The sequence below is a fragment of the Nocardioides coralli genome, from assembly GCF_019880385.1.
GTDB classification, from domain to species: Bacteria; Actinomycetota; Actinomycetes; order Propionibacteriales; family Nocardioidaceae; genus Nocardioides; species Nocardioides coralli.
In genome coordinates this window covers 3,373,625-3,485,278 of record NZ_CP082273.1, presented here as the reverse complement: position 1 = coordinate 3,485,278, position 111,654 = coordinate 3,373,625, and the positions used below count along the sequence as shown (strand labels likewise).

Sequence of the window (111,654 nt, the reverse complement as noted above, 5' to 3'; positions counted from 1 at the left end):
GCGGTGGGTCCCACACGCGTCGACACGGACCAGCCAGACCGGTGCGTTCTCCTTCGCGCAACGCGCACCCGGACGAGCGGGATCACGGGTACGCCTCCGCGCCTACGCCCGAGCCGTGACGTTGTCCGGTCGTCGCTATGGCGCGCTCGCCACGCCCGATCAGCGCTACCGGGTCAGTCGCCTCGAGGGCCGGTTGCAGAGCCCCGCGCTCGTCGACGCCGATCAGCAGACGACCGTCACCGCCAGGTTCTCACCCGCCCGACGTGGCCGCACCGTGGTGCTGCAGCGCAAGGTCAGCGGCGGCTGGACCGAGATCGACAGGGCAAGGGAGACGACGAAGGGACGCACGCGTCTCTCAGTCCGACTGGGTACCGGTGAGACTGCCCGGCTCCGCGCTGTGGCACGTCCACACCGGGGAGGGCCCGCGGGAAGGACCGGCGCGGCCCTCACCCGCGCCGCGACCTGGAGGAGCGTCCACGGCATGGGCGGCACCCACCGTTGCGGCATCACGTCGACCGGCGATGCCGTGTGCGCCGAAGGGCCGGCAGGACGCGTCAGGTCGGTACCGGGCTGGTCCCAGGTCAGTGGGGGCTACAACTACTCCTGCGGGGTCACCACCGACGAGGCGGCCTGGTGCTGGGGCGAGAACGAGTACGGGGTGTTCGGCAACGGCAAGAGCAACGGCAGCTCCAGCAACCCCGTCCAGGTCGCGGGTGCTGCGGGTTGGGCCTCGATCGAGGCGAGCCACATCCACACCTGCGCGGTCAAGACCGACCACACCGCCTGGTGCTGGGGGAACAACCGACTCGGACAGCTGGGCAATGGTGCCGTGAGCAACACCGGGCACCCTTTGCCGATCCAGGTGGGTACCGACGCGGACTGGGCGTCGGTCACCACGGGCTACAACTTCACCTGCGGATTGAAGCTGAGCGGGGACCTGTACTGCTGGGGTGAGGGGTACGGGCCGATCCCGGTACTGCGGGGCTCCGGGTACAAATCCGTGTCCGCCGGAACCACGCACGCGTGCGCGGTCTCCCTCGCCGGGGCCATGTCGTGCTTCGGCAGCAACAACTACGGCGAGGCGGGCAGCAGCCTCGACGAGCATGCATGGACGGCTGTGTCCGCCGGCAACTACCGGACGTGCGGCGTTCGAGCGGAGGGCTCCCTCTGGTGCTGGGGGCATGGCAACCTCGGCGACGGAAGCACCGAGCGCAGCGCCATCCCCAAGCAAGTCGGCCCGGAGCACTTATGGCTCGAGGTGAGCGCAGGAAATCGTTCGGGGGATTGCGCGCTGCGCGCCGACCACACCGCATGGTGCTGGGGCCAGGCTCGAGACGGAGGCGCGCACGTCGACCTCCTTCCTGCGCGACGCTTCATCGACTCGGCGACCTGAACCGGTCCTCACGCGGCAGGGTTGGGTGAGGGTGCTGCCCAGGAGCGCCGACGGCCCTCAGGCGGTCAGGCCGGCGAGGTCTGCGACCGCGTCGGGCCCGTCGAGGTCAGGCGTGGCCATGAAGACCGTCGAGACGCCGAGCTCCGCGAGCTCGGCGTAGCGCGCGCGGTGGTCGGCGAGCGTGCCGGCACGGGTGCGGGCGGCGTACGCCGCGGCAGGAGTGCGCCCGCGGTGCCGCTCGACCCGGGCCCACACGTCGTCGCGGTCGCGGCCGACCACCGGCAGGTCGAGCACCGTCACTGCGACGTCAGCCGGGTCGCGGCCCACGGCCGCGCAGTGGTCGCGCAGGACCGCCACCTTGTGCCGCAGCTGCTCGGTGTCCGTGGTGCGCAGGTTGCAGGCATCGCCGAGGCGGGCGGCGATCCGCAGCGTCCGCCGCTCGCCCGAGCCCCCGACGATCACGGGGATCGAGGCGGCGGGTCGGGGATAGCAGGTCGTCTCCGGCAGCACGACCTCACCGTCGTCGTAGGCCTTGGTGCCGGCCGCCCAGAGTGCCCGCAGGGTGAGGATGGCCCGCTCGAGCTCGTCGAGACGGTCGCGGTCCGGGGGGAAGGGCAGGCCGAACGCCGCGTGCTCGCGCTCCCACCAGCCGGCTCCGATGCCGACGAAGCAGCGACCGCCCGTGAGCGCGGACAGCGTGGCCGCCGCCTTGGCCGTGATGCCGGCCGGGCGGAAGGTGACCGGGGTGCACAGCGTCCCGAGCTCCAGCTCCGTGTCGAGTGCGGCCAGGGCGCCGAGGGTCACCCACGGTTCGGGGATCGGCTCCCACGCCCGCCCCACGGTCGGGATCTGGATCAGGTGGTCCATCAGCGCCACGCCGGCGAACCCGGCCCCGTCGGCCGCCCGGGTCACCTCACCGAGCCACGCCAGCGGGTCCTCACCCCAGGGAAAGCGGGACACCTGCAGCACGACGCGTACGCCGTGGCTGCCGACCCGGTCGGGCGCGGGTCGGCGGCCCGACCGGGTCACGGGCTCGGCCACCGGGTCGGGGAGCGCCGCCGCCGCGTCGGTCACCGCGACCACGACGTCCCACCCCTCTCCCTCGAGGTCGGGCCGCAGCGTGCGCACGGTTGCCAGCTGGCTGGCGAGCACGGGCGCGGGGACCGGCCGGTCCCGGGTCGCGTTGCGGCGCCGGCACTCCGCGTCCGGGGTCTCCATGACCACCACGACTGCGGGAAGTCCGGCGCTGCGCGCGGCGGCCAGCCAGCCACGTCGGCGGACGGTGTCGGTCCCGAGGGTGTCGACGACCGTGGTCAGGCCGCGCCCGAGCCGCGCCGCGACGATCGTCTCCAGCAGGCCGAAGGCGTCCTCGGAGGCGTCCAGGTCGTGGGGTCCTGACCCGGCGATCCCGCGCAGCGCGTCGGACGACACGATCTCGGGGGCCCGGAACCTGGCCCCGGCCCACGTGGACTTGCCGGAGCCCGAGGCACCCACCAGCACGACCAGGGCCGGGTCGGGGAGCCGCATGCCTGCAGTCTCGCGCACCGACGGGCCTGCGGCCTCACTCCGTCAGCGCGGTGTCGGGCTTGAAGGCGACCCAGGAGAACCAGAAGGTGTCGAGGTGCGTGACCGGGGTGAGCTGGGTCCCGGCGAGCGGGCCGCTGGTGGCCACGCCGAGCACGTTCCAGCGCGATCCGGTCTGGTCGTCACGGAAGCCTCCGCCGGCCGGCTCGAACGTGAGGCGGCGGTCATCGACCTGCGGGTCGTAGACACCGACCGTGCCGACGTCGCGCCCCTGGGCGATGGCGCTCGTGTCGAGGGCGGAACGCTGCCCCGGCGTGTGCCAGAGCACGAGCTCCTGCCCGCCCACCTCGACCTCCATCACCTGACGATCTGCCACGGTCTGGCGACGGACGGCCAAGGCGTCGCCATCGATCTCGACACCGATCACCCGCTCCTTGACCGGCAGCCTCGGGTCCTCGCCGTCGGGCAGGTCGAAGAGCAGCGAGCCGTCGGGGTCGTCGTAGCCGGCGTAGGGGTTCTCGCCGTAGGGACGCTCGAAGCCGGTGTCACGGGTGAGGACCTTCCCCTGCGGGAAGGCCTCCCGGAACTGCGCGAACCCCGTGACTCCGAGGGGGATCGCCGTCAGCTGGGTGCCGGTCAGCTCGCCGACCGAGGCCAGGCCGGTCAGCTGCGGCCACAAGGAGCGGGTCTGCCGGTCGTACATCACCAGGTTGTCCGCGTACAGCAGTCCGCTGGTGCCGAAGTCGTACCGCTCGCCGTCGACGACCCGCTCGAAGGCGACCCCCGAGTTGCAGAGCGGGCAGTACGTGACGGCCACCGGGACACCCCCGACCGTGTCGTTGACGATCTCGTGCCACGTCATGACCTGGAGCGGGTAGGCCTTGGCCTCGTCCTCGATCTGCAGCGAGAGGACCGGGTCGTCGTCGACCAGCCAGTCCACCTCGTCCACGGGCTGGAACTTGGGCGCGTCGATGGGGGGGATGCCGTCGGGAGGAGGGCCGCCCGAGATGAGGTCGTCGGTGTCGATCAGCGGCTCCGGGGTCGCAGCCGACTCCCCCGCCTCGGACGGCTGGCCTGCTTCGGCCTCCTCGAGGAGCTGCTCGGCGTCGTTCGTGCACGCGGCGCTGAACAGAGCCGCCACCGCCACCGCCACGATCGCCCGCTTGCGCATGTGGCCAGCGTCCGCCGAGCGGCGCGGACGCTCCGTAAGCCTGCTCACAGAGCGGCTTGTGCCCACCTCGGAGACTGGAGGCATGCGACGGATCGTGGTGCTGCTGACCCTCGGGGTGCTGGTCCTGGCCGGCTGCGCCGCGGACCCGGCGACCTCGTCAGGAGAGGCGGACGCAGCTGCACCGCTGCCGGTCGGCACCGGCAAGGTCGCCGACCTCGACTTCAGCGCCACGACCCTGTCGGGCGAGGCGTTCGACGGGACCGCGCTCCGTGGCCGACCCACGGTGCTGTGGTTCTGGGCGCCCTGGTGCCCGACCTGCCGGGCGCAGATCCCCGGGGTGACCCGACTGGCGGAGCGGCACGCCGGCGAGGTGGCCGTCGTCGGTGTCGGGGGACTCGACGACCGCGCCGTCATCGAGGAGCTCGCCGGACAGATCCCCGAGGTCACGCACCTCGTGGATCCGGAGGGCGAGGTCTGGAAGCACTTCGGGGTGACCAGCCAGAGCAGCTACACGGTGATCGACGCCGAGGGGGAGATCCTCGTGGAGGGCTTCCTGGACGACGCCGCCATCGCCGACCTCGTCGACCGGCTCGCGGCCTGAAGCGGTGACGCGGTGAGGATGCAGGCCAGGTGGCGCGGGACGGTGATCGCCGACTCGGACCGCACCCGCCGGGTCGAGGGCAACCACTACTTCCCGCACGAGGACGTGGCGTGGGAACACCTGAGGAGGAGTGGGACCGTCTCCGTCTGTCCCTGGAAGGGCCGGGCCGACTACTACGACCTCGAGGTCGGCGGGGCGAGCGTGCCGGACGTGGCCTGGGAGTACCGCCGTCCCTTCCCGTGGGCCCGGTTCATCCGCGGCCGGGTCGCGTTCTGGGGCGGGGTCGAGGTCGTCGAGGTCAGCGACTTCCCGGCCGACAGCGTCTGACCGTCCGGTCAGGCGGGTTGTGTGAGCGTGCTCACCGACGGGGGCCGACCGTGGGTGGAGCGTGGATGGTCACACTTCCGACCGGGCTGGAGTTCACCATGACATCGACCACCACCTCTGCACGCCCCACGTCCCTCGGCCGCTCGCTGGTGATCGGCATCGGAGCGGGTGTCCTCGCCTCGCTCGTGATGGCGCTCTACGCGATGGGTGCGTCCTGGCTCAAGGACACCGGGTTCCTCACCCCGCTCTACCACATCGCCTCCCTGGTGACGGCGCCCGACGCCATGATGACGTCGATGGAGGCCGGCATGGCCGGAGAGGCCGTGCGGCTCGAGGCCGGGCCCGCGCTGGTCGGCGCCCTGATCCACATGACGACCGGAGCGTTCTACGGAGTGCTGTTCACGGTCGTGGCCGTGCGGCTCCACGTCGGTGCAGCCGTGCTGGCCGGGCTGGGCCTCCTGTGGGGAGCGGTCGTCTTCGTGCTCAGCGCCTTCGTCGCGCTCCCCGCAGCCGCGACGGTGTTCGACGCCGGCGAGCCGATCCGCGACATGGCCGAGATGGCCGGATGGGGCACCTTCCTCGCCGAGCACCTGCTGTTCGGCGTCGTGCTCGGGCTGCTCGTGGCTGCCTGGCGTCGAGGATCCCGAACCGTCGAGTGAGGTCGCGTGACACGATGGACCTGGATGCCGCCCACTGCCTGAGCAACACCGACCCGGAGCTGCTGGCCGGCGGTGGGCGTCCCTGGTCGCCCGGGCGCCGGGAGGAGGACGTCGACATCGACCGCGCAGCACGCGAGCCGCAGGACCTCTGGTGCATGGCGGAGGTCGACATCTTCTGCGACCTCGACGACTCCGAGATGGACGCGCTCGCCGATGCCGCGCCCATGAAGCGCTATGCGGCCGGCTCGATGGTCTACACGCCGCACGAGCCCGTGGCGGCCCTCTTCATCCTCAAGCAGGGCCGGATCCGGATCTTCCGCGTCTCGCCGGACGGCCGCGCCCTGACCACGGCCATCATCGAGCCGGGAACCATCTTCGGGGAGATGGTGGTCGTCGGGCAGCGCATGCACGACAGCTATGCCGAGGCGCTCGACGACGCCGTCGTCTGCGTGATGACCGAACGCGACGTGCACCGGCTGCTGCTCGGCGACCCGCGCATCGCGGCACGGATCTCCGCGACCCTGGGCCGCAGGCTGGGCGAGCTGGAGCAACGCCTGACCGACGCGGTGTTCAAGAGCGTCCCCGAACGGATCGCCGGCGCCCTGGTGACCCTGGCAGAGGGCAGTGCGAGCCGGACGATCGGGCGCGGGGTGCAGGTACGGCTGACCCACGAGCAGCTGGCGGCGCTGGCTGCCACCTCGCGTGAGACCACGACGAAGGTGCTCGGAGAGTTCGCCGAGCGCGGCTTGATCAGCCTGGGCCGCGCGCGCATCGTCATCCTCGACCAGGACGAGCTCGCCCGCGTCGCCGCGGGGTAGCCGGGCGCAGGCACCCGGACCGCCGAGAGCGCGGTCGGTCGGAGCCACCCCCTGACCCGGACCGACCGCGCAGCCTGTGGGCTCCTCCCGTCAGCTGTCGAAGACCTCGACGCCGGCCCGGCCCTCGGTGGCGAGGACCAGTGACAGCCAGCCGTCGGTACCGACCAGCCGTCGGCGCGAGCTCGCGGTCACCTGGTAGATCCCCGTGAACCGGTGCGTGACGACATACGTCGCGTCGGTCCACAGCCCGCACACCTGTCCGGACCCGCCGAGGTCGAGGTGCTTGCGACGGGGTCCGTCCACCTGCAGCGTGGCCGTCGCGGGCTCGCACTGCCCCGGCACGGGGAGCGTGCCGTCACCGGCCGCCAGGGTGGCGACGTAGGCCCCGCCGAACGGGCGCCCGGTGACCTCGCCGACGAGCCGGGCCGTCCCGCCGGAGTCCACCTCGTAGGAGTCCGTAGCGGCTCCGCGCAGGTCGATGAGCGGGCGCGCGGCCGACGCGACCGAGGTGGTCGTGCCGAGCACGGTCAGCACGGCGACGACGAACGCGATGAGCTTCCGGGGCTGGTGCATGGGTGTCTCCTGGTGTGATCCTGGGTCGGGCACCACCAGGGTCGCGCGGTGCGCTTGGGCCCGGGTTGAGGCGGACTTGAGTCCCGTGCAGCCCCCGAAAACGAGGGGGACAGCGGCCTGTCGCCGGTCGTATCCTCGCCGCAGGAGCGAGGGGGGAAGGTGGACGGCACCAGGCTGCAGCTGCGCGTGCTCGGCGAGCTGACGGCCACGCGTGACGGCGCGGCCCTCGACCTCGGCGGGCGACGCCAGCGCGCCGTGCTCGCCGCCTTGGTCATCCACCGGGGCGAGGCCGTCACCGCCGACCGGCTCGCCGACTACGTCTGGGGAGACGGCGCGCCCGCCAACGTCGCAGGCGCGCTGCAGGCCTACGTCAGCCACCTCCGGAAGCGGTTGCAGCCCGAGGTCGAGGCTCGGCGCCGCGACGGGGTCATCGCCCGCGCCGGGACCGGCTACGCGCTCCGGGTCGACCCCGGCGACGTGGACGCCTGGCGGTTCGAGGCGGCTGTCGATGCCGCCGCCGCGATGGCACCCGGTGACGCGGTCCACGTGCTCGACGACGCCCTCCGGTTGTGGCGGGGACAGGCCTACGCGGAGTACGCCGGCGAGCCCTGGGTCGAGGCCGAGGTGACGAGGCTGCGGGAGCTCCGCGCGGTCGCGCGCGAGCGCCTGCTCGCCGCCCGGCTGCAGCTGGGCGATGCCGCGGTCCTCGTGGGTGACCTGGAGGCGCTGGTCGCCGAGGACCCGCTGCGTGAGGAGCGCTGGCGGCTGCTCGTGCTGGCCCTCTACCGGGCCCAGCGGCAGGCCGACGCGCTGGCGGCCCTCCGACGGGCCCGTGAGCTCCTGGCGGAGGAGCTGGGGGTCGATCCGGGCCCGGCGTTGCGGACCCTGGAAGCAGAGGTGCTGGCCCACTCGCCGGCCCTCGACGCCCCGGCGTCGGCGGTGCCCGCGACTCCCCTGGTGGAGACGGCCCGACCGGGTCCCGAGAGCCCGAGCGACCTGGTCGACCGGAGCCGCGAGACCGGCTTGCTCCGTGGTCTCGTCGGTGACCTCGGCGCCGGCCGCCCCGGCTGTGTGGTGATCGAGGGACCGGCGGGCATCGGCAAGACGCGGCTGCTCCTCGAGACCGTGCAGCTCGCCACTGCGGCGGGGGGCCACGTGCTGTCGGCGCGGGGGAGTGACCTGGAGCGGTCCTACGGCTTCGGCGTGGTCCGCCAGCTGCTGGAGGGCGAGCTGAGCGACGCCGACCGTCGCGAACGGCTGTTGCGGGGCGCGGCCGCGGGGGCACGTGCGGTCGTCGACGACGCCGGCGACCACGAGCACCACGGCAGCTTCGCGGTCCTGCACGGGCTCTACTGGCTGACGGTCAACCTGGCGGCCGAGACCCCCCTGGTGATCGTGGTCGACGACGCGCAGTCCTGTGACAGCGCCTCGTTGCGCTACCTCGCCTACCTCGTCCGCAGGCTCGAGCGGCTTCCCGTGCTCGTCGTGCTGACGGTGCGCACCGGTGAGGAGGGCCCCGAGGAGGCCCTGCTCGCCGAGCTCGCGCTCGACCCGGCGGTGCACGTGCTGCGGCCCCAGCCGTTGTCTGCCGAGGCCACCCGGTCGCTGGTCCGCGAGCGGCTGGGTGAGGGCGCCGACTCCTTCGTGGGTGCCTGTCACCGGATGACCTCGGGGAACCCGTTGCTGCTGCGTCAGCTGCTGCGGGCGCTGGCCGACGAGGGTGTCCGCCCCGACGTCTCCCACGTGGACACGGTGCGCGCGGTCGGGTCGCGGGCGGTCTCCGCCCAGGTCACGCTACGGCTGCGCCGGATGCCGCCGGAAGCGACGGCGGTAGCGCGGGCGGTGGCGGTGCTCGGAGACGCCGCCGCGCTGCCGACCGTCTCCGCGCTTGCCCAGCTGCCGGAGGACCGGACCGCGGCGGCCCTCGATGCCCTCAGCCGGGGGGAGATCCTCGAGAACCGGCAGCCGCTGCGCTTCGTCCATCCCCTGGTCGGCGAGGCTGTCCGCGACGACCTCCCGGCAGCCGAGCGTGCCCTCCACCACGAGCGGGCGGCCCAGCTGCTGAGGGAGCACGGGGCGCCTCCGGAGGAGGTCGCGGCCCACCTGCTCGTCTCCCCCCGCCGCGGGGACGGGGCGACGGTGGACCTGCTCCGTCGGGCGGCACTCACCGCGTCGGCCCGGGGTGCCTCGGACTCGGCGGTGCTCCTGCTCCGGCGCGCCCTGGAGGAGCCGGTACGCCGGGACCACCGTGCCGGCCTGCTGGTCGAGCTGGGGCTGGTCGAGACGCTGGTCGACGGTCCGGCCGCCGCACACCACCTGACGGAGGCCTACGAGCTGGTCGAGGATCCCGCCGAGCGCGCCCGGATCGCGATGGTCATCGTGCGCGTGCTGGTCTTCGCGGCCGCCCCGGGGGTGGCCACCTCGTTCGCCCGGGACGCCGTCGCGGCGCTGCCCGAGGGCTGCGACGACGAGCGGCAGGGGCTGCTCGCCCTGCAGCGGATCACCGGGTACATGCACCGGCTGCCGCCCGAGCAGTTCCGGGCCGGCGTGGTCCCGGAGGTCTCGGGCACCGGCGACGGGGCGCGGATGCTGGCGGCGACGCTCTCCTACGAGCTGCTGCTCGCAGGTGAGCACCGCGAGCGGGCTGTCGAGCTCGGCCGCTTCGCGCTCGCCGAGGACCGGCTGCTCGAGGTCGACAGCGGCCTGCTGTGGATCGTGGCCGCGAACGTGCTGCAGCTCGCCGACGACGACATCGGCGACTTCTGGGACCGCGCCCTCGCCCGGGCCCACGCGACCGGCGGGCTCTTCGCCGCGCTGTCGGCCAACCTGTGGCGGGGCTTCACCCAGGGCCGCCGCGGCCACCTCGACGACGCGCTGCACTCCCTGGCCGACGGCACCGAGCAGCAACGGGTGTGGGGGGTCTCCGGGGTGACGGCCACCTACGGTGCTGCGTTCACCATCGGGGTGCAGGTGGACCGGGGCGACCTGGCCGCCGCCGAGGCCGCACTGACCGAGGCCCGGGCGCTGCCCTGGCTGGGGGAGGGCGGCAGGCTGCTGCACGAGGCCGCCGCCCGGCTCCGGCTCGAGCAGGGTCGACCCGGCGAGGCCCTCGCCGAGATCACCGACCTCGTCGAGCACTGCGGGATCGCCAACCCGGCCTGGGCTCCCTGGCGCGGCCTCAAGGCGCAGGCACTGGCCGGGCTGGGCCGCACCTCGGAGGCGGTCGAGCTCGCGGAGGAGCAGGTCGCGCTGCTGCGTCAGTGGGGCGCGGCCTCGGCGCTGGGGTCGGGGCTGCGCGTCCTGGGGGAGGTCCGGGGCACCGAGGGAGAGGCTGCCCCGAGAGAGGCTGCCCCGAGAGAGGTTGCCCTGAGGGAGGCGACGTCCCTGCTCTCCGGCACCGACGCGGCCGTGGAGACCGCCCGGGCCCGATTGGCGCTGGGGCAGTGCCGCGGCGTCCCGGCCGGGGAGGCGGTCGACCTGCTCCGCTCGGCGCTCGTGGTCGCCCGGACGTGCGGTGCCCGGATCGTCGCGCGCGACGCTGCTGCCGAGCTGGAGCGTCGGGGAGCGCCGGTCGACGGCGGTGCCGACCGTCCCGTGGAGCCGACCGACCGGGAGCAGCGGATCCTGGAGCTGGTTCACGAGGGCCTCGACGCCGACGAGGTCGCCCAACGCCTGTTCCTGACGCCCGGCACGGTGCGCGCCGTGCTCGAGCACCGACCGGGGACCGCGCCGTGAGTCGGCGTACGGCGGACCGGCTCAAGTCGTCCACAAGTCGCGGGTGCCACGCTGGCACCCGCCGAGAATGAGGAGGCCGCGTGGTCACCGAACCGTTCGACGCCGTCGCGCGTGCTGCCACGCTCCGTGGCCTGTGCGGCGGTGCCGTCCACCTGCCCGGTGACCCGGCCTACGACGAGGCGCGGCTGCCCTGGAACCTCTCGGTCGACGACCGGCCCGCGGCGGTGGCCTATCCCGCGCTCCCCGCAGAGGTCGCGGAGGTGCTGCGGGCCGCGGGGGAGGCCGGCCTCGCCGTGGCGCCGCAGGGCACCGGCCACGGCGCGCCACCCCTGTCCGGTCAGCTCGGCGACGCCGTGCTGCTGCGGACCTCGGCGATGACCGAGCTGCGGGTCGACCCCGCGCGGCGGGTGGCCCGGGTCGGGGCCGGCGTTCTCTGGGGTGACGTCGTGGTGGCCGCGGGTCGCCACGGGCTCGCCGCCCTCCACACCACCAGCCCCGGCGTGGGCGTGGTGGGCTCCTCGCTCGGCGGCGGCCTGAGCTGGTACGCCCGGCACGCCGGCCTGCAGTGCAGCGCGCTGACGGCCGTCGAGCTGGTGACGGCGGACGGGACCTTCGTGCGCGCCACCGACGACCACGACGCCGACCTGCTGTGGGCGGCGCGGGGTGGTGGCGGCGGCTTCGGGGTGGTCACGGCCCTCGAGTTCGACCTGCTGCCCCTGCGCGAGGCGTACGCCGGCATGCTGGCCTGGGACTGGAGCAGCGCCGACCGCGTGCTGCGCGGCTGGCGCAGCTGGGCCCTCGAGGCGCCCGAGGAGGTCACGACCATCGCCCGGCTGCTGCGCGCCCCTGACGAGCCGTGGCTGCCTGCCGAGGTGCGGGGCCGGAGCCTGGTCGTGATCGACGGCACCGTGCTGGGTGACGCCGACCGGGCCCGGGCGATCCTGGCGCCGCTGCGGGCGATGCACCCCGAGATCGACACCTTCGAGACCCGGGCCACGGGTGCCCTGGCCGACCTCCACCTCGACCCGGAGGACCCGACGGCCGTCTACGCCGACAGCCTGCTGCTCGACGACCTGCCCGACGGTGCGATCGACGGGCTGCTCGCGGCGACCAGCCCCGCTCCCGGCACCGGGCTGCTGTTCCTGGAGCTGCGCCAGCTCGGCGGTGCCCTCGGCCGGGCGTCCGCGCGCGCGGGCGTGCTCGACCGGATGCCGGGCGCCTTCCTGGTGCTGGGGGTCGGGCTGGACGAGGGAGCGGGCTGGACCGCGGTGCGGGAGCAGATGGGCCGCACCCTGGGGTCGCTGCGGGAGTGGGACAGCGGGGCCCGCTACCTCAACATGGCCGAGGGCGCGGACGAGCGCCGCGCCTGGTCGGCGGAGACGGCCGGGCGACTGGCGCAGGTCCGGCGGGCGGCCGACCCCGAGGGTCTGTTCGTGCCCCCGCGGCCGCCCGGCGGCCGCACCTGACCAGCGGCTCAAGTCGTCGTCAAGGTTCCCTCAAGCACGTGAATCCATCGTGGTGCTCGCGACACACCACGAATCACGGAGGAAACCATGACTGTCGTCGAAACCCGTGCGGAGTCGCTCCGCACCCAGGTCCCGTTCGCCGAGCTGGCCGCCCGGACCACCGGGACCCTCGCCGTCCCGGGAAGCGAGGAGTACGACGCCCTCGTCTCGCCCTGGAACCTCGCGATCCCGGTGCGGCCGGCCGCGGTGCTGGCCGCCCAGTCCGCGGAGGACGTCGTGGCCGCGGTCCGGTTCGCCGCACGTCACGGGATCACCGTCACCCCGCAGGCCACCGGTCACGGCCCGATCGCCAGCCTGATCGGCGCGTTGCTGGTCACCACCAAGGGGCTCGACGAGTGCGTCGTGCACCCCGAAGGCTGGGCTCGCGTGGGCGCCGGCGTGAAGTGGTTGCGCGTCGTCGAGGCCGCGGCGCCGTACGGCCTGGCCCCGCTGTCGGGCTCGATCACCGACGTCGGCATCGTCGGCTACACGACCGGCGGCGGCCTGGGCCCGATGGCCCGCACCTACGGCATGGCCATCGACCGGGTGCGTGCGATCGAGGTCGTCACCGGCGACGGGGTCCTGCGCCGGGTGACCCCGACCGAGCACCCGGAGCTCTTCTTCGCCCTGCGCGGGGGCAAGGGGATGCTGGGCATCGTCACCGCCATCGAGTTCGACCTGGTGCACCAGCCCACGTTCTACGGCGGCTCGCTCTGGTTCGCGGGTGAGGACGCGGCGCGGGTCATCAAGCGCTGGCGCGAGTGGTCGGCGGAGCTCCCGGAGCTCGGCACGACGTCGTTCGGCCTGTTCCAGCTGCCGGAGGTTCCCGAGGTGCCGCCGATGCTCGCCGGTCGCATGTCGCTCTCGATCCGCTACCTGTGGACCGGCGACCCCACGGACGGCGAGCGCTGGTTCGCCGCGATGCGGGACGCCGCGCCGGTGATCCTCGACGACGTCGCCCACAAGCCCTACACCGAGGTCGACTCGGTCCACACCGACCCGCTCGACCCGGTCCCGTGCTTCGAGGCCGCGACGGTGCTGTCCGACTTCCCCGCCGAGGCTGCCGCGGCCCTGCTCGACGTCGCCGGTGCCGATTCGGGCTCCCCACAGATCCTCATCGAGGTGCGGCAGATGGGCGGCGAGATGGCACGTCGGGGCCGGCACGAGAGCGCGTTCTGCTCCCGTGACGCGGCGTACTCCCTGCTGGTCGTCGGCATCACCGAGGTCCCCGGCATCGAGGAGCACGCCGCCAGGGTCCTGGAGGTCATGGCGCCCTGGACCGGTGGTCACCGGCTGCCGAACTTCACCTTCACGGCCGCCGAGTACCACGACGCCTACGACGAGCCGACGCTCGCCCGGATGCGGCGCGCGGTGCGCACCTACGACCCCGACGGGGTGATCGCCATCGGTCACGCGCTCGAGGCCTGACCCACCGCACCACCACCGCAGCCGCCCCCGATCCCGGAGCAGCCGGGCTCGGGGGCGCTGTGGTGCCCCCCTCAGGGTCGGGCTCGTAGGGTCGGGCCATGCACACACGCAACCTCGGGAACGAGACCGTCGGCCGCATCGAGGTGGGGGCGATCGGCATGGGGCTGATGACCTTCGACCAGACCGGCACCCAGCCACGCGAGCAGCTGCTCGACACCGTCCGCGCCGCGCTGGATGCCGGCGTCACCCTCTTCGACACCGCCGACGCCTACGGCCCCGGCGAGGAGAAGGGCGCCGACGCCCAGGGCGCCAACGAGCTCCTGGTGGCCGGCATCCTCGACGAGCTCGGCGTCCGCGACCGCGTGGTGCTCGCCACCAAGGGCGGCCACGTCCGGACCGAGGGCGGCGGCTGGGACACCGACAGCTCCCCGGCACACCTGCACGCCGCCGTGGACGCCAGCCTGCGGCGACTCGGGGTGGAGCAGATCGCGCTGTGGCAGCACCACCGTCCCGATCCCGACGTCGACTACGACGACGTGATCGGCACCCTGGAGGAGATCGCCGGCACGGGGAAGGTGCGGATGATCGGCCTGTCCAACGCCGACCCCGACCAGATCCGCGCGGCCCACAAGGTGCTCGGCGACCGGCTGGTGAGCGTTCAGAACGAGTTCAGCCCCCGCTTCCGCAGCAGCCGCCCCGAGATCGACGTGTGCGAGGAGCTGGGCCTGGCGTTCCTGCCGTGGAGCCCGCTCGGTGGGCTCGCCGACGCCAAGGAGCTCGCCGATCACCACCCGGCCTTCGCCGAGGTCGCCGCGGCCCGCGGGGTCAGCGCCCAGCAGGTCGCCCTCGCCTGGGAGCTGGCCCAGTCGCCGGTCGTGATCCCGATCCCCGGGGCCAAGCGGCCCGGTTCGATCACCGACTCGGCCGCCGCGGCCGACCTGGTCCTGAGCGAGGAGGAGCTGGCCCGGCTCGACCGCGACTGAAGCGGCCGGCCGGGCACCGACCGGGCTCCGTCCTCAGGCCTCGCCGCGCGCCGGGTAGTCGTTCTCGAGCACGAACGAGACACCGGCGAGGACGTCGTCGACGTGCGGCCGGGCGAAGGGCATCGAGGAGAGGACCTGCCAGAAAACGGTGCCGTCGGGCTTGACCAGGAACATCCCGGGCTCACCGAACAGGTCCGGCTCGCCGTCCTTGACGGCCTTGCTCACGAAGAGCCCCCACTCGCGCATCGACTCCACGTCCTGCCCGTAGGCGACCGGGAGCCGGTCGAGTCGCCAGTCCTCGACGCTGCGCCGTGCCCGGTCCTCGTCGTCGCCGCTCACCGCCACGACCTCGAGGCCGGCGTCACGCAGGTCGTCGAGCCTGCGGTCGAGCTCGCTGAGCTGCTTGCGGCACACCGGGCAGTGCAGGCCGCGGTAGAAGACGATCATGGTGAACGCCTCGGGCTGCTGCTCGCTGAGCCGGAACCTGCCCCCGGAGACCAGCGGCAGGTCGAGGGCAGGGGCGGGGGACTGGGGGGTGATCATGGGAGGAGTGCTCCGATCCGTCGGGTACGTCGTGCTCCGTCGATGGTTGAAACCCGTCGTACCCGTCGCGGATTCCGGGTCGTCCACGTCGTGGACGCCCCCGCCGTGACCCGGCTCACGCCTCGCCGCGGGCGGCCCCCGTCGATGTGACGCCCTTGCGCAGGGTCCGTACCGTGGCTCGGGTTGTCTTCCCCACCGAGGTGAGTGAGTTGTTGAAGAAGACCCTGGCCCTGGCCCTCGTCCTGCTCCTGGCAGGCGGTACGGCGTGGGGTGTCCTCGCCAGCCGCGACGACTCCGAGCCCGCGCCGGCCGCCGAGGGGAGCGCCGGCGTACCGGACGTCCCCGACGTGGTGGCCGAGGTCAACGGCACCGAGATCCCCGAGGCCGACTTCGTCGAGGCCTACCGGGCGCGGGAGCAGGCTCTTGCCCGGCAGGCGCAGGCCTCGGGCGGCGGCGAGCAGCCGGGCGCCGAGCAGCTCACCGACGAGGTCGTGCAGAGCCTGGTCAACGAGGAGCTGCTCTCCCAGGAGGCGGAGCGGCGCGGCATCGACCCCACCGACCAGCAGGTCGAGGCGACGCTGACCGAGCTCGCGGGGCAGAGCGGCCTGGCGTCAGCCGAGGAGCTGGTGTCCGCACTGGAGAAGCAGGGCCTCGACAGCGAGGAGATCGACGAGCAGGCGACGCAGCAGACCCGGTTCGACCTGCTCGTGGCCGACGAGGCAGGCGAGGTCGCGGCCTCCGACAAGGAGGTCCGCGCGCTCTATGACCAGCTGTCCCAGCAGTCCGGCGGCCAGGGTGGTCAGCAGGTGCCGCCGCTGAAGCAGATCCGTCCCCAGCTCGAGGCCCAGGTCGCCTCGCAGAAGGAGTCGGAGGCGGCCAGGGCTCTCCTCGACTCCCTCCGTGAGGACGCCGAGATCACCCTGCACGTCTAATTGGGCGTGTCCTATCTCCTGGTCGAATGCGGCTGCGGAGAGGCGCACGCTCATGCCGATGAGCGTGCTTCTCGCGAATCTTGCTCGGCGACTGCGCGCAGTTTGTAGCCTGCTCTGGTGCGACGTGAACCGCGAGCTTCCCTATATGCGAGGTCTAGGCGGTGAGTTCCCAGACGAAGCAAGGCTTGGCTTTGCTGTGCGTCGCCGGCATCGAGTGGTGGTACTGGACCCGTGTGTCGAACGGTGGCACGCACGCGCTGATCGGGAACGGGATCGCGCTGCTCGCCGCCACCGCGGGCGTTGCTCTGATTGCCGTGAGTCTCATCAGGCCGAGCAAACGATGAGGTAGCCAGCAGCGCACACCCGCGGGAGTGGTGACCGCTCATGCCGCTGAGCGGATGGCGGCATCGCGTTCGCTGCGCCGCAGTCCCAGCCAAATCGGACACTTCCAGTAAGGGGCACCTCAGCGCGCCAGCACCGCCACCGTCCGACCCGGCACGGTGGCCGCGCCACCGGCCACGGCGGTCTCTTTGACCACCGGGTCCGACCCCGCCGCCTGGACCGGGTGGAGCTCCCAACCGTCGCCCTCGAGGGCGACCTCGGTGGCCTCGGGCGTGGCGTTGAAGACCACGACGAGCTCCTCGACCTCCGGGTCGAGGTCGGCGCCGGCGCGGTCGTCGACGTGCATGACGATCACGCCGAGCGGCTGTCCGGGGCCGCCGTCGGGGAAGCTGAGCCGCGCCTGGATCTCCTCCGCGCTGCCGAGCCGGAACAGCGGCGAGGCGTAGCGCAGCCGGAGGAGCTCGGCCGCCCGGTCGCGCGCCGCTCGCATGTCGGCGGCGCTCGGACGTACGTCGCCGGCCCGCTCGAGCAGCGGCCGGTGGAAGCTCCACGACTCCTCGTTGCGCCACGCGGGCGGCAGCCCGGACCCGAAGGTGTTCTCCTCGCCGCTCCAGTCGACGCGGTTGAACCAGTCGCCGGAGTCGTAGGAGTCGCGGTCCAGCGACTTCGAACGCAGCAGGTCGGTGCCGGCGTGCCAGAACGCGACCCCCTGGGAGAGGGCGACGGTCGCCTGCGACACCGTGTTCATGCGCGCCCGTTCCTCGCGGGTGGCGGCGGGATCCATCTTCAGCGCGGTCAGGTCGAACAGCGTCTGGTTGTCGTGTGCGTCGACGTAGTTGACGGTCTCGGCCGGGTCGGCGGCGTACCCCGTCTGGTCGAGCTCCCCGCCGGTGGTCTGGTTGCCGGTGCGGTCCACGAAGGCGTAGTCACGCAGGTTCCCGGCGAGCCCGACCTTGATCCGGTCCTGGTAGTAGAGCAGCCGCTCGCGCTGGGAGACCTCGTCGCCGTTGGCGTCGGAACCGTTGGGGTCGCTGACCAGCCCGGTGCCGAAGCCCTGGATCCGGGGGTCGGTGTCGAAGGGGCTGCCGCCGTGGACGGCGTCGCGCATCCGGTCGTTGAAGGACCCGATCCCGGTGCCCGCCAGGTTCGGCTGCGTGGCCTGCACGAAGCGGGCGCCGTCGGCCACCTCGCCGAAGTTCCAGCCCTCCCCGTAGACGTAGATCGACTGGCCGTCGACGCCGTCCCGGCGCACGGTCAGCCGGTCGAGCTCCTCGCGGATGCGCTGCATCGTGGCCAGCGAGTGGTGACCCATCAGGTCGAACCGGAAGCCGTCGAGCTTGTAGTCCCGCGCCCACGTGAGCACGGAGTCGACCATCAGCTTCTCCATCATCGCGTGCTCCGAGGCGGTGTTGGGGCAGCACGTGGACGTCGCGACCTCCCCGGTGGTGACGTCGAGCCGGTGGTAGTAGCCCGGCACGATCCGGTCGAGCACCGACTTCGGGTCCTGCCCGGACGCGAAGGTGTGGTTGTAGACGACGTCGGCCACGACCCGCAGCCCGCTGCGGTTGAGCGCCTGCACCATCGACCGGTACTCCCGGGTCCGGGCCGTGCCGTCCGGGTCGCTGCTGTAGGAGCCCTCCGGCGTCGTGTAGTGCCACGGGTCGTAGCCCCAGTTGAACGCGTCGTCCTCGCGGACCTCACCGATGCAGGCCTGCTGCTCGGTGGCCGCCGGGCCGAACGAGGGCAGGTCACAGGCGGGGCGGGCCTGGTCGGACCGACGCTCCGGCGCCGTCGCGAGGTCGTAGGTCGGCAGCAGGTGGACCGTGGTGAGGCCGGCGTCTGCCAGCGACCGGAGGTGCCCCATGCCGTCGCTGCCGGTCCGCGTGAAAGCGCGGTAGGTGCCCCGGTCGGGCTCCGGGACGGTCTCGTCGGTCGCCGAGAAGTCGCGCACGTGGAGCTCGTAGACCGAGGTGTCCTCCGGCTGCGCGAGCGCCGGCTTGGTCAGCGACTCCCAGCCCCGCGGCGCCAGGTCGCGGTCGTCGAGGTCCACCACGACCGAGCGCCGGGAGTCGGCGGTCAGCGCCAGCGAGTAGGGGTCGGTGACGACGTTGTCGACGACCGCGCCCTCGCCGGGGGCGTAGACCCGCACGTCGTAGGCGTAGCGCGCCCGGTCCCAGGCTGCGTCGCCCCGCAGGGTCCAGGTGCCGTTGCGTCGCCTCTGCATCGCAACCCGCCGCTGGCCGGCACCGGACGGGCGGACCAGCAGGTCGACGTCCTTGGCGGTCGGGGCCCAGACGGCGAACCGCGGCGAGTCCCCACGCCAGGTGACGCCGAGGTCGGCGCGGGTCGCGCGGGCGTAGACGTCGTCGAGCACGCCCGGCACCTGGACGCCGGTCGCCCGCCGCAGCCGCCCGAGGTCGTCGTAGGCCGCGACCGCGAGCTGGCCGCGGAGCAGGCGCTCGGCGCGCCGGGCAGCCCGGTGCGAGAGCTGCAGGGCCTCGAAGCCGGCGAGGTGGGGGAACTCCTCGCGCATCGACGCGGGGAGACCGTCCGGGTCGAGCCGGAGCGGCCAGGACCGGCCACCGGTGACCGCCTCCGCGTCGGTCTCGAGGCCGCCGCGGGGGGCCGCGTGCAGGCGGTAGGTCCATCCCTGCCGCGCCGCGGGCAGGTCCCACGCGACCGTGTCGCGCGAGAGCCAGTGGGCCGCGGCGCCGGTCAGGTCGGGCTCGCCGCCGCCACCGCCGCCGCCCTGGGCCGGGTAGGTCTCGACGGTCAGCACCTTGGTGGCCTCGTCGAAGCGGAACTCCACGCCCTCGCCGTCCGCGACGGTGAAGGGGATGTTGGCGCCACCGGGCTCACCGCCGGCACCCCAGTTGGTGTCCCAGCTGCGGTCCTGGGCTGCCTTGACCTCATAGCTCCCCGGCGAGACCTGCTCGGTGCGGAAGCTCCACACCCCGTCGCCGTCGGGGTCCTGCAGCCAGGAGCGCAGGCAGTCCGGTTGCCAGTCACCGGAGCAGCCGATCTCGCTCTGGTAGCTGCCGGGCGCCGTGAAGAGGTGAGGGGTCTCGATGCTGTTGGTGACCCAGTTCGTGGCGTGGCTGTACCAGAACGTGATCGGCCCACCGTCGGCCGCCAGCTCGATGTTGCTGCCGTCGCGGACGCCGCCGGCCCCGTAGTTCTCGTCCCACGAGTCGTCGATGGCGGCCTTGTAGCCGTAGGTGCCGGCGGGGATCGTCTGCTCACCGTCGAAGGTCGCCGACCAGACCTGGTCGTTGGCGTCGAGGGCGAGGTCGATCGCCGGGCATGCGGGATCCCAGTCGCCACCCGCGCCGCCGGTGCAGCCGAGCTCGCTGTTGAAGCTTCCGGGCACCGACACCGCACCGGGCTGGGTGACGGGGCCCCCGCCACCGGGCTCGCCGTCGTCGGCGGGCTCACCCACGAGCGCGTACGTCTGGGCCGCGCCGAGGTCTCCGTCGGCGTCCTCCGTGACCGCGCGGTACTCGACGAGAGTCCCGTCGGCGAGGTCGCGGACGTCGTGGAAGACCCGGTACGGCGCCTGGTCGTCGGTCCCGAGCACCTGCCACTCGTCGGCGCCGACCGGCCGCCACGCGAGGGTCGTCTGCACGAAGGAGTCGCTGTCGACGCCGACCCCGACCTCGGCGCGACCACCGACGACCCCGCCGGCTGTCGGGGAGGTGAAGCTCGGCGCGGGTGCAGTGTGGTCGGCGCGGACCGCGCGGTTGGCCCGCCAGACGCGGAAGCCCAGCGGCGGGACGGTCACGTCGACGCGCCCCTCGCGGTCGCTCCGGAGCGAGCCACCGCGTCGACGGTCATCCGGCCAGACGCGGTGGAAGCGCATCCGCGGGGAGAAGGTGTCGAAGCTGGCCGACTTCGCCGTGGTGGAGTTGTTGACGGCCACGACGTACTCGCGCTGCTCGCCGGCGTCGATCCGGCTGAACGCGTAGACACCCGCACGCTCGCTGGCGTAGCGGTGGACCTGGGCACCGTCGGCCAGTGCTGGGTGGCGTTCCCGCAGCTGCGAGAGGGTCGCGAGGTGGCGGTAGAGCGGGCGCCGGGTCCGGAAGTTGCTGGTCGCCGTCGTGTCGTCGGACCCGATCAGGTCGTAGCCGTTGTAGAGGTCGACCTGGCTGGGGAACATGTCCTCGCGGGCGCGCTGGTCGCCGATGCCGCCCGGCACGTCCGGCGGTGCGGAGAATCCCTGCTCGTCGCCGTAGTAGACGACCGGCTGGCCGCGGGTGAGGTACATGAGGCTGTGGGCGAGACGGTCGCGGTCGAGGATCTCCTGCTCCGACCAGCTCCCGTCGTTCTGGCGCAGGAAGCTGCCGATGCGTCCCATGTCGTGGTTCCCGAGGAAGGTCGGCAGCTGGTAGGCGTTGGAGTCGGCGTCGGTGAACCAGTCGTCGGAGGCGAAGAAGTCGCGCAGCCCCGTGGTGGCGGCTCCCTTCGCGAAGCCGGTGGCACTGGCCTGGAAGCCGAAGTCGGCGGCGGCCTGCAGGCGGCCCTCGGTGGTGTACTGCGAGACGAACTCGGGGTTGGCGTCGTAGACCTCGCCGAACATGAAGAAGTCGTCGTTGCCCTGCTCGGCCGCATAGTCGGTGAGGGCAGGGGCGAACTGCTGCCAGAACTCGGTGTTGACGTGCTTGACGGTGTCGATCCGGAAGCCGTCGATCCCGACCTCGCGCACCCACGTCCGGTAGATGTCGGTCATCCCGTCGACGACCTGCGGGTGCTCGGTCCAGAGGTCGTCGAGCGAGGAGTAGGGGCCGGAGGGGAAGTCGCCGTAGGTGTTGCTCTCGCCGGCGAAGGTCGAGGTCCCACGGTTGTGGTAGAGCGTGGGGTCGTTGAGCCACGCGGGGACCTTCGCGTCCTCCTCGCCGGGCGGCACCTGCGGCCGGTAGGGGAAGGAGTCGAGGTCGACCGGCGGGAACGGCGGGTCACCGTCGGCGTGGTCGCGGTCGTCGAAGGCGTTGCCGTCGGCGTCGCGGTAGGGCTCGGCCTCGGTGGAGACGTAGGGCAGGTTGCCGTTGGCGTCGTACTCGCCCCGGTCGTAGGTGATCACGTCGGCGGTGTGGTTGGTGATGATGTCGAAGAAGACCTTCATCCCCCGGTCGTGGGCCGCGTCGACGAGCGCGCGCATCTCCTCGTTGCTGCCCAGGTGCGGGTCGATCTGGGTGAAGTCGGTGATCCAGTAGCCGTGGTACCCGGCCGACTCGCTGCCCGGGTCGCCCTGCACCGGCTTGTTCTTGAACGACGGGGTGAGCCAGATCGCCGTGGTGCCGAGCCCCTCGATGTAGTCGAGGCGGTCGAGGATGCCCTGCAGGTCGCCGCCGTGGTAGAAGCCCGTGGCGGTCGGGTCGTAGCCGGACTGCAGCCGCCCGCCCTCGATGCCGGCGTCGTCGTTGCTCGGGTCCCCGTTCTCGAAGCGGTCGGCCATGACGAAGTAGAACTGCTCACGGGTCAGGTCGTTGCGGAGGCTGTCCTGCGCGAGGGCGCGGTCACCGGGACCGACCGGACCGCCGAGCTCGGCCGGCGCCACCGCGATCCGGTGGGACGCGTGGTCGTAGGTGAAGCGCAGCCGGGCGGACTCCTCGAGGACGAAGACCGCGTCGGGCCCGTCGGCCTTGCCGCCCGCGCCGTAGTTCTCGTCCCAGCTGCCGTCGAGCCGCACCTTCCACCGGTACTCACCGGCCGGCAGCTCCCCGACCAGCTCCCAGCTGCCGTCCTCGGCGAGGGACATGTCGGTCGCCGAGCAGCTCTCGTCCCAGTCGGCACCGCATCCGAGCTCGTCCATCACGGTGCCCATCACGGTGACCCGGTCGGGGGCGGTGGTGTGGTCGGCTGCCGCCGGTGACGTCACTGCCAGGACCGGCAGGACGACCGCCGTGGCGATCAGGCTGGACAGGAGGGAGGGGCGTCGAGGCATCCGAGACTCCGAGAACGAGGGGGTGGGGAAGGGGAAGGGTGAGCGACATCACGTTAGATCGATCCAACGTGGAGCGGCAAGGCGGGGTCCGAGGGGTGGTCCGCGAACCCGTCGGGAAGCGCGCGCCGGCCGTGGTAGGCAAGGCCCATGCACACCAGGCTGGCGGTGCTGGCCGCGGCGGTGCTCGTCCTCGGCAGCTGTGGCGACGACACGCGGGCACGGCAACCGACCCCGGAGGACCCCGTGACGAGCTCGAGCGAGGACCGGGTGGGTCCGGTCGACGAGGCGGTTGCCGACCTCGCGTCCCGCCTCGTGGTGGCGCCCGGTGAGATCGAGGTCGTCGAGTCCGAGGCCGTGACGTGGAACGACGGCGCGCTGGGCTGTCCGCAGCCCGGTGAGATGTACACCCAGGCCCAGGTCGCGGGTCACCGCATCCTGCTGCGCGCCCAGGACCGGACCTGGCCCTACCACTCCGGCGGCGGTCGCGGCCCGTTCCTCTGCGAGAACCTCCAGCCGTCGACACCCCCGGCCGAGCAGGGCGAGGACTGAGCGGGACCGAGTGGCGGGGCTGGCCCGCCGTGATGGAGTGGCTCCAGCGGTCGCCGCCGCTACCGGTCGTCTCAGGGGAGGAGGAGCGTGGACACCGACGTCACGACCTACATCGTCGCGGGCACGGGGTTGTTCCTGGCCGGGGTGGTGCCGCTCGCGCGGTCCCGCATGATCTCCACCGCGATGGCCTTCGTGGCAGTCGGGATCGCTGCCGGCGTGCTCCCCCTGCCCCTGCCGGGACTGCTTCCGGAGGACAACCGCGTCCTCATCGAGCGGCTCACCGAGGTGACCGTGGTGGTCGCGCTGATGGGCGCCGGCTTGGCCATCGACCGACCCGCCGGGTGGCGTTCCTGGGCGTCGACCTGGCGGCTGCTGGGCCTCGCGATGCCGCTGACGATCGCGGCGGTCGCCCTGCTGGGCTGGGGCCTGCTGGGACTGGCCCCGGCGGCGGCGCTGCTGCTGGCCGCGGCGCTGGCGCCGACCGACCCCGTGCTGGCCGGTGAGGTCCGGGTCGCGGGCCCCAACAGCGAGGACGAGGACGTCGTCCGCCGTGGCCTGACCTCCGAGGCGGGCCTCAACGACGGACTGGCCTTCCCCTTTGTGTACGCCGCCATCCTGCTCACCGGCACGGGCACCGGCAACGGTGAGGTCGGCTCGTGGATCCTCCGGTGGGTTGCCTGGGACCTGGTGGGTCGGGTCCTGATCGGGGTGTTCCTCGGGATCGCCGTGGGGCGTGCTTTCGCCTGGCTGGCGTTCCGCAAGTGGCCGGGCCTCGCGGAGTCGAACGAGGGGATCCTGGCGCTGTCGGCGACCTTCGCGAGCTACGGGCTGGTGGAGGCCGCGCACGGGTGGGGCTTCATCGGCGTCTTCGTCACCGGGCTGACGATCCGCGGCTACGAGCGGGACTCCCGCTACCACGCCGACCTCCACGAGTTCTCCCACCAGATCGAGCGGTTGCTCACGATGGTGGCGCTGCTGATGTTCGGCGTGGCGTGCGGGTCCGGGCTGCTGGCGCCGCTCACCTGGGAGGCCCTGCTGGTCGCGGTCCTGCTGGTCGTGGTCATCCGCCCGGTGGTCGGGGGGCTCTCCCTCATCGGCTGCGAGGGCAGCTGGTGGGAGCGCTCGGCCAAGGCGTTCTTCGGCGTCCGCGGCATCGCGGCGTTCTACTACCTGGCCTACGGCATCGGGCAGGCACCGTTCGGCGACCAGGAGCTGATGTGGGCGACCGCGTCAGCCGCCGTGCTGTGCAGCATCGTGGTGCACGGGGTGACGGCCGCCCCCGCGCTGCGGCGGCTTGACAGCTGGCGACAGCGCGAGGCCGGGCGGGCCAGCCCCTCCTCGGGTATCACCTGACCACGGGCACGTCGGCACGCTGTCATCATGGAGGACATGGCAGGCCGGAGGAGCCCGGAGGTCGACGCGTGGTTCGCGACCTATGACAACCCGCAGAAACCGCTCGTGCAGGCGGTACGGGACGCCGTCCTGGCCAGCGACGACCGCGTGACCGAGACGATCAAGTGGCAGGCTCCGACCTTCGTCTTCGAGGGCAACATCGCCTCCTTCTACCCGAAGGCGAGGAAGCACGTCTCGCTGATGTTCCACCAGGGCGCCTCGCTGCCCGACCCCGCCGGTCTGCTCGAGGGCGAGGGTGACACCTCGCGGGTCGCGAAGTTCGCCGACGCCGACGACCTCGCAGCCAAGGTCGACGCCCTGCAGGGACTGGTCCGGGCCTGGGTCGAGGCGCGGACCTGAGTCGATGGCGGAGGGCATCGGCGACGGCGACCGGGTCGACCTGGTCGTGAGGGCCGGCGGTCGACCATGACCGTCACCGTGGTGCCCGCGACCCACGACCGCTTCCCGGACCTCGCGACCGTGATCGGGCCGAAGAGCCCCACGGCCAGCGTCTGCTGGTGCCTCAGCCACCGCATCCCCGCCGCCGTGAACAAGTCCCTCGTCGGGCCCGAGCGCGGGGCGTACGTCGAGGAGCTCACCCGCCGCCCGGTGGCACCGGGTGTGCTGGCCTACGACGGGGATCAGGTCGTGGGCTGGGCCGCCGTCGCCCCTCGTGCCGAGCTGCCCTACGCCCGGTCGCGCACGATCCCCCACGTCGACGACCTCGCGGTGTGGTCGCTCTGGTGCATCCGGGTGCGGCCCGGTCATCGCGGCCGCGGCGTCTCTCACGCGCTGGTGGCCGGCGCCGTCGACTACGCCCGCTCCCAGGGGGCTCCGGCGGTCGAGGGATACCCGGTCGACAACCGGGGCGAGAAGGTCGACCTGACGATGGCCTACGTCGGTACCCGCGCGGTCTTCGAGCGCGCCGGCTTCCACCTCGCGGCCCGCACCGAGGCGGTGGCCGGTGGCTTCCCCCGTGTCCTGATGCGCCTCGACCTCACGTGAGGTCCGCCGCCTCGAGGACCACCCGCGCCAGCGCCTCCGGCTGCGTCAGCTGGGGCCAGTGGCCGCCGGGCAGGTCGACGTAGGTGACGTCGCGGATCGCCGCCAGCTCGGGGAGGTGGCCCTCCTCGACCCAGCCGCGCAGGTCGGCCGCGGTGTACTCCGGGCAGACGCTGGTCACCGGCACCGTGTAGCGCCGCTCGTCGGTCAGTCGCACCGGCGTGGTGATGACCGGCTCGGGGACCGGGATGGCGTGGGCGTACAGGCGCGCGAGCGCGTCGTCGTCGAGGTCGGCGACGTTGGCCTCCTCGCCGATCGCCTTCCAGTCGGGCATCGCCACCTCGCCGTCCTTCGCCTCCAGCCCGGCGAGGAGCGGCTGGCCGTCCTCGCTGGGGAACCCGCCGACGTGGACCGCCCGCGCCACCCGGTCGGGCCGGCGGTCGAGCGCGGCGTGGGCGATGCCGCTCCCGACGGAGTGGCCGACCAGCAGCACCGGAGCGTCCGCTGCGTCGAGCGCAGCCACGACCGCGTCGACGTGGTCGTCGAGGGTGATGCCGTCCCGGTCGGCTCTCGGGCTCTCCATGCCCGGCAGGGTGAGCGGGTGGGCGCGGTGGCCGGCTTGCTCGAGGTGGGGGGTCACGTCGTCCCAAGATGCGGCGTTCAGCCACAGGCCCGGGACCAGCACGATGTCCATGGCGGTCTCCTCCGTGTCGGGTGCGCGGTCACCGTAGAACAGGTTCCGGACGATCGGCGGCCGGAACGCGGCGGCTAGGTTCGGAGCATGAGGCCCCGCTGGGTGGAGGAGGTGGCGCCGACGCCGGACGAGGTACGCCGCCGCGTGGTCGGCGACGACCTGGTCCCCGAGGCGGACGTCGTCATGGACCGTGCGTTCACGGTGCCGGCGCCGCCCGACCAGGTCTGGCCCTGGCTGGTGCAGCTCGGCAAGGACCGCGCCGGGTGGTACCTCCCGCGGCCGGTCGAGCGGTTCGTCCCGCGCTCGCGTCGCGCGCTGCGCCGGGTCGAGCCGCGGTGGCAGGGGCTGGCGGTGGGCGACGTCATCCCCGACTACGGCGGGCGCGAGGAGTGGTTCCGGGCGGAGGTCGTCGACCCGCCGACGGTGCTCGTCTACAGCTCACGCCGGGGGCGCACCGACGTCAGCTGGGCGATCTCGCTGACGCCGTCCGACGGTGGAACCCGCGTCCACCTCCGGCTCCGGCTCGCGCCGGTGCGCCACCGGTTCCTCGCGCGGACGGCCGGCGGGCTGGTCGACCTGCTCACCATCGCGGGGATGGCCGCCGGGCTGCGCGAGCGCGTGGCCGGGTCGTGAATGGGCTCCGCACCCTCATCGACGCGCGCCGGCGCACCTGATGCAGGTCCGAGCCACGGGTCGGGCTTCGAGCCGCTCGGCGCCGATCGACCCGCCGCACGCCTCGCACGTCCCGTAGCTGCCGGCCTCGACCCGGCGTACGGCGGCGTCGATCTCCGCCAGGTGGTGCCGAGCCTGCTGCACCAGCGCCGAGACCTGCGAGCGCTCGAAGGCGATGGTGGCGCCCTCGGGGTCGTGCTCGTCGTCAGCGTTGGTGTCCCGCGACGCCGCGACGACGGCGTCGAAGTCCTCGGTGAGGTTGCCGAGCCGCCGCAACACTCGTGCGCGTTCGGCCTCGAGCCGGTCGCGGGCCTCCATGCAACCCATGCTGCCGTGTCGGTCACCCGGCTGCGGTCAGTCGGCGCTGGCGGGGCATGGTCTCGATGCCTACGGTGGGCGCGTGACGCTGCCTGCCGACAGCCACGTGCACAGCGAGTGGTCGTGGGATGCGCCGGGCGGCTCGATGGCGGAGTCGTGTCGTCGCGCCGTCGACCTGGGCCTCCCGGCCATCGCGTTCACCGAGCATGTGGACCACACCGTGTGGCGGGTGGCCACGGAGCTCCTGGCGCCCGAGGACCACCTCACGCGCATGAGTGAAGACGGGTTGCTGCGTCCCCCCGCCTTCGACGTCGAGGGTTACCTGGCTGCCGTGGAGGAGTGCCGGGATCGCTTCCCCGAGCTCCGGGTCCTGAGCGGCCTCGAGCTCGGTGAGCCACACCGGCACGCCCCACAGGTGGGCGACGTCCTGCGTCGCGGCGACTTCGACCGGGTGCTCGGCTCAGTCCACAGCCTGCCGAGCGGCAGTGAGTACGCCGAGCCTCCTGGGCTCTTCCCCCGACTCGGAGCCGCCGAGGTGCTGCGCCGCTACCTGGCTGAGGTGGTCGATCTCGCGAGCTCGGACGGCCACTTCGAGGTCCTGGCCCACATCGACTATCCCCTCCGGAGCTGGCCTTCCCACGCGGCCCCGTTCGATCCCCACGACTTCGAGCACGATTTTCGAGAGACGCTTCGCGCGGTCGCGTCCTCGGGACGGGCACTCGAGGTGAGCACGCGGGTGCCGTTGCACCGGCTCCTGCTCCGGTGGTGGCGGGAGGAGGGTGGGCAGGCCGTGAGCTTCGGCAGCGATGCGCACGACCCGGCCTCCGTGGCCCGCGGCTTCCGGGCAGTCGTCCACCTGGCCGAGTCCGAGGGCTTCCGCCCCGGGCCCCACCCCCACGAGCTGTGGGGCAGGTGAGGCTGGCAGCGCGCCGCCGACTGGCACGCACGTCACACGGCTCCTGACCTGAGCCACGGGCCGGTCAGTCGCCCCCGACTCGCCGTCGCACCACGCGTCGCCGGAGGGTGGGGGAGGCCACCACCTCGTAGCCGGCCTCGACGAACACCTGCCCCAGCCCCACCGACGCCTCGTCCCAGATCACGGTCTTACCGGGCGCCGGCTCCATGGGGTAGCCCTCCAGCACGCGGGCGCCGACCTGCTCGCCGTACTCGACGGTGGCCCGGGCCAGCTCGTAGGTCAGCCCCGACCGGCGAAAGCCCTTGCGGACGACGAAGCAGGTGACCGACCACACGCCCTCGAGCTCGGGGTCCATCCGCATCCACGGCTGCTTGCGACTCCACAGCCGGGGGTACTTCTCGCGTGGCTCGACCGCCACCCACCCGGCCGCTTCGCCACCGACGTACCCGACCAGCCCTGACGTCGGACCCGGCGTGCCGCAGGCGGTCTGCTCCAGCAGGGCGGCGTCCCGCTCCTCCTGGGTGGTGTCGCGCCAGATCCAGCCGGGCACCTTCATCGCCTGGCACCGGCACCGACGGGCGCCGCCCGTGGCGAACAGGGCCAGGACGTCCTCGGTCGCTGCCTGGTTGGCCGGCAGCCACGTGAAGTCGGGCATGCCGGGACAGTAGCCCTCTGTCGACCGCCTCCGCCTCACCCGCGTGACGGGTGGCGGTGCCCGGGAAGCCGGTCTTCAGAGATCAGTGACGGGCAGCGTGAGGTAGGTGTGGGTGAGCCGGATCGACTCGTCGTAGCCGCCGACCACGACGAGCTGACCGTCGGTCACTCCCACCGTCGAGAAGGACCGCGTGCGGCGACCGAGTGCGTCGACGTCCGTGGTGATCCCGGCGCCGATGTCGATCAGCTCCACGCCGTTGCCGCCGCCGGCGACCGCCACACGACCGTCGGGCAGCGTCGCCACCGCGTCGGTCAGCTTGTACCTCCCCGCCAGCAGCTCGGGACCGGGCCGGAAGCGTCGGGTCCGGGGGTCGTACAGCTCGGTGCTGGTGAGCAGCGCCTCGTCGTCGGGGGTACCGCCGACCACGAGCACCTCGCCGGAGTCGAGCGCCGTCGCGCCGTGCTTGAAGCGCGCGGTCTGCAGACTCCCGACCTCGCGGAGCGACCCGTCGGGGCAGACGGTGACTGCTCGGTCCGTGGCCACCTGCGATCGTGACTGACCACCGACGACGAGCACACACCCGTCGCCCAGGGGTGTCGCCGCGAGTCCGTCGGCCGCTACCGGGAGCCGTGGACCGGCCGTGAAGTCACCCGTCACCGGGTCGTAGATCTCGGTCGTGCTGGTGTAGGTCGAGGGACCCACCCAGCCCCCGGCCACGAGGACCCGGCCGTCGCCGAGAAGGGCCGCGGCGTGGCCACCGCGGCCCTCGCGCAGCGATCCGGTGGTGTCCCAGGTCCCTGTGACCGGGTCGAAGACCTCCGCGCTGGCCAGCGGTGGTCGGCCCTCCCCGGCGAAACCTCCCGCCACCAGCACCCGACCACCAGGCAGGGCGACTGCAGTGTGGGAGTCGCGCGCCTGCGCGAGGTCATCGACCTCGTCCAGCGAGGTCCCTGACAGCAGGAACGCCGAGTTCGTCGCGGCAGCGCACCCGTCCGTGTCACAACCTCCGGCGACCAGGAGATCTCCGTTCGGAAGCGCCGTCATCGTGTGGGCCGCCCGCCCTGCCAGCGCGGCCCGATCCGCCCCGCCCGAGGTGTCGCGCCGGGTCTGCTCTCCGGGCGCGGTGTCTGGTGCGACCGAGCACCCTGCAGCCGTGATCACCGCGACGAGCACGACCAGCCTGACCGGGGATCGCAGCACCTCACCAGTCTGGTCAGGTCGCGGGGTCGTGCCAAGACCGAACCGGGCGGGGTTGTCAGTGGTGGGGTCTAGGTTGGGACCAGGTTCGAACCAGTGATGCGGCACCGTGGGTTCGGGCCGGGAGCCTCCGGGTTCCGCCTCCCACAGGCACACCGTGTCGCGCACCGTGGGACCCACCGGCTGGTGGGCGGCGCCTGTTCACCCCCGCCCAACGCCGCGCCCTCACCGCCCGCGACCGCGGCTGCACCACCGAGGGCTGCGGCCTCCCCGCCTCCGTCTGCGACGCCCACCACGACCTGCCCTGGTCGGTCGGCGGCCCCACCGACCTCACCAACGCCCGCCTGCTCTGTCCGAGGCACCACCGGCTCGCCCACGACCGCCGCTACACCACCCACACCACCCCAACCGGGCGGATCAGCTTCCACCGACGGACATAGGCCGCCACCTCACTCCTCGACGGCAGCCGTCATCCGCGCGCCGACCTCCTGCACGGCTGCGCGCAGCTCGGGGCCGCCCTCGACCCGGAACGAGACCGGCAACCCCGCCAACCGCTCGGCGTACTCGCCGAGGTTGCTGGTGCTGCCGACCAACCGGCACCGCTGCCCCCCGAGGGCCTCCAGCCGACCCAGGTGCGCGGGGAGCCATGACCTCACCTGGTCCGCCGGTGCCTCGATGAGGACCTCGGCGGCGAACTCCCAGCCGGAGCCGAGGTGGGCCTCCAGCTCCACGACCGGGTCCAGGCCGGAGGGCCGGACGAAGGGCGAGTCCAGCACCTCGACCGACCTCACCCGGTCCACCCGGTAGGCCCGGCGGGCCTGCGCCTCCAGGTCCCGGCACAGCAGGTACCACCGCCCGTGCCGCACCACGATCGCCCACGGCTCCACCTCCCGGGTCCAGGTGGTCCCCGCCTCCGAGCGGTAGCCCAGCCGCACCCGCCGCAGGTCGCTGCTGGCCCTCACCAGCTCCGACGTCGTCAGGGGATCGGGGCGGGCGGCGCCCCGGTCCGGCGCAGCCGCCGCCGTACGCCGGACCGCCGCGGCCCGTGCCGCCACCGGGTCCGGCAGCGCCCGCACGATCTTCCCGAGCGCGGACCCGGCAGGGTCGTCGGCGTCGGGGTCGTGATGGCCGTCGAGCACCGCCATCACCAGAGCCAGGGCCTCCTCCGCGCTGAACACCAGCGGCGGCAGCCGCAGGCCGCGGCCGAGGCGATAGCCGCCGTACGGACCTCGCGCCGACTCCACGGGGATGCCGGCCTCCCGCAGGATCGCGACGTAGCGCCGGGTGGCGCGGTCGGAGACCCCCAGCCGGGCGGCCAGCTCGTCGGCACGGATGCCCGGCCGTTCCTGGAGTAGCTCGAGCACCCGGAGCGCCCGGGCGGTGGGGCTGGTCTCGCTCACGCCGGAGAGGCTAGTCCGCCCCCCGGGCGGCTACGGTCTGGCCGGTGGACACCTCGATCTGGCGGCAGCCCGGCATGCGCCCGCTCGTGGTGATGACGTTCCTCGGCTTCTCGGGGTACGCCGTGCTGCTGCCCGTGGCGCCACTGTGGGCCGTCCGGGGCGGCGCGGACGCGGCCGGCGCCGGCCTCGTCAACGGGGTGCTGCTGCTCGCGACCGTCCTCACCCAGCTGCTGGTCCCGCGCGCCCTGCTGCGCTTCGGGTGGTCACGGGTGCTGGTGGTCGGGATGGTGCTGCTGGGGGTGCCCGCCGCGGCGTACGCCGCGAGCGATGCGCTGGTCCCGGTGCTCGCGCTGTCGGCGGTCCGGGGGATGGGGTTCGGCATCCTCACGGTGACCGGTAGCGCCGCCGTGGCCGCGCTGGTCGATCCTCGCCGTCGCGGCGAGGCGATCGGGGCCTACGGGCTGGCCGTCGCCTTCCCCAACCTGGTGCTCCTCCCAGCCGGCCCGTGGCTGGCGCTGAACGTCGGCTTCCCCCTGGTGTTCGCGATCAGCGCCCTGCCCCTGCTGGCTGTCCCGGCGGCGATCCGGCTGAGCGGCGCGCTCGGTGTCAGCGCGCCGGACCTGGTGACCCCGGCCACGCCGGGGGCCGACGATGCGGCCGACCCGGTGTGGGCCGCTCGCCGCCGGCTGGCGCGCCCGACGCTGCTGCTGCTCTCCGTCACCCTCGCGGGCGGCGCGGCCATCACCTTCGCGCCGCAGCTGGTCTCCGACGGACTGGTGGCCTCGGCCGGGCTCCTGGTCATGGGGCTGGTCGCGGCGCTGGGACGCTGGCGGGTGGGCCGGCTGGCCGACCGGCACGGGGCGGAGCGGTTCCTGGCGCCGCTCACTGCCACGACGGCGGTCGGGTCGGCGCTGCTGGCGTGGTCGCTGGCGGGGCCCGGCGGGGCCACCACGGCGCTGTTCCTCGTGGCCATGCTGGTGCTCGGCCTCGCCTACGGAACCCTGCAGAACCTCACCCTGGTCGTCGCCTTCTCCTCCGTGTCGCGGCGGCACCACAACCTGGCGAGCGCCGTCTGGAACGTCGGCTTCGACGCAGGCACGGCGGCAGGCTCGGTCCTGGTCGGCCTGCTGGCGGTCCGCGCGTCCTTCGAGCAGGCCTTCTGGGTGGTCGCGGCGGTCTCCGTCGTCGCGCTGCCACTCGCGCTCCACCGACCCCGACCGACCCCGGACCCGGTTCCGGAAGCCTGACGTCCGCAACCGGTCCTACCCTGCCGGCATGAGCGACGCCGACGACCAGGACCGCACCGCACCGCCACCGTGGGAGCCGCCGCTCGCCGGCACCGAGGCCGAGCAGCTGCTCGGGGCCCTCGACCGGCTCCGGTGGACCTTCCGCTGGAAGGCCGGGGACCTCGACGACTCCGGTCTGCGACACCGGCTCGGTGCGTCCTCGCTGACCCTCGGGGGACTCCTCAAGCACCTCGCCTGGGTCGAGGACCACACGACGCGGGAGAAGCTCGCGGGGGAGTCGCTGGGCGCACCGTGGGAGCACGACGGCTGGGAGGACGACGAGGACTGGGAGCTCACCTCCGCGGCACTCGACACCCCCGCCGAGCTGTACGCGCTCTACGACGCGACGGTGGAACGGTCGCGCAGCCGGGTCGCTGCCGCGCTCGCTGAGGGTGGGCTCGACCAGCCGGTCCACCTCTCCGACGAGCACGGCAACCGTGCGAGCCTGCGGCGGCTGCTCTGCGACCTCGTGGAGGAGTACGGGCGCCACACCGGTCACGCCGACCTGCTGCGCGAGGCCGTCGACGGTCGGGTCGGGGAGGACCCGACTGGCGGCCCTGAGATCGCAGCCCACCGCCGGAGGTGAGGACGCCGCCGGGCCTACGATGAGTCATGCCGCCGCTCGCCGCTGTCGCAGTGGTCGCCCTGCTGCTGGTGGGCTACGGCCTCGTGTCGGCCCGGCTCGATGCCTGGTCGGTCACCGGCCCGCTGGTCTTCACCGCGGCGGGCCTCGCCCTGGGGCCCACGGGCGCGGGCGTGCTCGGCGGTGACATCTCCACCACCACCGTCGAGATCCTCGCCGAGGCGACGTTGGTGATGGTGCTCTTCACCGACGCCTCCCGCATCCACCTGCGCCGCCTGCTGGGGCAGCTCGCCCTCCCGCTCCGCCTGCTCGGGGTCGGGCTGCCGCTCACCCTGCTGCTCGGCACGGTGGCCGCGGTCTGGCTGCTGGCCGACCTCGGCTGGTGGGAGGCCGCGCTGCTCGCCGCGATCCTCACGCCGACCGACGCCGCCCTCGGTGCCGCGGTCGTCTCCGACGAGCGGGTGCCCTCGCGGGTCCGTCAGGCGCTCAACGTCGAGAGCGGCCTCAACGACGGGCTGATGGTGCCGATCCTGGCCGTGCTGGTCGCGGGCGCGACCGCCGAGCTCGAGGGGCGGGGGGTCGGCGGCTGGCTGGGGCTGGCCGGTCAGCAGGTGGGGCTCGGGGTGATCGGCGGCGCGCTGGTCGGTTACCTCGGAGGCCTGCTGCTCGTCCGGGCACACGACCGTGGCTGGGTCCACGGCGACCTGCGGCAGCTCACCACCCTGGGGATCGGTGTGACCGCGTGGGCGGCGGCCGAGGTCGTCGGCGGCAACGGCTTCGTGGCGGCGTTCGTCGCTGGTCTCGCCTTCGGCGAGGCGGCACGCGAGCACTGCGGGATGGTCGCCGACTTCGCCGAGGAGGAGGGCCACCTCCTCTCCCTGCTGACGTTCCTGCTGTTCGGGGCCGTCCTGCTCGGACCCGCACTCCTCGAGACGACGCCCGGCGCCCTGGCGTACGCCGCCCTCAGCCTCACCCTGGTCCGGATGCTCCCCGTCGCCGTCTCGGTGCTCGGCGTCGGGCTGCGGGCTCCCACCGTGGGCTATCTCGGCTGGTTCGGGCCACGCGGACTGGCCTCCATCCTCTTCACCATCGTCGTGGTCGAGGAGATCGGCGAGGGACGCAGCGGCGAGCTGATGACTGCGGCGAGCCTGGTGGTGGCCGCCAGCATCCTGCTCCACGGTCTCAGCGCGGCGCCGCTCGCGTCTCGGTACGCCGCTTGGTTCGCCCGGGTAGAACCGGCAGCAGACGCACCCGAGGCCGTGCCGGTCCCGATGATGAGGGTCCGCGCAGGTGGCCACGTGCGCGGTCGAGGGTCGACGACAGCCCGGGAGGGGTCATGACGAGCACGAGCAGCACCTGCACGTTCTCCGGCGCCCGGGGGCAGGACCTCGCGGCTCGGCTGGAGCGGCCGGTGGGGCCGCTGAGGGGGGCGGCGCTCTTCGCGCACTGCTTCACCTGCGGCAAGGACCTGCGGGTCGAGCGGCAGCTCACGGCGGCGCTCACCCGGCAGGGGTTCGCGGTGCTGTCCTTCGACTTCGCCGGCCTCGGCCGCAGCGGCGGCGAGTTCGCCGACTCCTCCTTCACCGCGGACGTCGCGGACCTGCGGGCAGCGGCCGACTACCTCACGGAGACGGTGACCGCGCCCTCGCTGCTGGTGGGGCACTCGCTCGGCGGCGCCGCGGTGCTGTCCGTGGCTCCCACGCTCGACGGCGTGCGCGCGGTCGCCACGATCGGGGCGCCCGCCGACCCCGGGCACGTCGAGCACCTCCTCGACGGCGACCTAGAGGCGGTCCGCCGGGACGGGTCCGCACCGGTCACCATCGCCGGTCGCACCTTCACCGTCGGCCGCTCCTTCCTCGAGGAGCTCGAGCAGGGCGACCCCCGGGAGCGGATCGCGGGCTTCGACGGGGCGACGCTGATCATGCACGCGCCCCGCGACGAGCTGGTCGGGATCGACAACGCCGAGATCCTCTACCACGCGGCGCGGCACCCCAAGAGCTTCGTGTCCCTCGACGACGCCGACCACCTCGTGACCGACCCGGACGACGCGACGTACGTGGCGGCGGTGATCGCCGCGTGGGCGGGGCGCTACCTGCCGGCGGCGGAAGGCCGCGGCGAGTCCTACGAGGGCGCCGGTGTCACCGCTCGCAACACGGACGGGTTCCTGACCACGCTCGACTCGCGCGGATCCTTCCTGGTGGCCGACGAGCCCGAGGACGTCGGCGGCACCGAGCAGGGGCCGACGCCCTACGACTACCTGGCGATGTCGCTGGCCTCCTGCACCGCGATGACGATGCGGATGTACGCCGACCGCAAGGACTGGCAGGTGGGGGAGCTCGCCGTCGAGGTCTCCCACGAGCGGGTCCACGCCGACGACTGCGTCGAGTGCGAGCACACCGACGGCCAATCGACCGGCTCGACCGCGTGCTGCACCTGCCCGGGGGACTGACGGACGACCAGCGCGACGCCCTGGTGCGGATCGCCGACAAGTGCCCGGTCCACCGGACGCTGGAGGGGCAGCTGGAGGTGCACTCGACCGTGGCGGAGTGAGGCTGCTCGCCCGGAAGGACGTTGTCCGCGGCTCCACCGCGCGGCAAGGTGGAGGCATGACCGACAACCGCAACCGTCAGGACGAGGGCGACCTCGGACACCACGAGCTCGACCCCCGCGAGCGCGCGGACGCCGAGGTCAACCTCGACGACCCGAGCGCCGGCGACGACGAGCCGTGGAGCCCACCGGACCGGAAGCCGAGGGGGTCGGAGTTCGTGGGCGTCGAGACCGCCGAGGGGGAGACCCTCGACCAGCGGATCAACCAGGAGCTGCCGGAGGAGGGGACGGCGTACGGCGCCCCGGACGAGCACGGGGACCGGGAGGCCGAGCGGATGGTCGGCGGGGACGACCCCGACGCGATCCCGGCCGACCAGGACGTGCTCGGGGGGCCGGTCGAGGAGGACGCGGTGACGGGCGAGAGCCCCGAGCAGTCGGCGATGCACGTCGAGGAGGACCGCTGAGGGTCCTCCCGCGTCAAGGGCGCGCGGCGAGCCGACGGTCGACGGTGCGGGCGCCGGCAGCAACGGCGAGGAAGAGCGCCGACACGGCCAGGCAGGCGACGACCACGCCCGCCCATCCCTGGTCGGCGGGGTCGAGGAACGGATAGGGAACCCAGCCGGTGGCGAGGCGGACCAGCAGGATGAAGGCCAGCCACGACACCGGCCACACGAGCGAGAACCCGATCGAGCGCCAGTCGAGGCGGGGCCGGGGACCGCACCACAGCCACGTGGCGAGGGCCAGCACCGGCACCGCCTGGTGCAGCAGCACGTCGGCCCAGCGGTCCAGGCCGTCGAGGCTCAGGAGTGGCCGCAGCAACAGGAAGTGCACGACGGCCGTGATGGTGATGCCCACGACCGAGGCGACCCGGGCGACCCGCAGCGCGGGACCGTCGCGGCGCGGGTCGGTCGCGAGCAGCAGCGACACCACGGCCACCAGGGCGTTGCTCTGGACGGTGAAGTAGCAGACGAAGCGGCCCAGCCGGGTCAGCAGTCCCGGCGGGTCCTCCTCGACCAGCACCGCCGAGCCGCTGACGACCAGCGCCAGCTGGAGGAGGAGGGCGGCCGAGGCGACCACACCGGTGAGCAGGTGCCAGCGTCGTGCGGTCCGGGGGTCCACCCGTCGAGCGTAGGGCCGGCAGGCACCCACCCCGTCGAAGACTCGCAGGCCCTGTCCCTGACGGGCACGACGTGGAGGACCCTCAGTGGACGACGTCGTAGCAGAGCTTCTGGATGCCGTTGGCGTACGACGCCTGGTCGACCAGCCGCAGCCGGGTCTTGTCGGCGTCGTCGGCGAAGAGCCGCTTGCCGCTGCCGAGCAGCAGCGGGAACAGCAGCAGGTGGTAGCGGTCCACCAGGCCGGCCGCGGCCAGCGCCTGGGTCAGCCGCGCGCTGCCGTGGACCTGGATCGGTCCGCCCTCGGTCTCCTTCAGGGCGGCGACCTCGTCGATCGAGCGGAGCACGGTCATCGGCTGCCACGGGCTCGCGGCGACCTTGTCCTCCTCGAGGGTGGTCGAGACGACGTACTTGGGGATCGCGTTGAAGCGCTCGAACTCCGTCATCGTCGGCCAGACCTCGTGGAACTCCTCCCAGCTCTCGCGGCCCACCAGCAAGGCTCCGGCCGTCTCCTGCTCCTGCCCCTTCATCTCGTAGGCCTCCATCAGGGGCTCCACGTCGCGGAAGGTCCAGCCCGCGTGGGGGTGGTCGCCGCCGCCGGGGGAGTCGACGACCCCGTCGAGGCTGACGAAGTGGGTCGCGATGAGCGTGCGCATGGTGTTCTCCTGCTCTGGGACGGTCCCGCGCTCCGTGCAGCGGGGCTCGAGGGGTTCGACGGCCGCGACCGCCAGAACTCATCGGTCGCCGGTGGAGCTACCGTCCCACGCGGCCGAACCGGCCCTTGCCGCCGGCTGCCCAGCAGGCGCCGCGGACGCAGTCGAGGGTGTGGAAGGCGAGGTCGCTGACCCGGCGCCAGGTTCGACCGCCGTCGCCGCTGACACTGACCCCGCCGGCGCCCCCTCCCTCGCCGACCGCGACCAGGTGGCGCCGCGACAGCCAGGCGACGTCCTCGCCGAGGTGGTCGAGGTCGCCGCCACCGCGCCAGCTCCGGCCGTCGCGGGTGTACGCCGACGCGTCGGTCCCGTCGGCGGGCGTCGCGAAGTCGCCGCCGACCGCGATGCCGTGGCGCGGGCCGCGGAACGCCAGGCCGAAGACCCCGGCCGCCTCCCCTGCCGGGATGCCGGCGTCGGTGGCCGTCCACGAGAGCCCGCCGTCACGGGAGTGGAACACCCGCGCGGCGCTGCCACCGGTCCCGAACCACGCGTGGCGACCCGAGATCGTCAGGCACTCGCCGCTGGCCGAGAAGTTGTACTCACCCGTGCTGTCGGGCATCCCGTCGGCCGGCAGCACCTCCCAGCTCCGGCCGCCGTCCTCGGTCGCGAGGATCCGGAACCTGCCGTCGACCGGGTCGCTGACGGCCAGACCGCGGCGACCGCCGGGGTAGAAGTCGAGGCAGTTGTAGAACGCGGCGGGCTCGGCGTTGCGGAACGCCTCGGTCCACGTCCGGCCGCCGTCGTCGGTGCGGTAGATCCGGGAGGCCTCGCCCTCGCCGATCGCGAGGACGACGGCGGTGTCCTCGTCGTGGGCCTCGACGTCGCGGAACATCAGGCCCTCGCTGCCGGGCGGGCTCACGTCCTGCCAGGACCCGCCGCCGTCGGTGGTGCGGTAGACCCGGCCCGGGCCGCCCGCGGTGAGGCTGCCGCCGCTGACCCACGCGGTGCGGCGGTCGACCGCGTCCAGGCCCCGGAAGCTCTGGTCGGGGTCGATGACGGCGTGGCGCCACCTCCCGTCACGGCCCGGGTCACGGCCGGGATCGCCGGCGTGGGCTGGCGGCGTGAGCAGGGTGGCGGCGAGCCCGAGCGTGAGCAGGCTGGCGATGGTCCCGAGAAGGCGTCGCATGGATCCGCACCCTGCCGCCCCCCGGCCGGCCTGTCCAGACCGGGGCCGTCATGCCGGGGCTAGTGTCGGGACATGTCCGAGCGCAAGACCAGGCCCACGTCCGGTTCCGTTGAGGACTTCCTCGCCGGCGTCGACCACGAGCAGCGCCGGCGGGACGCCGAGGCGGCCGTCGCCCTCGTCGAGGAGGTCACCGGCGCCGAACCGGTGCTGTGGGGATCGATCATCGGCTTCGGGGACATGACCTACCGGACGGCGGACGGCAAGGAGCACGACTACTTCGCCGTCGGCCTGTCTCCACGCAAGGCCAACCTCACCTTCTACGGGCTGACCTACTACGGCTCCAACGAGGAGCTCCTCGCCGAGCTCGGCCCGCACACGACCGGCAAGGGTTGTCTCTACGTGAAGCGGCTCGACGACCTCGACCACGAGGCGCTGCGGACGCTGGTGGCGCGCGCCTGGGAGACCAACCACCAGTCGACCTGAGGCCCGTCGTTCCCCCGCTGCGGGTCGGCGGCCGGTGGCCTGCTGGGTCAGGAGGGCGTCGCGCGGCGAGCGGAGTAGTGGAGCGTGGTGACCTCGCCCTCGACGACCGACGACAGCGGATGGAGCTCGACGGGCCCACCGCCGGCGCGCGCGAACAAGCGGGTCCCGTCGCCGAGCAGGACGGGGACGATGTGGACGACCACCTCGTCCAGCAGTCCGGCCTCCAGGCACTGCCGGGCGATGTTCGCGCCCAGGACCACGACGTCTCTGCCGTCGGCGGCCTCCCGTGCGACGCTCACCGCCTCCTCGATGTCGACATCGAGGAAGGACCCCGTGACACCCTTCACCACGGGCGGTGTCGGCGGGGGGTCGTGGCGCAGCACGAAGAAGGGGCCCCGGAAGGCGCCGCCGTAGAACCCTGGCTGGAGACGGTCCTCCACGTCCTGCGTACGCCGCCCGACGAGGAGCGCCCCGGTCGAGGCGACGATCCGGTCGACCGTCCCACCGGGGACGATGTCGACGCCGAGGGCCCAGCCCATGTCGTCATCCGGTCCCGCGACGAAGCCGTCGAGGCTCATCAGCGTGTGCCAGAGCACCTTGCCCACAGCGGAGCTCCCTTCCTCGAGGTCTCTGGTACGACCACGACCGGGGGCCGACTTCATCGCTGCAGCGTCGGTGCGGTGCGCCGATCAGAGCTCGCGGATGTAGTAGAGCATCCGCGAGTCGGTCGCCGGCTCGACGTTGGTGAAGCCGAAGCGCTGCTCGTAGAACCGCCGGGTGTCGGTGTCGACCTCGTCGACGCCGATGTGCATCTCGCCGGCGCCGCGCTCGGTCACCAGCTCCAGCGCCCGCGTCAGCAGGGCGCTCCCGATGCGCTGGTCCCGCAGGTCCGGCCGGACGTAGAGCTCCTCGAGCTGGGCGAGCGGGCCGTCGTAGTACGGGGTCGGCCGCAGCGTCAGGTAGGCGAACCCGACCGCCACGTCGCCGTCCTCGGCCAGCAGCACGACCTGGTCCGGGTCGGCGAGGAGGGCGCGGAAGCGACCCGCGAACTCGGCGGGGTCGGGGGTGGGAGTCTCGAACTCGACGTTGAAGTCGTGGAGGAGCCGGCCCGCGACGTCGGCGTCGTCGGGTGTGGCCTGCCGGACGGTGACGCCGGTCACCGGACCTCGAAGCGTGTCGACCCGGTGGGCTCGAGGGTGGTGGCCTCGACGCCCTCGACGGCGGCGTGCGCGGGGCCGCGGCGGCACCACGCCACCATCGCCTCGACCGCCGCCGGGTCGCCCTCGAACTCGGCCGTGACGGTCCCGGCGGCGTCGTTGCGCACCCAGCCCGCCACGCCCTGCCGACCGGCCTCCTGCCGGCAGCTCTCGCGGAAGAACACTCCCTGCACAAAGCCGCTCACCACGACCCTGACCCGCGTCATGTGCGCCTCCCGGTGCCGAAACCGCTCGTGCTACCTCCACCGTAGGCGGTATGAATGCCCGCGTGACCGTCTCCGACAGCGCGCGTTGGCGGGCACCCGTCCTGACCGGTGACACCGTCACCCTGCGACCGCTCGTGACCGCCGACGTCGACATGAGGCTCGACCTCGCTGTCGTCGACCGCGCCACGGACGAGGCGCTGGGGGAGCTGCTCCTCGAGGACCGGGCCGGCCAGGACGCCACCCTCCATGTCGTGCTGCAGGACGCTGCGTGGTCGGCGGGCGGCGCTGGGGCGGAGGTAGTGGATCTGCTGCTCGACCACGCGCTGCGCACCATGCGCCTCCCGGGTGTCGTCATCGACGTCGCCGAGCACGGTGAGGGTGCCCGGGACTGCTTCGTCGCGGCGGGCTTCTCGCCGGACGTCGAGACGGGCGACCCCACCGGGGCGGGAACGGCGGCGACCGTGCTGCACCGGCGGGCGTCGCGGCTGGCCCCCGACTACCCACTGCTCACCGAGCGGCTGCTGATCCGGCCCATCGACCCCGTCGCCGACGTCACCGCGATGCACGCCTACCGGTCGCGCGAGGTCGTCTGCCGTTACGTCCCCTTCTCGCCGGGGCCGCCCGGGCTGCTCGCCGAGCGGTTGGCGGACCCGGAGCGGACGCGGTCGGTCATCGACGCGGAGGGACAGGTCATCAACCTGGTCGTCGAGCGCCGCGACACCGGCGAGCTGATCGGTGACGTGGTGCTCTTCTGGCACAGCGCGACCGACGGCCACGCCGAGGTCGGCTACGTGATCCACCCCGACCACGAGGGACACGGCTTCGCGACCGAGGCGACCGCCGCCATGGTCGACCTCGCCGTCGACGGCCTGCGCGCCCACCGGGTGACTGCCCAGATCGACGAGCGCAACCTCGCCTCGGCACGCGTGGTCGAGCGCCTCGGCTTCCGTCGCGAGGCGAGGTTCGCCGACGGTGAGTGGTTCAAGGGCGAGTGGACGACGATGCTGGTCTACGCCGTGCTCGACCGGGAGTGGCGTCGCCGGAATACGCGGCATCCGTGAGCGGTTGCGCCGCCTGCCATCGCACCGTGAGGAGGCAGACCATGACCGGCGCCTTCACCGCCCGCGCCCTCGAGCGGCTCGACGCCCACGGATCCTGGACGTGGGCGCAGGAGCTCTTCGACCGGCGCGACTACTACGGCGCCGCGCGAGTGCTGCAGCACCTCGTCGACACCCACCCCGTCGAGGCTGAGCTGGGCGCGGCTCGTGAGCTGCTGGTGCGGAGCTACTACCACTCCGCCCAGACGGGGAGGGCCGTCGAGGCCGCGCGCGAGCTGTTGCAGCGCGACCCCGCCAACGGGTACGCAGCGCTGCTGCTGACCCGCTCGCTCGAGCGCGCCTCGCGCCGCGACGAGGCGGCCGCTGCCCGACGGGTCTCCGACGCGCTCGGGATGGCTTCCTGACGCAGCCGGCGTGAGCCGGTGCTCAGGAGTCGAAACCGAGCCCGAGCCGGTCCAGGGTCCGCAGCCACAGGTTGCGACGACCCTGCCGGTGGTCGGCGCGGTCCAGGGACCACCGGGTCGCGTGGATGCCGAGCGCGGCGACCGGCTCGGGCGGGAACGGCACCGGCTTGCGGCGGACCATCTCCAGGCGCGTCCGCTCGGTGTCCTTGCCCGCGAGCAGGTCCAGCATCACGTCGGCGGCGAACCGCGTGGCGCCCACACCGAGCCCGGTGTAGCCCGCCGCGTGGGCGACCCGGCCCTGCAGGGCGAGGTCCCAGAACGCGCAGAACCGGCTGCAGGTGTCGATCGCTCCCGCCCAGCGGTGGTCGACGCGGATCCCCTCGAGCTGGGGGAAGGTGGTCAGCAGGTGGGAGACCAGGCGCCGGTAGGACTCCGGGCGGTCCTCGTACGCCGGCCGCACCTGCTTGCCGAAGCGGTAGACGGCGTCGTACCCGCCGAAGAGGATCCGGTCGTCGGCGGTGCGCCGGTAGTAGTGGAACTGGTTGGCGACGTCGCCGATCCCCTGCCGACCCTGCCAGCCGATCTCGGCGAGCTGCTCGGCCGAGAGCGGCTCGGTCATCACGGCGTAGTCGTAGACGGGCACGGTGTAGGGCCGGTGGCGGCGCAGCAGCGCCGGGAACGCGTTGGTGCCGAGCGCCACGCGGTCGGCCGTGACCCTGTCCTGCCCCGTCCTCAGGACCACCGGACCCGTGCCGCGCTGGGCGTCGAGGCCCGTGACGTGGGTGTCCTCGACGATCTCCACGCCGAGGTCGGATGCCGCCCGCGCCAGCTCGGCCGCGAGCCGGGCGGGATGCACCAGGGCGACGTCGTCCACCTGCCGTCCCGCCAGGTAGATCGGGCTGGCCACCTCGGCCCGGACGGCGTCGGTGTCGAGGAAGCGGCCGACCGTCTCCTCCTCGAGCCAGGCGACCTGGTGCTCCTCGACCGCGACCGCCAGCTCGCCGGTCTGCTCGAGCTGCACGTCGAGGTCGAGGTCGTGGACGGTCTTCACGATGCCGGCGAGGTTCTCGGCGCCGAGCCGCTCCAGCTCGTCGTACTCCGCGGGCCAGCGGCTCCGCCCGTTCTCCTCGCCGTGGGTGAGGCTCGCAGCGCAGAAGCCGCCGTTGCGGCCCGACGCCGCCCAGCCGATCCGTCGTGACTCGAGGAGCAGCACCCGGCGGCCGGGGTCCCGCTGCTTGGCGCGCAGGGCGGTCCAGAGCCCCGTGTAGCCGCCGCCGACGACGGCCAGGTCGGTCCGGTGGTCGCCGGTGAGGGCCGGGAAGCGGGGCGGGTCGGTGAGGTCCTCGATCCACCAGCAGGCGTCACGGGTCCTGGCCAGCGCGTGGTCGATCGCGGCCGCCGGCGGTGGCCGCCGCTCCCAGACCGTGCTCACGGCGCCGACGCTACCGCCGCGGCCCGCGCGCCGGACGGACGCCGTTGCGGGAGGGGGCCGCCGGTGCTTCGATGCCCCGTGACCTACGCAGACCTCGACGACGCGGCCCAGGTGGAGGTCCTGCGTCCCGCCGCCCTGGCGGCGGCGGCCCGGTTCGGCCTCGACGTCGCGCGGGTGGAGCTCGTGGCCCACGCGTTCAACACCACCTTCCGCGTCGACGCACGAGACGGCACGGGGGTGGCCCTGCGCGTCCACACCAACTCGATGAGCACACCGGACAACGTCCGCGCCCAGCTGGCCTGGCAGCGTGCGATCGCCGACGAGACCGAGGTGTGGGTGCCGCGCCCGCTGCTCGCCGACGAGGGCGAGTGGTTCGTCCGCGTGCCGTGCGCCGGCTACGGCGGCGAGGTGCTCGTCACCGCAGCGACGTGGCTCGACGGGCCCGACGTCGCAGACCCCGACGAGGCCGTCGCCCGCGCGCTCGGTCGGACCATGGCGCTGCTGCACCGCCATGCCGGCGCGTGGGAGCCACCGGTCGGGTCTAGCCTGCCGACGTTCGACACCCCGCTGTTCGGCGATCCCGACCGGCTCTCGGGCGCCGAGGGACTGGACGCCGGCGGGCAGGAGGTGGTCGAGGAGGCCCGGGCCCGGTGCGACGAGGCCTTCGGCCGGGTGCTCAGGGACGGGCAGGCGCTGCGGGCCCTCCACGCCGACCTCCACGGCGGCAACCTGAAGTGGGTCGACGGACGGCTGGGCGTCTTCGACTTCGACGACTGCGGGCTCGGCGTCCCGGCTCTCGACCTGGCGATCGCGACGTTCTACCTGCGCGCGGGCGGCGCGGCGCGAGAAGCGGCCCTGCGTGCCGGGTACGCCGAGGTGGCGCCGCTCCCCGACGTCGATCCGGCCGACCTGGAGGCCCTGGTGGCTGCCCGCCAGCTGCTGCTGGCCAACGACTTGCTGGGCAGCAGCACGCGAGACCTGCGCGCGGCGTCCCGGGACTACCTCGCGACGTCGGTCGAGCGGCTGCGACGGTGGTTGGACACCGGCCTCTTCACCCGGGACCCGGCCCCCGGCCGGAGCTGAGCGTCAGCCGTCCAGCCGCCCGAGGATCGCGTCCGCCAGGGCCTCCGCGGCCGGCGGGTGGTGGTCGAGGAAGAGCGAGGGCTCGGTCAGCTCGAGCTCGAGCAGCCGGGGGCCCTCCGGGGTCGGCAGCAGGTCGACGCGGGCGTAGAGCAGGTCGGCGGCGAGCGTGGCAGGGACCGCCGCGAGCACCTGGTCGGCCAGCTCCCGCTCGGCGGGGGACGGGTCGCGCGGCGTCATCTCCTCCTGGGCGAAGAGACCCTGCACCAGCTCCATCCCGGCGGTGAGCAGCGGACCCTTGCGCATCGCGTGGGAGAACCGGCCCCCGACGTAGAGCAAGGCGGTCTCGCCGTGCTCGTCGACCTCGTGGAGGTAGGGCTGCACCATCACACGCCGCCCCGCGGCCAGGAGGCTGCCGGCATGGTCGTGGGACCGGCGCACCTCGTCCGGCCCCAGCCGCAGGGTGTCGCGCGACCCGGCCGACACGACGGGCTTGACCACGTGCTCGACGTCCTCGTAGCGGTGCCGGGGGCCATCGCCGGGCTCGAGGAACTGGGTCGGCACGATCGGGACACCGGCGCGTTCGAGCTCGGCGAGGTAGCGCTTGTCGGTGTTCCAGCCGATCACCTCGGCGGTGTTCAGCAGCTGCGTGACGCCGCCGACATGGGCTGCCCAGGCGAGGAACTCCGGCAGCCGTTCGGCGTAGTCCCACGTGGACCGCACCACCACCAGGCCGTAGTCGCTCCACACCACGTCGGCGTCCCACACCACCGGTTCGGCGGGCACGCCCCGCCCCGTGAGGACGGCCAGCAGCAGCCGCCCCTCGTCGTCCAGCTCCGGCACCTCGGCGGCCGTCGCCACCGCCACGCGCTTGCTCATGGGAGCGAGGTTCCCACGCCGCTCAGGCGCGCTCCACCTCGAGGTCGAGAAAGCGAGCCAGCGCGTCGATCTCACCGTCGACCGCGTCGGCCAGCGCGGCGTCGAACGGCTGGTCCTCGTGCACCGCGTCGACCCGGAGCACGCCGCGGTCGCGGTCGGCGGCGGCGTCGAGCTTCCCCACGAGCAGGTCGCCGTGCAGCACCGGCATCGCCCAGTAGCCCCAGCGCCGCTTCGCCGCCGGCTTGTACATCTCGAGCTGGTAGTCGAACCCGAAGACCTGCTCCATCCGCTTGCGGTCGAAGACCAGCCGGTCCAGGGGGGAGAGCAGCGCGGTGCGCGGTGCGAACCCGCCGTCGAGGTAGACCGGGTCCACCCGCCACCGGCCGCGCAGTCCCGCCACGACCGCGGGCTCGCCCACCTCGCCCACGTCGACCGGCTCCCCCGGTACCTGGGTGGTGCGGGCCCGGGCGATCCCGAGCGAGCGCAGCCGCCGCTCGCCACGTATCCGCAGCGCGTCGGGCAGCGGCACCGGCTCCACGTCGGGGTAGACGCGCTCGGCGAGGTCCCACAGCCGCTCCCGGCCGCGGCGACCGGCCTCGGCGATCTCGCCGCGGCGGGCCATGAGCATGAGCAGCATCCGCAGGCTCCGGTCGTTGTTCCAGCCGCTGGACTGCCAGGGGAGCAGCGTCGTGTCGGGCAGCGCCCGTCCCGGCAGCGGCCCCTCGTCGTGGAGCTTCTCCAGCACGTCGCGGCGGCAGTCGTCGTTGGCCTCCACCCAGTCGCGCTGGGCGACCTGCCAGTCCCGCAGCTCGCCGGGACCCGGCCAGGCGGCCATCTCGGCGGTGTAGAGCGCGACGTCCTCGGCCGGGCGCAGCATCAGGTCGATGCTGACCAGCTCGCCGGACGCGACGGCACGGTCGAGGTCGCCCCGGCGGTACGCCGCCCCCAACCGGGTCCAGGCGACCAGGTCGGCGTTGCGGGCGACCGCCTCGGTCCGGTCGTCCTGCACGGCCGTGAGGTGGCGGACCGTCGCCAGCAGGCCGTCGGGCCGCTCCGCCGAGAGCAGCTGGGCGCGGACCGCGATCCGGCGCGCGTCCTCCGCGGACAGCTCGTGCGTCACCGGGCCCCGGTTCAGCGGTCGAGCAGCGGCCGGCCCGGCTCCCAGGCCGTGCCGTCGCGCTCGTCGCGCCGCTTGCGGGCGATGGCCGACAACGCCTCCAGCACGACCCGGTTGGCCAGCGCCGCGGTGATGTCGGCGTGGTCGTAGGGCGGGGACACCTCGACCACGTCGACGCCGACCACGGGGAGCTCCAGGCAGATCCGGCGTACGGCGTCGAGGAGCTCGCGGGCCGACAGCCCCCCGGGCTCGGGGGTGCCGGTTCCGGGAGCGTGGCCGGGGTCGCAGACGTCGATGTCGACGGAGAGGAAGACCCCGTCGCACTCGTCGGTGGCGATGGCGAAGGCCTCGGTCAGGCAGGCCTCGAGACCCCGGTGGCCGATCTCGGTCATCTCGTAGGACCGCATCGACTGCGCCGCCATCCAGTCCAGCGTCTCGGGGCCGGGCCAGTAGCCGCGCAGCCCCACCTGGAGGAACCGGTCGCCGCGCAGCGCCCCGGACTCGATGAGCCGCCGCATCGGCTGGCCATGCCCCCACAGCGAGCCGAACTCGATGTCGCCGGTGTCGGCGTGGGCGTCGAAGTGGATCATCGAGACCCGGCCGTGGCCCAGCACGTTGGCGACGCCCTTGGCGTCGGGAAAGGCGATCGAGTGGTCGCCGCCGAGCACCACCGGGATCGCGCCGGCCCGGGCGACCTTCTCCACCGCGGCCTCCAGCGCACCCAGCGCCCGCTCGATGTCGCCCGGCGGCATCTCCACGTCGCCGGCGTCGAGGACGCGCAGGTCCCGCAGCCCGTCGGTGCGCAGGGCCAGGCTCGGGCGCGACCCGTCGTGACCGAGGTAGTCGGTGGTCCGGATCGCCTGCGGGCCGAAGCGGGTGCCCGGCCGGTGCGAGGTGCCGCCGTCGAAGGGGGCGCCGACGACGACCACGTCGGCGTCGGCGTACGTCGCCTCGTCGTCGAGGTCACAGCGCTCGACGCCGAGGAAGGTGACGTCGGGGCCGAACTGCGCGCCGTACCGGGCCACTACATCTCCTCGTGGGTGTCGGGGTCGCCGCCGAACAGCCGACCGTCGGGGCGGCCGAGCCCGGTGATCGCGGAGACCTCGTCCTCGGTCAGCTCGAAGCCGAAGACGTCCAGGTTCTCCCGCTGCCGGGCGGGGGTCGCGGACTTGGGGATCGGCAGCGCGCCCACCTGCACCTGCCAGCGCAGGACGACCTGCCCGGGGGTGACGCCGTGTGTTCGGGCAGCCGCGGCCACCGGTGGCTCGTCGAAGGGCGCCTGCCGCTTGCCCAGGGGGCTCCACGACTCCGTGACGACGCCGAGCTCGAGGTGGGTCTTCCTCATCTCCTGCTGGGGGAACCAGGGGTGGAGCTCGACCTGGTTCACCGCCGGCGTCACGCCGGTCTCGTCGATCACCCGGCGCAGGTGCTCGCCGGTGAAGTTCGAGACGCCGAGCGAGCGCACGAGGCCCTCGCGCTGCAGGTCGACCAGGGCGCGCCAGGCCTCCGGGTAGAGCCCGCGGCTCGGGTTGGGCCAGTGGATCAGGTGCAGGTCGAGGTGGTCGAGCCCGAGCCGCTGCAGCGACTCCTTCGTGGAGCGGATGGCGTCGTCGTACGCGTGATGGCGGCCCGGCAGCTTGCTGGTCACGAACAGCTCGTCCCGGGGCACCCCGGACCGGCGGACCGCCTCACCGACCTCCTCCTCGTTGCCGTAGTTGACCGCCGTGTCGATCAGCCGGTAGCCGACCTCGATCGCGGAGGCCACCGCGTCGATGCACTCCTGCCCGGTGAGCGGGTAGGTGCCGAACCCGATGGCGGGGATCTCGCGTCCGTCGTTGAGCACGTGGTGAGGGATCTCCATGGCGGCCACGCTATCCCCCGGAATGCAGTGGCCGGGCCGGCTGCGCATCGGCACGATGGCCATCATGTCCCTCCCCAACCCCCTGCACCGGCCCTACCCGGACGATGTCTACGGCGGCTCGGACGGCGAGGTCAACGCCTGGCTGCGGCCGGACGGGACCGAGCCCGACATCACCTTCAGCAGCGGCGGCACCTGTGAGTACCTCGCGACCGGGGACCAGACCGGCGGGCTCTACGGCCTCTACCGCTGGAGCTTCGGCGAGCAGGAGTCGGGCCCCGACCCGCACTTCCACCGCTCGATCACCGAGTCCTTCTACGTGCTCGAGGGCAGGGTGCGGCTCTTCGACGGCCACGACTGGGTGACCGCGCGGGCCGGTGACTTCCTGCACGTGCCCGAGGGCGGGATCCACGGCTTCCGTGGGGGCGACCACGCGCGGATGCTGCTGCTGTTCACCCCCGGCGGGCCGCGCGAGGACTACTTCGAGACCCTCGCCTCGCTCGGCCACGGCGCGACCATGACCGACGACGAGCGGGCCGCCTTCATGCTCCAGCACGACACCCACTGGGTGTGACCCCGGGCATCACTGGCTCGAGCCGAACGCAGCAGCGGGCAAACGTCGCTCCCGAGGCCCGAAGTGGCGGCGCATCGCCGGTGTCTGCCCGCTGACGCGAACACGACGGCACCGTCTGTCGAACGCCCCGTCCGCCTGGGGAACGCGACACGCCCAGCTAGGCCGCCACCCACCGCTGGTAACCCACCCCGGATCCGAAGGCGGTCGCCTCGGCGACGCGCAACCCCGAGGTGGAGTGCCCCTCGGGGAACAGCCGACGGCCGGCCCCCTGCGCGACGGGGTAGGTGAACAACCGGTACTCGTCGACGAGGCCCGCTTCGATGAGGCGGTGCGTGAGCTGGATCGATCCGGTGCACACGATGTGCCCACCCGGCTCCTGCTTGAGGCGGTGCACGGCCGCGACCGGGTCCTCGGCCACGACGGTGGTTCCCGACCAGTCCGGCTCGGTGAGTGTCGAGGAGACGACGTACTTGTCGATCGTGTTGAGGTGGTCGGCGATCCCCGTGCTGTCGTCGGTGAGGTCGCGCCAGTAGCCGCGGAAGGCGAGGAAGGTGTGCCGACCGAGGAGCAGGGCGTCGTTGGCCGCGGCCTGCCGGTGTTGCTCGGCGAGCATGTCCGCCTGGTCGGGGGCGCCCTGCTGCTGCTGGTCGAACCAGTCGCCGAGCATCTCGATGCGTCCGTCGAGGGTGAGGTTCTGCGTGATGGCCAGGGTCCGCATCCGTCGCCTCCGGGGGTCGGGTCGCTGTCACCTGGTCCGACCGGCGCCGACCGGTCGACTCATCGGCCCTCAGGCAGGGGTCGGGGCCTCGAGGGCGACCTCGGCGAGCGCCCGGGCATGGGCCTCGGCGGAGCAGATCAGGGGCAGCGGGCTGTCCTCGGCCTTGACCAGCAGACCGATCTCGGTGCACCCCAGCACCACCGCCTGGGCGCCCTGCTCGGCGAGCCGCTCGATGACCCCGACGTACGCCGCGCGCGACTCCGCCAGCACCCGGCCCTGCGTCAGCTCGTCGAAGATCACCCGGTCGACCACCTCGCGGTCCTCCGCCTCCGGGGTGACCGCGGCGATCCCGTGACGGGCCAGCCGCTCGGCGTAGAAGGTCTCCTCCATCACCCACCGTGCGCCGAGGACACCGAGCCGGTCCCAGTCGCGAGGGGTGGCGACACCGGCGACCGCGTCGGCGATGTGCAGGAGCGGCACGTCGACCGCCGCCTCGACCGCGGGCGCGACCTTGTGCATGAGGTTGGTGCAGATCGCGACGACGTCGGCCCCGCCGGCGACACAGCCGCGGGCCGCGGTGGCGAGGAGCTCGCCCGCTCGGTCCCAATCCCCGGTCAGCTGGCAGTCGCGGATGATCGAGAAGTCCAGCGACTGCAGCGCGATCGACGCCGAGGCGTGGCCGCCACGCCGCTCGGCAACGGTCTCGTTGATGATGCGGTAGTAGCTCTCGGTCGAGTGCCAGCTCATGCCGCCGATGAGTCCGATGGTGCGCATGGGTCCATGGCACCAGTGCCCCGTGATGCAAGGAAGACCCGTCCTCCTTGCCCGGGGCATAAGTGATACTTGGAGGGATGGATCCCCGCCGTGTCCTGGTCTTCCGCACCGTCGCCCGGGCGGGGTCGCTGAGCGCGGCCGCGCGCGAGCTGGGCTGGACCCAGCCCGCGGTCAGCCAGCAGCTGCAGCGCCTCGAGCGCGAGGTCGGCAGCCCGCTGCTGCTGCGCGGACCCCGCGGGGTGACCCTCACCCAGGCCGGCGCCGTGCTGCTCGGTCGGGCCGACGTCCTCGCCGGCGAGCTGCACATGGCCGCCGAGGAGCTCGCCTCGCTCTCCGAGCTGCGTGGCGGGCGGGTGCGGCTCGTCGCCCATCCCTCCGCCGTGGCCACGGTCGTCCCGGCGGCGCTCCGGCTGCTCGCGGACGCCCATCCAGACGTCGAGGTCTCCATGGAGGAGGCGGAGCCGCCGGAGGCCTGGGCAGCCGTCCGCGAGGGCGAGGCGGACCTCGCGGTGGCGTTCGGGTACGACGGCCCGCCGGACGAGGAGGGCGACCTGACCTGGCTGCCGCTGACCACGGAGCCGGTGGAGCTCGTGCTGCCGCCGGACCACGCCGTGGCCGGACGCCGTCGCTGGACCCTCGCCGACCTCTCCGACGACACCTGGATCGGTGGCTGTCCCCGCTGCCGGGCGCACCTGGTCGCCTGCTGCCGGGACGCGGGGTTCGAGCCGCGCCTGGCCCACGCCACCGACGACTACGTCGCGGTGCAGGCTCTCGTGGCCGCCGGGCTCGGGGTGACGATGCTGCCGCGGTCGGCGCTCACGGCCTTCCGCCACCCGGAGGTGGAGGTGCGGACCTCGCGCGCGCTGGGCACCCGGCACGTCGGCCTGGCCTACCGACCGGGCGCCGAGCAGGTGCCCGCCACCGCCGCCCTGATGGACCGTCTGATCCGGGTCACCGGTCGGGTCAGGGGCCGTGGTTAGGGTGGAGGCATGATTGGTTTCCTCGTCGCCGGCCTGATCATCGGCGCGCTCGCGCGCCTCATCAAGCCCGGCAAGCAGAACCTGGGCATCCTCGCCACCCTCGGCCTGGGCCTCGTGGGCTCACTGATCGGCGGGATCATCGCGCAGTTCTTCGGCACCGGCAGCATCTGGGAGCTGAACGTCATCGGCTTCGTGCTGGCGGTCGTCGCCGCAGTGCTCCTGATCGGTGTCGCGGAGTCGGTGGCCGGCAAGAACAAGACCGCGGCCTGAGCCCAGCGCCGCCGCTGCCGGTCAGAACCAGACCGGCAGCATGATGGTGAGCGCGAACACCACGCCGGTCAGCAGCAGCGTGACCGCGGTGAAGCCCATGATGTCGCGGATCCGCAGTCGCGCGATCGCGAGCACGGGCAGCGCCCAGAACGGCTGCAGCATGTTGGTCCACTGGTCGCCGTAGGCCACCGCCATGATCACGATGGACGGGTCGACCCCCAGGGTGTCCGCGGCGTCGAGGAAGATCGGCGCCTGGACGGCGAACTGGCCGCCACCGCTCGGCACGAACAGGTTGATCAGCCCTCCCGAGAGGAAGGCCCACAGGCCGAGCGTCGCCGGGGTGGAGACCGAGACGAAGAAGTCGGCGAAGATCGTCAGCAGGCCGGTCGTCGTCATGATCCCGAGGATCCCGGCGTAGAGCGGGAACTGGAGCAGGATGTCGCCCACGTTGCGGGCGGCGTCGACGACCAGGCCGCCCAGCTCCGCGGGCGAGCCGACCAGCAGCATGATGAGGCACAGGAACGTCCAGTTGACGATGTCGAGGGTGAGGACGAACCCCTCCTGGGCGAAGTAGGTCACCAGGTAGGCCAGCAGCGCGAGCCCGAGCACCGTGGTGACCAGGCGCCCGCCGTCCAGCCGTTCGGCGGGTGAGGGGCCCTCGTCGCGGCCGGTCTCCAGCAGCGCGGTGTCGGGGGCGCCGAGCTCGGCGTCGTCGGGCAGCTGCACCACTCGTTCGTCGCGGGACGGCGCCAGGGCGGCCATGGCGAGGACGATGACCACCACGGTCACCGCGGCGCCGGTGATGTTCCACCAGCTGAAGAGCGTCTCGGTGACGGGGATCGTCGCGCCGACCTGCTCCTCGACGAAGCTGCCGGGGGTGGCCGCCGCCAGTGGGCCGGAGCCGGAGTAGCCCATGTGCCAGACCACGAAGCCCGAGTAGCCCGCCGCGACGAGCAGCGGGAAGTGGAGCCGCAGGCCGCGCTCCTTGCCCGACCGCGCGACCTCGATGGCGAGCAGTGCGCCCACCACGAGACCGAGGCCCCAGGTAATGAGCGAGGCGAGGGCCGCGCACAGGACCACGAAGCCGTAGGCCTGGGCCTCCGTCCGGGGCACCGTGCCGGCCCGGGTCAGCAGCCGGCGTACCGGTCCCGTGTGGGCGAGGGTGTGGCCGAGCAGCAGGATCAGCGCCATCTGGGTCATGAACGCGAGCAGCCCGATCAGGCCGTCGCCCCACGCCCGGGTCACGGCCACCGGACCGGAGTCGGTGAGCAGCAGCGCCAGCAGGGCCACCACGAGGGTCAGCACAACGGCGAACGTCAGGGCGCTGGGCAGCCAGCGCTCCGCGAGCCGGACCAGGGGGCGCGAGATCGTCTTGAGCACCGGGAACCTCCGAGACGGGTCGTGACGGTGCCGAAGACCGTAGCCCAACGAGTCCCCGGGGCCCTCGCCCGCCCGGGAATGATGAGGGCGCCGGACCCGTTGTTGGTGCAGCGTTCAACGACCACACCTGACGGAGGCGAGGAGCAGCACGCCATGCAGTTCGGCATCTTCAGCGTCGGTGACATCACCCCCGACCCCACGACCGGCGAGGCGCCGAGCGAGGGGCAGCGCATCGACGCGATGACCCGCGCGGCCCTCAAGGCCGAGGAGGTCGGCCTCGACGTCTTCGCGACCGGCGAGCACCACAACCCGCCCTTCGTCGTGAGCAGCCCGACCACCCATCTGGGCTGGATCGCGGCCCGCACCGAGCGGCTGCTGCTGAGCACCTCCACCACGTTGATCACGACCAACGACCCGGTGAAGATCGCGGAGGACTACGCGGTCCTGCAGCACCTGTCCGGCGGTCGTGTCGACCTGATGATGGGTCGCGGCAACACCGGGCCGGTCTACCCGTGGTTCGGCAAGGACATCCGCGACGGCATCGACCTCGCCGTCGAGAACTACCACCTGCTCCGGCGCCTGTGGCGCGAGCCGGTCGTCAACTGGCAGGGCCGCCACCGCACGCCGCTGCACGGCTACACCTCCACGCCCGCGCCCCTGGACGGCACCCCGCCGTTCGTGTGGCACGGGTCGATCCGGTCCACCGAGATCGCCGAGCAGGCGGCCTACTACGGCGACGGGTTCTTCCACAACCACATCTTCTGGAACAAGGAGCACACCGAGCAGATGGTGAAGCTCTACCGGCGCCGGTTCGAGCACTACGGCCACGGCGCCGCAGACCAGGCGGTCGTGGGCCTCGGGGGCCAGGTGTTCATCGGCGAGACCGAGGCCGAGGCCAAGCGGTTCTTCCGGCCGTACTTCGACAACGCGCCGGTCTACGGCCACGGCCCGTCACTGGAGGACTTCTCCGCGATGACGCCGTTGACCGTCGGCACGGTCGAGCAGGTCGTCGAGCGGACCCTCGGGTTCGCCGACTACGTCGGTGACTACCAGCGGCAGCTGTTCCTCATCGACCATGCCGGCCTGCCCACCGACGTCGTGCTCGAGCAGATCGAGATCCTGGGTCGCGAGGTGGTCCCGGTGCTGCGCCGGGAGTTCGAGCGTGGACGCCCGGCCCACGTGCCCAGCGACCCCCCGACCCACGCGACCCTCGTCGCGGCGGGTCCCGACGCGGCCCACCACCAGGTGGAGCCCGCCCGTGCCCGGATCTCCGCGGAGGAGCCTGCCGTATGACCCGTCGCCTGCTCGTCGTGAGCGCCGGCCTCTCCGAGCCGTCGTCGTCGCGCCTGCTCGCCGACCAGCTGACGGACGCCGTCCGGGCAGCCGTCACGGCGCGCGGTGAGGACGTGGTCGTCGACGTGGTCGAGGTCCGCGAGCTGGCCCACGACCTGGCCACGATGATGACCACCGGCGGCATGCCGACCCCGGCGCTGTCGCGGGTGCGCGACCTGGTGTCGGCGGCCGACGCCGTCGTCGCGGTGACGCCGGTCTTCGGCGCGAGCTACAGCGGCCTGTTCAAGCTGTTCGTCGACGCGCTCGACACCGACGCGCTCAACGGCATGCCGGTGCTCGTCGCCGCGACCGCGGGTACGGCGCGGCACTCGCTGGTCCTCGACCACGCGATGCGCCCGCTGTTCACCCACTACCGCGCGGTCGTCGTGCCGACCGGCGTCTTCGCCGCGACCGAGGACTTCGGCGCCGCCGGCCTAGCGGAGCGGGTGGGTCGCGCCGCGGCCGAGCTCGCCGCCCTCATGGTCCGCACCGAGGGCGTCGAGGGGTTCGCCCCTGACCCGGCCGCCCGGCCGCGACGTTCGGGTACCGGCGTACCCGACGACGTCACGCCGTTCGAGCGGCTGCTGCGCGGCCACTCCGGCTGAGCGTCACGTCACTGGGCGCGGTGGCGCCCGACGTCACGGTGACCGCCGTCGGTCTCGAACTCGGCGAGGTCCCAGAAGTCGTCGCACGCGGACCGGAAGTCGTGGGGGGTGCGTGCCGGCCCGACGGCAGTGACGCGGACGCCGAGCTCGCGGAGACGGTCGACCAGGGGTGTCGCACCGCCGACGTCGCCGACCAGGTAGACGTGCTCGAGGTCGGCGTCGGACGCAAGCGTCAACGTCTCGACGGCCAGTGCTGCGAGCAGCGGGTCGTGGCTCTCCCGGGTGCGGAAGTGGTGGCGCATGGCGATCCCGCGGCGGCGCAGCAGCGGCAGCCAGCCCTCGACCTCGGGACGGGTCCAGTCGGCCAGGGCCCGGACCAGGGCCGGGGGCTCCTCCTCGCCGAGGTGCTCGGCGAGGCGCTCGAAGGCAGCCCTCGCGACCGAGCCGGCGTGCACGAGCACTGCATGACGCAAGGGGTCCTCCCTCGTCCCCAGCCGAGAGCACTCCCGAGCCTCCACCTCGAGGGTAGGGGGAGCGGGCTGGCCCTCGCCTACCGCAGGAGGGGTATGTGTGGCTCAGCTGCCGATGTGGACCAGCGCGTCGCCGGAGTTGACCAGCGGCGCCTCGGTGCGGCCGATGACGATGCCGGTGCGGTTGGCGCGCACCAGGCGCAGCGTGCGGCCGAACGAGTCGACCAGCGCGCCCAGCCGGTCCCCCTCGGTGACCTGCTGGCCCAGATGGGCGTCGAGGGTGAGGATGCCGGTACGCCGGGCGCGGACCCAGCCGCTGCTGCGGCACTCGATGGACGGCTCGTGGTCGGCCGGGGCGACCGGGTCGATCATGTCGAGCGCCGCGAGCACCCGGCGGACGCCGGCGACGGCGGGCTCGATCGCGTACTCGTCGAGGCGCAGGTTCTCCCCGCCCTCGTAGAGCAGCACGGTCGCGCCCCGCTCGCGGGCCGCCCAGCGCAGCGACCCGTCACGCACGCGCGCGTGCAGCATCACCGGCGCCGCGAAGGCCTCGGCGAGCTGGTGGGTGCGGGGGTCGTCGAGGTCGGCCCGGACCTGCGGCAGGTTCGAGCGACGGTCCGACCCGGTGTGGAGGTCGATCCCGACCTCGGAGTGGGCGACGACCTCCTCCATGAACAGGTGGGCGATCCGGCTCGCGAGCGAGCCGCGCGCCGAGCCCGGGAAGGACCGGTTGAGGTCGCGCCGGTCCGGGAGGTAGCGGTCGCCGTTCATGAACCCCAGCACGTTGACGATGGGCACCGCGATCAGCGTGCCGCGGAAGGTCTTGGGATCGAGGGCGGCGAGAACCTGCCGGATCACCTCGACGCCGACCACCTCGTCGCCGTGGATGGCAGCGGAGACCCAGACCGTCGGCCCGTCATCGCGTCCGTGCACCACCCGCACCGGGAGGCTCACGTCGGCCCCGGTCACCAGCCGGGTGATGGGGATCTCGAGGGCGCGGGAGCTGCCGGACCGGACCCGGACGTTGCCGATCCCGAAGGACTCGCGCGGCATCAACGGCCCCGGTTCTGACGGCGTACGGCGCGCTCGGGTCGTCCGCCGAGGTAGGAGCGACCCGAGTCGACGAGGAAGGAGCCGCGCAGCGCCTCCCGGCCGACGAGCATCCGGAACCCCATCTCGTCGCGACGGCTCAACGTCACCTCGGCCGAGACCACCCGGCCGACGAGTGAGACGTCTAGGTTCACCACGTAGCGCTCCTGGGTGTGGCCGGACGAGCTGCGCACGTGCCGCTGCGCGACCACGCGGCTCTCGCAGTCGACGGCGTCCACGCCGGAGCGCTGCCACGGGTGGATCGAGTAGCGGACCCAGGCCTCGCCGTCGCGGTCGAACTCGTGGATGTCGAAGGCGTGGATGGCCGAGGAGCGCGCGCCGGTGTCGAGCTTCGCCTTGACCCAGGGGACCCCGAGACCGGGGAGGCTCACCCATTCCCGCCAACCTGCGATGGTGTTGGATGGGGGGGCAGCATCGGAGACAGCCACCCGCCCATCCTTTCAGGTCAGGGACATGAAACTCGCGATCCTCTCCTGCGCACCGCGCGCCTACAGCACGCAACGGCTCCGGACTGCGGCCGCCGATCGCGGCCACGAGGTGAAGGTCCTCAACACGCTGCGCTTCGGCATCGACCTGAGTGGGGACGAGCCCGACCTCCAGTTCCGCGGCAAGCAGCTCTCCGACTACGACGCGATCCTGCCGCGCATCGGCAACTCCATCACCTACTTCGGGACCGCGGTGGTGCGGCAGTTCGAGCAGATGGACGTCTACACCCCCAACACCGCCGCCGGTATCACCAACAGCCGCGACAAGCTCCGGGCGACGCAGATCCTCTCCCGCCACAACATCGGCATGCCGGCCACCACCTTCGTGCGGGACCGGGCCGACGTCATCCCCGCGATCCAGCGCGTCGGCGGCGCACCCGTGGTCATCAAGCTCCTCGAGGGCACCCAGGGCATCGGCGTCATCCTCGCCCCCGACCGCAAGGTCGCCGAGGCGATCATCGAGACGCTGCAGAGCACCAAGCAGAACGTGCTGATCCAGCGCTTCGTCAAGGAGAGCAAGGGTCGTGACATCCGCGCCCTCGTCGTCGGCGACCGGGTGGTCGCGGCGATGCGACGGGTGGCGCAGGGCGACGAGTTCCGGTCCAACGTGCACCGCGGCGGGTCGGTCGAGGCCGTCGAGCTCGACGAGGCCTTCCAGGAGACCGCCGTACGAGCGGCGCAGATCATGGGCCTGCGGGTGGCCGGCGTCGACATGCTGGAGGGCAACGACGGCCCCCTGGTGATGGAGGTCAACTCCTCGCCCGGCCTCGAGGGCATCGAGAAGGCCACCAAGCTCGACATCGCGGGCGCGATCATCGACCACATCGACAACCAGGTCGCGTTCCCGACCATCGACGTGCGGCAGCGGCTGACCGTCTCGACCGGCTACGGCGTGGCCGAGCTCGCGGTCCACCAGGACGCCAGCGTCGTGGGCAAGACGATCGGCGACTCCGGGCTGCGGGAGCGCGACATCACCGTGCTGACCCTCCACCGCGGCACCCAGGTGATCCCCAACCCGCGGGCGAGCCACGTGCTGCAGCCCGAGGACCGGCTGCTGTGCTTCGGCATGCTCGAGGAGATGCGGTCGATGATCCCGGCACGCCGCAAGCGGGCCGGCAAGGTCAAGCGGCTGCCCCGGCAGCCGATCCACGAGGACTGAGCGCCGATCCTCGGTCGGTAACGCAACGTCCGTGTCGCTCCCGGCACGCTCTAACGACCCGGGAGCGACACGCGCGTTGCGTTACCCGGACGACAGGGCAGCTCTCACCGCGGCCGCGGGTGAGTCCGCCACCACCGGGCCGCCGGTCTCCGGCAGGTCCCAGCCGAGCAGGGAGACGCAGCGGACGCCGGTGCGGCAGGCCAGGGCGATCTCGCTGAGCGTGCCCCAGCTGCCGCCGACAGCCACCACGGCGTCGGCCGCCCGGACCACGAGCGCGTTTCGCACCTCGCCGAGGCCGGTGGGGATCGCCAGGGTCAGGTGGGGATTGCCCTCGGCGCGGTCGTTGCCGGGCAGGATCCCGAGCGTCGTACCCCCGGCTCCGGCCGCGCCCCGGGACGCAGCGGCCATGACGCCGGTGCCGCCGCCGGTGACGACGACGCACCCGGCCTCCGCGAGCAGCCGGCCGACCTCCTCGGCGGCCTGTGCCACAGGCGACTCGGGGTCGCCGCTGGGGCCGACCACGGCGACGTAGGTGGGGTTCACGCCCCCAGTATCGGACGCCGGTGCGGCTCCCACCCGGTCGCTAGGTTCGACGCATGACCCGCGACCTGTCCGGAGCCGTCGTCGCGGTCGTCGGTGCCAGTGGTGCCCTCGGCCGCCGGATCGCCGGGGTGCTGGACGAGCACGGCGCTCGGCTGGTCCTCGTGGGACGTGACGAGCAGGCGCTGCGTGACGTGGGCGTCACGGGCGAGGTGGTGGTCGGGGACCTGACCGACGCGGAGCTCGGCGAGCGGGTCGTCACCGTCGCCACGGAGGCCCATGGTCGTCTCGACGGCGTGGTGAACGCGGCCGGGGTGGTCGCCTTCGGCACGCTGGCCGACACCGACGACGCCGTGCTTGAGCAGCTCTTCCTCGTCAACGTGCTCGGTCCGCTGTGGCTCTTACGCCGCGTACAGCCCGCGCTGGCCGAGGCGGGCGGCTTCGTCGTCAACCTCCCCGGGGTGGTGGCCGAGCAGCCGCTGCCCGGCATGGTCGCCTACAGCGCCAGCAAGGCCGCCCTGGCCGCCGCCGACCAGGCGCTGTCGCGTGAGCTGCGCCGGGTCGGCATCACCGTCCACGACGTCAGGCCTCCGCACACCGAGACGGGCCTCGCCGACCGCCCTCTCGCCGGGTCCGCACCGAAGCTGCCCACCGGGCTCGACCCCGACCGGGTCGCCCGGCGGATCGTGCAGGCGGTCCTCGACGGCGAGCCGGTCGTGCACGCCGGCGGCTTCTGAGCGGGCGGGTCCCGTTCGCAGGGAGGTCGAGGTCTGACCTAACGCGCTCTCATGCCGGGATGGGTTCGCGCCGTTGTCGTACACCGAAGGACCGAAGGAGCACTCACGGACGCTTTGTCGCGTGACGGGTCGACCGATTCGTGCGTTCGGTCCTTCCGTGTACGACACGACCCCCGCACTCCTATGCCGCTCGGTCGTGGGGGCCGCACCCTGGCGTGCGGATGGTGTTGTTGACCTCGAGATCGTTGATCGCGTCGACCGTCCGGGACACCCTCAACGTGGACAGCTCGACTTGCGGGAAGCCGAACAGCGTCAGCGTCACGCCGTCATTGCATCCTTCCGGGTTGAGCACGACCACGAGGTCGAACGATGTGGTCGAGCCGCCGGCAAGGTCACGACCGAGCGTGTGCAGGGCGTCCACAGATTGCTGGTCCCCCTGCGGGGTCGCGCCAGCGATGCTCTCCGCAAGCAGCACGGATCCAGTATCGGGACCCATGATGTTCGCGCGCACCTCACCGATCGAGACGGTCCGTCTGCCCTGGTTGGCGATGGTCACGGTGAAGGTGCACCGCAAGTCTCGCGTCGTCTCCACCAGCAGGTTGCCGTTCCTACGGACCCGAACCGTGGCCGTGTCGCCGCAGTCGTGGTCCGTCACCTGGACCACCACCTGGTCCAACGCGCTGACGCCGACCACACGCCAGCCCGTGGTCGCCGCGACGAGAACGACGCCCAGCACCGTGATCCACAGCCACCGGCGCCGGCGACTCGGCGGCCCGATCGGATCTGTGGTGGCTTCCGGCGACTCGTTCGTGGCCGCTGTCGGGGACATGGTCGAACCGTAGGTCACGCGCACGTCGAACGGGGTGGATCACTCGGCGCTCCTCGGCTCGACCTCGGCCTGTGTTTCGCCTGGCTGACCCGTGGCCGTACCGCCCACGTGCCCTCGAGGCCGGCCACCCCAGTCCCTCCCAGATGGGACACGCCCGGTGAGATGAGCCGACCCCACGGGTGCGGCACCATGGGTGGATGGACGCCCTGATCGACGACGCGGTGCTGACGGGTGTCGCCGTCTTCCTCGCGACCCTGATGCTCGCCGTCGTCGTACGTCGCGTGACGATCCGTGTGCTCGACCGCGGCGACTCCGACCGGCACACCGGGCGGCTGCTGGGCCGGCTCGCGGCAGTCGTCATCGTGGTGGCGGGCTCCGTCTACGCGCTGGAGCTCGCCGGGGTGAGCGTCGGTCCGATGCTCGGCGCCCTGGGGATCGGCGGCATCGCGCTCGCCTTCGCAGCGCAGGACGTGCTGTCGAACTTTGTGGCGGGGATCCTGCTGCAGGCGCGCCGGCCCTTCCGCATCGGCGACGAGATCGGCAGCGGTGACCACGAGGGGCGCGTCGAGGACGTCAACCTCCGGACGGTCAGGATCAGGACCTACGACGGGGTCACCGTCTACCTGCCGAACGCCGAGGTGCTGCAGTCCCCGATCGTCAACTTCACCAAGACGCCGCTCAACCGGACCTCGCTGACGGTCGGCGTCGCCTACGACACCGACCTCGAGCAGGCGCGCTCCCTTCTCCTGTCCGCCTGCGCGGAGGCCGACGGCGTCGAGTCCGACCCTCCGCCCGAGGCCTGGGTGGAGGAGTTCGGCGACTCCTCGATCAACGTGGCGGTGCGCTACTGGCACGCCTCGGACATGGCCACCCGGTGGCGGGTCCGCAACGCGGTCGCGCTGGCCGTCAAGCGCAAGCTCGACGACGCCGAGATCACGATCCCCTTCCCGCAACGGACGCTCTGGTTCGGTCCGGGGTCGACGAGCCTGCGGGTCACCGGCGACGACTGACAGGAGGCCGGTGGTCTCAGGACGCTGCCGGCTCCGCCTGCGGGGTCGCCGGGCGCTGGTGGACGTCGAGCCGCAGCAGCCGCGCGGCCAGGTCGACCATGGGCCCGAGCAGCAGCACCACGAGCACGGTCGCCACCCCGATCGTCGCGCCCAGCAGCCAGCCGACCACGGCGCCGCCCAGCTGGACCGAGCTGTAGCTCCACCGGAACGGCAGGGGAGGGTCCCACGCGAGCGCCGCTGCCTCGGCGGGGCCGGCGCCGGTGTGGCTGCCGAGGTAGGTCGCGATGCCGATCGCCAGCACCGGGAACGCGAGCAGCAGCAAGCCGACCTGCCCCGACCAGGTCTCGGGGGTGGACATGACCTCGAAGAGCACCGACACCGTGGCCCCGACCACGACCACCTGCACCACGGTGCCGAGGCCCGGATACGTGCGGCGGGCGGCCGCGAGCAGCAGGAAGCCGATCGACACGAGCAGGTTGGCCATCCAGAACGGGGCACCCGTCGACAGCGCGACACCGTTGACGAGCGTGGAGAAGCCGTCGGACCCGAGGTCGGCGGTCAGGAGCATCGCCACCCCGGTTCCGAGGACGACGCAACCGACGAAGAGCTGGGTGAGACGACCGAGGGAGGGCACGCCGGGCCAACCACCCCGGCGGTCGGGGAATTCCTCAGCCGTCGACGAGGTCGGTCAGCGCACCCACCGTGAGGTCGGGCTCGACGTCCCAGGGGTCCCAGGCCACCGCCTCGGAGCGACGCACCCACACCGAGCCGAGCCCGGCCCCCTGCGCCCCGATCACGTCGAAGGCGTTGCTCGAGACCACGACGGCACGCTGCGCCTCGGTGGCGCAGCGCTCCAGCAGGTGGTGGTAGACCGCCGGGTCGGGCTTGAAGGTGCTGATGTCGTCGGCGCTCACCACGTCGCTGACCAGGTCGCCGATGCCGGCCGCGTCGAGGAGGCCGATCACCGCCGTGGCGGGGCCGTTCGAGAACGCCACGAGCCGGCTGCCTGCCTCGGAGAGCTGCCGGAGTGCGGGCGCGGTGTCGGGGAAGGCCGGCAGCGCGCCGTACGCCGCCAGCAGGTGGGCCCGCTGGTCCTCGGTCAGGTCGACGGCCATGGTCGCGGCCGTGTGGTCGAGGGCCTGGGCGGTGCAGACGCCGAAGTCGACGTAGTCCTTCATCAGGGCCCGCCGCCAGCTGTACCCGAGCTGGGTGGTGCGCCAGCGCTCGGAGAAGTCCCCGGCGCGGTCGCCGACCACCTCGGTCAGCTGTTCGACCACACCGCTGGTGTCGATCAGCGTGCCGTAGACGTCGAACGCGAGCGTGTCGTGGGCGGGGAGTGCCATACCCGCGAGCCTGCCGCGCCATACGGCTCCGGGCAACCCGCTAGGAGGTGGAGCGAGGTGCGACGGCGCGGTCGGCCATCTCCGAGCCCGCGCCGTCGTAGATCTGCAGCACGGCGTCGGCCCCGCTCTCACGCAGCGACCGGGCGTCGTCGTCGTACTGCGCGACGGCCGCGATCCGGCCCCGGAAGCCGCTGTCGAGGAGCTGCTTGAGCGCCACCTGGTTGGTGCCGTGGAAGGGCATCGCCAGGATCGCCACCCGGACCTGGGAGGCGTCGGCGAGCCGCTGCCAGAACTCGTCGTCGGAGGCGTCGGCCTCGAGCACCCGGAACCCCCGCTCGGTGTGCTGGCGGACCCGGTTGCGGTCGTGCTCGATCCCGACCGTCTCCAGGCCGTGGGCGTCCACCAGCCGACGGTAGGCCGCGGTGCCGACGCGACCCATGCCCATCACGACCGCCTGGGCGTCGCCGAGGTCGACGTAGCGGTCCGCGGGATGGAGTGTCGCGGGGTCGAGGGGTGGCAGGGTCCGGGTCAGCAGCGGCACGAGGTCGATGCTGCGCCGGTTGACCATCGACGACAGCACGAAGCTCGCAGCCACCGCGACCGACACCACCACCAGCCAGTGGGGCTCGAGCATGCCGGCGCTCACCCCGACGGCGACGACGATCAGCCCGAACTCGGAGTTCTGGGTGAGGGTGAGGCCGGTCAGCACGGACGTCCGGCGACGCAGTCGCGCCCACCGCAGCAGGAGCATGTAGAGCCAGCCCTGCACGGGCAGCAGCACCAGCAGAGCGAGGCCGAGCCCGGCGGTGGCCCACGAGAGCTCGCCGGTGAACCCGATGGAGAGGAAGAAGCCGACGAGGAGCAGGTCCTTGACGGAGAGCAGGGCTCGGGAGAGCTCGAACGCCGCCGGGTGCCCGGCGAGCAGGAGCCCCATCGCGAGGGCCCCGACGTCGCCCTTGAGGCCGACCGCCTCGAACAGCGCGAAGCCCGGGACCAGGGCGATGAAGACGCCGAAGAGCGCCTGCATCTCGCCGTGGCCGAGGCGGGACCACAGTCGGCGCACCGGCACCGCCAGGGGGACCAGGAGGACCAGGGCGAAGGCCCACGGGCTCGGCCAGGACCGCTCGCTCGCCAGGATGAAGACCACCGCGGCCAGGTCCTGCACGATGAGGATGCCGATCGCGATCCGGCCGTAGAGCGACTGGCTCTCGCTGCGCTCCTCCAGCACCTTGACGACCAGGACCGTGCTGGAGAAGGACAGGGCGAGACCCAGCAGCAGCAGGGCCCCGAAGCCGTCGTCGGCGATCAGGCCGACACCCAGGGCACCCAGCCCGCCGAGCACGCCCAGTGCCAGGGGGACGGAGAGTGCCATGTGCACCGTCGCGGTGAGCCAGACCTCGCGCCGCAGCAGGAACCGGACGTCGAGCTTGAGGCCGATGCTGAACAGCAGCAGCGTGACTCCGAGGTCGGCGAGGTCGTCGAGCTGCGGCAGCTCCTCGACACCTGCCGCGTTGAGTGCGAAGCCGGCGGCGAGGAACCCGACGAGGGGTGGCATCCGCACGAGCAGGGCGAGTGTCCCGGCCAGGAACACCGCGGAGAGGTAGATCGCGACGGTGTCGATGCACCTCACCCTAGAGAAGAGTGCCGTCCGGCGGGCAGCACCCTCTCGCCGGACGGCACCTCCTGGCTAGCGCGTCCAGAGCTCCCGGAACGACGGCGAGAACCAGCCGTCCCCGGATCCGGACGGTGCACGACGCAGCGGAGCTCCGCCGTACACGTTGCCGCCGTCGGCCGCGCCGTAGCGCAGCCAGGTCTCCGCGGCACCCACGCCGCGACCGGGTTGCGACCAGTCGCAGACCCCGTCGGCGAAGAGCGTCTCGAGCCGCGCCCACTGCTCGGCGGTGAACAGCGCGCCGGCGGGCCCGTAGTCGTCGCGCGAGAACGGGCGGAGCCGGCAGGCGACGTTGTCGTTGGCGGGGGGTCCGCCGGCCTCCTGCCGCGGCGTCGACAGTCGGGTCTGCAGCACCTGCAGCTCCTCGACCGAGCACGCGGGTCCGGCGGCGTCGACGACGCACCGGTCGGTGACCGACGCCGGGCGGTCCTCGGCGATCTTGGTCGCGAGGGGTACGTCGCGGCGGTCCTGCTCCACGGCCGCCAGCCAGCCGTCCATCGCCACGAGCGCCTCGTTGGCCCACTGCGGGTCACCGATCAGCGGGGTCGGTCCGAACCACATGACGCGGTTGTCGGTGTGGCCCTGGTCGGCGAGCAGCCGCTCCTCGGTCCAGAAGGCGTGGGCGTAGTCGTGGGCGATGCCGGGGTCGGGGCCGCCGTGGTTGATCATGGCGACCTCGTCGAGGTTGGTGGCCTCGTTGATCAGCCCGGTCCGGTAGGCGTTCTCGATGGCCGTCTGGTCGCCGGTGATCCGCTCGGGCACGAACCGCGAGTCGACGTCGAGGCCGCCCAGCTTCTCGTTGAGGTCCACGAACTGGGCGGGGGTGATCAGCCCCTGCCGGAGCTGGCGCAGGCCGAACTGGACGCCGTCGTTGGCGAACGGCACGCCGCCGAAGCCGCGCCCGGCGGCCTGCTCCTGGGGCGTCCAGTCGGCCCGGGGCCGCGGACCGAGCAGGTTGACCATGATGTCGAGCACCGAGCACCGGACCCCGCCGGGGTTGATCTCGGCGTCGTAGCGGGTGGCGGGGTCGCCCGCGACGGGGTCGACGGTGCCCGAGCAGTCGTGCTCGGGGTCGAGCGCCGCCTTGAACAGCCCCTCGTCGGCGGTGACGGCGTTGACGTGGGACAGGTGACCCTCGACCGCCGCCATCTGCACCGGCGTCCAGGCCACGCCCGGGCCCCAGCGCGAGGGGTCCTCGAAGTAGAGCCGCATCAGGTGGTAGTCGGCGAACTGTGCGCCCGCGGTCAGGGTGTCCGGGTAGGAGCAGGTGGTGACCAGCCCCTGGTAGATCCCGGGGTAGGCGTTGGCGATGGTGTGCTGGGCGATCGATCCGCCGGAGCAGCCGGTGCCGATCGTGTAGCGCAGCTCGCCGTACTGCTCGACGAGCCGCTCCTTGACCATCAGCAACGACTCGGCCTCCATCGCGACGTTGCAGTTGTGGCCGGTGTTGGCCAAGGCGGTCGAGGCCACCGCGAAGCCGCGGCCGAGGGCGGTCACGTAGCTCGGCGTCACCGTGGGGACGCCGTCGAGGGTGCCGGAGTAGTCGGCGAGGGGGGTGCCGCCCGGGGTGTAGGACGCACCGCAGTTGCCGCCGTGGGTGATCAGCAGCTTGTGGTTCCACTGCTCCTGGGGCGCCCACGGCTTCCAGCGCTGCCCGGGCTGCCAGAGCTGCAGGATCGTGTAGCGGTCGCGGTCCTGGTAGCCGTACTCGCGTCGCACGACGAACGGCACCGTCACGCCCTCGTCGGTGGTCGTGGTGGCCACGTCGTCCGGCGGGTTGTCGGGGTCGTAGGGCTGCAGGTCGGTCTCGGTCGGGTCGGTGGAGCGGTAGAAGAACCGGTACGACGCCGGCTCGTTGCAGGCGGCGTCGACCGCGGTCGCCTGGCAGCGGTAGTGGTCCAGCTGCGGGCCGGAGAAGACCGGGCCGCCGTTGGGGTGGTTGGTGATCGTCGTGCTCCCGGCGTGGCCGGGGGCGGTGGCGCGCACGACGTTGCGGCCGACGGCGAGCCCGGTGACCAGGCCGACCAGGTCGCCGTCGCGTACGTGGAACCGCCGGGTGACCGGGCGGCGGCCCAGGGTGACGGTCACCTGGTCCGGCCGCACGCCGGTGGGGACCTCGACCGCGACGAGGGCGTCGCCGCCGGAGACCAGGTCGGCCCGGTTGGACAGCACCTCGACGGTCAGCGACGAGGTCGCGCGCGGTGGTGCGGGGGCGGCGGGCGCGCCGGTGGGGACGACGAGCAGGGCCGACACCAGGCCGAGCAGGACCGGCAGCAGGCGGGGACGCATGCGTGGTCAACGACGGCTCGCAGGCTTGGTCACGAGGGTGCGGGGTGGCCGTCGGCGGTGCCGTCCCCGGTGTCGTGCGGGGTGCCGTCCAGCCACCCTTGACTCTCCGCGAACCCGGCGTAATATCGCGATATATCGGCGACTGTCGCCGACGCGCGAGGGGAGGACGTCATGGGACACCACCGCAGCCACGGCGGCTGGGAGGGCGACTGGGGCAGCTGGGGTGCCGGGTGGGGAGGCGGCTCCTCGCGTGGTCGCACGACCGGGCCGCCCCCGTGGCTGGCCGGGCTCTTCGGCATGACCCAGCCGCCGCCGCAGCGCGGGCCGAAGGTGCGGCGCGGCGACGTCCGCGCGGCCATCCTCGACGTGCTGGCGGTCCAGCCCCGCAACGGCTACCAGGTTATCCAGGAGATCGCCGAGCGCACCGGCGGCCAGTGGCGACCCAGCCCCGGGTCGGTCTACCCGACCGTGGCCCAGCTGGAGGACGAGGGGCTGGTCACCACCGACGGCGAGAAGGGCCGCACGCTGCGACTGACCCCGGAGGGCGAGCAGTACGTCGCCGAGCACCCCGAGGAGCTCGCGGAGGTCTGGGCCCCTTTCGACGCGGAGGAGCCCGAGGGGGGCGCGGGCCCGGACCTCTCGGTGCTGAAGTCCGAGGTCGGGCAGCTGATGTCGGCGGCGTGGCAGATCATCTCCTCCGGCACCGACCAGCAGCGCAAGGACGCGGTGGCGGTGCTGATCGAGACCCGGCGCAGGCTCTACGGGCTGCTGGCCGACGAGGACCCGCGATGAGCGCCCCGGCCCCCGAGATGCGGATCGGCGACGCGGAGCGCGAGCGGGCACAGAGCGTGCTCGGCGAGCACTACGCCGCAGGCCGGCTCGACCACGACGAGTACTCCGAGCGCCTCGACCGCATCTGGGAGGCGCGGACCCGCTCCGACCTCGACCCGGTGTTCCACGACCTGCCGGGCGCGCCGGTCGGGTCGCGGGCGCCGTACTCCACCGCGGCGAGCCGCCGGCCGGGCCCGGTGACGCGACCTCTTGGCTGGCGGCTCCCGCCGGTGCTCGTGGCCCTGGCCGTCGTGCTGGTCGCGGTCGCGGTGGTGACGAGGATGCCCTTCCTGCTGTTCATCCTCGCCGGCTGGTTCCTGGTGTCGCGGGGTGCCTGCGGTGGTGGCCGCGGACCTCACACCTCCCGCCACTAGGGGCCGGCACGGGTCGGCCCCGGTCAGAGCTCGATCGCGCGGTTGACCCAGACCGAGGTGACGCGCATGCCGACCTTCTCGTAGAGCCCGAGGGCGCCGGTGCGCGAGTCGGTGGCGAGGCAGGACGACTCGGCGCCGTGGTCGCGGCCCACCCGGAACGAGTCGACCATGAGCGCCTGCGCGAGGCCACGGTTGCGCTGGTCGCGGCGGACGGCCAGGCGGGCCACGTAGGCCTCCGGCGGCAGGGAGTCGTCGGAGCGCGCCATCTGCACGCACGCGGCGCCCACGACCTCGCCGTCGGGGTCGGTGACGACCCGCAGCTGCCACGGCTCGAAGCCGGGACGTTCCACGAGACTGGCCTGGAAGTCCTCGTAGGTCTCGCGCTCGCGCTCCGACCACTCCAGGAACGCGTCCTCGAGCACCGTGTGCACGGCGCGGTACTCCGTGGTCTCGGCGGCCCGCACGGCGTACCCCTCCGGCAGCGGCCGGTCCACGATCGTGGCGCCCTCGGGGAGCTTGAGCACCCAGCTGGTCCAGCGCACGTGGTAGCCCAGCGACTCCAGCAGCCGGTCGCCGGCCGAGCCCTCTGGCACCGGCATCCCGACGCGCGGTGCCCCGCGCCGGCGGGCGGCGTCCTGCATCCAGTGCGCCAGGGCGGTGCCGATGCCCCGGCCGCGGTGGTCGGGGTGCACGGCCGCGTCGCCGCGGTCGTCGCCGGACACCTCGGCGTAGGCGACGAGCCGGTCGCCGTCGAAGACGCCGACGGTGGAGGCAGCGACGTCGAAGCTGGGACGCGCCCAGTCGCCGACGACGTCGGCCTCCTCGATCTCGACCGACCCCACGTCAGCCAGCTCCTCAGCGGCCATCACCTCGTAGACGGCGCGGGCGTCGCTCAGCTGCAGTGGCCGGGAGGTCAGGCCGGCGGGAAGCTCCATGACGCCCAGCGTGGCAGGGGGGCGGGTCGTCCGGCCACCGATATTCGTCCTGCCGGTGGCCGCCACTCAGACGGCCACCGGCGGGCGGGCCGACCAGGTCTCCCAGATCGAGGAGACGTGCCGGATGTCGGTGCCGCAGCAGCCACCGAGCACGGTGAGTCGCGGCAGTGCCTCGCCCAGGGGCAGGTGGGCCGCCCCGAAGCGGGTCGGGTCGCCGGCGTCGAGCTCGGTGGCATCGTCGAGCTCGGCGTGCGACCTCGTGGAGGCGTTGGCGCGCACGGCGACGACACGCTCCCGCCAGGAGCCCTCCAGTGCGAGCGCGGGGGCGATGTGGTCGGGATGGGCGCAGTTGATGCCGACGTAGTCGGGCGCCGCCGTGTCATCGAGGGTCGCGACCGCGTCGGCGAGCGTGGTCCCGTCCGGAAGCCGGCCGTCGGTCTCCACGGTGAAGGAGACCGCGACCGCCACGCCGACGTCGCGGGCTGCCTGGACCACTCCCGCGGCCTCGCCGGTCCCCGTGAGCGTGAGGGCGTGGACCATGTCGGCCCCGCCTCCGGCCAGTGAGGCGATCTGCGGCCGGTGGTACGCCGCCGCCTCGTCGGCCGTCGGCTGGTGGTCGGGGTGGTAGCCGTCCCCGCGCGGTCCCAGCTGCCCGCTGACGAGCGTCGCCCAGATCTCGGGATGTGCGTCCACCACCTCCCGCAGCAGCCTGACCGCCTCGCGGTTGACGCTGTCGAGTGCGGCAGCGGACCAGCCGAGCCGGTCGCCCCAGTCGGCGCTGGCCCGCCAGGTCGGGGTCTCGAGCAGCAGCCCCACCCCGGACCTGAGAGCGAGGCCGGCGTAGGCCTCGTAGTAGGTCCGCAGCACTGCCGGGGCGTCCTCCACGAGGGGGAAGGCGGCGAAGTCGGGCAGGTCGATCCCGTGGTCGAAGATCAGCTCGGTCTCGAGCCCGGCGTCGGTGACGAAGGGCTGCCCGTCGAGCTGTGGCAGGTGTCGTGGCGGCATGGTGTCCGGCTTCCTGGTCCAGGCCGATCCCCCCTCGTTGCTACCAGACCCCGGTGGCACGACAAAGGCCCCGACCAGACCAGTCGGGGCCGTTGTCGCGGGGGATCGCCGGAGGGTCAGGCGCTGCGGATCGCGGAGATGTCGAACTCGAGCTTGACCTTCTCCGAGACCAGGACCCCGCCGGTCTCGAGGGCGGCGTTCCAGGTCAGGCCCCAGTCCTTGCGGTTGACGGTGACCTCGCCCTCGAAGCCGATCCGGGCGTTGCCGAACGGGTCCGTGGCGGCGCCGGTCTCCTCGAACTCGATGGTGACCGGGCGGGTGACGTCCTTGATGGTGAGGTCACCGGTGACGTGCCAGGTGGCCCCGTCGCGCGCGACGTCGGTGGAGCGGAAGGTCCAGGTGGGGTACTGCTCGACGTCGAAGAAGTCGCCGGAGCGCAGGTGCGCGTCGCGGTCCGGGCTGCCGGTGGTGACCGAGGCCGCCTGGATGGTCACCTCGACGGTGGAGGCGGAGGGGTTCTCGCCGTCGACGTGAGCCGTGGCCTCGAAGTCCGCGAAGTGCCCGCGGACCTTGGTGACCATGGCGTGGCGGGCGCTGAAGCCCAGCCGCGAGTGGGAGGCGTCGAGAGCGTAGTCGCCGGTGACGTCGGTGAGGGTCGTGGTGCTCATGGGGTCTCCTCGTGGGGGTGTAGTTGAACACTTGACTACATGAACCGCCGGGTCACGCGGGCTATTCCCGCGTGGTTTGACCGGGTCGCCGCGCGGGTACCAGCCCCGGCGAGAAGGGGTGAGTCATGACCGACAAGCAGGACGAGAGTCCGGAGAAGCCCACGCCGGCGCACGCCCGCCAGGTGGTCCACGAGGACCGCCGCGAGGTGGTGGCCCGCGAGCGTGAGGAGCACGGCGGGGTCAAGGTGGGTGCCGCCTTCTTCGGTTGGCTGACCGCCACCGGCATGGCGGTGCTGCTCACGGCGCTGGCCACGGCTGCCGGCACCGCGGTGGGCGTCGCCACCGGCAACGAGTCCGCCGGGGAGGCGGTCGACGCCGTCGGCGCGGAGGTGGAGACGATCGGGTTGGTCGGCGGCATCGTGCTGCTGCTCATCCTGTTCGTGGCCTACTACAGCGGCGGCTACGTCGCGGGCCGGATGTCGCGCTTCGACGGCATCAAGCAGGGCATCGCCGTGTGGGTGTGGGCCATCGTCGTCGCCGTCGTCGTGGCCGCTCTCGTGTGGATCGCCGGAGACGAGTACAACGTGCTCGGCGACGTCGACAGCTTCCCGCGGATCCCCGTCGGCGAGGGCGACCTGACCACCGGTGGCTTGATCGCCCTGGTCCTCGTGCTCGTCGTCAGCCTGGTGGGCGCGATGCTCGGCGGCCTGGCCGGGATGCGGTTCCACCGTCAGGTCGACAAGGCCGGACTCGGCGCCTGACCCGCCCGCAGTAGGCGCGGCCCCCGCCCTGGTTGGGTAGAAAGGGGTCGTGTCTCGGACCCTCGTCGTCGCCGCCACCGGCCTGCTGCTCGCGGCCACCTCCTGCTCCGGTCTCGAGGGCGTCACCGGACCCGACCCGGAGCCGGTGGCCGAGCGACTGGCGTCCGGCCTGCAGGAGGGCGACCTCGCGGAGGTCGTCTTCGTCGATGCCGCCGACCCGACCGAGGAGCTCGCCGGCATCGTCGAGGGCCTGGGCGAGATCGAGCCGAGCGTCTCGGTGCAGCAGGTCGTCGAGGGCGAGTCGGGTGAGGCGGCCACGGCCACGCTCGGGTGGACCTGGCCCGTGTCCGAGCAGGAGTGGAGCTACACCAGTGAGGCCAGGCTGACGCTGGTCGAGGACGCCTGGCGGGTCGAGTGGGACCCCGCCGTGGTCGAGCCCTCGCTGCGCGAGGGCGGTGTGCTCGAGCAGACAGCCCTCCGCGCCGAGCGCGGCGACATCATCGGCGCGGGCGGCCGGCCCCTGGTCACGGAGCGGCCGGTGACCCGCTTCGGGATCGACAAGACCGCGGTGCCGGCCCGGCGTGCGGTGGTGTCCGCCCGCGAGCTGGCCGTCCTGCTCGACATCGACCCGGCGCCGTACGCCCGGCGCGTGAAGCAGGCCGGTGACCAGGCGTTCGTCGAGGCGCTGGTGCTCCGCCGCGCCGACATCCCCGTCGAGGTCGGGGCCCGCTACCAGCAGATCCCGGGTGCGCTGGCGGTTCGGACCGACCTGCCGCTGGCACAGACGCGGGAGTTCGCCGCCCCGATCCTCGGGACCGTCGGCGAGCCCACGGCCGAGATGATCGAGGAGGACCCGGACCGCTACGCCCCCGGTCAGCAGGTCGGGTTGTCGGGCCTGCAGCTGCGCTACGACGAGCAGCTCGTCGGAACCCCCGGCGTCGTCGTCGCGCGGGTGGCATCGGACGGCCAGGAGAAGGAGCTGTTCCGGCAGGACGCCACGCCCGGTCGGCCGCTCCGGCTGACCCTCGACGCCGGGCTGCAGCAGACCGCCGAGCGGCTGCTCGCCGACGTCGGCCCCGCCAGCGCCCTGGTGGCGATCAAGCCGTCGAGCGGGGCGATCCTCGCCGCCGCCAACGGGCCCGGCACGGGGGGCTACAACCTGGCCACCTTCGGCCAGGCGCCGCCGGGCTCCACCTTCAAGGCGGTCAGCACGCTCGCGCTGCTGCGAGCAGGTGCAGGCCCCGAGACCGTCGTGCCGTGCACCGGTGCGGTGGTCGTCGACGGCAAGCGCTTCGAGAACTACGACGACTACCCGCCCGGCGACCTCGGGCGGATCCCGCTGCGCAGGGCGCTGGCCAGCTCCTGCAACACCGCCTTCATCGCCGAGCGCGAGCGGCTGGGTCGCCGCGACCTCGTCGACGCCGCCGCCTCGCTGGGGATGGGCGTCGACCACGACCTCGGCTTCCCGGCGTACTTCGGTGCGGTCACGCCGGCGTCGGGCGAGACCGAGGCCGCCGCCAACCTGATCGGCCAGGGCAAGGTGCTCGCCTCACCGATGGCGATGGCCTCCGTGATCGCCTCGGTCCAGGCGCGCCGGACCGTGCTGCCCTCACTGGTCCGCGACCACGAGGTCGCGCAGGCCGAGGTACCGCCCCTCACCCGGGCCGAGGCCGCCGCGCTGCAGGAGATGCTCCGCGGCGTCGTCACCGGTGGCAGCGGCAGCCTGCTCGCCGACGTGCCCGGACCACCGGTGCTCGCGAAGACCGGGACGGCCGAGTACGTCGCCGACGGTGGCGCGCTGCGGACTCACGCCTGGATGATCGGCGCCCAGGGCGACCTGGCCGTGGCGGTGTTCGTCGAGACCGGCCCCTCGGGCTCGAGCACCGCCGGGCCCGTCCTGGAGGCGTTCCTCCGCAGCCGCTGATCCGCGCCGTGGGATCGGCCGGGGTCAGCGGTCGCGGGGCTCGACGGTGCGGGCGACGTCCTCGGGCATCGGCTCGTAGTGGGCGAAGCTGCGGGTGAAGGTGCCGGAGCCGCGCGTGGCCGACCGCAGGTCGATCGCGTAGCGGACCAGCTCGGTCTGCGGCACCTCCGCGCGCACCAGCGTCCGGTCCTCGCCGACCTTGTCGGTGCCGAGCACGCGGGCCCGCCGGGAGGACAGGTCGCTCATCACCCCGCCGATGTGGTCGTCCGGCACCACGACCTCGACGGTGTCGAACGGCTCGAGCATCGTCACCGAGGTGGCCGCGGCGGCCTCCCGGAGCGCCAGTGCCCCGGCGGTCTGGAAGGCCATGTCGGAGGAGTCGACGCTGTGGGCCTTGCCGTCGGTCAGGGTCACCCGCAGGTCCACGACGGGGTAGCCGGCCCTGACGCCGCGTTCCATCTGGGCCCGCACCCCCTTCTCGACGCTGGGGATGAAGTTGCGGGGAACGGCGCCGCCGACCACCTTGTCGACGAACTCGAACCCAGCACCCTCGGGCAGCGGCTCGACCGTGATGTCGCAGACGGCGTACTGCCCGTGGCCGCCGGACTGCTTGACGTGGCGGCCCTTGCCGGCCGCGGACCCGCCGAAGGTCTCGCGCAGCGACACCACGAACGGGACCTGGTCGACGTGGACGCCATAGCGCTCCGCGAGCCGCTCGAGGGTGACGTCGGCGTGTGCCTCGCCCATGCACCACAGCACCAGCTGGTGGGTCTCGCCGTTGTTCTCCACCCGCAGGCTGGGGTCCTCGGCGGCCACCCGGCCCAGGGACTGGGAGAGCTTGTCCTCGTCGGACTTGGTGCGGGCGACGATCGCCACCGGCAGCAGCGGCTCGGGCAGGTGCCAGGGCTTGAGGACCACCGGGTCCTCGGTGCGCGACAGGGTGTCACCGGTCTCGGCGCGGGTGAGCCGGCCGATGGCGCAGATGTCCCCCGCCACCACCTTGGAGGCGGGCTCGAGGTGCTTGCCGAACACGTGGGACAGCGCGCCGATCTTCTCGTCCTCGTCGTGGTCGGGGTGGCCGGCCTCGTCACCGAAGAAGGAGGTGAAGTGGCCCGAGACGTGGACCGGCGCGTCGGGCAGCAGGGTCCCGCTGAACACCCGCACCAGGCTCAGCCGCCCGACGTAGGGGTCGCTGGTCGTCTTGACGACCTCGGCCACCAGCGGTCCGGTCGGGTCGCAGGTGATGTCGGCCCCCTGCTTGCCCGCCGGCGTGTAGACCTCGGGGGAGGGGTGCTCGGCCGGCGAGGGGAACCCGCGCACGGCGAGGTCGAGCAGCTCGGTCGCACCCACGCCCGTCACGGAGCAGGCGGGGACGACGGGGAAGAAGGTGGCCCGTGCGACGGCCGTCTCCAGGTCGTCGACGAGCACCTTGGAGTCGATCTCCTCGCCGCCGAGGTAGCGGTCCATGAGGGTCTCGTCCTCGGACTCCTCGATGATCCCCTCGATGAGGTCGCCCCGGAGCGCGGCCAGCTCGTCGTCGACCGGGTCGAGCAGGCCCACCAGCCCGGTGACCTCGCCGCCCGAGCGGACCGGTACGTAGAGCGGCTTGACCTGGTCGCCGAAGGCTGCCTGGGCCTGCGCCAGCACCCCGTCGTAGTCGGCCCGGGCCTGGTCGAGCTTGGTGATCACCACCGCCCGCGGCATGCCCACCTCGGCACACTCGCGCCAGAGCGTCCGGGTGCCCTCGTCGACGCCCTCGTTGGCGGCGATGACGAACAGCGCGCAGTCGGCGGCCCGCAGCCCCGCCCGCAGCTCACCCACGAAGTCGGCGTAGCCGGGGGTGTCGACGAGGTTGATCTTGGTGTCCTCGTGGACCAGCGGCGCGACGGAGAGGGAGTGGGACCGCCCGTGGGTCCGTTCGCCGGGGTCGTGGTCGCTGACGGTGGTCCCGTCGGTGACCGAGCCCGCGCGGGAGATGGCTCCGGCGGTGGCGAGCAGCGTCTCGACCAGGGTGGTCTTGCCGGAGCCGCCGGGCCCGACCAGGACCACGTTCCTGATCCGGTCCGGGCTGCTCGCCTCGAGGTCCTGCCCGGCTGGTCTGCGCTGCGTCCCCTTGTCGGCCATCGCACTACCTCCTGACACGAAGGCAACTCCGGTTCGGGGCCGTTGGCAAGGGGTCCCCGAAATGGGCCGAGCCCCTCGCCGCATGGGGTCGACGAGGGGCTCACCGAGCGGGAGAACGCGCTCCCGATCGACGTCGCCAACGATCCCACGCAGCGCCGCGGGCTGTCAGAGGATCAGAGACATTTGCCCAACCTGGTGGAAGGCTGACGCCATGAGCGAGTTCCGGCTGCTGCCCGACGAGCAGCGCAACCTGTGGATCGGTGGTTCCTGGCGCGAGGCGGAGGGCGGCAAGCGCTTCGACGTCCTCGACCCGGCCGACGGGTCGGTCATCACCGACGTGGCCGACGGCAGCGCCGACGACGCCACGGACGCGCTCGACGCAGCCGCGGCGGCGCAGCCCGCGTGGGCGGCGACCGACCCTCGCGAGCGCGGCGAGATCCTCCGCCGTGCCTTCGAGCTGGTGACCTCGCGGGCCGACGACTTCGCCCGGCTCATCTCCCTCGAGATGGGCAAGACGCTCGCCGAGGCGAAGGGTGAGGTGACCTACGGGGCGGAGTTCCTGCGCTGGTTCAGCGAGGAGGCGGTGCGTATCCACGGCCGCTGGATGAAGGCGCCCGCGGGGGGTACCCGGCTGCTCACCATCCGCAAGCCGGTCGGACCGTGCCTGTTCGTGACGCCCTGGAACTTCCCGATCGCCATGGGGACCCGCAAGATCGGGCCCGCCGTGGCCGCCGGCTGCACCATGGTGGTCAAGCCCGCCGAGCTGACGCCGCTGACGATGCTGGCGCTCGCCGCCGTCCTCGACGAGGCCGGCCTGCCCGCCGGGGTGCTCAACGTCGTCACCACGAGCGACTCGCCGACGCTGAGCCAGACGCTGATGGCCGACGAGCGGCTGCGCAAGGTCAGCTTCACCGGTTCCACCCCGGTCGGCAAGGTGCTGGTGCGCCAGTCGGCCGACCAGCTCCAGCGGGTCTCGATGGAGCTCGGGGGCAACGCCCCCTTCCTCGTCTTCGAGGACGCCGACGTCGACGCCGCCGTCGAGGGGGCCATGGTGGCCAAGATGCGCAACATGGGCGAGGCCTGCACGGCCGCCAACCGGTTCCTGGTCCACGAGTCGGTGGCCGAGGACTTCGCCCACAAGCTCGGCGAGCGGATGGGTGCGCTCACGGTCGGTCGCGGGCAGGACGACGGCGTCGACGTGGGTCCGCTGATCAACGCCGAGGCGGTCGAGTCGGTCGCCGAGCTGGTCACCGACGCGGTCCACGACGGTGCCACGGTGGTCACCGGCGGCTCGGCCCCGGAGGGGCCCGGCCACTTCTTCGACCCGACCGTGCTGCTCGGCGTACCGGCCGAGGCGCGGATCAACGAGGTTGAGATCTTTGGCCCGGTGGCGCCCATCACCACCTTCGCGACGGAGGAGGAGGCGGTGGCGCGCGCCAACGCGACCGAGTACGGCCTGACCTCCTACGTCTACACGCGCGACCTGGCGCGGACGATCCGGCTGGCCGAGGCGCTGGAGTTCGGCATGGTCGGGGTCAACACCGGGCTGGTCTCCAACCCGGCCGCGCCGTTCGGTGGTGTGAAGGCCAGCGGCTTCGGCCGCGAGGGTGGCTTCGAGGGGATCGACGAGTACCTCGACACCACCTACGTGGCGCTGCCCGTCGGCTGACGTGGAGCTCCACACCGACGTCCGTGAGCAGTACCTCGACTTCGCGGCGTACGCCGACGGCTCCCCGTGCCTGCGCGACTGGGCGCTCGCGGTCGCCGACGACGAGGAGCTGCTGGCCTGGCTGGCCGGCCTGCCTCCGCTCGAGCAGCAGCCGAACCTCGTCTTCGCCGCGGCTCGCTGGCACGGGGTGGCCGCGCCCGGCCCCTACGACGGGCTGCGTGCGGCCCTGCTCGCCGACGCGGGAGCGATCAGGGGCACCATCTCGAGCCGGTCGACCCAGACCAACGAGGTGGGCCGGCTCGCGACGCTGGTGCCGTTCCTCGCCGAGCTCGGGCACGACCCGGTGGTGCTCCTCGAGGTGGGGGCCAGCGCCGGCCTGTGCCTCTACCCGGACCGGTGGTCCTACGAGTGGCACACGGCAGCCGGCCCGGTGCGAGCCGGCGAGGGACCCCGGCTGACGTGCGAGGTGACCGGCGAGCTGCCCGCCACATCGGTCCCGGGCGTGGCCTGGCGCGGGGGCGTCGACCTCAACCCGCTCGACGTCACCGACGACGACGCGATGGCCTGGCTCGCCACCCTCGTGTGGCCCGAGCATGAGGAGCGACGCGCGCGGCTGCGGGTCGGCATCGAGGTGGCGCGCCACGACCCGCCGCAGCTGCGCCGGGGCGACCTGCTGGAGCTGCTCCCGGAGCTGGTCGCCGACGCGGCCACCCACGGGCCGGTGGTGGTGTTCCACACCGCGGTCATCGCCTACCTCGAGACCGACGACCGGGCGCGCTTCCACCAGATGATGACCGAGCTCGTGGCCGACGGCCGCTGCCACTGGATCAGCAACGAGGGCAAGCGGGTGCTGCCGGAGGTGACGCGGACCGGGCCCGAGGTCCCCGAGGAAATGGCGACCTTCGTGCTGGGGGTGGACGGCCGGGCCCGGGCGTGGACCCACGGGCACGGTGCGTCGATGACGGTGCTCAGCTGAGACGCAGCACCCGCGGCAGCTCCGTGCGACCGCCGACGTGGAGCTTGCGGTAGGCGTGGGAGAGGTGCCACTCCACCGCCTTCACGGTGACGCCGAGCTGCTCGGCGATGGTGCGGTTGGTCTGGCCGCGGGCCGCGAGCCGGGCCACCCGCAGCTCGGCGTCGCTCAGCCGGGCGACCGCCTCGCTGCGCGGCACGAGCGCGGTCTCGCCCAGGCGCTCGAGCAGGCGGCGGACGCGGGTGTGCAGCGGCCACAGGTCCTCGGCGTCGGCGTAGTCCTCGGCACCGCGCAGCAGCCGGACCGCCTCCTCGCGGGACGCGGGCCCGGGGGTGAGCGCCAGCAGACCGGCGAGGTCGGTGGCGACCTGGGCGACCAGGCGGTCGTGGCCGGCGGCCAGCACCAGGGCCTCCCGCAGTTGCTCGCGCCGGTCGGCGGCAACGCAGACGGCCGCGGCGGTGCGGATCGCCCCCGCGACGGCGTACGCCGACCCGTCGGCGCGGGCCACCTCGAGGTGCTCCTCGGCGAGCTCCTCCGCCTCCTGGCGCCGGCCGAGCCGGATCAGGCTGACCGACGCGCTGGCTCGCCAGGGCAGTGACACCGGGTCCTCGTCGTCCACCGACTGCTTGCCCACCAGCAGGAAGGAGGCGACCGCGTCGTCGTCACGGCCCGTGGCGGCCCACAGCTCGCCCATCGCCATCGCGACCCGTCGCTCGTCGTCACCGGTCCGGTGCGGGGCAGCAGCGAGCCGCTCGGAGACCCGGACCGCGAGCTCCATCTCCCCGCGTGCCATCCGGCACTCCAGCAGGAGGGCGAGCTCCTCGACGTCGGGGTCGGGGTGGGCCTCGAGGATCTCGAGCGCCTCGGTGATGCGGCCCTGTCGGACGATGTCGGCGGTCGACGTCGTCGCGTGCGTGACAGGCATGCGAGGAGGCTAGGAGGCACACCGGTGCCGCGGTGGCGATAGCGCCGAAACTGGTACCGACGGCTCGGGTGTGGTCTGGTCAGGTGCGGCCGCACCAGGCCAGCAACCGCCAGGAGCCGCTGTCGTCCGGTACCCGGGGGGTGGCGCTGACGGGCGAGAGGCACGGGGGTCGCACGGCGCCGTGGGCCCGCGCGACCTCGAGCAGCGGTCGGGCGAGGGCCTCCGGGATCGGCGCCGGCTCACCGGCGGCTTGGCGCAGGTCCCAGCCGTGCACGGTGATCTCCAGCGCCGCCGCACCCAGCACCACCTCGGCCGGCAGCCTGTGGTCGCCGATGTCGACCTCTGCGGCCGGCCGGTCGACCCACCAGCCGAGCAGCGCGCACGCCTTGAGCCGGATCGAGTCGAGCCGGGACTGACCGGGGGTCGGACGCAGTGCCACCTGGCCCGTGGCGGCCTCCGTGTAGGCGTCGAGACCGTCGTCCATGTGGTGCAGCAGCTGCGCCACGGACCAGCCGTGGCACGGCGTGGGCGTGGTCCCCGGCACCGGCTCGACCTGCGCGAGGGCGACCCGGGTCCACGCCAGCGACCGGTCCAGCAGCTCGACGGCGCCCGCGAGCGCCGTCGTCATCGGCCCTGGCCGTCGATCCGGTCGGGTAGCCCGAACCGGGCGAAGATCTCGGCGCCGTGGAACGCGCTGACGTGGCGCACCCGGTCTCCCTCGAGCTCGAGCACCTGCAGCTGGAAGGGCACGAAGTCGCCCTCGGGGCCGCGCATGTAGAGCCCGTACGCCGGCTGGCCGTTGGCCCGGGTGGGCAGCATCGGCATGTCGTGGCTGCCACCGGGGCACTGGGTGGCGATCAGCTCGCCGATCGTGGTGGCCCCGGCGTACCAGCCCGTGAACGGCGGCATCTCCCACGTCGCCTCCGCCGTGAGCAGGCTGACGATGCGGTCGATGTCCTTGTCCCAGAAGGCCTCGACGTACTGCTCGAGCAGCTGGCGCTGGGTGTCGGACAGCTCGCGGTCGACGCTGTCGGCGTCGAGGCGACGCTTGTCGAGCTGGGCGTGGGCGCGTTGCAGGGCGGAGTTGACCGCCACGGCGGTGGTGTCGAGCGCCTCGGCCACCTCGGCCGCCGACCAGCGCAGCACGTCGCGCAGGATCAGCACGGCACGCTGCCGGGCGGGCAGGTGCTGCAGGGCGGCGACGAAGGCGAGCCGGATCGTGTCCTTCTGCTCGACCTGCACCGCGGCATCGGGGATCGGCTCGAGCCACGGGATCTCGGGCTGGGCGTCGAGGGGGTCGGCGGCGTCGACGTCGGTCGTGCCGAGACCGGTCGGCAGCGGCCGTCGCGGACGCCCCTCCAGGTTGGTCAGGCAGACGTTGGTCGCGATCCGGTAGAGCCAGGTCCGGACGCTGGAGCGCCCCTCGAAGTCCGCGCTGGCGCGCCACGCCCGCAGCAGCGTCTCCTGCACCAGGTCCTCGGCCTCGTGGACCGACCCGCTCATCCGGTAGCAGTGGGCCAGCAGCTCCCGCTGGTAGCGCGCGGTCAGCGCGTCGAAGTCCTGCAGCTCACTCGTCGTCACGTCCGCGGTCATGCTCCCCGTCCTCATGGCTGGCTCCTCGGCCTCGTCCAGTCTGCCGTGGGTACCGACCATCGTCACGCGCGGTAGTCATCGGTGCCGGTCGCGGGTGCCGCGCTACCGCGCTGGAGCCACCGCCAGGGCCCGCTCCGCGGCGGGGACCACCAGAGCCCGGTCGGCCGGGACGAGGCCGACGCGGGTACGCCGGTCGAGCAGGTCGGCGACGTCGACCGCCCCCTCGTGGGTGACCCCGAAGACCAGCTCGGCGAGCGTGACCGGCACCCCGGTGGCCACCGGCGCCAGCAGCTCCTCGGTCCCCAGCCCGGTCACCTCCTGCGCCGCGCCGAGGACGAGCCCCGCGTCGGCGCCGTAGCGCCGGACCAGCCGGGGGTGGTCGGTGAGCCGGGCCAGCTCGTCGCGCGGCGCGGCGCCGGCCAGCGGGAGCGACCGCGTGCGGCAGGGCCCCGCCGCGAGACCATGCTCGGCGACCACCCGGTCGACGGCGTCCTCGGCCATCCGGCGATAGGTCGTGAGCTTGCCGCCGACGACGGTGACCATCCCGGTGCGGGAGGTCAGCACCGCGTGCCGTCGCGAGAGGTCGGCGGTCGCGCCGTCGCCCCCGTCGAGGAGCGGGCGGAGCCCGGCGAAGGCCCCCACCACGTCGTCGCGGCGCAGCTCTCGGGCGAAGGCCGCGGAGACCACCTCGAGGAGGAACCGGATCTCCGGCTCGGTCGGCTCCGGGACGTCGGGCACCGGACCGTCGGCGGGCTCGTCGGTGAGCCCGACGTAGAGCGTCCCGTCCGCCTGGGGCAGCACCATCACGAACCTGCTGGTCGACCCCGGCACGGGTGCGGTGACGGCGGTGCGCAGGCCGGGAGCGGCGTCCGCGCGCAGCACCACGTGGGTGCCGCGACTGGGCCGCAGCCGCACGTCGGTGTCGACCTCACCGGCCCAGACCCCGGTGGCGTTGACCACGGCGCGGGCGTCGACGCGGACGGTCGCGCCGCTCAGACCGTCGCGCAGCACCACGGAGCCACCGTCGGCAGCGACCACGCGGGCGCGGGTCCGGACCTCCGCGCCGAGGTCGGCCGCGGTGCGGGCGACGGTGACGACGAGCCGGGCGTCGTCCTCGAGCTGCCCGTCCCAGTAGAGGAGGCCGCCGCGGAGCCCCACCCGCTGCAGCGCGGGAGCCAGCACCAGCGCCTCCGACGCGGAGACCAGACGCGGACGCGGAAGGGTCTTGCTGCTGGTCCGGGCGGCCCGGCGCAACAGGTCACCGGCGGCGACGCCGCCACGTGCGACCAGGGCCTGGGTGCGCGAGACGCTGCCGGTGAGGGGCAGCAGGAACGGCGCGGCCCGGGTGAGGTGGGGGGCGGTGGTCGCGAGCAGCACGCCGCGCTCGACCGCGGACTCGTGGGCCACCCCGACCTGGCCGTGCGCGAGGTAGCGCAGCCCGCCGTGCACCAGCTTGCTGGACCACCGCGAGGTGCCGAAGGCCAGGTCGTGGGCGTCGACCGCCAGCACGGACAGGCCCCGGCTGACGGCGTCGAGGGCGACCCCGGCGCCGGTGATGCCGAGGCCGACCACCACCACGTCGTACGACGCCGCGAGCCCGCCCGCCCCGGCGCTGATCCGCCGGCTCATGGTGCGAGCGCCACCGTCAGGAGGTGACGCAGCTCCTCGTCGAGGTCGGTCTCGGACACCTGGTCGTCGACCATCGTCTGGGCCGACAGCACGAAGCCGTGGCAGGCCAGCAGCAGTCCGCGGGCGATCGTCGCCGGGTCACCGGTGCGGACGGTCCCGTCGGCCTGGCCGGCGGCGACGCGGGCCGCGACCAGCTCGAGGACCGCGTCCTGGGAGCGTCCGCGACGGGCCAGCAGGTAGGGGAGCAGCAGCTCGGGGTCGAGCTCGACGATCCGCAGGAAGAGCTCGTTGTCGCGCAGCGCGCGGACGGTGTCGACCACGGCCGTCACGACGTCGGCGGCAGCGGCCCGCGTGGCCACGACCTCGCCCCACTCGCGCGTCATCAGGTCGCCGAGCAGGGTCGGCATGTCGGGCCAGGCGCGGTAGATCGTCATCCGGCTGACCCCGGCGCGGCGCGCGACCTCGGTCAGGGTCGTCCGGCGCCACCCCACGTCGAGGATGCAGGCGCGGGCGGCGTCCAGGTAGCCGTCGCGGGGGTCGGCCGCCGGGGCGGGGGTGTTACGAAGTGACGCCATGTGTCACACTGTAACGCATGACCGTGGAGATGCACCCCACCCGGTGGGGGGACCCCGAGGCCGTCCGCCCGCTGCCGGACAACGCCCGCGGGCTCGTCGAGATGGCCTTCGGGATCGACGAGCGGCCCGCGGTGGACCAGCCGTCGCTGCCGACGCCGGGGCTCGCCGAGGACCTGCTGACGGGCCTGCGCGACCTGGTCGGCTCCGACCACGTGTTGGTCGACGACGACACCCGTCGCCTCCGCACCCGCGGCAAGTCCACGCCCGACCTGCTCCGGGCCCGGGCCGGCGACCTCGCCGACGCACCGGACGCCGTGGTCCGTCCCGACGGCCACGACGAGGTCGCGGCCGTGCTGGCCTGGGCGGCGGAGCACCGGATCGCCGTGACGCCCTTCGGCGGCGGCACCTGCGTGACGGGCGGCCTCGCCACCCCCTCGTCGGTCAGGGACGGCTACGCCGGCCTGGTCTCGCTCGACCTGGTGCGGATGAAGCGACTGCTCGACGTCGACCCCGTCTCGATGACCGCCACCCTCGAGCCCGGTCTGCGCGGCCCGGAGGCCGAGGCGCTTCTCGCCGAGCACGGCCTGACGCTGGGCCACTACCCGCAGTCCTTCGAGTTCGCCTCCATCGGTGGCTTCGCCGCCACCCGCTCCAGCGGCCAGGCCAGCGCCGGCTACGGCCGGTTCGACGCGATGGTGGTCGGCCTGCGGGCAGCCACGCCCGCGGGCGAGCTGCGGCTCGGCACCGCGCCGGCCACCGCCGCCGGCCCCGACCTGCGCCAGCTGCTCCTCGGCTCCGAGGGTGTCTTCGGTGTCATCACGAGCGTGACCGTGCGGGTGCGCCGGCTCCCGGAGATGACGGCGTACGCCGGCTGGCGGTGGCCCTCGTTCACCGAGGGTGCCGCGGCCCTGCGCACCCTGGCGCAGGCGGGTCTGCTCCCGACGGTGATCCGGCTCTCCGACGAGGCCGAGACCGCGGTCAACCTGGCCCGACCCGAGGAGATCGGCACCACCGAGCCGGGCTGCCTCATGGTCGTCGGGTTCGAGGGGGCCGCCGCGGCGGTGGCGGCGCGCCGCGATGCGGTGACCGCCGTCCTCACCGGTCTCGGGGGCACCGACCTGGGCGCCGGCCCGGGGGAGGCGTGGGCCGATGGCCGCTACCGGGCGCCGTACCTCCGCGACGCCATGCTCGACGTCGGCGTCCTCGTCGAGACCCTCGAGACCGCCGCGTTCTGGTCGCGCCTGGAGGACACCTACGTCGCGGTGAAGGAGGCCCTCGAGGCCTCCCTGGCCGGTGCGATGGTGCTCTGCCACGTCAGCCACGTCTACGAGACGGGGGCCTCGCTCTACTTCACGGTGGCAGCCAAGGAGGCCGAGGACCCGCTGGCCCAGTGGGACGCCGCCAAGCGGGCGGCGTCGGACGCAATGGTCGCCGCCGGCGCGACCATCACCCACCACCACGCGGTCGGCACCGACCACACGCCGTGGCTGACCGACGAGATCGGCCCGGTCGGCGTGCAGGTGCTCCGCGCGGTGAAGGCGTCCCTCGACCCGGCGGGGATCCTCAACCCCGGGGTCCTCATCCCCTGAGACGGTCTGGGTCCTTCCCCGACGCGAACCGCCAGACCAGCACCTCCGTCTCCTCGCGCGCGGCCAGCGTCAGGTCCGGCTCGCCGGTCGCCCGGAGGGCGTCGCCGGCGCCGAGCTCCGCACCGGAGGCCGTCACCGACCCGGTCACGACATGCACGTGGGCCAGTGGCGCGGCCGGCAGCGACAGGGTGCCGTCCGGCAGCAGCCGCACCACCCCGAGGGACGCCCCGGCCACCGCGACCGGCAGCGGCCCGTCCGGTCCCACCAGCGGCACCAGCGAGCCGGGCTCGACCGACACGTCGGCGACCCCGCGCTCCGGGGTGCCGCCCGCCGCGTCGGGCCGCAGCCACGCCTGCACGAACCGGCACCCCTCGGGTCCCGCCACCTCGCGGTGGGTGATGCCGGACCCGGCCGACTGCACGGCCACCTGGCCCGGCCCCAGCCGTGAGACGCCGTCGTGGACCAGCTCGCCGCTGACGACCCACGTCACGATCTCGACGTCGGCGTGCCGGTGGTCCGTGAACCCCGCCCCGGGCTCGAGCGCGTGGTCGTCGTGGCAGGTCAGCGGCCCGAAGCCGAGGTTGCCGGGGTCGTAGTGAGCCCCGAACGAGAAGGCGTGCCACGTCCGGATGCCGGACGACTCGGTGAAGAATCGTGAGGTTCCCCGGCGGACGTCGGTGCCCATGGACCAAGATGATGGCGTGTTCCCGCAACTGCCGGCCGGGTTCCGCTTCGGCACCAGCACCGCGGCCTACCAGATCGAGGGGGCCGCGACTGAGGACGGCAAGGGGCCGAGCATCTGGGACACCTTCGTCTCCAGCCCGGGCCGGATCGCCGACGGCTCGACCGGCGAGGTCGCCAGCGACCACTACCACCGGTACGAGGAGGACGTCGCGCTGCTGCGCCGGCTCGGCGCGGGCGGCTACCGCTTCTCGGTCTCCTGGCCGCGGATCCAGCCGAAGGGGTCGGGGCCGGCCAACCCGCAGGGCCTGGCGTTCTACGACCGCCTGATCGACCGGCTGCTCGAGGCCGAGGTCGCGCCGATGGTGACGCTCTACCACTGGGACCTGCCGCAGGCGCTGCAGGAGGACGGCGGCTGGCTGAACCGCGACACCGTCGAGCGCTTCGCCGAGTACGCCGGCATCGTGGGCGCGGCCTTCGCCGACCGCGTCGAGCACTGGGTCCCGATCAACCAGCCCAACGTGCACACCGTCCAGGGACACGCCGTCGGGGTCCACGCCCCGGGCATGCCCCTGCTCTTCGACTCCCTGTGGGTGGCCCACCACCTGCTGGTGGGTCACGGCCGGGCCGCGAGCGCCCTGCGGGCGGCCGGCGCCGCCAGCATCGGGTGCGCCAACAACCACGCGCCGATCTGGCCGGCCAGCGACAAGGACGCCGACGTGGGCGCCGCCAAGCTCTTCGACACGCTCTGGAACGGCATGTTCCTGGAGTCGATGCTGCTCGGGCGCTACCCCGCCGACGTCGCCCCGCTGATGGAGGACCTGGTGCGGCCGGGCGACCTCGTCACCATCCGGCAGCCCCTCGACTTCTACGGCGTCAACTACTACAACCCGATGAAGGTCGCGGCGGCCCCCGACGAGGCCGAGAACCCGTTCGAGATCCTCGAGCCGCTCGGCCACCCGACCACCGACAACGGCTGGGTGATCGTGCCCGACGCGCTCCGCGAGTGGCTGATCACCTTCCGCGCCCGCTACCGGGCCGCGCTGCCGCCGATCCTCATCACCGAGTCCGGGGGCTGCTTCAACGAGGGGCCCGGACCCGACGGCGTGGTCGACGACCAGCGCCGCATCGACTACCTCGACGCCCACCTGCGCGCTGTCGCGGTGGCCATCGACCGCGGTGTCGACGTCCGCGGCTACTACACCTCCACGCTGCTCGACGGCTTCGAGTGGGCGGAGGGCTTCACCCAGCGCTTCGGGCTGGTCCACGTCGACCCCGACACCCAGGACCGGACCCCGAAGCGCTCCTTCGACTGGTACGCCGGGATGGTGGCCTCGCAGCCGAGCGCCAACTCCCTCAGCGGCCCCTGACGCGCGGCGCAGGTCACGACGGCGGTCAGAGCGCTGCCGCGAGCTCCGTGCCCTGCTGGATCGCCCGCTTGGCGTCGAGCTCGGCGGCCACGTCGGCGCCGCCGATCAGGTGCGACGAGGCGCCGGCCGCCACCAGCTCGTCGTGGAGCGATCGCACCGACTCCTGGCCGGCGCACACGACGACGTGGTCGACCGGCACCAGCTGCGGCTCGCCGTCGACGAGCAGGTGCAGCCCGTCGTCGTCGATGCGCACGTAGGTCGCGCCGCTGACCTGGGTCACCCCCGACTGCCGCAGCACGGCGCGGTGCGCCCAGCCGGAGGTCTTGCCGAGGCCGGTGCCGATGGGGCTGGTCTTCCGCTGCACCAGCGTCACCTCGCGGACCGGCGTGCGCGGCTTGGGCTCCGTCACGCCCCCCGGGTGGACGGCCGGGTCACCGACGCCCCAGTGGGCGAGCCAGTCCTCCTCGGTGTCGGTCGGGTCGTGGGTGAGCCAGTGGGACACGTCGACGCCGATCCCGCCGGCGCCGATCACGGCCACCCGCCGGCCCGGCACCACGGCGCCGGAGAGCACGTCGGCGTACGACGCCACGCTGGGGTGGTCGATGCCGGTGATCTCCGGCATCCGGGGCTCGACGCCGGTCGCCACCACCACCTCGTCGAAGGCGGTCAGGTCGGCCGCCGTCGCCCGGGTGCCGAGCCGGACGTCGACGCCCAGCACCTCGAGCCGGCGGCGGTAGTAGCGCAGCGTGTCGGCGAAGTCCTCCTTGCCGGGGACCGCCTTCGCGAGCCGGAACTGGCCGCCGATCTCGAGGTCGGCCTCGAAGAGCGTCACGACGAAGCCACGCTCGGCCGCGGACACGGCGGCGGCCAGGCCCGCCGGCCCGGCGCCGACGACGGCCACCGAGGCCGCGCGCCGGGTCGGACCCAGCACCAGCGTCGTCTCGTGGCAGGCCCGCGGGTTGACCAGGCAGGAGGCGGTCCGGTTGCTGAAGGTGTGGTCGAGGCACGCCTGGTTGCAGGCGATGCAGGTGTTGATCTCGTCGGCCCGGCCCGACGCCGCCTTGGCGACGATGTCGGGATCGGCGAGGAAGGGCCGTGCCATCGACACCAGGTCGGCCGTGCCCTCGGCGAGCAGCCGCTCGGCGAGCTCGGGGGTGTTGATCCGGTTCGACGCGATGACCGGTACGCCGACGGCCTCCCGCAGCCGGGCGGTGTGGCCGGCCCAGACGCCACGCGGCACCTGGGTGATGATCGTGGGCACCCGCGCCTCGTGCCAGCCGATGCCGGTGTTGAGGGCGGTGACGCCGGCGGCCTCGAGCCGGCCGGCGAGCTCGACGGTCTCCTCCCACGTCTGGCCGCCGTCGACCAGGTCGAGCAGCGAGATCCGGTAGACGACCGGGAAGTCGTCGCCGACCAGCTCGCGGATCCGCTCCACGACGCGGACCGGGAACCGCATCCGCTTCTCGGCCGAGCCGCCCCACTCGTCGGTGCGGTCGTTGGTGCGAGCGGCGAGGAACTGGTTGAGGAGGTAGCCCTCCGACCCCATCACCTCGACCGCGTCGTAGCCCGCCTTCCGCGCGAGCACGACCGACCGGGCGAAGTCGTCGACGGTGCGGTGCACGGCCCGGGTCGACAGCGCCCGTGGCCGGAACGGGGTGATCGGGGACTTCCTCGCGGAGGCGCCGACGACCAGCGGGTGGTAGCCGTAGCGGCCGGCGTGCAGGACCTGCAGCGCGATCGCGCCACCCTCCTCGTGCACCGCGTCGGTGACCTGCTCGTGGCGGGCGGCGTGCAGCCGGTTGGTCATCTCGCCGGCGAACGGCTTGAGCCAGCCACGCTTGTTGACGGCGTACCCGCCGGTGACGATGAGGCCCGCACCGCCCCGGGCGCGCTCGGCGAAATAGGCCGCGAGCCGCGGCAGGTCCCACACCCGGTCCTCCAGCCCGGTGTGCATCGAGCCCATCACCACGCGGTTGCGCAGCCTCAGCGGGCCGAGGGTGATCGGCGCCAGCAGGTGGGGGTAGTCGTTCATGCGCTTCCTTCGGTGGTTGAGGTGCGAGCGGAGCGAGCCTCGAGACCCAGGTAGTCGGTGAGCCAGTCGATCCAGAACTGCTCGAGCCGGATCCCGCCCCGCAGCACGAGGTACTGGTCGCGCTCGGCGCCGGTGAGCGCCGCCGGGTCGGGGTAGTCCTTGGCCAGCTGCTCGTAGTGGGCCAGCCGGGCGTGGTGGTCGGCCAGGCTCGAGCGGACCCCCGCGAGCACGGCCTCGCGGTCGCCGTACGACGCCCCGCGCAGCTTGACGGCGACGTCGCTGCGGAAGGTCTCCATCGGCATCGGCTCGGCCAGCCACGCGGCGAGCACCCGGCGACCCGCGCGCGAGGGTCGGTAGACCCGGGTGTCGGGGCGCCCGTGCTGGGCGACGGTCTCGACGCTCACCCAGCCGTCCGACTCCATCCGCGCCAGGACCCGGTAGATCTGCTGGTGCGTGGCGTGCCAGAAGAAGCCGATCGAGCGGTCGAAGCGCCGGGCCAGCTCGAGCCCGCCGGCGGGTCGCTCGCTGAGCGCGACCAGCAGGGCGTGCTCGAGGGCCATGCACCCAGCCTGCCGCCCTATGCAACTCGTTGCAAGCGCGTGTGGTCCGGGTCACCAGTCCCCGGACCTGCCCGGCGGCCGCGTGGCGCTCTGCCATGCTCGGCGACATGGGCTACGCACTCGGGCAGGGCACCGGGCCGCTGCGTGGCGTGAAGGTGGTCGAGCTCGCCGGCATCGGGCCGGGACCCCACGCGTGCATGCTGCTCGCCGACCTCGGTGCCGACGTCATCCGTGTCGACCGTCCCGGCGGCGGGAGCATGGACGTCGGCAGCCACGACGTGCTCACGCGGGGGCGGCCCAGCGTCGCGATCGACCTCAAGCACGCTGACGGCGTCCGGACCGTGCTCGACCTCGTGGCCGGGGCCGACGCGCTCGTGGAGGGGCTGCGGCCGGGCACCACCGAGCGGCTCGGTCTCGGGCCCGAGGACTGCTGGGAGCACAACCCCCGCCTCGTCTACGGGCGGATGACGGGCTGGGGCCAGGACGGACCGTGGGCCCACGCCGCGGGCCACGACCTCAACTACGTTGCGGTGACCGGCGCGCTCCACGCTTCCGGCCAGGATCCTGCACGGCCCCACTTCCCCGGCAACCTGATCGGCGACTTCGGTGGTGGCTCGACCTACCTGGTGATCGGCGTCCTCGCCGGCCTGCTCGAGGCGCGGACCAGCGGCCGCGGCCAGGTGGTCGATGCCGCGATCGTGGACGGCGTGGCCAGCCTCAACGCCATGGCGACCACCCTGGCCGGTCTGGGGCTCCAGCCCGAGAGCCGGGCCAGCGGCCTGCTCGACGGCGGGACTCCCTACTACGACGTCTACGAGACCGCCGACGGCCGCCACGTCTCGGTGGCCGCCCTCGAGCCGCAGTTCTACGCCGAGCTGCTCCGCCGGCTCGACCTGGTGGACGAGGCGCCGGACCGCGACGACCCCGCCGGGCAGGCGGCGCTGCGCACCCTGCTGGCCGACACCTTCCGGCGGCGGACGCAGGCGGAGTGGGCCGAGGTCTTCGACGCCACGGACGCGTGCGTGGCGCCGGTGCTGCCGCTCAGCGAGGCCGTCCGTCACCCGCACCTGGCCGCCCGCGGCACCTACGTGACCGTCGACGGACTGACCCAGCCCGCCCCGGCACCGCGGTTCAGCCGCACCCGCGCCACCCTGGGACGTCCGCCCGCGACCGCCGGGGCCGACAGCCGCGAGGCGCTGACCGCCTGGGGCGTGCGCGACGTCGATGCCCGGCTCGCCTCCGGTGCCGTGGTGCAGGCATGAAGCCCTTCCTCTTCCTGGGCACCCGGGCCGAGGACGCCGCCGCCGACGACGAGTACGCCGCCGTGCTGCGCTGCGCCGACCTCGACGAGCCCGGCCTGCGGCGGGTGCGGCTCGAGCGGGACGAGCTCGGCACGGTCGACCTCGACGACTGGTCGGGCATCCTCCTGGGCGGCGGACCGTTCAACGTCAGCGACCCCGAGCAGGCGAAGTCGGCGGTGCAGCGCCGGGTCGAGGCCGAGCTGGCGGACGTGGCCCGGCAGGCGGTCGCGGCGGACTTCCCGTTCTTCGGCGCCTGCTACGGCATCGGCGTGCTCGGCAGCCTCCCGGGCGGGCTGGTCGACCGCACCTACGGCGAGCCGATCGGTTGCGTCGAGGTGACCCTGGCCGAGGAGGGGCGGCGCGACCCGCTCTTCGACGGCATGCCCGACGCCTTCTCCGTGTTCCTGGGCCACAAGGAGGCCGTCACCCGCCTGCCCGATGGCGCCGTCGCCCTGGCGAGCTCGACGGCCTGCCCGGTGCAGGCGTTCCGGATCGGGCGCAACGTCTACGCCACCCAGTTCCACCCCGAGCTCGACATCGGCGGCCTCTGCCTGCGGGTCGACGTCTACCGCGACTACGGCTACTTCGAGCCCGAGCAGGCCCGGGACCTCCAGGACATGGCGCGGCGCAGCGTGGTGACGGAGCCGCCGGCGCTGCTGGCCAACTTCGTCGGGAGGTACGCACGGTGACCGAGCACCTCGACGTGCTGATCATCGGAGCCGGGCTGTCCGGCATCGGCGCCGCGGCCCGGCTCGGCCAGGAGCACCCCCACCGCACCTACGCGATCCTCGAGGGTCGCGATGCCACCGGCGGGACCTGGGACCTGTTCCGCTACCCCGGCATCCGCTCCGACTCCGACATGTTCACGATGGGCTACCGGTTCCGGCCCTGGCGCAGCGACCGCGTCCTCGCCGAGGGCGAGGAGATCCTGGGCTACCTGCGCGAGACCGCCCGCGACCACGGCGTCGACGAGCACGTCCGCCTGCAGCACCGGGTCGTCGCGGCCGACTGGGACCACCGGGCCCGTCGGTGGACGGTCACCGCGGAGACCCCCGGGGGGACGACCACCCTCACCACCGACTTCCTGTGGTGCTGTGCCGGCTACTACGACTTCGACGACCCGCACGTGCCCGAGATCCCCGGCCGCGCGGACTTCGGCGGCACCGTCGTGCACCCCCAGCACTGGCCCGACGAGCTCGACACCCGCGGCCGCCGCGTGGTGGTCATCGGCAGCGGCGCGACCGCGGTGACGCTGGTGCCGGCGCTGGCCGAGGCCGGGGCCGCGCAGGTGACCATGCTGCAGCGCTCGCCGACGTACGTGCTGGCCCTGCCGGCCGTCGACCCCGTCGCCCGCTTCCTCGGACGGCTGCTGCCGGAGCGGTGGTCCTACCCCGTGACGCGCTGGAAGAACGTGGCCGCGGCCACCCTCGGCTACCGCGCCAGCCGGAAGTGGCCCCGCCTGGCCAGACGCGTGATCCGCAGCCAGGTCGCCCGGCAGCTCCCGGAGGGCTACCCCGTCGACGTCCACTTCCGACCCACCTACGACCCGTGGGACCAGCGGCTGTGCCTGGTCCCCGACGGTGACCTGTTCCGGGTGATCCGGCGGGGCACGGCCACGGTCGTGACCGACACGATCGAGCGGTTCACCCGAGAGGGCCTGCTGCTCACCTCCGGCGAGGAGCTGACTGCCGACGTGGTCGTCACGGCGACCGGGTTCGACCTCAAGGTGATGGGTGGGGTGGCGCTGAGCGTCGGGGGCGAGCCGGTCGACCTGCGCGAGCGGATGGCCTACCGCGCCCTGATGTTCGCCGGTGTCCCCAACTTCGCCTACACGATCGGCTACACGAACGCCTCGTGGACGCTCAAGGCCGACCTGGTGGCCGACTACGTCTGCCGGCTGCTCCGCCACCTCGACCGAACGGGGAGCCGCACGGTCGTGGCCGTCCCCGACCCCGGGGTCCGGCCGGTCCCGTTCCTCGACTTCGAGGCCGGCTACGTCAAGCGCTCGCTGCACCGGCTGCCGCAGCAGGGTGACCGGGAGCCGTGGCGGCTGCGCCAGAGCTACTTCCACGACCTGCGGACGCTGCGGCGGGGCGACCTCGACGACGGCGTGCTGCGGTTCTCCTGACCCGTTGGGGTCGGGGGGTAGGTTCCGGACATGAGCCAGCAGCGCGACGACCGGCCCTCCGGCGACCAGGAGGACGAGGGCCAGGTCTCCGAGGTCGGGCGTCTCGACGAGACGGTCGCCGGCGGCGCGGACGCCACCGACAAGACCACCGGCATCGCCCCCGACCAGTCCGAGCCCGAGGGCGACGACACGGACGACTGACGGCCGACCCCAGGGTCGGCGACGCACGGGGGCCGGTCGCGGATTCATCCCGGGGGCGCCCGAGGTCCTAGGGTGGTCTCGACGGTCCGACCAGTCTTGCCGCGGACCCGGGCGCCGAGAGGCGCCGCTCACGCAGGTGAGCGAACGCAGCAGCCCCGAGCTGCCGGCCCCGCCTCCCGGCGGAAGCGCGTTGGTGAGACACCAACCGGAAGACACCCCCCGTGACCGTGCAGTCCCTCGACGCCTTCGAGACCCTCGGCGTCCCCTCCGACCTGTCCACCGTGCTCGCCCAGCAGGGCATCACCTCACCCACCCCCATCCAGGCCGCCACGCTCCCGGACTCGCTCGCGGGTCGCGACGTGCTCGGCCGCGGCCGGACCGGTTCCGGCAAGACCTTCGCGTTCCTGCTGCCCCTGGTCGCCCGGCTGTCCACCGACCGCCGGCGGGCGGCTCCTCGCCGCCCCCGCGCGCTGGTGCTGGCCCCGACCCGCGAGCTGGTCGGCCAGATCGAGGCAGCGCTGGCCCCGCTGGCCGAGGCGAGCGGCCTGCGCACCCAGACGGTCTTCGGCGGCGTTGGCCAGAACCCCCAGGTCGCCGGGCTGCGGAAGGGTGCGGACATCGTGCTGGCCTGCCCCGGGCGGCTGGAGGACCTGATCGGCCAGGGCCACTGCGACCTCGGCGCGGTGGAGGTGACGGTGCTCGACGAGGCCGACCACATGGCCGACCTCGGCTTCCTGCCCGCCGTACGTCGCCTGCTCGGCCAGACGCCACGGGGAAGCCAGCGGCTGCTCTTCTCGGCGACGCTGGACCGGGCGATCGACGTGATCGTGCAGCAGTTCCTGCGTGACCCGGTCACCCACGAGGCGGACTCCGCCCAGTCGCCGGTGGCGACCATGTCCCACCACGTGCTGCACGTGAAGCACGAGCAGCGCGTGCCGATCCTGGTCGAGCTCACCAGCGCCCCGGGGCGGACGGTGGTCTTCACGCGGACCAAGCGGGGGGCCAGGACGCTCGCACGTCAGCTGAACAGCCGCGGCGTCCCGAGCGTGGACCTGCACGGCAACCTGAGCCAGAACGCGCGCACGCGCAACCTCGAGGCGTTCCACAGCGGCCGGGCGGAGACCCTCGTCGCCACGGACATCGCAGCGCGTGGCATCCACGTCGACGACGTGGCGCTGGTCGTCCACGCCGACCCGCCGGTCGAGCACAAGGCCTACCTGCACCGCTCCGGTCGGACGGCGCGCGCCGGGGCGGCCGGCACCGTGGTCACCCTCATGACCGACGCCCAGGTGAGGGACGTCCGGAGCCTGGCGCGTCAGGCCGGCATCCGGCCGGTGACCACCAAGGTGAGCGGGCCGGAGCACCCTGTCCTGGCCGAGCTGGCGCCGGGCGAGCGGACGCTGCAGCCCGGGGGCTACGCGCCCGAGGGCGGCCAGGTCTCCCAGGGTCCCGGTACGTCGCGTCGCTCGCCGGGGTCGGGTGGGAAGGCCACGCCGCGCGGGGGCCGCACCGGCAGCACGCGGTCCCGGCGGTCCCGGCGTCGGCGGACATCCGGCTCGGGCGCCGGCGGGGGCCGGACCCAGCAGGGGAGCACCCCCGGTCAGGGGCGCCGTCCGGGGTCCGGCAGCCACAGCGCAGCGTCCTTCTCCCGCGGCAGGTGAGGTTCCCCACCCCGGCGGGTGCATCGGTTCGCCTGTTCGGGTGTGGTGGCGCCGCCGAGGCCACTGCTGGGCTGGAGGTCCATCTACGAGAGGAACGCCATGGGCATGGACGACAAGGCCGAGAACCGCGCCGAGGACCTCAAGGGCAAGGCCAAGGAGACCACCGGCAAGGCGACCGGCAACGAGCGCCTCGAGGGTGAGGGCAAGGGCGACCAGGCGTCGGCGTCGATGAAGAACGCGGGCGAGAAGGCCAAGGACGCCGTCAGCGACGCCAAGGACGCGTTCAAGAAGTAGTCCCCGGCGGCCGCTTCAGCGCCGCTTCAGCGGCGTGCGTTTCCCTTCTCCTGCTCGACGATCACCGAGGGGGCGACATGGGACGCTCGAGTCGGGGCACCTCCCCGACGTCCCTCGGTCCGCTGCCAGCTGGACGCGGAGCGATCGCACCGGGCCGCACGTGAGCCCGACGGGGGAGAAGGAGTCGAACGGCTCCCGCGACACCCCCGGTCGACCTAGTCTTTCCTTCGGGAGGGACGGGACGACCGGGGGTGCTGCATGCAGGTGCTGCTGCTGGGACCGACGACGGTCGTCGACCGGACCCAGGAGCACGTCCTCCGCAGTGGACGGCAGGCGGGTCTTCTCGCAGTGCTCGCCCTCCACCGCAACCAGACCGTTCCCCTGGACGTGATCGTGGATGCCCTGTGGGGCCACGAGCCTCCCTCCACCGTGCGGAACACCCTCCAGGTGCACGTCTCAGGGCTGCGCCGACTGCTCGGTCGTGACGCCATCAGGTCGTCGGGCGTGGGCTACACCCTCGACATGCCTGGGCTCTCCTGCGACGTGGATGCCTTCGGCGAGCAGGTCACGGCGGCCGAGACCAGCATCCGGAGGGGGCGCTGGCCGGAGGCGAGCCGGTTGTTCCGTTCCGCGCTCGCCCTGTGGCGTGGGCGGGCGCTGGCGGGGCTCGACGGACCCTGGTTCGAGATGCACCGGGACGCGCTGGAACGACGCCGGGTCGAGGCGCAACGCGGGGGCTACGAGGCCGACCTCCGGGTCGGCGGTCACCTCGGCGTGCTGCCGGAGCTGACCCGCGTCTGCGCCGAGCACCCCTACGACGAGGAGCTGGCGCGGCTCCTGATGCTGGCGCAGTACCGCGGGGGACGGGCGGACGAGGCGCTCGCCACCTACCGGCAGACCCGCCGCCGCCTGGTGGACGACCTCGGGGTCGAGCCCGGCCCGCGGCTGCGCCAGCTGCACCGCGAGATCCTCGACAGGGACCCGGGCCTCGAGCCGGATCCACGCCTCAGCGTCGTCCCGCTGTCCGCACTGCCCAGCCCCACGGCGCTGGTCGGTCGAGGTGCCGACCTCGCCGCCCTGGAGGCGCGGCTCGGTGCCCGCCCCGCGGGCCCGACGACCCTCGTGGGCCCGTCCGGGGTCGGCAAGTCGCGCCTGGCGGGGGAGCTGGCCCGCCGTCTCCAGGGCCGGTTCCGCGACGGTGCCGCGGTGCTGGACCTCGAGACCGCCAGCGGGACCGACGGCTTGGCTTCGAGGATCGCGGAGGCGCTCGGGATCCGGCTGGTGAGCGACCCGGTCGCCGAGCTGGCCGAGAGCGACGCGCTGGTGGTCCTCGACGGGATCCGCGTCGACGACCCCGGGCACGCCGGCCTCGTCGACCAGGTCGCCGACCTGGGCCCGGTCGTGCTGGCGACCGCCCATCGTCCCTGCGGCTGGCGGGGCGAGCACGTCCACCCGGTCCGGCCGCTGGCCTCGGAGGTCGACCGCGACCAGGACGCCGGTTCGCCGTCACCCGCCGCCGAGCTGCTGCTGCTCCGGGCCGAGGCGGCCGGCGCCGACGTCGGCGGCGTCCTCGAGGACGCCGAGGCGTGTGCCCGCCTGCTCGACGGGATGCCCCTCGCCATCGAGCTCGCGGCGCCACGCGCGGTGCTGGGCTTCGACGAGCTCCGGGCCGGTCTCGAGCGGGAGCGCGGGCGCGGACGGGCGGGGGTGGCGGTCTCCTACGCCGCCAGTCTCCGTCGTCGCAGCGACGGTGAGCAGGACCTGCTGGAGGTGCTGGCTCGATGCACCGGGCCCGTCGACGCCGAGTGGGTGGGCGACCTCCCCGGACGCGATGCCGGGAGCACCGCGAAGGCGCTCGCCGCGCTGCTGCGTGACGGTCTGGTCCGCCAGCGCGAGGGCTCCCACGGGCGGCCGACGTACGAGGTGCTCAGCGGCGTCCGCCACGAGGTCGTCGGCGACGGGGAGACCTCCGCCACGTGGCAGGCCGACATCGTCCGGACCCACGCGGCCTGGCTCAGCCGCAGCGGCATCAGGCCAAGCTTCCTGGAGTCCGCGGAGTTCTCCCGGCGCAACCGGGCCCTGCTCGACGCGGCCGAGGGCGCCCTCGCCGGGGGCCTGGAGCTGAAGATGCACAGCGCGTGCCTCGCGATCGCCCGGACCCTCATCGAACACACCCTGGTCGTGAGACCCGAGGTGGTCGACCGCGCCTGGCGGGTGCTGACGACCGACGAGGCCCTGGCGATGTTGACCCCGGTCGAGCAGGTGATGGCCCTGGAGTCCGGCGCGGCCTGGGCCGACCTGCACGGCCAGGCTGACCGCATGACGGACCTCGCCGAGGAGGCGGTCGCGCGCGCCCGGGAGCTGGGCGACCCGGCGATCCTCGCCGGCGCGATCGGCTCCTCGGTGGTCACCAGTCACATCAACGGCCGGGCGTGCGCCGCCGACCCGGAGGAGGCGCTGCGGCTCCTGGCCGATGCCGATGCGCTGACGGCGGCCGGTGTGCGCCTGTGGATCGGGCTCACCCGCCCCGACGGGGTGCTGCTGGCCCAGAGCATCGAGCAGGCCCGGTCGCTCCGGCACGCGGGGGTGCTCGCGCTCGGCCTGGCCAACGCCGCCGAGAGCCGGCTGGGCCTGGGCGACGCCTCCGGCGCCGCGCAGCTCGCCAGCGAGGCCTCGGGCATGTACGCCTCGATGCACGTCGGGCTGATGCACGACTACACCACCTCGACGCTGACCACCTGCAGCGCGCTCCTCGGGTCCGGGTCCGACCTCGCCCGTGTCGCGGACGTGGTGGAGTGGTCGTGGCGACGCGAGGACCTCCGGGGCCTCACCGACGCGCTGCTCAAGCTGGCCGCCGCGCTGCGCGCCACCGGGGACACCGAGGCCGCGCGGCACGCACTGGGGCTCTTCTGGACCCAGATCACGACCCACGGCGTCGCGGTCGCCGAGACGGAGAGGCAGCTGCTCGACGCGTGGCTGGACGGCGTGTCGCCGGTCTCCCCCGACCGGCCGGTGCCGGACGTGCTCACGCGCGTCCTCGCCGCGGCCCGGCGCCGCGACGCCGGCGACACCGCGGTGGAGCGGTCGCGCCACCTCGCCGGGTGAGCAGCCGGCGGCCTTCGCCCGGCCCGTAGTCTCACAGGGCCGGAAGAAGGAGGCGCTGGTGAGGCTCTGGCTGCGCAACGCGCTGTGGGACCAGGTCCCACGCGACCACCGCGCCACCCCGGAGGCGCTCCGCCGCCGCCAGTGGGTCACGGGGGTGGTCGTCGTGCTGGGCGGCGTGGTCCTCGGGCTCAGCCTCCGCCTCGAGCCGGGCAGCCCCTGGTTCTACGTCGCCTCGCTCGGCCTCTCCTCGATCTGGGCGCTGGGCGCCTTCGCGTCCGGACCGCTCCACCTGGGTCGGATCATGCACTCCGAGGGGTTGGGGCGGCCCGTGGCGGCGCCCTTCATCCTCGGGCTGGCGCTGGCGGGCGTCTTCGTCGCCGGCGCGCTCGTCGTGCGCCAGGTCCCGTGGCTGGCGCGGCAGGTCGGCGACGTCACCGCGTTCGTGGAGCAGGGCTCGATCCCGTTGATCGTGCTCATCACCGCGACCACCGGGGCCGCCGAGGAGCTCTTCTTCCGGGGGGCGGTCTACGCCGCCACACCCCGCCACCCCGTCCTCGTCTCGACGGCGCTCTACACGCTGGCCACCTACGCGACCGGCAACGTGATGCTCACCTTCGCGGCCGTGGTCCTGGGGCTCCTGGTCGGCCTGCAGCGCCGCGCGTCCGGCGGCATCATGGCGCCGATCATCACCCACCTGACGTGGTCGTTGACGATGCTGTTCGCGCTACCCCTGATCTTCGTCTGACCGGCGCTCCTCGAGCGCCAGGCGCACGGCCTCCTCGTAGGACATCGGCTCTCCCGGCACGAGCTCCTCGATGGAGCGGTCCGTGACGACGACGGGCGTGCCCATCGAGTCGATCAGGTTGCGCCCGGTCATCACGTTGACGTCCGTCACCAGGGCCAGCCAGTAGGACGACAGCCGCGGGGTCAGGACCGGCACCCGCAGGATCGGGACCGAGCGCCCCGAGTTGAGCCGAGCCGCGACCTTCAGCATCTCCAGGTAGGTCAGCCGGTCGGGGCCGCCGATCTCGAAGACCCGCCCGAAGGCGGCGTCGTTGCCGGCGACGCCGGCCAGGTAGCGGACCACGTCGTCCAGCGCGATCGGCTGGGTCGGCGTCGACACCCACTTCGGCACCACCATCGCGGGCAGGTTCTTCACCAGCTGCCGGGTGAGCTCCCACGAGATGCCGCCGTGCCCGACCACGATCGCGGCACGCAGCACGGTCACCGGGACGCCGGTCCCCGCCAGCAGCCCCTCGACCTCCCGTCGGGACCGCAGGTGCGGGGAGAGCTCCTCGTCCTCGTCCCCCAGGCCGCCGAGGTAGACGATCTGGCGCACCCCCGCGGCCTTCGCGGCGTCGGCGAAGGTGCGCGCGGCCTCGGCGTCGCGCTCCTCGAAGTCGGGCGCGTCGAGGGAGTGGACGAGGTAGTAGGCGACGTCGACCCCGTCGAGCGGGGCATCCAGCGACTCCCGGTCGAACACGTCACCGGCCACCGGGTCGCCCGGCCCGTCGTAGGTCTCGGGGTGGCGCGTCATGGCCCGCACCTCGTGGCCGGCCTCGACCAGCACCGGCGTGAGCGCCCGGCCCACGAAGCCCGTCGCGCCGGTCACCAGCACCCGCAGCCGCTCACTCATGCCTGCCAGCCTAGGGGGACTGGGCACGCGAGCGGCGTGCGATGCCCTCCCGCTTCTCCTCGTCCATGGCCGACTCGTAGGCGGCCACGAGCGAGGCGATCGACAGCGGCTTGAGGCGCTCGACGACCTCGCGGAGCTTCTCCGGTGAGGCGCCCGACTCCTTGTACGCCGGCCACACCATGGTCCGGAACAGGTCGTAGAGCTCCTTGGCGATCTGTCGGCCGTGCTCGGCGTAGACGTCGGCGGCGGCGACCGCGGCCTCGGTGGGGAAGCCGAGGTCGAGCAGGCCCAGCCCGACCGAGAGCTGGGAGCCGGCGACCTCGAAACGGCCGCGCCGGTCGCGCAGCGCGATGCCGAGGGCGGCCAGGGTGGCGAGGTCCTCGTCGGTCAGCGTGCGGTTGGCCCGGCGGTTCAGCTCGGCGCGCGTCATCACGACGGGCGCCTCGGACTGCCAGGGCGCGAGCATGGTGCGGTGCAGGGCGATGTCCTCGGGGGTGGCTCCGGTCGGGATCCCCCGGAGGTAGCGCTCGATCGCCGCCAGGGTGAAACCGTGGCTCTGCAGCTCCCGCACGAGCTCCAGTCGCGCGACGTGGTCCGGCGTGTAGTAGCCCGAGCGACCTCGCCGGACCGGCGGCGGCACGAGCCCCTTGGTCGTGTAGAAGCGCACGTTCCGGACGCTCAGGCCGACCCGGTCGGTCAGCTCCTCCAGCGTCAGCAGCTCCCGTGCCGACTCGACGCTCTCGCCCATCCAGCACCCTCTCTCCCGGTGGGACCTCGACCCGGTGGCCGGGCCGGCCCGTGTGACCGGGTCCACCTTGACGACGTTGACAGTATCGGTGTCACAATCGGGAGCGGCAACACCACACTCCACCCGAGGACGGTCATGGCAGAAGCATTCGTGTACGACCACCTGCGCACGCCGCGCGGCAAGGGCAAGGCAGTCGGCTCCCTCCACGAGGTGAAGCCGATCGACCTGATCGTCGGCCTCCTCGACGAGGTCCGTACCCGGAACCCGGGGCTCGACCCCCACCGCGTCGACGACGTCGTGCTCGGGGTCGTCAGCCCGATCGGCGAGCAGGGTGGCGACATCGCCAAGACCGCGGCCCTCGCCGCGGGCTACCCGGAGACCGTCGGCGGCGTACAGCTCAACCGGTTCTGCGCCTCGGGTCTCGAAGCCGTCAACCAGGCCGCCGCCCGGGTGCGCTCCGGTTTCGAGGACCTGATCCTCGCCGGTGGGGTCGAGTCGATGAGCCGGGTGCCGATGGGCTCCGACGGCGGCGCCTGGGCGATGGACCCCGCGACCGCGCTGACCACGGGCTTCGTCCCGCAGGGGATCGGCGCCGACCTCATCGCGACCCTCGAGGGGTGGACGCGCGAGGACGTCGACGCCTACGCGTCGGAGTCGCACCAGCGCGCCGCCAAGGCCTGGGCCAACGGCTACTTCGCGCGGTCCGTGGTGCCCGTCAAGGACCAGAACGGCCTGACCGTGCTCGACCACGACGAGCTGGTGCGGCCCGACACGAGTCCCGAGGGCCTGGCCGGTCTGAAGCCGTCCTTCGCCCAGATGGGCGCCGACGCCGGCTTCGACGACGTCGCGCTGGAGAAGTACCACTGGGTGCCCGCGATCGACCACGTCCACCACGCCGGCAACTCCTCCGGCATCGTCGACGGCGCCGCGGTCGTGGCGGTCGGGAGCGAGCAGGTCGGGCACGACCTCGGCCTGACGCCCCGGGCCCGCATCGTCGCCACCGCGGTCTCGGGTGCCGACCCGACGATCATGCTCACCGGTCCCGCCCCGGCGACGCGCAAGGTGCTGGCCAAGGCCGGTCTCGAGGTCTCCGACATCGACCTCTTCGAGATGAACGAGGCCTTTGCCGCGGTGGCGATGCGCTTCATGCGTGACATGGGCATCACCCACGACGTGACCAACGTGAACGGCGGGGCGATCGCGATGGGTCACCCGCTCGGCGCCACGGGCGCGATGATCCTCGGCACCCTCATCGACGAGCTGGAGCGCCGCGACCAGCGCCGCGGCCTCGCCACGCTGTGCATCGGCGGCGGCATGGGTGTCGCCACCATCGTCGAGCTCGTCTGACCGCCGCCGTACCTCCCAGGAGAGAACACCACCCATGACTGCCACCCAGCACGAGCAGCAGACCGCCGTCCACTACGAGCGGGACGACGACGGGATCGTCACCCTCACCCTCGACGACCCCACCGCCAGTGCCAACACGATGAACGAGATCTACCAGCGGTCGATGCAGGCCGCGGTCGACCGCCTCCACGACGAGCGCGACCAGGTCACCGGCGTCGTGGTGACCAGCGCCAAGAAGACGTTCTTCGCCGGCGGCAACCTCACGCTGATGAGCCAGGCCACCAGGGACGACGCCCCGCGCATCTTCGCGGAGGTCGAGGCGGTCAAGGCGACCCTGCGCCGGCTCGAGAAGCTCGGCAAGCCCGTCGTCGCAGCCATCAACGGAGCCGCCCTCGGCGGCGGCCTCGAGATCGCCCTCGCCTGTCACCACCGGATCGCCGTCGACGACCGATCGGTCAAGATCGGCCTGCCCGAGGCCACCCTCGGGTTGCTGCCCGGCGGGGGCGGCATCACCCGCACCGTGCGCATGCTCGGGCTGCAGTCGGCCCTGATGGACGTGCTGCTCCAGGGCCCGCAGTTCGACCCGCAGACCGCCCGCGGCAAGGGGCTCGTCGACGAGCTGGTCGCCACCCGCGAGGAGCTGGTCCCGGCCGCCAAGGCGTGGATCCGGGCCAACCCCGAGGGCGGCGTGCAGCCCTGGGACGCCCCCGGCTACAAGATGCCCGGTGGCAACCCGAAGTCGCCGGCGCTGGCGCAGTTCCTGCCGGCGTTCCCGGCGCTGCTGCGCAAGCAGCTCAAGGGCGCGGACTACCCCGCGCAGAAGGCGATCCTCTCCGCGGCCGTCGAGGGAGCCACGGTGGACGTCGAGACCGCCAGCCGCATCGAGTCGCGCTACCTGACGAAGCTGATCGTCAACCAGAACAGCAAGAACATGATCCAGGCGTTCTTCTTCGACCTGCAGGCGATCAACGCCGGGTCGCTGCGGCCGCAGGGCATCGAGCCGTGGCAGGCCACCAAGGTCGGCGTCCTCGGCGCCGGCATGATGGGCGCCGGCATCGCCTACACCTGCGCCCGCGCCGGCATGCAGGTCGTGCTGAAGGACGTCGCGCAGGAGAACGCCGACCGCGGCAAGGTCTACTCGGAGAAGATCAACGCCAAGGCGGTCGAGCGCGGCAAGCTCACCGAGGAGAAGAGCCGGGAGCTGCTCGACCGGATCCACCCGACGGACGACTACGCCGACCTCGCGGGCTGCGACCTGGTCATCGAGGCGGTCTTCGAGGACCCCTCGCTCAAGCACCAGGTGTTCGCCGAGGCCGCCAAGCACGTCGACGCCGACGCGCTGCTGTGCTCCAACACCTCCACGCTCCCGATCACCGAGCTCGCCACCGGCGTGGACCGCCCGCAGGACTTCATCGGGCTCCACTTCTTCAGCCCGGTCGACAAGATGCCGCTGGTCGAGATCATCCGGGGTGCCGAGACCTCCGACCGCGCGCTCGCCCGTGCCTACGACGTGGTGCAGCAGATCAGGAAGACGCCGATCGTCGTCAACGACAGCCGCGGCTTCTACACCTCCCGCGTCATCGGCTTCATGGTCAACGAGGGGCTCGCGATGCTCGCCGAGGGCGTCCACCCGGTGTCGCTGGAGCGGGCCGCCACGCAGGCCGGCTACCCGGTCGGCACCCTCCAGCTCTCCGACGAGCTGAACATGGAGCTGATGGCCAAGATCGCCAAGGCCACCCGGGAGGCCGCCGAGCGCGACGGCACCCCCCACGAGGAGCACCCCGGCTCGGCCGTGGTCGCGAAGATGATCGAGATCGGCCGTCCCTCGCGCCTGAAGGGCTCCGGTTTCTACGAGTACGACGAGGCCGGCAAGCGGCAGGGCCTGTGGCCCGGCCTCGGCGAGACCTTCCCGCCGGCGGAGCAGCAGATCCCGCTGCGCGACGTGAAGGACCGGATGCTCTTCGCCGAGGCGCTGGAGACGGCCAAGTGCTTCGAGGAGGGCGTGATCGACTCGGCGGCCGCCGCCAACATCGGCTCGATCATGGGCATCGGGTTCCCGGCCAACACCGGCGGCGCCGCGCAGTTCATGACCGGCTACCAGGACCCGGAGGACACCGACGCCCCGATCGGGCTGGCCGCCTTCGTGGCGCGGGCCGACGAGCTGGCCGACGCCTACGGCGAGCGCTTCCGACCCTCGGCGTACCTCCGCGACCTCGTGGCGAAGGGCGAGACCTTCCCGGCCTGACCAGCCGCTGGGCGTGGCGTGGGCCCGGGACGACCAGCCGGACGGATTGGTCGTTCTCGGGCACACGCCGCGGACTTTTCGGGGAGGATGTGCGGGTGACCGAGCAGACTCCCGCCGTCGAGGTGCGCAGCCTGCACGTGCGCTTCGGCGAGGTGGAGGCCGTCGCCGGCGTCGACCTCGCGGCGCACGCCGGACAGGCCACGGCGCTGCTGGGCCGCAACGGTGCCGGCAAGTCGACCACGATGCGGGTCCTCGCCGGTCTGGTGCCACCCACCGCCGGCAGCGCCACCGTCGCCGGTCTCGACGTACGACGCGACACCCTGGCCGTCAAGCGGGTCACCGGCTACTGCCCGGACGTCGGCGGCCTGGTGCCGCGCGCGACGGCCTGGGAGCACCTCCAGCTCGCCGCCCGGCTGCGACGGCTGGACGGGTGGGAGGCCCGCGGCCGCGAGCTGCTCGAGCGCTTCGAGCTCGGCGACGCCGCCCACCGGGTGACCGGCGGCTTCTCCCACGGCATGGGCCGCCGGCTCTCGGTGGTGCTGGCGACCCTCCACGAGCCCGAGGTGCTGCTGCTCGACGAGCCCTTCGACGGCGTGGACCCGATCGGTGTCGAGGCCACCCTGGAGGCGATCGCCGACGCGCGCGCCCGGGGGGCATGCGTGCTCGTCTCGACCCACCTGCGCGAGCTGGCGATCGAGGCCTGCGGCGACGTGCTGGTGCTCCGCGGTGGCTCGCGCGTGGCCACGATCACCGCCGCCGAGATGGCGGGGGAGGAGGGCGCTCGTGCCTACCGCGCTCTCCTCGACTGACACCAACCGCGCTGCCCGCCCCGAGCCGCGCTGGCTCCGGCCGGTCCGCGACGTCGGCCACCTGATGCGGTTCCGCGCCGCGGCCGTACGTCGCCGCGCGGCCTTCTGGTGGGCCGTGCTGCTCCTCGGTGGAATCACGGTGGCGGCCGCCACGGTGCCGGCGTTCGTGCCCGCCGACGACGACCGCCGGCTCGAGATCGCGGTGCTGCTGCCCAGCGCGATGGCCGGCATCCTCGCCATCTCCGCGATCTCCTCCGTCGCCTCGGGCGGCGGCCGCGAGCTGATCACCCGCGAGCAGGGGGTGGCGTTCCCGGTCAGCCCCACCACGGACCACCTCGGCGCGCTGTTGCTGGCACCGCTCAACATCGCCTGGCTGATCCAGGCCTGGGTGCTTCTCGGAGCGACGGCCTACGCGCTCGCCAACCCGGTGCAGGTGGCCTTCGCGCAGGTGGTGATGGTGCTGTGGCTGGGCATCGCCACGGCCCTGGGCCAGGTGATCGCCTGGACCGTCGAGGCGGTACGCCGGCGGCCGCGCGGCGTCGTGACGATGCGGGTGGTGCTCGGTGCGCTCGCCGTGACCGGCCTCTACGTGCAGCTGTCGGGTCAGCTCACCGACGTGCTCGACCGGGTGCCGACGCTGTGGCTGGTCGTGGGTGCGGTCACCGACGACGTCGGCCGGTGGGCCCTCACGGTCGCGGTCCAGGTCGGGGTGCTGGCCCTCACCGTCCTTGCCGGCACGATCCCGGCTCACTGGGCCGCACGCCGGCTGCCGCACGACGAGCTGCGGGTCGAGGCCGACACGCGCACACCGCGCCCCATGCCCTGGTCCCAGCTGACCGCGCTGCTGCGGATCGACCGGGCCTCGGTGTGGCGCGCGGTCCCGATGCGACGCGGCATGGCGGTGCTGGCGATCGGCCCCGGACTCGTGGCGCTCCTGGGTGACCTGCCCTGGTCGACCATCACCGTGCTGCCGGGGCTCGTGGTCTCCGGCGGGGCGCTGCTGTTCGGTGTCAACGCGTGGTGCCTCGACGGACGCGGCCTGCTGTGGCGCGAGAACCTCCCGGCCGAACCGGGGCTGGTCTTCGCGGTCCGCGCGCTCGTGCTGGCGGAGTTCCTGGGCGTCGCCTCCCTGGTGACGATCGTGCTGGCCTCGCTCCGCGCCGGGGTGCCGACGCTCGCGGAGCTGACCGCGGTGGCGTGCACGGTCACCGTGGTGACGGTGCAGGTGGTCGGTGCCGCGCTCCGCTGGTCCGACCAGCGACCGTACTCCGTGGACCTGCGCAGCGCGCGCGCCACCCCCGCGCCGCCCGTCGTGATGGTGGGCTACTCCGCGCGGCTGGCGCTCAGCACCACCCTCACGGGGCTGCTCTTCTCGGGCCTGGCGCGGGTCCCCGACCCGACGATCTCCCTGCTGGTCGCCGTGGTGTTCCTGGCGTGGTCGTCGTGGCGTCTCGTGCGGACCCGGCGACGCTGGGTCGACCCCGTCGCCCGGGCCCGCGTGGTCACCGCCGTCGCGGCCTGACGTCAGGGGTCAGGCCGACGCGAACCACGGGTGGTGGAGGTCGTAGAAGGTGGCCTCCTTCAGCATCTGGCGCATCGTCTCCCGCTCGGACTCCGGCATGTCGGGCATGTCCTTCTTCTCGCCCTCCCGCGCCGCGGCCTCGCTGGTGAACGCGATGGTCTCGGTGAAGGTGCCGTCGTCCTCGATCGCCAGGGTGCCGCCGATGATCTCCGGCCGCACCTCGTGGAGCAGGTCGGTGTCGGTCATCAGTGCCTTGAGCCGGTCGGTGTCCTCGACGCGGCCGCGGATGATCTGGACGAAGCCGGCGTCGTCGCGCCCGCCGTCCATCATCAGCGTCACGTCGTCGCAGTCGTGGAACTCCACCGGGCCGTCCATGAGCGCCATCATGCGCTCGGCCCACGCGCCCTGTTCGGTTCGCTCGGAGTTCGCCATCGCCGAGTCGCGGCTGTCGAACCGGACCACCCCGACGAACTGGTCGTCGTCGGTGAAGCCGTAGGTGCCCCCGAGCCAGCCGGGGGCCCCGGGTGCCAGCTCCTCGCGCCAGGTGTCGACGAGGGCGTGGAGCTCGTCGGGACGGGTGCACCGTCCCTGGATGATCTGGATGAACACGGGTGTCGCCTCCCTGTAGCCCGGCCACCTGCCGGCGGGGCCGGATGTCGGACCTACCGACGCTAGGCGCGTACGCCACCGCCGGTCCATGACCCGAACGGGCCAGCCCGCACCCGCGTGCTCACTCCTCGGCGTCGGCGGCGCAGGAGACCTGGGCCGCGCTCAGCTCCTCGATCGCGGGGTCCTCCCACTCGGCCATCACCGCGGCCAGCACAGCCGCCCGGATCGCCCGGTCCGGGAGCGCCTGCCGCAGGCAGTCCGCGTAGCGCTCGCGGACCAGCCGGCCCTTCGTCACGAACGACTGCGCCTGCGCGGAGTCCTCGACGACGTCGGTGCACGCGAGCTGCGCATCGACGACCTTGCCGGCGAGCGGCTGGTCCAGGGCCGGGAACGACGGCACCACGGACCCGTCCTCCGCCACCACACCGCCCGCGCGCAGCTCCTCGAGGCTCGCGGTGGCGAGCAGCTCCTGGGCGAAGCAGGTCCCTTCCGCCTCGGCCGTGGGCCCCGCCCGGTCACCGGCGAACGCGGCCGCCAGGCCCTCCCGCAGCTGCGTCCTGTCGACCTGGTCCGACCCGGCCGCGCGGGGGGCGTCGGTGGTGCAGCCCAGGAGCAGGCCCACGAGCGGGCCCAGCAGCATCCCCGGCACCAGGCACGTGAGCAGCGGTCGCACCGGTGCAGTGTCCCACCACGCCTGCCCACGCCGGGCCGCCCTGCATCGCGCCCGACCAGGGTCTGGCCTCGACGCGCCGTCGCGACCTCGCAGGCTCGGTCGCGGGCTTGCTCGACCCACCTCCCCACGCCGGGCGCTCCTGCGTCGCGCCCGACTAGGGTCGGCGCATGGATTTCGCGCCGTCGCCCCGAGCTGCCGACCTGCGGGAGCGAGTGGCGAGGTTTCTGGCCGAGGAGATCGAGCCCGTCGAGCCGGCCTACCACCGCGACCTGGCCGCCGCCCGGGTGGCGGGTACCCAGTGGACGCCGCTGCCGGTGCTCGAGGAGCTGAAGGCGAAGGCCAGGGCCCAGGGCCTGTGGAACCTGTTCCTGCCGCGAGAGCACGCCGGTCACTACGCCGCCGCTCACGGCACCGACGGCGGGGAGGGCCTGAGCAACGTCGACTACGCGCCGCTGGCCGAGCTGATGGGCCGGTCCGCGATCGCTCCGCTGGTGTTCAACTGCAACGCGCCCGACACCGGCAACATGGAGGTGCTGCTCCGCTACGGCAGCCAGGCCCAGCGCGACGAGTGGCTCGACCCGCTGCTGGCGGGACGCATCCGCTCGGCGTTCACCATGACCGAGCCCGGTGTGGCCAGCTCCGACGCCACCACGATGGAGGCCACCGCCGTGGTCGACGGCGACGAGGTCGTCGTCAACGGCCGCAAGTGGTGGAGCACCGGGGTGGGCCACCCCGACTGCCGGGTGCTCGTCTTCATGGGCCTCACCGACCCCGACGCCGACCGTCACCACCGCCACACGATGGTGCTCGTGCCGCGCGACGCCCCCGGTGTCCGGGTCGAGCGGATGCTGACGACGATGGGGTACGCCGACGAGCCGATCGGCCACGGCGAGGTCTCCTTCACCGACGTCCGCGTCCCGGTGGACAACGTGATGGTGGGCCCCGGGGAGGCGTTCGCGATCGCGCAGGGCCGGCTCGGCCCGGGCCGGATCCACCACTGCATGCGGCTCGTCGGTGCGGCCGAGGTCGCCCTGGAGCATGCCATCCGGCGCGGTCTGTCACGCACGGCGTTCGGCAAGCCGCTGGTCGACCTCGGCGGCAACCGGGAACGCATCGCCGACGCCCGGATCGCCATCGAGCAGGCCAGGCTGCTGGTGCTCCACGCCGCCTGGAAGCTCGACCAGGGTGGCCCCCGGAGCGCGTTGTCCGAGGTCTCGCAGATCAAGGTGGCCGTCCCGCGCACCGCCCTCGCGGTCATCGACATGGCGATCCAGCTCCACGGCGGCGCGGGGCTCTCCGACGACTTCCCACTGGCGATGTCGTGGGTCGGCTCACGGGCGCTGCGGCTGGCCGACGGCCCCGACGAGGTCCACCAAGGCCTGGTCGCCCGGCTCGAGCTGGCCAAGCACCGGTGACCCGCCGCGCAGGATCCCGGGAGGGGACGTGACCGACGAGACGACCGCCGTGCGCGAGGAGGACGCCGTCGACGCCGCCTCGGTCGCGCGATGGTTGCGCGAGCACGCGGCCGAGGGCTGGCGCGACCGGCTCGACGGCACGCCGGCGATGCGGCAGTTCCCGGGCGGCGCCTCCAACATCACCTACCTGCTCACGTGGCCGGGCGTCGAGCTGGTGCTGCGGCGCCCGCCGGCCGGCACCAAGGCGCGCGGCGCGCACGACATGGGTCGGGAGCACCGGATCCAGGCGGCCCTCGCCCCGGCGTTCCCGCTGGTCCCGGAGATGGTGGCCCACTGCGAGGACACGGCCGTGATCGGCCACGAGTTCTACGTGATGACCCGCGTCGACGGGGTGATCCCGCGGCGCGAGCTCGGTGTCGACCTCACCGAGCAGCAGACCGCCACCCTGTGCGGCAACGTGTGGGACGTGCTGGTGCAGCTGCACGGCGTCGACCTCGCCGCGACCGGTCTCGACCGCCTGGCCAGGGGCGAGGGCTACGTCGCGCGGCAGGTCGCCGGCTGGACGACCCGCCTGGCCGGCGCTCGCACCGACGACCTCGGCGACTGGTCCGCGATCACGAGCTGGCTCGACCGCGAGCAGCCGGCCGACGTCGCGAGCTGTCTCGTCCACAACGACTTCCGGCTCGACAACCTGGTGCTGTCACCGGCCGACTCGACCCGCGTCGCGGCCGTGCTCGACTGGGAGATGGCGACCGTCGGCGACCCGCTGATGGACCTCGGGGGTGCCCTGGCCTACTGGGTCCAGGACGACGACGACGAGACCTTCCAGAGGCTGCGTCGCCAGCCTTCCCACCTCCCCGGGATGTGGACGCGCGAGCAGGTGGTCGACTACTACGGCGAGCGCAGCGGTCACGCGGTCTCCCGGGACCGGTGGCGGTTCTATGAGGTGTTCGGGCTCTTCCGGCTCGCCGTCATCGCCCAGCAGATCTGGTACCGCTACGCGAACAGGCAGACCACCAACGAGGCGTACGCCGCGTTCGGCCCGGTCGTCGGAGCCCTCGAGCAACGCTGCCGGCGGCTGGTGGGCGCCTGATGGGTCAGGTGCTGCTGGTCCGCCACGGGCAGGCGTCGTGGGGCGCAGCCGACTACGACGTGCTCTCGGCGGCGGGCGAGGAACAGGCGGCGGTGCTGGGCCGGAGCCTCACCGGCCTCGCCCCCGACGTGGTGGTCCACGGCAGCCTGCGCCGGCAGCGGCGTACGGCCGAGATCGCCGCGGCTGCCGCGGGGTGGTCCGAGGGGCTCGCCCTCGACGATCGCTGGAACGAGATGGACCACGTGTCGGTGCTGGCGGCCCAGCCGAAGGACTTCGACGGCGAGCCGGACCGGCAGCAGTTCCAGACCTGGTTCGAGGCCGCGACCAGCCGCTGGACCTCCGGCGACCACGACGGCGACTACGCGGAGCCCTTCCCGGCCTTCCGGGAACGGGTGCTGGCAGCGCTCGGGGCACTGGCAGAGGTGGGCACGGCGGTGGTGGTGACCTCCGGCGGCCCGATCTCGGCCGTGTCGTCAACGCTGCTGGCCGCCGGGACGGCCACCCACGAACGGCTGGCCGCGGTCGTCGTCAACGGTTCGGTCACCCGGGTCGTCTCGGGTCGCCGTGGCCTCACGCTCGTGTCGTTCAACGAGCACCAGCACCTGCCCGCCGACCTGGTGACCTACCGCTAGACCATCCGGCGGAACACCGGCAGCGGTGCGTGCTTCATCAACACCGACAGCGGTGCCCAGGGCAGCGGCGGCACGCACGCCGAGGCCCGCCGCTTCTCGATGGCGGCGACCATCGCGGCCACCCCCTTCTCGGTCGAGACCATCACCTTGCGCTGGGCGGCCCCCGCCCCCTCGTTCATCTCCGACTCGATCCAGCCGGGGTAGAGGACGGTGAAGTCGTAGGAGTCCTGCCCGTAGAACTCCGTGCGCAGCCCCTCGACGAGGTGGGCCGCGCCGGCCTTCGTCGCGGCGTACGTGGCCATGGAGCGGGGCAACCCACGCAGGGCCGACATCGACGACACCATCACCAGGTGGCCCCCACCCTGGGCGCGGAGCACCTGCATCGCGGCCTCGGTCTGGGCCAGCGCGCCCACGAAGTTCGTGATCGCCGTCTCCCGGTTGGCGTCGAAGCGGCCGGTGCCCAGGGGGGCGCCCTTGCCGATGCCGGCGTTCACCACGATCCGGTCGATCCGCCCGAGCTCGGCGGCGAACTCCTCGAACACCGTGAACACCGCGTCGTCGTCGGTGACGTCGAGGGCCTTGACCGCCACAATGCGGTCGGGGTGCGCCCCGAGGATCTCGGCGCGCAGCTCCTCGAGCCGGTCGGTGCGACGGGCGCACAGCGCGAGGTCGTGGCCGAGGTCGGCGAACTGGCGCGCCATCTCGGCACCGAGCCCGGAGGAGGCCCCGGTGATCAGGATCGTGTGGGTCATGCCGCCATCCTCGCGTAGGGTCCGAGTCCATGAGCGCAGCCGGTCGGACGTGCATCATCGGGGCTGGCTCCTCGGGGATCACCGCGGCCCAGGTCCTCGCCGCCCGCGGGCTCGACTTCGACTGCTTCGAGATGGGCTCCGGCGTCGGCGGCAACTGGCGCTACGACAACGACAACGGCGTCAGCTCCGCCTACCGCTCGCTGCACATCAACACCTCCCGCCAGGCCATGCAGTACGCCGCCTTCCCCATGCGCGAGGAGCTGCCCGACTACCCCAGCCACTGGCAGGTCGCCGACTACTTCGACGAGTTCGTGGACCACTTCCGGTTGCGCGACCGGATCACCTTCCGGACGGAGGTCACCCGCGTCGTCCCTCTCGACGGCGGAGGCTTCGAGGTCACGACCCGCTCGCGCGACGACGGGACCCCGACGACCGCGCGCTACGACCACGTGGTGGTCGCCAACGGCCACCACTGGGACCCCCGGTGGCCCGAGCCCGGGCTCCCGGGCAGCGAGACCTTCCCGGGCGAGCAGATCCACGCGCACTACTACCGGACCCCCGACGTCCTCGAGGGCAGGCGCGTGGTGGTCCTCGGCATCGGGAACTCGGCG

Annotated in this window: 110 protein-coding genes (1 of these 110 running past the window's edge); 60 read left to right on the top strand and 50 right to left on the bottom strand. The window is 73.2% G+C overall.

The window, feature by feature from the left end:
- The first annotated feature begins 115 nt into the window (after positions 1–115).
- Positions 116–1,393, top strand: a complete 1,278-nt coding sequence (locus K6T13_RS17135) for an RCC1 domain-containing protein (protein WP_222895720.1) — start codon at positions 116–118, stop codon at positions 1,391–1,393.
- A gap of 57 nt (positions 1,394–1,450) precedes the next feature.
- On the opposite strand, the gene K6T13_RS17130 is transcribed toward K6T13_RS17135, so the two are convergent.
- Positions 1,451–2,920, bottom strand: a complete 1,470-nt coding sequence (locus K6T13_RS17130; protein ID WP_222895719.1) for an LLM class flavin-dependent oxidoreductase — start codon at positions 2,918–2,920, stop codon at positions 1,451–1,453.
- A 34-nt stretch (positions 2,921–2,954) separates the two neighbouring features.
- Entirely contained in the window at positions 2,955–4,088 is a 1,134-nt protein-coding gene (locus K6T13_RS17125; protein ID WP_222895718.1) for a DUF3179 domain-containing protein, read from the bottom strand.
- Positions 4,089–4,170: 82 nt separating this feature from the next.
- Here K6T13_RS17125 and K6T13_RS17120 point away from each other — a divergent pair, with 82 nt between their 5' ends.
- The 4 genes from K6T13_RS17120 to K6T13_RS17105 all read left to right on the top strand — a co-directional run bounded on the left by K6T13_RS17120 (position 4,171) and on the right by K6T13_RS17105 (position 6,493).
- Positions 4,171–4,689, top strand: a complete 519-nt coding sequence (locus K6T13_RS17120; protein WP_222895717.1) for a redoxin family protein — start codon at positions 4,171–4,173, stop codon at positions 4,687–4,689.
- An 18-nt stretch (positions 4,690–4,707) separates the two neighbouring features.
- A complete protein-coding gene (locus tag K6T13_RS17115) occupies positions 4,708–5,016 on the top strand; it encodes a DUF427 domain-containing protein (protein ID WP_249423852.1) in 309 nt (102 codons plus the stop codon).
- A 98-nt stretch (positions 5,017–5,114) separates the two neighbouring features.
- Entirely contained in the window at positions 5,115–5,675 is a 561-nt protein-coding gene (locus tag K6T13_RS17110; RefSeq protein WP_222895715.1) for a hypothetical protein, read from the top strand.
- A 14-nt stretch (positions 5,676–5,689) separates the two neighbouring features.
- Positions 5,690–6,493: a Crp/Fnr family transcriptional regulator gene (locus tag K6T13_RS17105; protein ID WP_222895714.1), complete on the top strand. Its 804-nt coding sequence runs from the start codon at positions 5,690–5,692 to the stop codon at positions 6,491–6,493.
- A gap of 90 nt (positions 6,494–6,583) precedes the next feature.
- Here K6T13_RS17105 and K6T13_RS17100 read toward each other — a convergent pair whose 3' ends face one another.
- On the bottom strand, positions 6,584–7,066 hold the full coding sequence (locus K6T13_RS17100) for a hypothetical protein (protein WP_222895713.1): 483 nt from the start codon (positions 7,064–7,066) through the stop codon (positions 6,584–6,586).
- Positions 7,067–7,225: 159 nt separating this feature from the next.
- Here K6T13_RS17100 and K6T13_RS17095 point away from each other — a divergent pair, with 159 nt between their 5' ends.
- From K6T13_RS17095 to K6T13_RS17080, 4 genes are all read left to right on the top strand, one after another.
- Positions 7,226–10,801, top strand: a complete 3,576-nt coding sequence (locus tag K6T13_RS17095) for an ATP-binding protein (protein ID WP_222895712.1) — start codon at positions 7,226–7,228, stop codon at positions 10,799–10,801.
- Positions 10,802–10,881: 80 nt separating this feature from the next.
- The gene (locus tag K6T13_RS17090; protein WP_222895711.1) at positions 10,882–12,267 is read left to right on the top strand and encodes an FAD-binding oxidoreductase; all 1,386 of its coding nucleotides are present in this window, start codon (positions 10,882–10,884) and stop codon (positions 12,265–12,267) included.
- A gap of 87 nt (positions 12,268–12,354) precedes the next feature.
- Complete coding sequence (locus K6T13_RS17085; RefSeq protein WP_222895710.1) at positions 12,355–13,734, top strand: FAD-binding oxidoreductase; 1,380 nt, start codon at positions 12,355–12,357, stop codon at positions 13,732–13,734.
- Between the two features lie 98 nt (positions 13,735–13,832).
- Entirely contained in the window at positions 13,833–14,717 is an 885-nt protein-coding gene (locus K6T13_RS17080; RefSeq protein WP_222895709.1) for an aldo/keto reductase, read from the top strand.
- A 33-nt stretch (positions 14,718–14,750) separates the two neighbouring features.
- Here K6T13_RS17080 and K6T13_RS17075 read toward each other — a convergent pair whose 3' ends face one another.
- Positions 14,751–15,260, bottom strand: a complete 510-nt coding sequence (locus K6T13_RS17075) for a peroxiredoxin-like family protein (protein ID WP_222895708.1) — start codon at positions 15,258–15,260, stop codon at positions 14,751–14,753.
- A gap of 173 nt (positions 15,261–15,433) precedes the next feature.
- Between K6T13_RS17075 and K6T13_RS17070 the strand changes: the two genes are divergently transcribed.
- Entirely contained in the window at positions 15,434–16,192 is a 759-nt protein-coding gene (locus K6T13_RS17070) for a SurA N-terminal domain-containing protein (RefSeq protein WP_222895707.1), read from the top strand.
- A gap of 161 nt (positions 16,193–16,353) precedes the next feature.
- Positions 16,354–16,536, top strand: a complete 183-nt coding sequence (locus K6T13_RS17065) for a hypothetical protein (protein WP_222895706.1) — start codon at positions 16,354–16,356, stop codon at positions 16,534–16,536.
- Positions 16,537–16,655: 119 nt separating this feature from the next.
- On the opposite strand, the gene pulA is transcribed toward K6T13_RS17065, so the two are convergent.
- Positions 16,656–22,478: a pullulanase-type alpha-1,6-glucosidase gene (gene pulA / locus K6T13_RS17060; RefSeq protein WP_222895705.1), complete on the bottom strand. Its 5,823-nt coding sequence runs from the start codon at positions 22,476–22,478 to the stop codon at positions 16,656–16,658.
- Positions 22,479–22,625: 147 nt separating this feature from the next.
- Here pulA and K6T13_RS17055 point away from each other — a divergent pair, with 147 nt between their 5' ends.
- From K6T13_RS17055 to K6T13_RS17040, 4 genes are all read left to right on the top strand, one after another.
- Entirely contained in the window at positions 22,626–23,027 is a 402-nt protein-coding gene (locus K6T13_RS17055) for a hypothetical protein (RefSeq protein WP_222895704.1), read from the top strand.
- A gap of 87 nt (positions 23,028–23,114) precedes the next feature.
- Positions 23,115–24,380, top strand: coding sequence for a cation:proton antiporter (locus tag K6T13_RS17050; RefSeq protein WP_249423851.1), 1,266 nt, complete (start codon positions 23,115–23,117; stop codon positions 24,378–24,380).
- A 27-nt stretch (positions 24,381–24,407) separates the two neighbouring features.
- Complete coding sequence (locus tag K6T13_RS17045) at positions 24,408–24,779, top strand: DUF1801 domain-containing protein (RefSeq protein ID WP_222895703.1); 372 nt, start codon at positions 24,408–24,410, stop codon at positions 24,777–24,779.
- A 66-nt stretch (positions 24,780–24,845) separates the two neighbouring features.
- Entirely contained in the window at positions 24,846–25,424 is a 579-nt protein-coding gene (locus K6T13_RS17040; RefSeq protein WP_222895702.1) for a GNAT family N-acetyltransferase, read from the top strand.
- Here K6T13_RS17040 and K6T13_RS17035 read toward each other — a convergent pair.
- Entirely contained in the window at positions 25,417–26,115 is a 699-nt protein-coding gene (locus K6T13_RS17035) for an alpha/beta fold hydrolase (RefSeq protein ID WP_222895701.1), read from the bottom strand. The two genes, K6T13_RS17040 and K6T13_RS17035, sit on opposite strands and share 8 nt — an antisense overlap.
- Before the next feature lie 87 nt (positions 26,116–26,202).
- On the opposite strand from K6T13_RS17035, the gene K6T13_RS17030 reads away from it, so the two are divergent.
- Entirely contained in the window at positions 26,203–26,748 is a 546-nt protein-coding gene (locus K6T13_RS17030; RefSeq protein WP_222895700.1) for an SRPBCC family protein, read from the top strand.
- A gap of 15 nt (positions 26,749–26,763) precedes the next feature.
- Here K6T13_RS17030 and K6T13_RS17025 read toward each other — a convergent pair whose 3' ends face one another.
- On the bottom strand, positions 26,764–27,105 hold the full coding sequence (locus K6T13_RS17025; RefSeq protein WP_222895699.1) for a TraR/DksA family transcriptional regulator: 342 nt from the start codon (positions 27,103–27,105) through the stop codon (positions 26,764–26,766).
- 82 nt (positions 27,106–27,187) lie between these two features.
- On the opposite strand from K6T13_RS17025, the gene K6T13_RS17020 reads away from it, so the two are divergent.
- Positions 27,188–28,021, top strand: coding sequence for a PHP domain-containing protein (locus K6T13_RS17020; protein WP_222895698.1), 834 nt, complete (start codon positions 27,188–27,190; stop codon positions 28,019–28,021).
- A 64-nt stretch (positions 28,022–28,085) separates the two neighbouring features.
- Here the strand turns inward: K6T13_RS17020 and K6T13_RS17015 are convergent, their stop codons facing one another.
- Entirely contained in the window at positions 28,086–28,676 is a 591-nt protein-coding gene (locus tag K6T13_RS17015) for a GNAT family N-acetyltransferase (protein ID WP_222895697.1), read from the bottom strand.
- Positions 28,677–28,751: 75 nt separating this feature from the next.
- The gene (locus K6T13_RS17010) at positions 28,752–29,876 is read right to left on the bottom strand and encodes a Kelch repeat-containing protein (RefSeq protein WP_222895696.1); all 1,125 of its coding nucleotides are present in this window, start codon (positions 29,874–29,876) and stop codon (positions 28,752–28,754) included.
- On the opposite strand from K6T13_RS17010, the gene K6T13_RS17635 reads away from it, so the two are divergent.
- On the top strand, positions 29,867–30,313 hold the full coding sequence (locus K6T13_RS17635; RefSeq protein ID WP_222898358.1) for an HNH endonuclease signature motif containing protein: 447 nt from the start codon (positions 29,867–29,869) through the stop codon (positions 30,311–30,313). The two genes, K6T13_RS17010 and K6T13_RS17635, sit on opposite strands and share 10 nt — an antisense overlap.
- Positions 30,314–30,322: 9 nt before the next feature.
- On the opposite strand, the gene K6T13_RS17000 is transcribed toward K6T13_RS17635, so the two are convergent.
- Positions 30,323–31,273 carry a helix-turn-helix transcriptional regulator gene (locus tag K6T13_RS17000; RefSeq protein ID WP_222895695.1) on the bottom strand — a complete coding sequence of 317 codons (951 nt, stop codon included), beginning with the start codon at positions 31,271–31,273 and terminating at the stop codon, positions 30,323–30,325.
- Between the two features lie 44 nt (positions 31,274–31,317).
- On the opposite strand from K6T13_RS17000, the gene K6T13_RS16995 reads away from it, so the two are divergent.
- Genes K6T13_RS16995 through K6T13_RS16970 form a run of 6 tightly spaced genes read left to right on the top strand, consistent with a single transcriptional unit; the run spans position 31,318 to position 36,153 of the window.
- Positions 31,318–32,520, top strand: a complete 1,203-nt coding sequence (locus tag K6T13_RS16995; protein ID WP_222895694.1) for an MFS transporter — start codon at positions 31,318–31,320, stop codon at positions 32,518–32,520.
- A 28-nt stretch (positions 32,521–32,548) separates the two neighbouring features.
- On the top strand, positions 32,549–33,145 hold the full coding sequence (locus K6T13_RS16990; RefSeq protein WP_222895693.1) for a mycothiol transferase: 597 nt from the start codon (positions 32,549–32,551) through the stop codon (positions 33,143–33,145).
- 26 nt (positions 33,146–33,171) lie between these two features.
- On the top strand, positions 33,172–34,482 hold the full coding sequence (locus K6T13_RS16985; RefSeq protein ID WP_222895692.1) for a cation:proton antiporter domain-containing protein: 1,311 nt from the start codon (positions 33,172–33,174) through the stop codon (positions 34,480–34,482).
- Entirely contained in the window at positions 34,479–35,591 is a 1,113-nt protein-coding gene (locus tag K6T13_RS16980; protein ID WP_222895691.1) for a bifunctional alpha/beta hydrolase/OsmC family protein, read from the top strand. The genes K6T13_RS16985 and K6T13_RS16980 overlap by 4 nt, the downstream gene beginning before the upstream one ends.
- A complete protein-coding gene (locus tag K6T13_RS16975) occupies positions 35,567–35,692 on the top strand; it encodes an OsmC family protein (protein ID WP_222895690.1) in 126 nt (41 codons plus the stop codon). Before K6T13_RS16980 ends, K6T13_RS16975 begins: the two co-directional genes overlap by 25 nt.
- 56 nt (positions 35,693–35,748) lie before the next feature.
- On the top strand, positions 35,749–36,153 hold the full coding sequence (locus tag K6T13_RS16970; RefSeq protein ID WP_222895689.1) for a hypothetical protein: 405 nt from the start codon (positions 35,749–35,751) through the stop codon (positions 36,151–36,153).
- A gap of 13 nt (positions 36,154–36,166) precedes the next feature.
- On the opposite strand, the gene K6T13_RS16965 is transcribed toward K6T13_RS16970, so the two are convergent.
- From K6T13_RS16965 to K6T13_RS16955, 3 genes are all read right to left on the bottom strand, one after another.
- Entirely contained in the window at positions 36,167–36,808 is a 642-nt protein-coding gene (locus K6T13_RS16965) for a Pr6Pr family membrane protein (RefSeq protein ID WP_222895688.1), read from the bottom strand.
- An 82-nt stretch (positions 36,809–36,890) separates the two neighbouring features.
- Entirely contained in the window at positions 36,891–37,460 is a 570-nt protein-coding gene (locus K6T13_RS16960) for a dihydrofolate reductase family protein (RefSeq protein WP_222895687.1), read from the bottom strand.
- Between the two features lie 97 nt (positions 37,461–37,557).
- Positions 37,558–38,643: a WD40/YVTN/BNR-like repeat-containing protein gene (locus K6T13_RS16955; RefSeq protein ID WP_222895686.1), complete on the bottom strand. Its 1,086-nt coding sequence runs from the start codon at positions 38,641–38,643 to the stop codon at positions 37,558–37,560.
- 72 nt (positions 38,644–38,715) lie between these two features.
- Between K6T13_RS16955 and K6T13_RS16950 the strand changes: the two genes are divergently transcribed.
- Positions 38,716–39,126 (top strand): DUF1801 domain-containing protein, encoded by a 411-nt coding sequence (locus K6T13_RS16950; protein WP_222895685.1) that lies wholly within the window; start codon positions 38,716–38,718, stop codon positions 39,124–39,126.
- Positions 39,127–39,173: 47 nt separating this feature from the next.
- Here the strand turns inward: K6T13_RS16950 and K6T13_RS16945 are convergent, their stop codons facing one another.
- Genes K6T13_RS16945 through K6T13_RS16935 form a run of 3 tightly spaced genes read right to left on the bottom strand, consistent with a single transcriptional unit; the run spans position 39,174 to position 40,549 of the window.
- Positions 39,174–39,788 (bottom strand): dihydrofolate reductase family protein, encoded by a 615-nt coding sequence (locus K6T13_RS16945; protein ID WP_222895684.1) that lies wholly within the window; start codon positions 39,786–39,788, stop codon positions 39,174–39,176.
- A gap of 27 nt (positions 39,789–39,815) precedes the next feature.
- Positions 39,816–40,286 (bottom strand): GNAT family N-acetyltransferase, encoded by a 471-nt coding sequence (locus tag K6T13_RS16940; protein ID WP_222895683.1) that lies wholly within the window; start codon positions 40,284–40,286, stop codon positions 39,816–39,818.
- Positions 40,283–40,549 carry an acylphosphatase gene (locus K6T13_RS16935; protein WP_222895682.1) on the bottom strand — a complete coding sequence of 89 codons (267 nt, stop codon included), beginning with the start codon at positions 40,547–40,549 and terminating at the stop codon, positions 40,283–40,285. The genes K6T13_RS16940 and K6T13_RS16935 overlap by 4 nt, the downstream gene beginning before the upstream one ends.
- 62 nt (positions 40,550–40,611) lie before the next feature.
- Here K6T13_RS16935 and K6T13_RS17520 point away from each other — a divergent pair, with 62 nt between their 5' ends.
- Both K6T13_RS17520 and K6T13_RS16925 read left to right on the top strand, forming a co-directional pair.
- Positions 40,612–41,610 carry a GNAT family N-acetyltransferase gene (locus K6T13_RS17520; protein ID WP_249423850.1) on the top strand — a complete coding sequence of 333 codons (999 nt, stop codon included), beginning with the start codon at positions 40,612–40,614 and terminating at the stop codon, positions 41,608–41,610.
- A 26-nt stretch (positions 41,611–41,636) separates the two neighbouring features.
- Positions 41,637–42,011, top strand: coding sequence for a hypothetical protein (locus K6T13_RS16925; RefSeq protein WP_222895681.1), 375 nt, complete (start codon positions 41,637–41,639; stop codon positions 42,009–42,011).
- A gap of 22 nt (positions 42,012–42,033) precedes the next feature.
- Here K6T13_RS16925 and K6T13_RS16920 read toward each other — a convergent pair whose 3' ends face one another.
- Positions 42,034–43,443, bottom strand: coding sequence for an NAD(P)/FAD-dependent oxidoreductase (locus tag K6T13_RS16920; protein ID WP_249423849.1), 1,410 nt, complete (start codon positions 43,441–43,443; stop codon positions 42,034–42,036).
- 78 nt (positions 43,444–43,521) lie between these two features.
- On the opposite strand from K6T13_RS16920, the gene K6T13_RS16915 reads away from it, so the two are divergent.
- Positions 43,522–44,526 carry a phosphotransferase enzyme family protein gene (locus K6T13_RS16915; RefSeq protein ID WP_222895680.1) on the top strand — a complete coding sequence of 335 codons (1,005 nt, stop codon included), beginning with the start codon at positions 43,522–43,524 and terminating at the stop codon, positions 44,524–44,526.
- Positions 44,527–44,529: 3 nt separating this feature from the next.
- Here K6T13_RS16915 and K6T13_RS16910 read toward each other — a convergent pair whose 3' ends face one another.
- Genes K6T13_RS16910 through K6T13_RS16895 form a run of 4 tightly spaced genes read right to left on the bottom strand, consistent with a single transcriptional unit; the run spans position 44,530 to position 48,380 of the window.
- Positions 44,530–45,402: an ATP-grasp domain-containing protein gene (locus K6T13_RS16910; protein WP_222895679.1), complete on the bottom strand. Its 873-nt coding sequence runs from the start codon at positions 45,400–45,402 to the stop codon at positions 44,530–44,532.
- 22 nt (positions 45,403–45,424) lie between these two features.
- Positions 45,425–46,522: a DNA glycosylase AlkZ-like family protein gene (locus K6T13_RS16905; protein WP_222895678.1), complete on the bottom strand. Its 1,098-nt coding sequence runs from the start codon at positions 46,520–46,522 to the stop codon at positions 45,425–45,427.
- A gap of 11 nt (positions 46,523–46,533) precedes the next feature.
- Positions 46,534–47,544, bottom strand: a complete 1,011-nt coding sequence (speB, locus tag K6T13_RS16900; RefSeq protein ID WP_222895677.1) for an agmatinase — start codon at positions 47,542–47,544, stop codon at positions 46,534–46,536.
- Entirely contained in the window at positions 47,544–48,380 is an 837-nt protein-coding gene (locus K6T13_RS16895) for an aldo/keto reductase (RefSeq protein WP_222895676.1), read from the bottom strand. The genes speB and K6T13_RS16895 overlap by 1 nt, the downstream gene beginning before the upstream one ends.
- On the opposite strand from K6T13_RS16895, the gene K6T13_RS16890 reads away from it, so the two are divergent.
- Complete coding sequence (locus K6T13_RS16890) at positions 48,379–48,951, top strand: cupin domain-containing protein (protein WP_249423848.1); 573 nt, start codon at positions 48,379–48,381, stop codon at positions 48,949–48,951. The genes K6T13_RS16895 and K6T13_RS16890 overlap by 2 nt on opposite strands.
- A 157-nt stretch (positions 48,952–49,108) precedes the next feature.
- On the opposite strand, the gene K6T13_RS16885 is transcribed toward K6T13_RS16890, so the two are convergent.
- Both K6T13_RS16885 and K6T13_RS16880 read right to left on the bottom strand, forming a co-directional pair.
- Entirely contained in the window at positions 49,109–49,669 is a 561-nt protein-coding gene (locus tag K6T13_RS16885; protein WP_222895675.1) for a dihydrofolate reductase family protein, read from the bottom strand.
- 69 nt (positions 49,670–49,738) lie between these two features.
- Positions 49,739–50,443 carry an aspartate/glutamate racemase family protein gene (locus tag K6T13_RS16880; protein WP_249423846.1) on the bottom strand — a complete coding sequence of 235 codons (705 nt, stop codon included), beginning with the start codon at positions 50,441–50,443 and terminating at the stop codon, positions 49,739–49,741.
- A 77-nt stretch (positions 50,444–50,520) separates the two neighbouring features.
- Here K6T13_RS16880 and K6T13_RS16875 point away from each other — a divergent pair, with 77 nt between their 5' ends.
- Positions 50,521–51,423 carry a LysR family transcriptional regulator gene (locus tag K6T13_RS16875; protein WP_222895673.1) on the top strand — a complete coding sequence of 301 codons (903 nt, stop codon included), beginning with the start codon at positions 50,521–50,523 and terminating at the stop codon, positions 51,421–51,423.
- A 9-nt stretch (positions 51,424–51,432) separates the two neighbouring features.
- The gene (locus tag K6T13_RS16870) at positions 51,433–51,693 is read left to right on the top strand and encodes a GlsB/YeaQ/YmgE family stress response membrane protein (RefSeq protein WP_222895672.1); all 261 of its coding nucleotides are present in this window, start codon (positions 51,433–51,435) and stop codon (positions 51,691–51,693) included.
- 21 nt (positions 51,694–51,714) lie between these two features.
- Here the strand turns inward: K6T13_RS16870 and K6T13_RS16865 are convergent, their stop codons facing one another.
- A complete protein-coding gene (locus K6T13_RS16865; RefSeq protein WP_222895671.1) occupies positions 51,715–53,073 on the bottom strand; it encodes a short-chain fatty acid transporter in 1,359 nt (452 codons plus the stop codon).
- A 153-nt stretch (positions 53,074–53,226) separates the two neighbouring features.
- Between K6T13_RS16865 and K6T13_RS16860 the strand changes: the two genes are divergently transcribed.
- Together K6T13_RS16860 and K6T13_RS16855 are read left to right on the top strand one after the other, a co-directional pair.
- Positions 53,227–54,366, top strand: coding sequence for an LLM class flavin-dependent oxidoreductase (locus K6T13_RS16860; RefSeq protein WP_222895670.1), 1,140 nt, complete (start codon positions 53,227–53,229; stop codon positions 54,364–54,366).
- The gene (locus tag K6T13_RS16855; protein ID WP_222895669.1) at positions 54,363–55,010 is read left to right on the top strand and encodes a CE1759 family FMN reductase; all 648 of its coding nucleotides are present in this window, start codon (positions 54,363–54,365) and stop codon (positions 55,008–55,010) included. The genes K6T13_RS16860 and K6T13_RS16855 overlap by 4 nt, the downstream gene beginning before the upstream one ends.
- Positions 55,011–55,018: 8 nt before the next feature.
- Here K6T13_RS16855 and K6T13_RS16850 read toward each other — a convergent pair whose 3' ends face one another.
- The 3 genes from K6T13_RS16850 to K6T13_RS16840 form a co-directional block, all read right to left on the bottom strand.
- A complete protein-coding gene (locus tag K6T13_RS16850; RefSeq protein WP_222895668.1) occupies positions 55,019–55,483 on the bottom strand; it encodes an NYN domain-containing protein in 465 nt (154 codons plus the stop codon).
- A gap of 102 nt (positions 55,484–55,585) precedes the next feature.
- Positions 55,586–56,533: a succinylglutamate desuccinylase/aspartoacylase family protein gene (locus K6T13_RS16845; protein ID WP_222895667.1), complete on the bottom strand. Its 948-nt coding sequence runs from the start codon at positions 56,531–56,533 to the stop codon at positions 55,586–55,588.
- Positions 56,533–57,018 carry an ATP-dependent zinc protease family protein gene (locus K6T13_RS16840; protein WP_222895666.1) on the bottom strand — a complete coding sequence of 162 codons (486 nt, stop codon included), beginning with the start codon at positions 57,016–57,018 and terminating at the stop codon, positions 56,533–56,535. Before K6T13_RS16840 ends, K6T13_RS16845 begins: the two co-directional genes overlap by 1 nt.
- 25 nt (positions 57,019–57,043) lie before the next feature.
- On the opposite strand from K6T13_RS16840, the gene K6T13_RS16835 reads away from it, so the two are divergent.
- Positions 57,044–58,234 carry a RimK family alpha-L-glutamate ligase gene (locus K6T13_RS16835; protein WP_222895665.1) on the top strand — a complete coding sequence of 397 codons (1,191 nt, stop codon included), beginning with the start codon at positions 57,044–57,046 and terminating at the stop codon, positions 58,232–58,234.
- Positions 58,235–58,315: 81 nt separating this feature from the next.
- Here K6T13_RS16835 and K6T13_RS16830 read toward each other — a convergent pair whose 3' ends face one another.
- A complete protein-coding gene (locus K6T13_RS16830; RefSeq protein ID WP_222895664.1) occupies positions 58,316–58,777 on the bottom strand; it encodes a TIGR00725 family protein in 462 nt (153 codons plus the stop codon).
- 53 nt (positions 58,778–58,830) lie between these two features.
- Here K6T13_RS16830 and K6T13_RS16825 point away from each other — a divergent pair, with 53 nt between their 5' ends.
- The gene (locus K6T13_RS16825) at positions 58,831–59,511 is read left to right on the top strand and encodes an SDR family NAD(P)-dependent oxidoreductase (RefSeq protein ID WP_222895663.1); all 681 of its coding nucleotides are present in this window, start codon (positions 58,831–58,833) and stop codon (positions 59,509–59,511) included.
- Positions 59,512–59,692: 181 nt separating this feature from the next.
- Here the strand turns inward: K6T13_RS16825 and K6T13_RS16820 are convergent, their stop codons facing one another.
- Positions 59,693–60,364 (bottom strand): hypothetical protein, encoded by a 672-nt coding sequence (locus K6T13_RS16820; protein ID WP_222895662.1) that lies wholly within the window; start codon positions 60,362–60,364, stop codon positions 59,693–59,695.
- A 173-nt stretch (positions 60,365–60,537) separates the two neighbouring features.
- Here K6T13_RS16820 and K6T13_RS16815 point away from each other — a divergent pair, with 173 nt between their 5' ends.
- Entirely contained in the window at positions 60,538–61,350 is an 813-nt protein-coding gene (locus tag K6T13_RS16815; RefSeq protein ID WP_222895661.1) for a mechanosensitive ion channel family protein, read from the top strand.
- Positions 61,351–61,366: 16 nt separating this feature from the next.
- Here K6T13_RS16815 and K6T13_RS16810 read toward each other — a convergent pair whose 3' ends face one another.
- Genes K6T13_RS16810 through K6T13_RS16795 form a run of 4 tightly spaced genes read right to left on the bottom strand, consistent with a single transcriptional unit; the run spans position 61,367 to position 66,654 of the window.
- The gene (locus K6T13_RS16810) at positions 61,367–61,984 is read right to left on the bottom strand and encodes a DUF6198 family protein (RefSeq protein WP_222895660.1); all 618 of its coding nucleotides are present in this window, start codon (positions 61,982–61,984) and stop codon (positions 61,367–61,369) included.
- 34 nt (positions 61,985–62,018) lie between these two features.
- A complete protein-coding gene (locus K6T13_RS16805) occupies positions 62,019–62,693 on the bottom strand; it encodes a haloacid dehalogenase type II (RefSeq protein WP_222895659.1) in 675 nt (224 codons plus the stop codon).
- A gap of 40 nt (positions 62,694–62,733) precedes the next feature.
- Entirely contained in the window at positions 62,734–64,323 is a 1,590-nt protein-coding gene (locus K6T13_RS16800; RefSeq protein ID WP_249423844.1) for a cation:proton antiporter family protein, read from the bottom strand.
- A 57-nt stretch (positions 64,324–64,380) separates the two neighbouring features.
- Positions 64,381–66,654, bottom strand: coding sequence for a DUF6351 family protein (locus tag K6T13_RS16795; protein ID WP_222895658.1), 2,274 nt, complete (start codon positions 66,652–66,654; stop codon positions 64,381–64,383).
- 171 nt (positions 66,655–66,825) lie between these two features.
- On the opposite strand from K6T13_RS16795, the gene K6T13_RS16790 reads away from it, so the two are divergent.
- Together K6T13_RS16790 and K6T13_RS16785 are read left to right on the top strand one after the other, a co-directional pair.
- The gene (locus K6T13_RS16790; RefSeq protein ID WP_222895657.1) at positions 66,826–67,446 is read left to right on the top strand and encodes a PadR family transcriptional regulator; all 621 of its coding nucleotides are present in this window, start codon (positions 66,826–66,828) and stop codon (positions 67,444–67,446) included.
- Positions 67,443–67,859 carry a DUF1707 SHOCT-like domain-containing protein gene (locus K6T13_RS16785; RefSeq protein WP_222895656.1) on the top strand — a complete coding sequence of 139 codons (417 nt, stop codon included), beginning with the start codon at positions 67,443–67,445 and terminating at the stop codon, positions 67,857–67,859. The genes K6T13_RS16790 and K6T13_RS16785 overlap by 4 nt, the downstream gene beginning before the upstream one ends.
- A gap of 23 nt (positions 67,860–67,882) precedes the next feature.
- Here K6T13_RS16785 and K6T13_RS16780 read toward each other — a convergent pair whose 3' ends face one another.
- The 3 genes from K6T13_RS16780 to K6T13_RS16770 form a co-directional block, all read right to left on the bottom strand.
- A complete protein-coding gene (locus K6T13_RS16780) occupies positions 67,883–68,794 on the bottom strand; it encodes a GNAT family N-acetyltransferase (RefSeq protein ID WP_222895655.1) in 912 nt (303 codons plus the stop codon).
- A gap of 66 nt (positions 68,795–68,860) precedes the next feature.
- Positions 68,861–69,799: a homocysteine S-methyltransferase family protein gene (locus tag K6T13_RS16775; protein ID WP_222895654.1), complete on the bottom strand. Its 939-nt coding sequence runs from the start codon at positions 69,797–69,799 to the stop codon at positions 68,861–68,863.
- A 116-nt stretch (positions 69,800–69,915) separates the two neighbouring features.
- A complete protein-coding gene (locus K6T13_RS16770; protein ID WP_222895653.1) occupies positions 69,916–70,467 on the bottom strand; it encodes a YceI family protein in 552 nt (183 codons plus the stop codon).
- A gap of 125 nt (positions 70,468–70,592) precedes the next feature.
- Here K6T13_RS16770 and K6T13_RS16765 point away from each other — a divergent pair, with 125 nt between their 5' ends.
- Positions 70,593–71,228, top strand: a complete 636-nt coding sequence (locus K6T13_RS16765) for a hypothetical protein (protein ID WP_222895652.1) — start codon at positions 70,593–70,595, stop codon at positions 71,226–71,228.
- A gap of 49 nt (positions 71,229–71,277) precedes the next feature.
- The gene (locus K6T13_RS16760; protein WP_222895651.1) at positions 71,278–73,152 is read left to right on the top strand and encodes a penicillin-binding transpeptidase domain-containing protein; all 1,875 of its coding nucleotides are present in this window, start codon (positions 71,278–71,280) and stop codon (positions 73,150–73,152) included.
- Between the two features lie 24 nt (positions 73,153–73,176).
- Here the strand turns inward: K6T13_RS16760 and K6T13_RS16755 are convergent, their stop codons facing one another.
- The gene (locus K6T13_RS16755) at positions 73,177–75,276 is read right to left on the bottom strand and encodes an elongation factor G-like protein EF-G2 (protein ID WP_222895650.1); all 2,100 of its coding nucleotides are present in this window, start codon (positions 75,274–75,276) and stop codon (positions 73,177–73,179) included.
- Between the two features lie 211 nt (positions 75,277–75,487).
- On the opposite strand from K6T13_RS16755, the gene K6T13_RS16750 reads away from it, so the two are divergent.
- Positions 75,488–76,945, top strand: a complete 1,458-nt coding sequence (locus tag K6T13_RS16750) for an NAD-dependent succinate-semialdehyde dehydrogenase (protein ID WP_222895649.1) — start codon at positions 75,488–75,490, stop codon at positions 76,943–76,945.
- Position 76,946: 1 nt separating this feature from the next.
- Positions 76,947–77,921 carry a DUF2332 domain-containing protein gene (locus K6T13_RS16745; RefSeq protein WP_222895648.1) on the top strand — a complete coding sequence of 325 codons (975 nt, stop codon included), beginning with the start codon at positions 76,947–76,949 and terminating at the stop codon, positions 77,919–77,921.
- On the opposite strand, the gene K6T13_RS16740 is transcribed toward K6T13_RS16745, so the two are convergent.
- The 5 genes from K6T13_RS16740 to K6T13_RS16720 form a co-directional block, all read right to left on the bottom strand.
- Entirely contained in the window at positions 77,914–78,843 is a 930-nt protein-coding gene (locus tag K6T13_RS16740) for a LuxR family transcriptional regulator (RefSeq protein ID WP_222895647.1), read from the bottom strand. The two genes, K6T13_RS16745 and K6T13_RS16740, sit on opposite strands and share 8 nt — an antisense overlap.
- A gap of 79 nt (positions 78,844–78,922) precedes the next feature.
- Positions 78,923–79,471: a maleylpyruvate isomerase family mycothiol-dependent enzyme gene (locus K6T13_RS16735; RefSeq protein WP_222895646.1), complete on the bottom strand. Its 549-nt coding sequence runs from the start codon at positions 79,469–79,471 to the stop codon at positions 78,923–78,925.
- Positions 79,468–80,451, bottom strand: a complete 984-nt coding sequence (locus tag K6T13_RS16730) for a sigma-70 family RNA polymerase sigma factor (RefSeq protein ID WP_249423843.1) — start codon at positions 80,449–80,451, stop codon at positions 79,468–79,470. Before K6T13_RS16730 ends, K6T13_RS16735 begins: the two co-directional genes overlap by 4 nt.
- An 87-nt stretch (positions 80,452–80,538) precedes the next feature.
- A complete protein-coding gene (locus tag K6T13_RS16725) occupies positions 80,539–82,065 on the bottom strand; it encodes a glycerol-3-phosphate dehydrogenase/oxidase (RefSeq protein WP_222895645.1) in 1,527 nt (508 codons plus the stop codon).
- Positions 82,062–82,640 carry a TetR/AcrR family transcriptional regulator gene (locus K6T13_RS16720; protein ID WP_222895644.1) on the bottom strand — a complete coding sequence of 193 codons (579 nt, stop codon included), beginning with the start codon at positions 82,638–82,640 and terminating at the stop codon, positions 82,062–82,064. The genes K6T13_RS16725 and K6T13_RS16720 overlap by 4 nt, the downstream gene beginning before the upstream one ends.
- A gap of 17 nt (positions 82,641–82,657) precedes the next feature.
- Between K6T13_RS16720 and K6T13_RS16715 the strand changes: the two genes are divergently transcribed.
- Positions 82,658–84,229: an FAD-binding oxidoreductase gene (locus K6T13_RS16715; protein WP_249423842.1), complete on the top strand. Its 1,572-nt coding sequence runs from the start codon at positions 82,658–82,660 to the stop codon at positions 84,227–84,229.
- On the opposite strand, the gene K6T13_RS16710 is transcribed toward K6T13_RS16715, so the two are convergent.
- Positions 84,219–84,914: a pirin family protein gene (locus K6T13_RS16710; protein ID WP_222895643.1), complete on the bottom strand. Its 696-nt coding sequence runs from the start codon at positions 84,912–84,914 to the stop codon at positions 84,219–84,221. The two genes, K6T13_RS16715 and K6T13_RS16710, sit on opposite strands and share 11 nt — an antisense overlap.
- Before the next feature lie 16 nt (positions 84,915–84,930).
- On the opposite strand from K6T13_RS16710, the gene K6T13_RS16705 reads away from it, so the two are divergent.
- Positions 84,931–86,280 carry a GH1 family beta-glucosidase gene (locus tag K6T13_RS16705; RefSeq protein WP_249423841.1) on the top strand — a complete coding sequence of 450 codons (1,350 nt, stop codon included), beginning with the start codon at positions 84,931–84,933 and terminating at the stop codon, positions 86,278–86,280.
- A gap of 25 nt (positions 86,281–86,305) precedes the next feature.
- On the opposite strand, the gene K6T13_RS16700 is transcribed toward K6T13_RS16705, so the two are convergent.
- The gene (locus tag K6T13_RS16700) at positions 86,306–88,312 is read right to left on the bottom strand and encodes an NADPH-dependent 2,4-dienoyl-CoA reductase (RefSeq protein WP_222895641.1); all 2,007 of its coding nucleotides are present in this window, start codon (positions 88,310–88,312) and stop codon (positions 86,306–86,308) included.
- The gene (locus tag K6T13_RS16695; RefSeq protein ID WP_222895640.1) at positions 88,309–88,872 is read right to left on the bottom strand and encodes a PadR family transcriptional regulator; all 564 of its coding nucleotides are present in this window, start codon (positions 88,870–88,872) and stop codon (positions 88,309–88,311) included. Before K6T13_RS16695 ends, K6T13_RS16700 begins: the two co-directional genes overlap by 4 nt.
- A 107-nt stretch (positions 88,873–88,979) precedes the next feature.
- On the opposite strand from K6T13_RS16695, the gene K6T13_RS16690 reads away from it, so the two are divergent.
- From K6T13_RS16690 to K6T13_RS16655, 8 genes are all read left to right on the top strand, one after another.
- Positions 88,980–90,134, top strand: a complete 1,155-nt coding sequence (locus K6T13_RS16690) for a CaiB/BaiF CoA transferase family protein (RefSeq protein ID WP_222895639.1) — start codon at positions 88,980–88,982, stop codon at positions 90,132–90,134.
- Positions 90,131–90,862 (top strand): glutamine amidotransferase, encoded by a 732-nt coding sequence (locus K6T13_RS16685; RefSeq protein ID WP_222895638.1) that lies wholly within the window; start codon positions 90,131–90,133, stop codon positions 90,860–90,862. The genes K6T13_RS16690 and K6T13_RS16685 overlap by 4 nt, the downstream gene beginning before the upstream one ends.
- Positions 90,859–92,301, top strand: a complete 1,443-nt coding sequence (locus tag K6T13_RS16680; protein ID WP_222895637.1) for a flavin-containing monooxygenase — start codon at positions 90,859–90,861, stop codon at positions 92,299–92,301. The genes K6T13_RS16685 and K6T13_RS16680 overlap by 4 nt, the downstream gene beginning before the upstream one ends.
- A gap of 30 nt (positions 92,302–92,331) precedes the next feature.
- Positions 92,332–92,502, top strand: coding sequence for a hypothetical protein (locus tag K6T13_RS16675; RefSeq protein WP_222895636.1), 171 nt, complete (start codon positions 92,332–92,334; stop codon positions 92,500–92,502).
- A 221-nt stretch (positions 92,503–92,723) separates the two neighbouring features.
- On the top strand, positions 92,724–94,163 hold the full coding sequence (locus tag K6T13_RS16670; RefSeq protein ID WP_249423840.1) for a DEAD/DEAH box helicase: 1,440 nt from the start codon (positions 92,724–92,726) through the stop codon (positions 94,161–94,163).
- A gap of 99 nt (positions 94,164–94,262) precedes the next feature.
- Positions 94,263–94,457: a CsbD family protein gene (locus tag K6T13_RS16665; RefSeq protein WP_222895635.1), complete on the top strand. Its 195-nt coding sequence runs from the start codon at positions 94,263–94,265 to the stop codon at positions 94,455–94,457.
- 258 nt (positions 94,458–94,715) lie between these two features.
- Positions 94,716–97,562: an AfsR/SARP family transcriptional regulator gene (locus tag K6T13_RS16660; protein WP_222895634.1), complete on the top strand. Its 2,847-nt coding sequence runs from the start codon at positions 94,716–94,718 to the stop codon at positions 97,560–97,562.
- Positions 97,563–97,620: 58 nt separating this feature from the next.
- Positions 97,621–98,307 carry a CPBP family intramembrane glutamic endopeptidase gene (locus tag K6T13_RS16655; protein ID WP_222895633.1) on the top strand — a complete coding sequence of 229 codons (687 nt, stop codon included), beginning with the start codon at positions 97,621–97,623 and terminating at the stop codon, positions 98,305–98,307.
- On the opposite strand, the gene K6T13_RS16650 is transcribed toward K6T13_RS16655, so the two are convergent.
- Together K6T13_RS16650 and K6T13_RS16645 are read right to left on the bottom strand one after the other, a co-directional pair.
- Positions 98,287–99,198: an NAD(P)H-binding protein gene (locus K6T13_RS16650; protein WP_222895632.1), complete on the bottom strand. Its 912-nt coding sequence runs from the start codon at positions 99,196–99,198 to the stop codon at positions 98,287–98,289. The genes K6T13_RS16655 and K6T13_RS16650 overlap by 21 nt on opposite strands.
- Before the next feature lie 10 nt (positions 99,199–99,208).
- Complete coding sequence (locus K6T13_RS16645; RefSeq protein ID WP_222895631.1) at positions 99,209–99,946, bottom strand: MerR family transcriptional regulator; 738 nt, start codon at positions 99,944–99,946, stop codon at positions 99,209–99,211.
- 135 nt (positions 99,947–100,081) lie between these two features.
- On the opposite strand from K6T13_RS16645, the gene K6T13_RS16640 reads away from it, so the two are divergent.
- The 4 genes from K6T13_RS16640 to K6T13_RS16625 all read left to right on the top strand — a co-directional run bounded on the left by K6T13_RS16640 (position 100,082) and on the right by K6T13_RS16625 (position 105,869).
- Positions 100,082–101,293, top strand: coding sequence for an acetyl-CoA C-acetyltransferase (locus K6T13_RS16640; protein ID WP_222895630.1), 1,212 nt, complete (start codon positions 100,082–100,084; stop codon positions 101,291–101,293).
- A gap of 34 nt (positions 101,294–101,327) precedes the next feature.
- Positions 101,328–103,538, top strand: a complete 2,211-nt coding sequence (locus tag K6T13_RS16635) for a 3-hydroxyacyl-CoA dehydrogenase NAD-binding domain-containing protein (RefSeq protein WP_222895629.1) — start codon at positions 101,328–101,330, stop codon at positions 103,536–103,538.
- 95 nt (positions 103,539–103,633) lie between these two features.
- Entirely contained in the window at positions 103,634–104,347 is a 714-nt protein-coding gene (locus tag K6T13_RS16630) for an ABC transporter ATP-binding protein (RefSeq protein WP_222895628.1), read from the top strand.
- Positions 104,322–105,869 carry a hypothetical protein gene (locus K6T13_RS16625; protein ID WP_222895627.1) on the top strand — a complete coding sequence of 516 codons (1,548 nt, stop codon included), beginning with the start codon at positions 104,322–104,324 and terminating at the stop codon, positions 105,867–105,869. Before K6T13_RS16630 ends, K6T13_RS16625 begins: the two co-directional genes overlap by 26 nt.
- Positions 105,870–105,878: 9 nt before the next feature.
- On the opposite strand, the gene K6T13_RS16620 is transcribed toward K6T13_RS16625, so the two are convergent.
- Both K6T13_RS16620 and K6T13_RS16615 read right to left on the bottom strand, forming a co-directional pair.
- Entirely contained in the window at positions 105,879–106,478 is a 600-nt protein-coding gene (locus K6T13_RS16620; protein WP_222895626.1) for a hypothetical protein, read from the bottom strand.
- Between the two features lie 121 nt (positions 106,479–106,599).
- Entirely contained in the window at positions 106,600–107,151 is a 552-nt protein-coding gene (locus K6T13_RS16615) for a hypothetical protein (protein ID WP_222895625.1), read from the bottom strand.
- 167 nt (positions 107,152–107,318) lie between these two features.
- Between K6T13_RS16615 and K6T13_RS16610 the strand changes: the two genes are divergently transcribed.
- Genes K6T13_RS16610 through K6T13_RS16600 form a run of 3 tightly spaced genes read left to right on the top strand, consistent with a single transcriptional unit; the run spans position 107,319 to position 110,291 of the window.
- Positions 107,319–108,566, top strand: a complete 1,248-nt coding sequence (locus tag K6T13_RS16610) for an acyl-CoA dehydrogenase family protein (protein ID WP_222895624.1) — start codon at positions 107,319–107,321, stop codon at positions 108,564–108,566.
- 28 nt (positions 108,567–108,594) lie between these two features.
- Complete coding sequence (locus K6T13_RS16605; RefSeq protein ID WP_249423839.1) at positions 108,595–109,659, top strand: phosphotransferase family protein; 1,065 nt, start codon at positions 108,595–108,597, stop codon at positions 109,657–109,659.
- The gene (locus K6T13_RS16600; RefSeq protein WP_222895623.1) at positions 109,659–110,291 is read left to right on the top strand and encodes a histidine phosphatase family protein; all 633 of its coding nucleotides are present in this window, start codon (positions 109,659–109,661) and stop codon (positions 110,289–110,291) included. Before K6T13_RS16605 ends, K6T13_RS16600 begins: the two co-directional genes overlap by 1 nt.
- Here the strand turns inward: K6T13_RS16600 and K6T13_RS16595 are convergent.
- Entirely contained in the window at positions 110,288–111,043 is a 756-nt protein-coding gene (locus tag K6T13_RS16595) for an SDR family oxidoreductase (RefSeq protein WP_222895622.1), read from the bottom strand. The two genes, K6T13_RS16600 and K6T13_RS16595, sit on opposite strands and share 4 nt — an antisense overlap.
- 29 nt (positions 111,044–111,072) lie before the next feature.
- Between K6T13_RS16595 and K6T13_RS16590 the strand changes: the two genes are divergently transcribed.
- A protein-coding gene (locus K6T13_RS16590; protein ID WP_222895621.1) for a flavin-containing monooxygenase crosses the window boundary here: on the top strand, positions 111,073–111,654 show its 5' portion. Its footprint extends 741 nt past the window's final position; 582 of the gene's 1,323 nt are visible here — the first part of the coding sequence; it begins with the start codon at positions 111,073–111,075; its stop codon lies beyond the right edge, outside the window.

Bases quoted from the DNA above. Each gene is read 5' to 3' on its own strand.
- K6T13_RS17130 (WP_222895719.1), bottom strand. From the start codon at position 2,920: ATGCGGCTCCCCGACCCGGCCCTGGTCGTGCTGGTGGGTGCCTCGGGC.
- K6T13_RS17125 (WP_222895718.1), bottom strand. From the start codon at position 4,088: ATGCGCAAGCGGGCGATCGTGGCGGTGGCGGTGGCGGCTCTGTTCAGC.
- K6T13_RS17120 (WP_222895717.1), top strand. From the start codon at position 4,171: ATGCGACGGATCGTGGTGCTGCTGACCCTCGGGGTGCTGGTCCTGGCC.
- K6T13_RS17115 (WP_249423852.1), top strand. From the start codon at position 4,708: ATGCAGGCCAGGTGGCGCGGGACGGTGATCGCCGACTCGGACCGCACC.
- K6T13_RS17110 (WP_222895715.1), top strand. From the start codon at position 5,115: ATGACATCGACCACCACCTCTGCACGCCCCACGTCCCTCGGCCGCTCG.
- K6T13_RS17105 (WP_222895714.1), top strand. From the start codon at position 5,690: ATGGACCTGGATGCCGCCCACTGCCTGAGCAACACCGACCCGGAGCTG.
- K6T13_RS17100 (WP_222895713.1), bottom strand. From the start codon at position 7,066: ATGCACCAGCCCCGGAAGCTCATCGCGTTCGTCGTCGCCGTGCTGACC.
- K6T13_RS17085 (WP_222895710.1), top strand. From the start codon at position 12,355: ATGACTGTCGTCGAAACCCGTGCGGAGTCGCTCCGCACCCAGGTCCCG.
- K6T13_RS17080 (WP_222895709.1), top strand. From the start codon at position 13,833: ATGCACACACGCAACCTCGGGAACGAGACCGTCGGCCGCATCGAGGTG.
- K6T13_RS17075 (WP_222895708.1), bottom strand. From the start codon at position 15,260: ATGATCACCCCCCAGTCCCCCGCCCCTGCCCTCGACCTGCCGCTGGTC.
- pulA (WP_222895705.1), bottom strand. From the start codon at position 22,478: ATGCCTCGACGCCCCTCCCTCCTGTCCAGCCTGATCGCCACGGCGGTC.
- K6T13_RS17055 (WP_222895704.1), top strand. From the start codon at position 22,626: ATGCACACCAGGCTGGCGGTGCTGGCCGCGGCGGTGCTCGTCCTCGGC.
- K6T13_RS17045 (WP_222895703.1), top strand. From the start codon at position 24,408: ATGGAGGACATGGCAGGCCGGAGGAGCCCGGAGGTCGACGCGTGGTTC.
- K6T13_RS17040 (WP_222895702.1), top strand. From the start codon at position 24,846: ATGACCGTCACCGTGGTGCCCGCGACCCACGACCGCTTCCCGGACCTC.
- K6T13_RS17035 (WP_222895701.1), bottom strand. From the start codon at position 26,115: ATGGACATCGTGCTGGTCCCGGGCCTGTGGCTGAACGCCGCATCTTGG.
- K6T13_RS17030 (WP_222895700.1), top strand. From the start codon at position 26,203: ATGAGGCCCCGCTGGGTGGAGGAGGTGGCGCCGACGCCGGACGAGGTA.
- K6T13_RS17025 (WP_222895699.1), bottom strand. From the start codon at position 27,105: ATGGAGGCCCGCGACCGGCTCGAGGCCGAACGCGCACGAGTGTTGCGG.
- K6T13_RS17015 (WP_222895697.1), bottom strand. From the start codon at position 28,676: ATGCCCGACTTCACGTGGCTGCCGGCCAACCAGGCAGCGACCGAGGAC.
- K6T13_RS16990 (WP_222895693.1), top strand. From the start codon at position 32,549: ATGAGCGACGCCGACGACCAGGACCGCACCGCACCGCCACCGTGGGAG.
- K6T13_RS16985 (WP_222895692.1), top strand. From the start codon at position 33,172: ATGCCGCCGCTCGCCGCTGTCGCAGTGGTCGCCCTGCTGCTGGTGGGC.
- K6T13_RS16980 (WP_222895691.1), top strand. From the start codon at position 34,479: ATGACGAGCACGAGCAGCACCTGCACGTTCTCCGGCGCCCGGGGGCAG.
- K6T13_RS16970 (WP_222895689.1), top strand. From the start codon at position 35,749: ATGACCGACAACCGCAACCGTCAGGACGAGGGCGACCTCGGACACCAC.
- K6T13_RS16960 (WP_222895687.1), bottom strand. From the start codon at position 37,460: ATGCGCACGCTCATCGCGACCCACTTCGTCAGCCTCGACGGGGTCGTC.
- K6T13_RS16955 (WP_222895686.1), bottom strand. From the start codon at position 38,643: ATGCGACGCCTTCTCGGGACCATCGCCAGCCTGCTCACGCTCGGGCTC.
- K6T13_RS16950 (WP_222895685.1), top strand. From the start codon at position 38,716: ATGTCCGAGCGCAAGACCAGGCCCACGTCCGGTTCCGTTGAGGACTTC.
- K6T13_RS16945 (WP_222895684.1), bottom strand. From the start codon at position 39,788: ATGAAGTCGGCCCCCGGTCGTGGTCGTACCAGAGACCTCGAGGAAGGG.
- K6T13_RS16935 (WP_222895682.1), bottom strand. From the start codon at position 40,549: ATGACGCGGGTCAGGGTCGTGGTGAGCGGCTTTGTGCAGGGAGTGTTC.
- K6T13_RS16910 (WP_222895679.1), bottom strand. From the start codon at position 45,402: ATGAGCAAGCGCGTGGCGGTGGCGACGGCCGCCGAGGTGCCGGAGCTG.
- K6T13_RS16890 (WP_249423848.1), top strand. From the start codon at position 48,379: ATGGCGGCCACGCTATCCCCCGGAATGCAGTGGCCGGGCCGGCTGCGC.
- K6T13_RS16895 (WP_222895676.1), bottom strand. From the start codon at position 48,380: ATGGAGATCCCTCACCACGTGCTCAACGACGGACGCGAGATCCCCGCC.
- K6T13_RS16885 (WP_222895675.1), bottom strand. From the start codon at position 49,669: ATGCGGACCCTGGCCATCACGCAGAACCTCACCCTCGACGGACGCATC.
- K6T13_RS16880 (WP_249423846.1), bottom strand. From the start codon at position 50,443: ATGCGCACCATCGGACTCATCGGCGGCATGAGCTGGCACTCGACCGAG.
- K6T13_RS16875 (WP_222895673.1), top strand. From the start codon at position 50,521: ATGGATCCCCGCCGTGTCCTGGTCTTCCGCACCGTCGCCCGGGCGGGG.
- K6T13_RS16870 (WP_222895672.1), top strand. From the start codon at position 51,433: ATGATTGGTTTCCTCGTCGCCGGCCTGATCATCGGCGCGCTCGCGCGC.
- K6T13_RS16860 (WP_222895670.1), top strand. From the start codon at position 53,227: ATGCAGTTCGGCATCTTCAGCGTCGGTGACATCACCCCCGACCCCACG.
- K6T13_RS16855 (WP_222895669.1), top strand. From the start codon at position 54,363: ATGACCCGTCGCCTGCTCGTCGTGAGCGCCGGCCTCTCCGAGCCGTCG.
- K6T13_RS16845 (WP_222895667.1), bottom strand. From the start codon at position 56,533: ATGCCGCGCGAGTCCTTCGGGATCGGCAACGTCCGGGTCCGGTCCGGC.
- K6T13_RS16835 (WP_222895665.1), top strand. From the start codon at position 57,044: ATGAAACTCGCGATCCTCTCCTGCGCACCGCGCGCCTACAGCACGCAA.
- K6T13_RS16825 (WP_222895663.1), top strand. From the start codon at position 58,831: ATGACCCGCGACCTGTCCGGAGCCGTCGTCGCGGTCGTCGGTGCCAGT.
- K6T13_RS16815 (WP_222895661.1), top strand. From the start codon at position 60,538: ATGGACGCCCTGATCGACGACGCGGTGCTGACGGGTGTCGCCGTCTTC.
- K6T13_RS16805 (WP_222895659.1), bottom strand. From the start codon at position 62,693: ATGGCACTCCCCGCCCACGACACGCTCGCGTTCGACGTCTACGGCACG.
- K6T13_RS16795 (WP_222895658.1), bottom strand. From the start codon at position 66,654: ATGCGTCCCCGCCTGCTGCCGGTCCTGCTCGGCCTGGTGTCGGCCCTG.
- K6T13_RS16790 (WP_222895657.1), top strand. From the start codon at position 66,826: ATGGGACACCACCGCAGCCACGGCGGCTGGGAGGGCGACTGGGGCAGC.
- K6T13_RS16785 (WP_222895656.1), top strand. From the start codon at position 67,443: ATGAGCGCCCCGGCCCCCGAGATGCGGATCGGCGACGCGGAGCGCGAG.
- K6T13_RS16780 (WP_222895655.1), bottom strand. From the start codon at position 68,794: ATGGAGCTTCCCGCCGGCCTGACCTCCCGGCCACTGCAGCTGAGCGAC.
- K6T13_RS16775 (WP_222895654.1), bottom strand. From the start codon at position 69,799: ATGCCGCCACGACACCTGCCACAGCTCGACGGGCAGCCCTTCGTCACC.
- K6T13_RS16770 (WP_222895653.1), bottom strand. From the start codon at position 70,467: ATGAGCACCACGACCCTCACCGACGTCACCGGCGACTACGCTCTCGAC.
- K6T13_RS16765 (WP_222895652.1), top strand. From the start codon at position 70,593: ATGACCGACAAGCAGGACGAGAGTCCGGAGAAGCCCACGCCGGCGCAC.
- K6T13_RS16755 (WP_222895650.1), bottom strand. From the start codon at position 75,276: ATGGCCGACAAGGGGACGCAGCGCAGACCAGCCGGGCAGGACCTCGAG.
- K6T13_RS16750 (WP_222895649.1), top strand. From the start codon at position 75,488: ATGAGCGAGTTCCGGCTGCTGCCCGACGAGCAGCGCAACCTGTGGATC.
- K6T13_RS16740 (WP_222895647.1), bottom strand. From the start codon at position 78,843: ATGCCTGTCACGCACGCGACGACGTCGACCGCCGACATCGTCCGACAG.
- K6T13_RS16735 (WP_222895646.1), bottom strand. From the start codon at position 79,471: ATGACGACGGCGCTCGCGGGCGCCGTCGAGCTGCTGGACCGGTCGCTG.
- K6T13_RS16730 (WP_249423843.1), bottom strand. From the start codon at position 80,451: ATGAGGACGGGGAGCATGACCGCGGACGTGACGACGAGTGAGCTGCAG.
- K6T13_RS16725 (WP_222895645.1), bottom strand. From the start codon at position 82,065: ATGAGCCGGCGGATCAGCGCCGGGGCGGGCGGGCTCGCGGCGTCGTAC.
- K6T13_RS16720 (WP_222895644.1), bottom strand. From the start codon at position 82,640: ATGGCGTCACTTCGTAACACCCCCGCCCCGGCGGCCGACCCCCGCGAC.
- K6T13_RS16715 (WP_249423842.1), top strand. From the start codon at position 82,658: ATGACCGTGGAGATGCACCCCACCCGGTGGGGGGACCCCGAGGCCGTC.
- K6T13_RS16710 (WP_222895643.1), bottom strand. From the start codon at position 84,914: ATGGGCACCGACGTCCGCCGGGGAACCTCACGATTCTTCACCGAGTCG.
- K6T13_RS16700 (WP_222895641.1), bottom strand. From the start codon at position 88,312: ATGAACGACTACCCCCACCTGCTGGCGCCGATCACCCTCGGCCCGCTG.
- K6T13_RS16695 (WP_222895640.1), bottom strand. From the start codon at position 88,872: ATGGCCCTCGAGCACGCCCTGCTGGTCGCGCTCAGCGAGCGACCCGCC.
- K6T13_RS16690 (WP_222895639.1), top strand. From the start codon at position 88,980: ATGGGCTACGCACTCGGGCAGGGCACCGGGCCGCTGCGTGGCGTGAAG.
- K6T13_RS16685 (WP_222895638.1), top strand. From the start codon at position 90,131: ATGAAGCCCTTCCTCTTCCTGGGCACCCGGGCCGAGGACGCCGCCGCC.
- K6T13_RS16675 (WP_222895636.1), top strand. From the start codon at position 92,332: ATGAGCCAGCAGCGCGACGACCGGCCCTCCGGCGACCAGGAGGACGAG.
- K6T13_RS16665 (WP_222895635.1), top strand. From the start codon at position 94,263: ATGGGCATGGACGACAAGGCCGAGAACCGCGCCGAGGACCTCAAGGGC.
- K6T13_RS16660 (WP_222895634.1), top strand. From the start codon at position 94,716: ATGCAGGTGCTGCTGCTGGGACCGACGACGGTCGTCGACCGGACCCAG.
- K6T13_RS16650 (WP_222895632.1), bottom strand. From the start codon at position 99,198: ATGAGTGAGCGGCTGCGGGTGCTGGTGACCGGCGCGACGGGCTTCGTG.
- K6T13_RS16645 (WP_222895631.1), bottom strand. From the start codon at position 99,946: ATGGGCGAGAGCGTCGAGTCGGCACGGGAGCTGCTGACGCTGGAGGAG.
- K6T13_RS16640 (WP_222895630.1), top strand. From the start codon at position 100,082: ATGGCAGAAGCATTCGTGTACGACCACCTGCGCACGCCGCGCGGCAAG.
- K6T13_RS16635 (WP_222895629.1), top strand. From the start codon at position 101,328: ATGACTGCCACCCAGCACGAGCAGCAGACCGCCGTCCACTACGAGCGG.
- K6T13_RS16610 (WP_222895624.1), top strand. From the start codon at position 107,319: ATGGATTTCGCGCCGTCGCCCCGAGCTGCCGACCTGCGGGAGCGAGTG.
- K6T13_RS16600 (WP_222895623.1), top strand. From the start codon at position 109,659: ATGGGTCAGGTGCTGCTGGTCCGCCACGGGCAGGCGTCGTGGGGCGCA.
- K6T13_RS16595 (WP_222895622.1), bottom strand. From the start codon at position 111,043: ATGACCCACACGATCCTGATCACCGGGGCCTCCTCCGGGCTCGGTGCC.